The 102115-nt window shown below is 57.9% G+C and carries 88 protein-coding genes, 1 pseudogene and 1 CRISPR repeat array; of the genes and pseudogenes, 56 read left to right on the forward strand and 33 right to left on the reverse strand.

Annotation, left to right across the window (positions count from 1 at the left end; translation table 11 throughout):
- Positions 1–1155: 1155 nt before the first annotated feature.
- Positions 1156–1800: a transposase gene (locus tag VEH04_02640; GenBank protein HYG21653.1), complete on the forward strand. Its 645-nt coding sequence runs from the start codon at positions 1156–1158 to the stop codon at positions 1798–1800.
- 131 nt (positions 1801–1931) lie between these two features.
- Here the strand turns inward: VEH04_02640 and VEH04_02645 are convergent, their stop codons facing one another.
- Entirely contained in the window at positions 1932–2246 is a 315-nt protein-coding gene (locus VEH04_02645; protein HYG21654.1) for a hypothetical protein, read from the reverse strand.
- 67 nt (positions 2247–2313) lie between these two features.
- On the opposite strand from VEH04_02645, the gene VEH04_02650 reads away from it, so the two are divergent.
- Positions 2314–2817 carry a winged helix-turn-helix domain-containing protein gene (locus tag VEH04_02650; GenBank protein ID HYG21655.1) on the forward strand — a complete coding sequence of 168 codons (504 nt, stop codon included), beginning with the start codon at positions 2314–2316 and terminating at the stop codon, positions 2815–2817.
- The gene (locus VEH04_02655) at positions 2817–3323 is read left to right on the forward strand and encodes an IS630 family transposase (protein ID HYG21656.1); all 507 of its coding nucleotides are present in this window, start codon (positions 2817–2819) and stop codon (positions 3321–3323) included. The genes VEH04_02650 and VEH04_02655 overlap by 1 nt, the downstream gene beginning before the upstream one ends.
- A gap of 669 nt (positions 3324–3992) precedes the next feature.
- Here VEH04_02655 and VEH04_02660 read toward each other — a convergent pair.
- The 3 genes from VEH04_02660 to VEH04_02670 form a co-directional block, all read right to left on the reverse strand.
- Positions 3993–4319, reverse strand: coding sequence for a hypothetical protein (locus VEH04_02660; GenBank protein ID HYG21657.1), 327 nt, complete (start codon positions 4317–4319; stop codon positions 3993–3995).
- A 95-nt stretch (positions 4320–4414) separates the two neighbouring features.
- Complete coding sequence (locus VEH04_02665; protein HYG21658.1) at positions 4415–5185, reverse strand: dienelactone hydrolase family protein; 771 nt, start codon at positions 5183–5185, stop codon at positions 4415–4417.
- Between the two features lie 177 nt (positions 5186–5362).
- Complete coding sequence (locus VEH04_02670; protein ID HYG21659.1) at positions 5363–6670, reverse strand: glucose-1-phosphate adenylyltransferase; 1308 nt, start codon at positions 6668–6670, stop codon at positions 5363–5365.
- A gap of 370 nt (positions 6671–7040) precedes the next feature.
- Between VEH04_02670 and VEH04_02675 the strand changes: the two genes are divergently transcribed.
- The 10 genes from VEH04_02675 to miaB all read left to right on the forward strand — a co-directional run bounded on the left by VEH04_02675 (position 7041) and on the right by miaB (position 18777).
- Complete coding sequence (locus VEH04_02675) at positions 7041–9581, forward strand: heavy metal translocating P-type ATPase metal-binding domain-containing protein (GenBank protein HYG21660.1); 2541 nt, start codon at positions 7041–7043, stop codon at positions 9579–9581.
- Positions 9578–9766 carry a cbb3-type cytochrome oxidase assembly protein CcoS gene (gene ccoS, locus VEH04_02680; protein ID HYG21661.1) on the forward strand — a complete coding sequence of 63 codons (189 nt, stop codon included), beginning with the start codon at positions 9578–9580 and terminating at the stop codon, positions 9764–9766. Before VEH04_02675 ends, ccoS begins: the two co-directional genes overlap by 4 nt.
- Positions 9767–9780: 14 nt before the next feature.
- Positions 9781–11985 carry a cytochrome-c oxidase, cbb3-type subunit I gene (gene ccoN, locus VEH04_02685; protein ID HYG21662.1) on the forward strand — a complete coding sequence of 735 codons (2205 nt, stop codon included), beginning with the start codon at positions 9781–9783 and terminating at the stop codon, positions 11983–11985.
- Between the two features lie 4 nt (positions 11986–11989).
- On the forward strand, positions 11990–12223 hold the full coding sequence (locus VEH04_02690; GenBank protein HYG21663.1) for a cbb3-type cytochrome c oxidase subunit 3: 234 nt from the start codon (positions 11990–11992) through the stop codon (positions 12221–12223).
- A gap of 3 nt (positions 12224–12226) precedes the next feature.
- Positions 12227–12826, forward strand: coding sequence for a cbb3-type cytochrome c oxidase N-terminal domain-containing protein (locus VEH04_02695; protein HYG21664.1), 600 nt, complete (start codon positions 12227–12229; stop codon positions 12824–12826).
- A gap of 6 nt (positions 12827–12832) precedes the next feature.
- Positions 12833–14269 (forward strand): cytochrome c oxidase accessory protein CcoG, encoded by a 1437-nt coding sequence (gene ccoG / locus VEH04_02700; protein ID HYG21665.1) that lies wholly within the window; start codon positions 12833–12835, stop codon positions 14267–14269.
- A gap of 2 nt (positions 14270–14271) precedes the next feature.
- A complete protein-coding gene (locus VEH04_02705; protein HYG21666.1) occupies positions 14272–14742 on the forward strand; it encodes a FixH family protein in 471 nt (156 codons plus the stop codon).
- A complete protein-coding gene (locus VEH04_02710) occupies positions 14742–15422 on the forward strand; it encodes a sulfite exporter TauE/SafE family protein (protein HYG21667.1) in 681 nt (226 codons plus the stop codon). The genes VEH04_02705 and VEH04_02710 overlap by 1 nt, the downstream gene beginning before the upstream one ends.
- A gap of 236 nt (positions 15423–15658) precedes the next feature.
- Positions 15659–16912, forward strand: coding sequence for a hypothetical protein (locus VEH04_02715; protein ID HYG21668.1), 1254 nt, complete (start codon positions 15659–15661; stop codon positions 16910–16912).
- Positions 16913–17427: 515 nt separating this feature from the next.
- The gene (gene miaB / locus VEH04_02720; protein HYG21669.1) at positions 17428–18777 is read left to right on the forward strand and encodes a tRNA (N6-isopentenyl adenosine(37)-C2)-methylthiotransferase MiaB; all 1350 of its coding nucleotides are present in this window, start codon (positions 17428–17430) and stop codon (positions 18775–18777) included.
- 15 nt (positions 18778–18792) lie between these two features.
- Here the strand turns inward: miaB and VEH04_02725 are convergent, their stop codons facing one another.
- Positions 18793–19749: an aldo/keto reductase gene (locus VEH04_02725; GenBank protein HYG21670.1), complete on the reverse strand. Its 957-nt coding sequence runs from the start codon at positions 19747–19749 to the stop codon at positions 18793–18795.
- Positions 19750–20042: 293 nt separating this feature from the next.
- Here VEH04_02725 and VEH04_02730 point away from each other — a divergent pair, with 293 nt between their 5' ends.
- The 14 genes from VEH04_02730 (at position 20043) to ligD (VEH04_02795) (ending at position 32851) form a co-directional block, all read left to right on the forward strand.
- On the forward strand, positions 20043–20594 hold the full coding sequence (locus VEH04_02730; protein ID HYG21671.1) for a hypothetical protein: 552 nt from the start codon (positions 20043–20045) through the stop codon (positions 20592–20594).
- 19 nt (positions 20595–20613) lie between these two features.
- Positions 20614–21534 carry a glycosyltransferase family 9 protein gene (locus VEH04_02735; protein HYG21672.1) on the forward strand — a complete coding sequence of 307 codons (921 nt, stop codon included), beginning with the start codon at positions 20614–20616 and terminating at the stop codon, positions 21532–21534.
- An 81-nt stretch (positions 21535–21615) separates the two neighbouring features.
- A complete protein-coding gene (locus tag VEH04_02740) occupies positions 21616–22605 on the forward strand; it encodes a MoxR family ATPase (protein HYG21673.1) in 990 nt (329 codons plus the stop codon).
- A gap of 24 nt (positions 22606–22629) precedes the next feature.
- The gene (locus VEH04_02745; GenBank protein HYG21674.1) at positions 22630–23580 is read left to right on the forward strand and encodes a DUF58 domain-containing protein; all 951 of its coding nucleotides are present in this window, start codon (positions 22630–22632) and stop codon (positions 23578–23580) included.
- On the forward strand, positions 23577–24152 hold the full coding sequence (locus VEH04_02750) for a hypothetical protein (protein ID HYG21675.1): 576 nt from the start codon (positions 23577–23579) through the stop codon (positions 24150–24152). The genes VEH04_02745 and VEH04_02750 overlap by 4 nt, the downstream gene beginning before the upstream one ends.
- Positions 24149–25153, forward strand: a complete 1005-nt coding sequence (locus VEH04_02755) for a VWA domain-containing protein (GenBank protein HYG21676.1) — start codon at positions 24149–24151, stop codon at positions 25151–25153. Before VEH04_02750 ends, VEH04_02755 begins: the two co-directional genes overlap by 4 nt.
- 67 nt (positions 25154–25220) lie before the next feature.
- Complete coding sequence (locus VEH04_02760) at positions 25221–26915, forward strand: VWA domain-containing protein (protein HYG21677.1); 1695 nt, start codon at positions 25221–25223, stop codon at positions 26913–26915.
- Positions 26890–27513: a hypothetical protein gene (locus VEH04_02765; GenBank protein HYG21678.1), complete on the forward strand. Its 624-nt coding sequence runs from the start codon at positions 26890–26892 to the stop codon at positions 27511–27513. Before VEH04_02760 ends, VEH04_02765 begins: the two co-directional genes overlap by 26 nt.
- 59 nt (positions 27514–27572) lie before the next feature.
- A complete protein-coding gene (locus tag VEH04_02770) occupies positions 27573–28301 on the forward strand; it encodes a DUF554 family protein (GenBank protein ID HYG21679.1) in 729 nt (242 codons plus the stop codon).
- Positions 28302–28388: 87 nt separating this feature from the next.
- The gene (locus tag VEH04_02775) at positions 28389–28952 is read left to right on the forward strand and encodes a hypothetical protein (GenBank protein HYG21680.1); all 564 of its coding nucleotides are present in this window, start codon (positions 28389–28391) and stop codon (positions 28950–28952) included.
- A 5-nt stretch (positions 28953–28957) separates the two neighbouring features.
- Positions 28958–29143, forward strand: coding sequence for a hypothetical protein (locus VEH04_02780; protein HYG21681.1), 186 nt, complete (start codon positions 28958–28960; stop codon positions 29141–29143).
- 48 nt (positions 29144–29191) lie between these two features.
- Complete coding sequence (ligD, locus tag VEH04_02785) at positions 29192–30151, forward strand: non-homologous end-joining DNA ligase (GenBank protein HYG21682.1); 960 nt, start codon at positions 29192–29194, stop codon at positions 30149–30151.
- Positions 30152–30247: 96 nt separating this feature from the next.
- Complete coding sequence (locus VEH04_02790; GenBank protein HYG21683.1) at positions 30248–31087, forward strand: Ku protein; 840 nt, start codon at positions 30248–30250, stop codon at positions 31085–31087.
- A 57-nt stretch (positions 31088–31144) separates the two neighbouring features.
- On the forward strand, positions 31145–32851 hold the full coding sequence (gene ligD / locus VEH04_02795) for a non-homologous end-joining DNA ligase (protein ID HYG21684.1): 1707 nt from the start codon (positions 31145–31147) through the stop codon (positions 32849–32851).
- A gap of 67 nt (positions 32852–32918) precedes the next feature.
- On the opposite strand, the gene VEH04_02800 is transcribed toward ligD (VEH04_02795), so the two are convergent.
- The 7 genes from VEH04_02800 to coaD form a co-directional block, all read right to left on the reverse strand.
- A complete protein-coding gene (locus VEH04_02800) occupies positions 32919–33986 on the reverse strand; it encodes a PilT/PilU family type 4a pilus ATPase (protein HYG21685.1) in 1068 nt (355 codons plus the stop codon).
- 196 nt (positions 33987–34182) lie between these two features.
- Positions 34183–34509: a hypothetical protein gene (locus tag VEH04_02805; protein HYG21686.1), complete on the reverse strand. Its 327-nt coding sequence runs from the start codon at positions 34507–34509 to the stop codon at positions 34183–34185.
- A gap of 46 nt (positions 34510–34555) precedes the next feature.
- Positions 34556–35593: a beta-ketoacyl-ACP synthase III gene (locus VEH04_02810; protein ID HYG21687.1), complete on the reverse strand. Its 1038-nt coding sequence runs from the start codon at positions 35591–35593 to the stop codon at positions 34556–34558.
- 21 nt (positions 35594–35614) lie between these two features.
- Positions 35615–36625 carry a phosphate acyltransferase PlsX gene (gene plsX, locus VEH04_02815; GenBank protein ID HYG21688.1) on the reverse strand — a complete coding sequence of 337 codons (1011 nt, stop codon included), beginning with the start codon at positions 36623–36625 and terminating at the stop codon, positions 35615–35617.
- 46 nt (positions 36626–36671) lie between these two features.
- Positions 36672–36860 carry a 50S ribosomal protein L32 gene (rpmF, locus tag VEH04_02820; protein ID HYG21689.1) on the reverse strand — a complete coding sequence of 63 codons (189 nt, stop codon included), beginning with the start codon at positions 36858–36860 and terminating at the stop codon, positions 36672–36674.
- A gap of 15 nt (positions 36861–36875) precedes the next feature.
- Positions 36876–37358: a YceD family protein gene (locus tag VEH04_02825; GenBank protein HYG21690.1), complete on the reverse strand. Its 483-nt coding sequence runs from the start codon at positions 37356–37358 to the stop codon at positions 36876–36878.
- Positions 37359–37368: 10 nt separating this feature from the next.
- The gene (gene coaD / locus VEH04_02830) at positions 37369–37857 is read right to left on the reverse strand and encodes a pantetheine-phosphate adenylyltransferase (GenBank protein ID HYG21691.1); all 489 of its coding nucleotides are present in this window, start codon (positions 37855–37857) and stop codon (positions 37369–37371) included.
- A 40-nt stretch (positions 37858–37897) separates the two neighbouring features.
- Here coaD and VEH04_02835 point away from each other — a divergent pair, with 40 nt between their 5' ends.
- Positions 37898–38143 (forward strand): hypothetical protein, encoded by a 246-nt coding sequence (locus VEH04_02835; GenBank protein ID HYG21692.1) that lies wholly within the window; start codon positions 37898–37900, stop codon positions 38141–38143.
- On the opposite strand, the gene VEH04_02840 is transcribed toward VEH04_02835, so the two are convergent.
- Complete coding sequence (locus VEH04_02840; protein ID HYG21693.1) at positions 38126–38770, reverse strand: HAD hydrolase-like protein; 645 nt, start codon at positions 38768–38770, stop codon at positions 38126–38128. The two genes, VEH04_02835 and VEH04_02840, sit on opposite strands and share 18 nt — an antisense overlap.
- Positions 38771–38914: 144 nt before the next feature.
- Complete coding sequence (locus VEH04_02845; GenBank protein HYG21694.1) at positions 38915–40621, reverse strand: SMP-30/gluconolactonase/LRE family protein; 1707 nt, start codon at positions 40619–40621, stop codon at positions 38915–38917.
- Positions 40622–40903: 282 nt separating this feature from the next.
- Here VEH04_02845 and VEH04_02850 point away from each other — a divergent pair, with 282 nt between their 5' ends.
- Complete coding sequence (locus VEH04_02850; GenBank protein HYG21695.1) at positions 40904–42091, forward strand: serine hydrolase domain-containing protein; 1188 nt, start codon at positions 40904–40906, stop codon at positions 42089–42091.
- A gap of 13 nt (positions 42092–42104) precedes the next feature.
- Here VEH04_02850 and VEH04_02855 read toward each other — a convergent pair whose 3' ends face one another.
- The 3 genes from VEH04_02855 to VEH04_02865 all read right to left on the reverse strand — a co-directional run bounded on the left by VEH04_02855 (position 42105) and on the right by VEH04_02865 (position 45664).
- Positions 42105–42797 (reverse strand): hypothetical protein, encoded by a 693-nt coding sequence (locus VEH04_02855; GenBank protein ID HYG21696.1) that lies wholly within the window; start codon positions 42795–42797, stop codon positions 42105–42107.
- Between the two features lie 4 nt (positions 42798–42801).
- Positions 42802–44196 carry an RNA polymerase sigma factor gene (locus tag VEH04_02860; GenBank protein HYG21697.1) on the reverse strand — a complete coding sequence of 465 codons (1395 nt, stop codon included), beginning with the start codon at positions 44194–44196 and terminating at the stop codon, positions 42802–42804.
- A gap of 637 nt (positions 44197–44833) precedes the next feature.
- Positions 44834–45664 (reverse strand): MBOAT family protein, encoded by an 831-nt coding sequence (locus VEH04_02865; GenBank protein HYG21698.1) that lies wholly within the window; start codon positions 45662–45664, stop codon positions 44834–44836.
- On the opposite strand from VEH04_02865, the gene VEH04_02870 reads away from it, so the two are divergent.
- Complete coding sequence (locus tag VEH04_02870; GenBank protein HYG21699.1) at positions 45663–45935, forward strand: hypothetical protein; 273 nt, start codon at positions 45663–45665, stop codon at positions 45933–45935. The genes VEH04_02865 and VEH04_02870 overlap by 2 nt on opposite strands.
- Before the next feature lie 54 nt (positions 45936–45989).
- On the opposite strand, the gene VEH04_02875 is transcribed toward VEH04_02870, so the two are convergent.
- From VEH04_02875 to VEH04_02905, 7 genes are all read right to left on the reverse strand, one after another.
- Positions 45990–46703, reverse strand: a complete 714-nt coding sequence (locus tag VEH04_02875; protein HYG21700.1) for a type II secretion system protein — start codon at positions 46701–46703, stop codon at positions 45990–45992.
- Between the two features lie 35 nt (positions 46704–46738).
- A complete protein-coding gene (locus VEH04_02880; GenBank protein HYG21701.1) occupies positions 46739–48130 on the reverse strand; it encodes a PQQ-dependent sugar dehydrogenase in 1392 nt (463 codons plus the stop codon).
- 157 nt (positions 48131–48287) lie between these two features.
- On the reverse strand, positions 48288–50573 hold the full coding sequence (locus tag VEH04_02885) for an ATP-binding protein (protein HYG21702.1): 2286 nt from the start codon (positions 50571–50573) through the stop codon (positions 48288–48290).
- Positions 50570–51187 (reverse strand): hypothetical protein, encoded by a 618-nt coding sequence (locus VEH04_02890; GenBank protein HYG21703.1) that lies wholly within the window; start codon positions 51185–51187, stop codon positions 50570–50572. Before VEH04_02890 ends, VEH04_02885 begins: the two co-directional genes overlap by 4 nt.
- A gap of 608 nt (positions 51188–51795) precedes the next feature.
- Positions 51796–52797, reverse strand: a complete 1002-nt coding sequence (locus VEH04_02895; GenBank protein ID HYG21704.1) for a hypothetical protein — start codon at positions 52795–52797, stop codon at positions 51796–51798.
- A 154-nt stretch (positions 52798–52951) separates the two neighbouring features.
- The gene (locus VEH04_02900) at positions 52952–53998 is read right to left on the reverse strand and encodes a hypothetical protein (protein HYG21705.1); all 1047 of its coding nucleotides are present in this window, start codon (positions 53996–53998) and stop codon (positions 52952–52954) included.
- Between the two features lie 9 nt (positions 53999–54007).
- Positions 54008–55393: a DUF11 domain-containing protein gene (locus VEH04_02905; GenBank protein ID HYG21706.1), complete on the reverse strand. Its 1386-nt coding sequence runs from the start codon at positions 55391–55393 to the stop codon at positions 54008–54010.
- A 327-nt stretch (positions 55394–55720) separates the two neighbouring features.
- On the opposite strand from VEH04_02905, the gene VEH04_02910 reads away from it, so the two are divergent.
- The 8 genes from VEH04_02910 (at position 55721) to VEH04_02945 (ending at position 67836) form a co-directional block, all read left to right on the forward strand.
- Complete coding sequence (locus VEH04_02910; GenBank protein ID HYG21707.1) at positions 55721–57439, forward strand: ATPase, T2SS/T4P/T4SS family; 1719 nt, start codon at positions 55721–55723, stop codon at positions 57437–57439.
- 96 nt (positions 57440–57535) lie between these two features.
- Positions 57536–58903, forward strand: coding sequence for a hypothetical protein (locus VEH04_02915; protein HYG21708.1), 1368 nt, complete (start codon positions 57536–57538; stop codon positions 58901–58903).
- Positions 58904–59590 (forward strand): hypothetical protein, encoded by a 687-nt coding sequence (locus tag VEH04_02920; protein HYG21709.1) that lies wholly within the window; start codon positions 58904–58906, stop codon positions 59588–59590.
- A complete protein-coding gene (locus VEH04_02925) occupies positions 59587–61821 on the forward strand; it encodes a secretin N-terminal domain-containing protein (protein HYG21710.1) in 2235 nt (744 codons plus the stop codon). Before VEH04_02920 ends, VEH04_02925 begins: the two co-directional genes overlap by 4 nt.
- A gap of 91 nt (positions 61822–61912) precedes the next feature.
- On the forward strand, positions 61913–62368 hold the full coding sequence (locus VEH04_02930; GenBank protein HYG21711.1) for a MaoC/PaaZ C-terminal domain-containing protein: 456 nt from the start codon (positions 61913–61915) through the stop codon (positions 62366–62368).
- Between the two features lie 573 nt (positions 62369–62941).
- Positions 62942–63763 (forward strand): prepilin-type N-terminal cleavage/methylation domain-containing protein, encoded by an 822-nt coding sequence (locus VEH04_02935; protein ID HYG21712.1) that lies wholly within the window; start codon positions 62942–62944, stop codon positions 63761–63763.
- 37 nt (positions 63764–63800) lie between these two features.
- Entirely contained in the window at positions 63801–66911 is a 3111-nt protein-coding gene (locus VEH04_02940; protein HYG21713.1) for a LamG-like jellyroll fold domain-containing protein, read from the forward strand.
- Between the two features lie 100 nt (positions 66912–67011).
- Positions 67012–67836: an endonuclease/exonuclease/phosphatase family protein gene (locus VEH04_02945; GenBank protein ID HYG21714.1), complete on the forward strand. Its 825-nt coding sequence runs from the start codon at positions 67012–67014 to the stop codon at positions 67834–67836.
- A 134-nt stretch (positions 67837–67970) separates the two neighbouring features.
- Here the strand turns inward: VEH04_02945 and VEH04_02950 are convergent, their stop codons facing one another.
- Positions 67971–70376, reverse strand: a complete 2406-nt coding sequence (locus VEH04_02950; protein ID HYG21715.1) for a choice-of-anchor Q domain-containing protein — start codon at positions 70374–70376, stop codon at positions 67971–67973.
- Positions 70377–70847: 471 nt separating this feature from the next.
- Here VEH04_02950 and VEH04_02955 point away from each other — a divergent pair, with 471 nt between their 5' ends.
- From VEH04_02955 to VEH04_02970, 4 genes are all read left to right on the forward strand, one after another.
- The gene (locus VEH04_02955) at positions 70848–72488 is read left to right on the forward strand and encodes an alpha-N-arabinofuranosidase (protein HYG21716.1); all 1641 of its coding nucleotides are present in this window, start codon (positions 70848–70850) and stop codon (positions 72486–72488) included.
- A gap of 46 nt (positions 72489–72534) precedes the next feature.
- Positions 72535–72945: a GFA family protein gene (locus VEH04_02960; protein HYG21717.1), complete on the forward strand. Its 411-nt coding sequence runs from the start codon at positions 72535–72537 to the stop codon at positions 72943–72945.
- A gap of 291 nt (positions 72946–73236) precedes the next feature.
- On the forward strand, positions 73237–77088 hold the full coding sequence (locus tag VEH04_02965) for a hypothetical protein (GenBank protein HYG21718.1): 3852 nt from the start codon (positions 73237–73239) through the stop codon (positions 77086–77088).
- A gap of 44 nt (positions 77089–77132) precedes the next feature.
- Positions 77133–77402 carry a hypothetical protein gene (locus VEH04_02970; GenBank protein ID HYG21719.1) on the forward strand — a complete coding sequence of 90 codons (270 nt, stop codon included), beginning with the start codon at positions 77133–77135 and terminating at the stop codon, positions 77400–77402.
- Positions 77403–77434: 32 nt separating this feature from the next.
- Here VEH04_02970 and VEH04_02975 read toward each other — a convergent pair whose 3' ends face one another.
- The 7 genes from VEH04_02975 to VEH04_03005 all read right to left on the reverse strand — a co-directional run bounded on the left by VEH04_02975 (position 77435) and on the right by VEH04_03005 (position 88180).
- Complete coding sequence (locus tag VEH04_02975; protein HYG21720.1) at positions 77435–80425, reverse strand: AsmA-like C-terminal region-containing protein; 2991 nt, start codon at positions 80423–80425, stop codon at positions 77435–77437.
- A 2-nt stretch (positions 80426–80427) separates the two neighbouring features.
- Positions 80428–82236 carry a DUF4340 domain-containing protein gene (locus VEH04_02980; GenBank protein HYG21721.1) on the reverse strand — a complete coding sequence of 603 codons (1809 nt, stop codon included), beginning with the start codon at positions 82234–82236 and terminating at the stop codon, positions 80428–80430.
- On the reverse strand, positions 82233–83675 hold the full coding sequence (locus VEH04_02985; protein HYG21722.1) for a DUF4350 domain-containing protein: 1443 nt from the start codon (positions 83673–83675) through the stop codon (positions 82233–82235). The genes VEH04_02980 and VEH04_02985 overlap by 4 nt, the downstream gene beginning before the upstream one ends.
- A gap of 1 nt (position 83676) precedes the next feature.
- On the reverse strand, positions 83677–84426 hold the full coding sequence (locus tag VEH04_02990) for an ABC transporter permease subunit (GenBank protein ID HYG21723.1): 750 nt from the start codon (positions 84424–84426) through the stop codon (positions 83677–83679).
- A 58-nt stretch (positions 84427–84484) separates the two neighbouring features.
- A complete protein-coding gene (locus VEH04_02995; protein ID HYG21724.1) occupies positions 84485–85447 on the reverse strand; it encodes an ABC transporter ATP-binding protein in 963 nt (320 codons plus the stop codon).
- A 54-nt stretch (positions 85448–85501) separates the two neighbouring features.
- A complete protein-coding gene (locus tag VEH04_03000; protein ID HYG21725.1) occupies positions 85502–86830 on the reverse strand; it encodes a trypsin-like peptidase domain-containing protein in 1329 nt (442 codons plus the stop codon).
- Positions 86831–86896: 66 nt separating this feature from the next.
- Entirely contained in the window at positions 86897–88180 is a 1284-nt protein-coding gene (locus tag VEH04_03005; GenBank protein ID HYG21726.1) for a phosphoribosylglycinamide synthetase C domain-containing protein, read from the reverse strand.
- A gap of 845 nt (positions 88181–89025) precedes the next feature.
- On the opposite strand from VEH04_03005, the gene VEH04_03010 reads away from it, so the two are divergent.
- Positions 89026–89790 (forward strand): Fic family protein, encoded by a 765-nt coding sequence (locus VEH04_03010; protein HYG21727.1) that lies wholly within the window; start codon positions 89026–89028, stop codon positions 89788–89790.
- A gap of 25 nt (positions 89791–89815) precedes the next feature.
- Positions 89816–89950: pseudogene (cas5, locus tag VEH04_03015) on the forward strand (CRISPR-associated protein Cas5).
- Positions 89951–89963: 13 nt separating this feature from the next.
- Here the strand turns inward: cas5 (VEH04_03015) and VEH04_03020 are convergent.
- Positions 89964–90281, reverse strand: a complete 318-nt coding sequence (locus tag VEH04_03020) for a hypothetical protein (protein ID HYG21728.1) — start codon at positions 90279–90281, stop codon at positions 89964–89966.
- A 300-nt stretch (positions 90282–90581) separates the two neighbouring features.
- On the opposite strand from VEH04_03020, the gene VEH04_03025 reads away from it, so the two are divergent.
- The 12 genes from VEH04_03025 (at position 90582) to cas2 (ending at position 99828) form a co-directional block, all read left to right on the forward strand.
- On the forward strand, positions 90582–92369 hold the full coding sequence (locus VEH04_03025; GenBank protein ID HYG21729.1) for a DEAD/DEAH box helicase: 1788 nt from the start codon (positions 90582–90584) through the stop codon (positions 92367–92369).
- Entirely contained in the window at positions 92366–93205 is an 840-nt protein-coding gene (cas5, locus tag VEH04_03030) for a CRISPR-associated protein Cas5 (protein ID HYG21730.1), read from the forward strand. The genes VEH04_03025 and cas5 (VEH04_03030) overlap by 4 nt, the downstream gene beginning before the upstream one ends.
- Positions 93202–95106: a type I-C CRISPR-associated protein Cas8c/Csd1 gene (locus VEH04_03035; GenBank protein ID HYG21731.1), complete on the forward strand. Its 1905-nt coding sequence runs from the start codon at positions 93202–93204 to the stop codon at positions 95104–95106. Before cas5 (VEH04_03030) ends, VEH04_03035 begins: the two co-directional genes overlap by 4 nt.
- Positions 95107–95109: 3 nt before the next feature.
- Positions 95110–96330, forward strand: a complete 1221-nt coding sequence (gene cas7c / locus VEH04_03040; protein HYG21732.1) for a type I-C CRISPR-associated protein Cas7/Csd2 — start codon at positions 95110–95112, stop codon at positions 96328–96330.
- A 283-nt stretch (positions 96331–96613) separates the two neighbouring features.
- Positions 96614–96820 carry a hypothetical protein gene (locus VEH04_03045; protein HYG21733.1) on the forward strand — a complete coding sequence of 69 codons (207 nt, stop codon included), beginning with the start codon at positions 96614–96616 and terminating at the stop codon, positions 96818–96820.
- An 85-nt stretch (positions 96821–96905) separates the two neighbouring features.
- A complete protein-coding gene (locus tag VEH04_03050) occupies positions 96906–97145 on the forward strand; it encodes a DUF433 domain-containing protein (protein HYG21734.1) in 240 nt (79 codons plus the stop codon).
- A gap of 15 nt (positions 97146–97160) precedes the next feature.
- Positions 97161–97295 (forward strand): hypothetical protein, encoded by a 135-nt coding sequence (locus VEH04_03055; GenBank protein HYG21735.1) that lies wholly within the window; start codon positions 97161–97163, stop codon positions 97293–97295.
- 15 nt (positions 97296–97310) lie between these two features.
- Positions 97311–97517 (forward strand): hypothetical protein, encoded by a 207-nt coding sequence (locus VEH04_03060; protein ID HYG21736.1) that lies wholly within the window; start codon positions 97311–97313, stop codon positions 97515–97517.
- The gene (locus VEH04_03065; GenBank protein HYG21737.1) at positions 97481–97687 is read left to right on the forward strand and encodes a type II toxin-antitoxin system RelE/ParE family toxin; all 207 of its coding nucleotides are present in this window, start codon (positions 97481–97483) and stop codon (positions 97685–97687) included. Before VEH04_03060 ends, VEH04_03065 begins: the two co-directional genes overlap by 37 nt.
- A 104-nt stretch (positions 97688–97791) precedes the next feature.
- Positions 97792–98400: a CRISPR-associated protein Cas4 gene (gene cas4 / locus VEH04_03070; protein ID HYG21738.1), complete on the forward strand. Its 609-nt coding sequence runs from the start codon at positions 97792–97794 to the stop codon at positions 98398–98400.
- Positions 98400–99509, forward strand: coding sequence for a type I-C CRISPR-associated endonuclease Cas1c (cas1c, locus tag VEH04_03075; protein HYG21739.1), 1110 nt, complete (start codon positions 98400–98402; stop codon positions 99507–99509). The genes cas4 and cas1c overlap by 1 nt, the downstream gene beginning before the upstream one ends.
- A 28-nt stretch (positions 99510–99537) precedes the next feature.
- Positions 99538–99828, forward strand: a complete 291-nt coding sequence (cas2, locus tag VEH04_03080; protein HYG21740.1) for a CRISPR-associated endonuclease Cas2 — start codon at positions 99538–99540, stop codon at positions 99826–99828.
- A gap of 198 nt (positions 99829–100026) precedes the next feature.
- Positions 100027–101994: a CRISPR direct-repeat array (repeat unit 37 nt; unit sequence GTCGCTCCGGGATCAAACCCGGAGCGCGGATTGAAAC).
- Positions 101995–102115 lie beyond the last annotated feature (121 nt).

The following is a 102115-nucleotide window of genomic DNA, read 5'->3' on the forward strand; positions in this document are numbered from 1 at the left end:
CGGGAATGGCTCCTCCAACTCCGCCAGCAACATCCCCAAGCCAAGGTCGGTCTCTGTCTGGAACAACCCGCCGGCCACCTCATCAGCTTCCTGGAATCCTATGACTGGATCACCCTCTACCCCATCAATCCCATCACCCTGAGCCCGTTCGACTGTCGCCTAAACAAGTAGCTCGCCGCCAGGAGTTTATGAAGTTTAGGAGCTCGTTTTCGAGGCTTACACGCGATTTTGAGGTGGATTTTTAGGCTGTAAGCGAACTGGCGGTTGGGTAGGTTTCCACACATGGCAAACCGGGTTTGGGGCGGCGGGCGCGATGGCGGCGTTCTTCACATTACCCATCGGTGTCACAATCGAAGTTTCTGCTGAAGTTTGCCCGGGATCGAAACGCCTCTCGAGAAAACTGCGGGAGCACATGGAAAAGTATGAGGTGTGCCTGCGGGATTATTGCGTCACGTGCAATTACCCGCATTTGTTGATGGGCCGGGAACGGCTCGAGGCAAGCCGATACATGCAAGAAGTGGCAAGTGAGTTTGCGCGGGAATACAACCCGCGCAGCGACCAGCTACACCAATCAGCTCAAGGAGGTGACCCGTTACGTTTACGCCTGAAACGAACGCCAATCTGGAAGTGACGCGGTTTGGCTATAACGGCACCGGGGACCTGCTCACATTCCGCACGGAATCCGTGGAAGACAGACACTTCTTCCACGGACGATCGAGGGATATGTGCTAAACGCTAGTCACGCGCTTCGCGCTGGATGTTTTCGCCTGCGTTCTCGGCGGCTCGTCCTACGTCGCGAGCGGCATCTTTTGTGGCATCTTCGACCTTCTCAGCCGCGCGTTCGGCCTCGTTGTCCGTGCGTTCGAGTTGGCGTTCGGCGTCGCGGCCGGTGCGCTCCAGGCGGTCTCCCGCACGCTTTCGGCAGCGTCCTCTGCAGCCCCGCGCGGTGTGTCATGGTCGGGGTCCCAAAGGGGTCCCAAAGGGGTCGCGTCTAAAGAGTTGACAATTGCAGCGCAGCGGAACGGATCGGCCCCTCCCAGTGGGAGTGTGTCGGGCGATTGGATACATGTGAGAGGGGGCGACTTGGAGAATTGGCAATGCACGACTTTAAATGTCAAAGCTTTAGACGCGACCCCATCGCTTTGTCTCAACGGTTTGGGCGCCCAGCGCATTCCCGATCCAACCACGTCCGGAGATTTCACCCGGCGCTTCAGCGTGGAGGACATCACGACCCTGCAGGAGTGCATCAACCGGACGCGGCAGCGCGTCTGGCAACAACAGCCCAAAGGGTTTCTGGAGGAAGCTTTCATCGACGTGGACGGGACGATTGCCCAGACCTATGGCGAGTGCAAAGGCGGGATGTCGCTCTCGTATAAAGGAATCTGGGGTTACGCACCGCTGACAGTGAGTTTAGCCAACACGCGGGAAGTTCTTTATCTTGTGAATCGTCCGGGCAACGCAGCCAGCCATCAGGACAGCGTGCCGTGGATTGACCGTGCCATCGATCAGGTCAGGCCCGTTGCCGGACGGATCACCTTGCGCGGGGATACTGATTTCACGCACACCGCGCAACTGGATCGGTGGGATCAGAGCGGAATTTTCTTCATCATGGGAATGGATGCGCATCCCAAAGTGGTTGGATCAGCCGAGGCCCTGTCGGAGCGGTCCTGGACGCCTTTGGAGCGGTTGGCCAAGTATGAAATTTTGACCGAACCGCCCGCGAACTGCCAAAAAGCGACGAAAACTCCGCTGTGTGATGCATGGAACGACATTTGGACAAAAACTCCGCCGATTCAGTGACGGAAAAAGCCACTCGGAACCGAATCGAAGTAATTTAAGCCGCCAAATTCATGTTCGGCTGAGATCCGCATCCCATCTCGCTTGTTTTAGGTCTAGGCGCGACCCCAAGCCCCCGGGGACACGTTTTGATGTCACTGTTCCAAATGCGGAAGCCGGATTAAGAGATCTAAATGCTCTTCGAGAGCCTGGCGAACAGTCTCATCTCGAAACCTCCGGACTATGATCGCATTTTGAAGAAAGATTCCGTTTTTGTCGATGAGAACGCGCTTCTCAAGAAATCCCGGCGTACAAACAAAAACAGATACAGTAAAATCAAAGGATGCCAAACGAGCACCCTCACCTCCGAGTTCGACGCGCACCTCACTTCCCGCATTAACGTCGTCGACAGGACAACTGTCTGGGTAATTTAGATAATAAAAAGCCGATATGTCGAACTGCTTAGGCATGTCTCAAAACTTACTGGTATTCGCAGAATATAGTGACGCGAGTTGGCCCCCATGCTAGTATTCGCGCATGGGAAATCCCAAAGGCGTAGAACGCGATTTTGATCAACTCGAACGGCGACGATTTAAAGCAGCCCGGCTCTTCGATCGCGGAATCCATCAGGGAGAAGTTGCCCGGAGATTGGGCGTTCATCGTCAGTCGGTCAGCCGCTGGCATCAAGCGTGGAAGAAGCAAGGCAGCAAAGCACTTTGCAAGGCGGCGCGAGCCGGTCGCAAGGCGCGTTTGCAGCCGGAGCACTTGGAGAAGTTGCGAGCCGGTTTGAAAGAAGGTCCCGAGGCCCTGGGCTATGGCACGTCGCTGTGGACGACGTGGCGCGTCGCCGATCTGATCGAGCAACAGACGGGGCAGAAGTTTCATCCAGGGCACGTTTGGCGGATTTTGCGGTCGCTGGGTTGGAGCTGCCAGCGCCCCGTGGGCCGCGCCATCCAGCGGGATGAACCGGCCATCAAGCGGTGGAAGCGGGTCCGCTGGCCGGAAATAAAAAAAAAGCGCTCCAGCAGCATCGAACCGTAGTGTTCGTGGACGAAAGCGGTTTGAGCGAGCGGCCGCACCGGGTGCGTACCTGGTCGCCGCGTGGCCAAACTCCGGTGCTGCAGTATTCGTTCAACTGGCACAGCCTCTCGGCCATGGCGGGCATCACGATCTGGAACTTCTACTTCCGACTGTTCGCAGGCAGTATCAAAGCGCCGCAGATCATCGAGTTCCTGGAACATTTGCAGCGACACATTGGCGGCCGATTGACGATCATATGGGACGGACTTCCCGCCCATCGCAGCAAGCTGGTGCGCGAATTTGTCGCCGCACAGGGCGGGACGATTCAACTGGAGTTTCTGCCGGCGTATGCGCCAGAACTCAATCCGGTGGAATACATCTGGGGCTATTGCAAGCAACATGAACTTCCCAATCTTTGCCCGAAGGATTTCGCGCAGCTGAGTTGGGCTGCTCGCAAAGCCCTCGGTCGGATGCGTCGGCGCCCGACATTGGTGGAATCCTTCTGGAAGCAAGCCGAATTGTTTTGAATTAGTGTCACTATATTCTGCGAACTTCAATAATAATCACATGAATGTTTACACTTTGAACAAAATCTTCAAAATTCCAGTGCAAATCCGGTGTCCCATTATCTCGGTGAGGAAATCTTACTTGCCGCGATCCATCGGTCGCTCTCACGCCGATAATTCGTCCCGTTTTCCTGTCTGGCATTACACTCGTACTTCGCCCCTCCATAAAAAACGCGCAATGGGGTCGCCCATTAGGGCGCTGGGTCAACAAGTAAAAAGTTATCCGCCCCGCTTCTTTCGCGCGGGTTCTCCTGTGCCTCTGCACAAGCTTCGAAGTGACTGACCCGATCCTGTCTTTTCGTCTGCTGATTTCGAATCGCTCCGCAGAGGATTCGTTCAGTCACCCATCTGGTTCTAGCGACTTAGCCCGTTCGACTGTCGCCTAAACAAGTAACTCGCTGCCAGTAGTTTATGAAGTTTAGGAGCTCGTTTTCGAGGCTTACACGCGATTTTGAGGTGGATTTTTAGGCTGTAAGCGAACTGGCGGTTGGGTAGGTTTCCACACATGGCGCCAATCTGGAAGTGACGCGGTTTGGCTATAACGGCACCGGGGACCTGCTGACATTCCGCACGGACTCCGTGGAAGACAGACACTTCTTCCACGGACGGTTGAGGGATATGTGCTAAACGCTAGTCACGCGCTTCGCGCTGGATGTTTTCGCCTGCGTTCTCGGCGGCTCGTCCGACGTCGCGAGCGGCATCTTTTGTGGCATCTTCGACCTTCTCAGCCGCGCGTTCGGCCTCGTTGTCCGTGCGTTCGAGTTGGCGTTCGGCGTCGCGGCCGGTGCGCTCCAGGCGGTCTGCGGCGCTGTCACCGGCGTCCCGCACGCTTTCGGCAGCGTCCTCTGCAGCCCCGCGCGGTGTATCATGGTCGGTGTCGCATGCCGTCACAAAGAGGGCAAGTCCGGCACACACTCCGGCGATCATCGGCATTTTTCCGTTGAGGATATTCTTCATGCTTTTCATACCCTAAACGTCGTCCACAGCATCCCGCCCTCAAGGGCGGCGAATACCCCGGAAAACGGAATTTAACGACGCAACGGCAATGCGGGTTAAATCCGGCCGAGCAGTTCCTTCCAGCGTTTCCAGGCATCCTCCCGCGCCTTCTTGTTTGCTGCATTCGCATCCGCGGCTTCACCGCTTCTCATGAATCCGTGCCCTGCACCTTCATAAGTGACGGGCTCGAAGGTTTTTCCCGCCGCTTTCATGTCTTCAGCAGCCTTCGGAACGGCCGATGTGATGCGCGCGTCGTTCTCGCCATAGAAGCCGTAAACCGGCGCTTTGATGTTCGGCATTGCCGCAGTGGAAACAGCATCGCCGTAAAACACGAACGCTCCCTTGATCTGGCTGTTGGTGGCGAAGTTGAATGCCTGCCGGCCGCCCCAGCAGAAGCCAGCCACCACGACCTTTCCATTGCAGGCGGGCAAACTCGCGGCGTGCTTGATCGCGGCCTCGAGATCCGCGGCAATCTGCTCGGCAGGCAGGGCGCGGATTGCAGTGCGCGCGGCATCGCCGCCGCCCGCGCCTGGCGTGCCCGTCAGGAAATCGGGCGCGATCGCAATGTATCCCGCTTCCGCCAGTTGATCGGTCACCCCCCGGACCCAATCGGTCAGGCCGAATATTTCGTGGATCACGATCACGGCCGTTGCTTTTTCCTTCACCTCCGGAAATGCGATGAACGAACTGACTTCACGATCACCGTTCTTCACTTTGATCCACTCCAGGTGGCGCGGAGATTTGTCGAGGCGCTCCTTGGGAGTCACCTGGGCCCACAACGGCAGGACGGTCATCGCGATGGCGGTAAGCGTAAGAAGTGATTTCATAAGGATTGCGGACGCATGTGTTGGACCGGGTTTGAGTGGAACGGGGATGCAGACGCCGGACTGGGCGTGAGTGTTACAGGCAACGCTGAATCTATTGCGCCGTCCCAGCCCCGTGTGGACACCGCCGTCAGGCTGGCAAACCTGCGGCGCGTTATGCTGCGAAATGAGCGCTGCGGCTCAGATCACGGTTCCGTGCGGGACGATTCCGTTCTTGGGCACAATCACGACGCCATCGCGAATGTAATAAAGCGGGTGATCGGCATTCTCCGGCTTTCCCGACGGGGTGATCACGACGTTGTTCCCGATGCGCGCGTTCTTGTCGATGATCGCGTTCTCAACTCGCGTGTTCGTGCCGATGCCGATCCGCGGACGGCCCGCGGCTTCATTGGCATGGATCGATTCATGTGATTCATAATAATCACAACCGAGCAACACGACACGGTTCACCTCGGTTCCCGCGCCGACAATGCTGCGAACGCCCACGATGCTGTTGCTGATATGGGCGTGATTGAGAATGCAGCCGTCGGAAATCACCGCGTGATCAATGTGTGCGCCGTTGATTTTGGAGCCCGGCAGGAACCGCGGCCGCGTGAAGATCGGTGACGCCATGTCGAAGAAGTTGAACCGAGGCAATTCAGACGTAAGGTCGAGGTTCGCATCGAAGAACGAACGGATCGTCCCAATGTCCTCCCAATATCCCTGGAACACGTAGGAATAGACGCGCTGGGATTCAATCGCGCTCGGAATAATGTGCTTGCCGAAGTCGGCGAGCGTATTGTCCAGCAACTGCCTCACGACATCGCGTGTGAAAACATAAATGCCCATCGAGGCGAGGAATAATTCACGAGCGTCCTGGATTCCCAGCCGTTCATACCATTCCTGCGGCAGCCGCAAAGAATCCTGCAGCGCGGGATCCTTAGGCTTCTCGACGAACCGCGTGATGCGCAGGTCCTCGGCCATCTGCATGATGCCAAACGCCTGGGAATCGCGGCGCGAAACGGGAATCGTTGCGATTGTGATGTCCGCGCGGGTGTCGATGTGCTGCTGAATGATCGTGCGGTAATCCATTCGATACAACTGATCGCCGCTAAGAATCAGGAGGTATTCGAAGTCGTGGTTCAGGAAGTGGATCAGGTTTTTGCGCACGGCGTCGGCCGTTCCCTGGTACCACGAGGCGTCGGTATAGGTCTGTTCGGCTGCAAGGATTTCAACGAATCCGCCGGAGAAATGATCGAACTTGTAGGACTGGGCGATGTGCCGGTGCAGCGACGCTGAATTGAACTGCGTCAGCAGGTAAACGCGGCGCAGCCCGGAGTTGATGCAGTTGGAGATCGGCACATCCACGATTCGGTATTTGCCTGCGAGCGGCACCGCGGGCTTCGCGCGCTCCTTCGTCAAAGGGAAGAGTCGCGTCCCTTGTCCGCCGCCCATGACCACCGAAAGGACATTGCTCGTGTTCAGAGACTGCCGCCCGGTTTGTGACATAAGATGTGTTTCCTATTGGTGAACTTCCATTGGAGTTATACGCGCCGTTGAGAGGGCGGGCAAGCGGCAGTTTGCCGCGGACGTCGGGGAGTTCACCCGCTTGCCGAAGCCGCCGCATTGGCAGGGTCCGCGGCCGTCTCTTCCTAAAACCCGTTCGCCAGGCACGCCACGGCGGTTTGCCGATGTCCAGGCGCGATATCATTTCCGCTGCCTTCGCGTTCTGGGGTGCCTGACCAATATGTGGCAACACTTGAGCAACAGACGCGAAGCTTTAGTCCGCCCACATCCAGTATGAATTGCTACGATCAACAACTTGAAAAAGGCCGTGAGGCCGACGGTTTTATTGACGGGTCCTTAGGTGAGCAAAACGATGACAACATCCGCGCGTGCGGATTTCGGAGCGATGGTGCTGGACGCTGGCGCGGAGCCGGAGGTCGCAGCGTCGTGCTTCCATTGCGGCGAACCCTGCCAGGAATCCCGGTTCTCCACCGCGCAAAAAGCATTCTGCTGCCAGGGCTGCCGAGTCGTCCATGATCTCCTGTCCGAAAGCGGGCTGGATCAGTTCTATGCCCTCTCCCCAAAGCCCGGAATCCCCGTGCGCAGGCAGAAGGAGGTCCATCACTGGCGATTTTTGGATGAACCCGTCCTGCAGCAACAGTTGATGGATTTCGCGGATGGAAGCCGCAGCCGGGTCACGTTTCATGTCCCTTCGATCCACTGTGTGGCCTGCGTGTGGTTGCTCGAAAACCTGTTTCGCCTGAACGCTGGGATCGGTGAATCGCGGGTGAATTTCGCGCGCCGCGAGGTTGCCCTCACCTTTACGCCTGACCGAGTCAAATTGAGTGAGGTGGTCGCGTTGCTGGCTTCGATCGGCTATGAACCGTCGCTGACCTTTGGCGAACTCGAGAAGGCAGTGGTCAATCCGAGCCGAAGACAGCGGCATTGGCTGCAGATTGGGTTCGCGGGCTTCGCCTTCGGCAACATCATGCTGTTGAGCATTCCCCAGTATTTCGGGCTGGACAGCTTCAGCGGCCCAGCGTTCACCCGGCTGTTCGGCTGGCTGAGCCTTGTTCTCGCGTTTCCGGTCGTCACGTACAGCGCCCTCGATTTCTGGAAATCCGCGTGGCTGTCGCTGCGGCAGCGGGTCGCCACGCTCGATGTTCCCATCGCGCTGGGGTTGGTTGCGATATATGGGCAAAGCATTTTTGAAATCGCCAGCGGCACGGGCGAGGGCTACTGCGATTCGTTGTGCGGGCTGATCTTTTTCCTGCTTTGCGGCCGTGCGTTCCAGCAACGCACCCAGGAACGGATGGCGTTCGATCGAGATTACAAATCGTTCTTCCCGCTTTCGATCGTCCGCAAATCGCCGGGGCACGGTGACGATCAACGGGTCTCGCTGTCGCAGTTGCAAGTCGGCGATCGGATTGTGGTGCGGCATGGGGAAATCATTCCGGCTGATTCAACATTGGCTGCTGGCTCCGCGCTGATCGACTACAGCTTTGTCACAGGCGAATCTGAGCCCGTGGAAAAGGCGGCGGGCGACTATCTCTACGCCGGCGGACAGCAGGTGGGAGGCGCGATCGAAGTGCAAACTGTCAAAGCGGTGTCCCAGAGCTATCTGACATCGCTTTGGAATCACGAAGCGTTTCGCAAGACGAACAATGATCTCAACACGCTCGCGAACATCTTCAGCCGCCGTTTTATCTGGCTCGTGATCGGCGTCGCAATGGCGTCCCTCGCGTTCTGGGCAATACAGGGTGAAGCAGGGCGGGGGATCAAGGCTTTCACATCAGTTTTAATTGTCGCGTGTCCGTGCGCCCTGGCGCTCTCCGCGCCTTTTGCGCTCGGAACCGCGCAACGCTGGCTCGCGGGCGCCAATACGTTCGTCCGCAATGTCCACGTGCTGGAGAGAATGGCGCGCGTGGATGCCATCGTCTTCGATAAGACCGGAACCCTCACGTCCGCAGGCGCCCATGCGGTTCGCTTCGAAGGCGCTCCCCTGAGTTCCAGCGAGCAACAATGGATATGTGCGCTCGCCGCCCAATCGTCCCATCCGCATTCGTCCCGTATTCACGAATCGTTCGGCGCCGCAATGCGCATCGAACCTGTTTCAGATTTCAGGGAAACGCCTGGTCGGGGCATCGAGGGAATCGTCGCCGGGCATCGACTCGTCGCAGGTTCGGCATCGTGGTTTAGGTCTCAAGGCATTCCACTGGATGCCAGAGCGGTCCGGCATCCGTCCTCCAATTCAGGCGGGATTGTACATATTGGCATCGACGGCCGCCATCGCGGTTGTTTTCAGTTGGGCAGCGAATTGCGGGCTGATGCGGGTGCGTTAATCCGCACGTTGGGGGAGGGATATGAAATCGCTTTGTTGAGCGGCGACAACGAACGTGAGCGTGAACGCTTCGCAAGCCTTTTTGGGAGCGGCGCACGGCTGCATTTCAATCAGACCCCGCTGGACAAACTCGGCTTCATCCGGCGGCTCCAACAGGCCGGCAAAACTGTGATGATGGTTGGGGACGGGCTGAATGATGCAGGCGCGCTGAAGCAAAGCGACGTGGGCGTTGCCGTTGTGGAGAAGGTTGGAGCGTTCTCCCCGGCAAGCGATGTCATTCTGGATGCACGGCAGGTTCCACAGTTGCATCGGCTCATTCAATTCTCACGCCGGGCCACGCGCGTTGTGCGATTTGGGTTCGCCATTTCCAGCGCCTACAACGTGATTGGAATTGGCATCGCTGCGGCGGGATTGCTTGCACCGATCGTATGTGCGGTGTTGATGCCAATCAGTTCGTTCACGGTTGTATTGTTCGCGTGTGGCATGACGAGCTGGGCTGCACGGCGATCTCTGCTCTCGTCAGCCAACAGTCCCAGCCCTTCGCACTTGTTATCCTCTAAAACCCAAAGATGAGTGTCATTTTGATTCTAATTTTCGCGAGCCTCGGCATGGCGCTGCTGTTTGTTGCGGCGTTCATCTGGGCGGTCAAGTCCGGGCAGTTCGACGACACCTTGACGCCATCGATGCGCGTGTTGGGGGAAGATCCTGAAACCCCGCGCCCCGCCGCTCCACCCATCCAAGACCGTCAGCCACGTTGATTTAAAGCACAAGCATGAGCACCGCATCCCTGCCAATCGGCGAACGAACAACGCATCGTCCGGCCACGATTCCTGTTGAAACATTCCGCTACGACAACAGCATTGTCCGGGCGTTTGCCATTGCCACTGCCATCTGGGGCCTTGTTGGTTTCAGCGCCGGCCTGCTGGTGGCTTGCCAATTGTTCTGGCCGGAACTGAACCTCAATTTGCAGTTCACCACTTTTGGGCGCCTGCGGCCGCTGCACACCAACGCCGTCATCTTTGCGTTCGTCGGCAACGGCATGTTCACGGGCATCTACTATTCGCTGCAACGGCTCTGCAAGGCCCGAATGTTCAACGATTCCCTGAGCTGGACGCACTTCTGGGGATGGCAGTTGATCATCGTCGCCGCCGCAATCACACTGCCGCTGGGGCTGACCAGCAGCAAGGAATACGCAGAACTGGAATGGCCGATTGACCTCGCCATCACGGCGGTCTGGGTCGTTTTCGCGATCAACTTCTTCGGCACAATTGTGCGCCGCCGCGAGAAGCACATGTACGTCGCGATCTGGTTCTACATCGCAACGGTCATCACCGTGGCCGTGCTGCACATCTTCAACTCACTGGCAATTCCCGCCAGCTTGTTCAAGAGCTACTCGGTTTACGCGGGCGTCCAGGACGCGCTGGTTCAATGGTGGTACGGGCACAATGCCGTCGCGTTCTTCCTGACGACACCCTACCTCGGCCTGATGTATTACTTCCTGCCGAAGGCCGCGAACCGTCCCGTTTTCAGTTACAGGCTTTCGATCATCCATTTCTGGGCGTTGATCTTTCTCTACATCTGGGCCGGGCCGCATCACCTGCTCTACACCGCGCTTCCCGATTGGGCGCAATCGTTGGGCATGGTTTTCTCCGTCATGCTCGTCGCGCCCAGTTGGGGCGGCATGTTGAACGGCTTGCTCACACTGCGCGGCGCCTGGGACAAGGTGCGGCAGGATCCCATGCTCAAGTTCATGGTCGTTGCCATCACCGCCTACGGCATGGCGACCCTCGAAGGTCCGACGCTTGCGATCAAGAGCATCAACTCGCTGTCGCATTACACCGACTGGACGATTGCCCATGTGCACACAGGCGCGCTGGGATGGAACGGGTTTCTGACCTTCTCGCTGTTGTATTGGATCTTTCCGCGGCTCTACAACACGAAGCTTTGGTCAACGAAGCTGGCGAACTATCACTTCTGGATCGCGCTGCTTGGCATGATGTTTTACGTGGTTCCCGTTTATGTCAGCGGCGTGACGCAAGGGTTGATGTGGAAACAGTTCAACGCCGATGGCTTCCTGCTCTACCCGAACTTCCTGGAAATCGTCATCCGCATCATTCCGATGCATCAACTGCGGGCTGTTGGCGGGCTTCTGTATATCGCGGGCGCGGTGCTGATGCTCGTCAACCTTTACAAGACCGCAAAGGCAGGCGTGTTCGAGCGGGACACCGAAGCACAGTCTCCTGCATTGACGAAGGTCGCAAATGCGGAGGCCGCGCACGGATACTTCCATCGTTTCCTCGAGGCCAAGCCGATGCTCTTCACCGTGCTGACAACGGTTGCGATCCTTATCGGTGGGTTGATCGAAATCGTGCCGCTATATCTGATCAAGCAGAACGTTCCAACCATCGCTTCGGTGAAACCCTATTCCCCGCTCGAATTATTGGGCCGCGACATCTATATCCGCGAAGGTTGCGTCGGCTGTCATTCGCAAATGGTGCGGCCGTTTCGTTCCGAGACCGAACGTTACGGTGAATATTCCAAGGCGGGGGAATACGTCTATGATCACCCGTTCCTTTGGGGTTCAAAGCGAACCGGGCCGGATTTGCATCGCGTTGGCGGCAAGTATCCCGATGCCTGGCACTACACCCATATGGATAATCCCAAGGACACGTCACCCGGATCAATCATGCCCCGGTATCCGTGGCTCCTGACGCAGAAACTCGACACCAACGCGATGCCGTCACGCATTGCAGCCCTGCGCAAAGTGGGCGTGCCTTACCCTGCGGGCTACGAGCGCGGCGAGGCGCACAAGGACCTTGTCACGCAATCGGCAAAGGTTGTCGAGAACCTCAAGACCGGCATGGTCGAGAGCGAGGCCGATCGCGAGATCATTGCGCTCATCGCGTACCTGCAGCGGCTCGGAATTGACATCAAAGCCGCGCCTGCAGCTGCGCCCGCAACAGCTCAATTGAATTGATTCCATGATCAAGAATGTTCTTACCCACATCGGCGGAGTCGGCGCCTACGGTGTCATTTCCATCCTGATCTTCATCAGCGTCTTCATTGGCGTCGCCATTTGGATGCTTTCGATGAAAAAGTCCTATTACCACACGATGCAATCCCTGCCGCTGGCGGATGGGGAGGTCGCTCGGGAGATCCCCCCGCGGATTTCTGAACTGTCGCAAAACACATCCCGAGCTTCATCCACGCTTTAGTCTATGAACGAAAACGATCCACTCCTGCTGGACCACGAGGTCGACGGAATTCGTGAACTCGATAACAACCTGCCGCGCTGGTGGGTGTACCTGTTTTACCTGAGCATCATCTTTTCCGTCGTCTACGTTTGTTACTATCACGTGTTTGCCAGCGCGGATGTGGCGGCAAAAGGCCAGATGGTGGCCGAGTATGAGAATGATGTTAAAGCGGGCGCGGCGTTGAAGGCCGCCGCGATCGGGAAATTCGAAGCCGGCATTCCCTCGCTGCAACCCGCGTCCGACCCCGCGATCCTTCAGTCGGGCAGGGAGACCTACACCACGCTCTGCGCGCCGTGTCATCGTCCCGACGGCGGCGGTCTGGTTGGACCGAATCTCACGGACGATTACTGGATTCACGGCCCGGCTTTTGGCGACAACGTCACAATCATTTGGAACGGCGTTCCCGCAAAGGGCATGGTGACGTGGAAGAACTCCTTGCGGCCCGACCAGATCTACGCCGTGGCGAGTTACATCTACACATTGCGCGGCGCCAAGCTCGCCACCCCAGGCAAGGTTCCCGAAAACCAGGCGCCCGTGCAAACGGGTCCAAGCGACTTCGAATAAACCAGCGTGAGCGCGAAGCAGGAAATATTGAAACCGACGCCAGTCGAGGATTTTCGCGATCGTCTTGCGAGCGCGGATCAGCAGGGCCGGCGTCGATGGATATTCCCGCGCAAGGTCTCGGGCCGGTTCTTCCGCATGCGGACCTGGGTGAGTTGGCTGTTGCTGGCAGTCATGTTCTCCGGCCCGTTCATCAGCATCGCAGGCGAGCCGCTGCTGATGATGAACATCATCGATCGCAAGTTCGTGATACTAGGCCAGGTGTTCTGGCCGCAGGACGGAATCATCCTCGCTGTCGGCCTGCTCGTGTTCTTCATGGGCATCGCCGTGTTCACGGCTGTTTACGGACGATTGTGGTGCGGGTGGCTGTGTCCGCAAACTGTGCTGATGGAAATGGTGTTTCGGAAAATTGAGTATGCAATTGAAGGGGATGCCCACCAGCAGCGAGCGCTCGCGGCCGCTCCGTGGTCATTGGAGAAAGTGCTCAAGAAGGGTGGAAAACAGGCGGTCTTCTTTGCGTTGTCATTCCTGATCGGCAATACCCTTCTGGCATACATTATTGGCAGGGAGCAGTTATTCCGCGTCGTCGCTGACAACCCTGCGCATCATGTCACTGGCCTCGCGTTCATGCTGCTGTTCACGGCTGTGTTCTACCTGATTTTCGCCCGATTCCGCGAACAGGCGTGCACGTTCATTTGTCCCTACGGACGCTTTCAATCAGCGCTGCTCGACGAGAACAGCATCGTGGTGGCCTATGACTATCGACGTGGCGAACCGCGCGGGCCAATGCGCGGGGGGTTGGAAGCAGCGGAGAGCGCGGCCCGTGGCGATTGCGTGGCCTGCAACCAATGCGTTGCGGTGTGTCCGACAGGAATCGACATCCGCAACGGCACACAGATGGAATGCGTGCATTGCACGGCGTGCATCGATGCCTGCAATGCGGTGATGGAGAAGGTTCAACGTCCGGCAGGGCTGATTCGCTATGCGTCATTGAACGGCATCGAACGCGGCGAACGCCTCAGGATGACACCGCGACTCGTGATTTACTCGATCGTGATCCTGCTGCTCATCGGGCTGGAAACCTTCCTGATTTTTACACGATCCGATCTGCAGACCACCTTGCTGAGGGCGCCCGGGGCGTTGTTCCAGCAGACGTCCGATGGGCACTATAGCAATCTCTATACGGTCAAGGTGGTGAACAAGACCGGGCGGGAAATTCCCGTGACGTTCAAGCTGGAGAATGTTGAGGGCGGCATGCGCATCATGGGCGCTCCGAACTTCAGCGTGCCGGCTCGAAGACTCGCGGAGACATCCGTTTTGATCGAACTGGATCCCTCAGTCCTGCGGCCCGGCAGCACGCCGCTCGTTGTCGGCGTTTATGCGGATGGCGAAAGAGTGGAGACGCTGAAGACGAGCTTCATCGGCCCGCGAACCAAGGCAAAATGACGATGAACCCCAACCGAAATCTCTGGCCGTATGGCATTCTGCTGGCCTTCGGCCTGTTTGTGTCGGGAACGGTGGCGTTGATTGTGATCGCGTGTCGCAACGATTCGGATCTCGTCAGCGCAGAATACTACGAGGAGGAGATTCGCTTCCAGGCCCACATCGATGGAGCCAGGCGCGCGCATGACCTGACCACCGCAACGCCTGTGGTTTACGAGGCGTCACAAAAGCAGATTCGCATCACCTTGCCGCGCCCGCAGGGAAGTCCGCTCGCGAAAGGCACAATCCAACTCTACCGCCCATCGGCAGCTGCCATGGACCGAAGCATTGAACTGGAGCCGGATGCGAACGGGGTGCAAGTGATCGATGCCGCATTGCTGGAGCCGGGACTCTGGAAGGTGAAGGTGATCTGGACTGCTGCGGGATTGGACTTTCGCGTGGACGAAAAGGTGATCATCGAAGCGCGACGATCGTGATGTACTACTGGACGCCATTTCTGTTGGGATTGTTTGGGAGCGTGCATTGCGCTGGCATGTGCGGGCCTCTGGGGATGGCGCTTCCGGCCACGGGCGGCGGAACGCTGAACTTCACAGCCAGCCGGGCAGCATACAATCTCGGACGGATACTGACCTACTGCGGCCTGGGTGCGATGTTTGGCGCCCTGGGGCAGAGCCTCGCGTTTGCGGGAGTGCAACGCTGGGTTTCGATCGTGCTCGGTCTTGTTCTCCTTGGCGGCCTGATGAGTTCTCGCACGCTGTCTAATTGGCCGCCCTTGATCGCGCTGGTGAATCGCCTCAAGACGCAGATGGCCGGCGTGCTGCGGCGGCGGACGTTTGCCTCCATGGCTGTGCTTGGAATGTTGAATGGCTTGCTGCCCTGCGGTTTGGTTTACGTTGCTGCAGCGGGCGCGACCACAACCGGAACCATTCAAAATGGGGCTGCACACATGGCGGCGTTTGGATTGGGAACGCTTCCCATGATGCTCGCGATCAGCTTGTCGGGACGGCTGTTCCCTCTCTCATTTCGACTCAAACTGGCCAGGGCAATTCCGGCATCCGTATTTATTGTGGCGGTGTTGCTCATCCTGCGAGGTCTGGAATTAGGCATTCCATATGTAAGTCCACAGCTCGGCGTGGATTCCTGTTGTCATCCGTAAACGCCGGACGCCACACAGGAGCAGCGCCGCCGTCCGTGCAGGGCAGGGTCCCCTTTTCTCCATCGGGTCTTATTCGTCACAAAAACCGTTGATGGGATTCAACGCGGGTGATAGGAACGGATTCCATGAACCCTCTTCGGCGTGCCTGCTGCGGCATTTGTTTCCATGCGCCTTCCCTACATTCGAACCACGCCAATGCAACCTGCAGAGGAGGGCCGCCGCTGCGGCAGCGGGCGATGCTTGCGGCTGTGATGATCGTTGCCGCTTCGAGTCTGCCCGCGGATGCGCAGTTGCCTTCCAGCGGGTTTCCCGTCAAGAACCGGAAATTTGAAATGCTGGTCACAGATTACGGTTACGCGGACCTGGCGCTGGATCGAAGGAAAGGATTCAAGGGGCGCGAGTATCTTTCCGGCGAATGGGCTGCGGCAGTTCATTACACGGGAGGCATGAACCCAACAGGCCCAAAGTGGTTTCAGCCGCAATGGTTTTTTCCAGATTGGGTTTCCAATTCGGATTTCAAGATCCAGAAGGGATTCAATATTGCCGACCCGTTCATCCCGACGAACATGTCAGGCTTCAATGTTTATTCGTCAATCATCACCAACCGCGATCTGCGTGTGACGTTCCTTTACGACACGATTGATTTCGGCACAAACGCAACGCAGCAGCTGGCGCTTGGCCTTTCGGCGAAGAGCGCGGGCGGCATTGGATCGAGCCTCCCCGCGCAACGTTATGCCTTTCGACAGCGCTACGAGATTCAGAACCTCACCAGCGGAACGCTTTCCGATGTCCGCTTTTATCAATTGCTGCATGCGCTCGAGGCGGGCAACGCGGTGTATGACGATCGCGACTACGGAGGCGGCATGTCGCAATACCGCTACCGTGTCGTGCAGCAAGGCAAGTCGTACGGGTTTGATTCTCGAACGATGGAAACCGTCGAGCACACGGATACGATCGGCGTGAGTTTCAACATGATGCCGAGCGGTTATGAGGTGGGATATTATGGTTTGAAAGGCGTGGACAGTCATTCGATTGGTAAGCCGAGCGCGGGCGTTCATCTATCGGTGGAGAACGACACGTTCAGCAGTGCGGACAGCTGCAATCCCACCAACGCCTGGGTCAGTGGCGCCATGCGATTCAGCCTCGGTTCGCTCGCTCCGAACGCAAAGGCCAGCATCACCGCGCTGTTTGGAATTCACACGACGTATGAGGTGAAGTATCCGCCGCTGAACCTGGAGGTTCGGACGCCAAAAATGTCCAACGGCCAATTGCAGATAGATTTTCGGGACACGACCCAAAATCCGCTGGTAGGTTATCTCTTGCGGAAGTCCACGGAACTCGGGGCCTTGCCGCACAAGCAATGGGAGCCATTGCCGCTGCCCTATTTCATCAATGTACCCAGCCCCGGTTGGCGTCGATTCCAGGTGCCGGTTTCGGCGATGGAATCAAAGGCGTTTTATTGGATCGAACCGCAGGTGATCAACGATTGAGCCTGCGACCTCGGCTGCGGCGGGGAAATCGCGCTGCGATGTCTCTTCGCGCACGGGACGCTGAATAGCGTGAAGTGCGCGGGACGGCGCAGCGAAGACCACCGCACATTCCGGGCGGGCAGGGAGTGATTAAAAGTGGGTGATCGAACTGGTTTGCGCATTCGCGTAAACGCCGGTTCAAACCATTTCTTCACCTCAGTGTCTGAAAGGCGCGCTGGCAAGATCCACGACACCCACATCAACAGCACGAGTCTTTTCTTCATCTCTGCCATCTCTGCGGCCTCCTGTTAACGCTTTTGCTCATGTAGCCAGAAGAGTGAACGAAGCTGCCCACGCGAACGCCACAAATAGCGCAAAGAGGAGACGTTTAACAGGAGCACGCAGAGGCAGCAGAGAAAAGCAGAGGATCCTCTTCCCAATCCGTGTTCATCCCATACGGGCGTGGCCATTGTTTGGCGGTTTGCGCTTTTCAATTGGTTCATCGTAACCTAGTTTTTCGGCCAGAATCACGGACCATGCCCAGTGTTTTCATCAAGACGTACGGTTGCCAGATGAACGAGCGCGATAGCGAAGCAGTCGCGGCCCAGCTCGTTGCCAAGGGCTATTCCCTGGCAAAGTCGGAAGCTACCGCCGATGTTGTCCTGCTGAACACGTGCAGCGTGCGCGACAATGCCGAGCAAAAGGCGATCAACAAGATGACCGCCATTGCTGTGGACATTCGCCGAAACCGGCCTGACGTGGTCCTCGGCTTCATGGGCTGCATGGCGCAAAGCCGCGGCAAGTCGCTCATTGATAAGCTGCCTGACGTCGATCTTGTTCTTGGAACGCAGAAATTCCATCGCGCGGCGGATTATGTGGATGACCTGCTGGCCGGCCGCCGCGACAAAATCGTCGATACTGAGGCGGAGCTGGGAAGCGAAGCGGCCATCCGGGAGCATCTGTTGAATGGCAGTGCCAAGACATCGGTCAGCGCCTTTGTCAGCATCATGCAGGGCTGCAATCAGTACTGCACGTTTTGCATTGTGCCTTACACGCGCGGCGAGGAACGCAGCCGGACGATTCCCGACATCGTTGCAGAGTGCCGTGAGTTGGTGAGCCGCGGCGTGAAAGAGATCACGCTGCTCGGACAGATTGTCACGAGCTACGCCAGGCGGGAGTTGCCGCTCAAGGATGGCAAATCGCCGTTCGTTCAGCTGATTGAAGCGGTGCATGAGATCGACGGACTCGAACGCATTCGGTTCACCTCGCCGCACCCGAAAGGTTATGGGGACGACCTTGTGGAGGCGTATGGCCGGCTTCCCAAGCTTTGCGAAAGCGCGCATATTCCCGTTCAGAGCGGGAGCAACCGGTTGTTGAAGCTGATGCATCGCGGCTACACGCGCGAACGTTTCCTGGAGATCATCCACAAGCTCCGGCGTGTTCGCCCCGAGATCGGAATCACGAGCGATATCATCGTGGGATTTCCCGGCGAGACAGAGGCCGATTTCGAGGAAACGCTTTCGCTCTGTCGCGAAGTGGAATTCGACAACGCTTTTCTGTTCAAATATTCACCGAGAAAAGATACCCCCGCCGCCGCGCTGCCAGAGCAGATTCCGCAGGAACTGATTGAGGAACGCCATGCGCGCCTTCTCGGCCTCGTGAACGAGATTGGGTCCCGCAACTATGCCGCGCTCGAAGGCCGCCGCGTTCAGATCCTGGTGGAGGGTCCCAGCCGAAGAAATTCCGCTCGCATGATGGGCCGGACGCGCTGCAATCGCATTGTGCTGTTCGAAGGTTCCGACCGCCATCGCGGGCAGATCATGGATGTGCAGGTGGAGCGCGCCGGGTTGTTCACGCTCTACGGTGACCCGGCCGTCCTGATGTGATTTGAATCGAAGCGCTCAGCCCAGCCACTGGGGATGTTGCGTTGTTGAATCAAATTCCGCGCTCGTCTTGAACAATTCGAATTTTCCGTCCAACGCAAACGGCCGCGTTCGTTCGCGCAATTTTTTCATCGAGTGCGCTGACAAAGGCTTGAACGTGCGCGCCGCTTCCAACGCCTGATCCAGCACCTCCTCGCTGTCGATTCCCGTGATAACGGTTGAGACCGGCAGGCTTAGTGCGTAATGCAGGCATTCCGTCGCCGTTACGGCTTTCGATTTCAGAAGGTCCCCACTGCCGAGCGATTTCATTCCCAGCACGCCAATTCCTTTCTTCACGAGGGAAGGGAGCACGTTGTGTTCGAAACTGCGGAAGTGCGCATCCATGACATTCAGCGGCATCTGGACTGTGTCGAATTGCACCCCGTGTCGCGCTGCGCTCTCGAGCATGCGGAGATGGACGTAGGGATCCTTGTGACCCGTGAAACCGATGAATCGCGTTTTGCCCGCCTCCCACGCTTCCCTGAGTGCCTGGTAGCCGCCTTCGGCTGCAAAGAATCGATCCGCATCCTCAAGGCGGATGACCTCGTGGAACTGCAGAAGATCCACGTGATCGACTTGCAACCGTTTCAATGACTCGTCGATCTGCTGAGCCGCAGCTTTCCTCGTTCTTCCATCGAACTTGGTCATGAGAAAGACGCGATCGCGGTAGCCATCGCGCAAAGCCTTGCCCATGCGTTTCTCGCTGACGCCGTCATTGTAGTCCCAACTGTTATCCATGAAGGTCAGTCCCGAATCGATGGCGCGGCGCATGATGCGGATGCTTTCTTCCTCGCTGTCAATTTTGCCAATGTGGGATCCGCCAAGCCCGAGGATCGACACGCGTTCGCCGGTTCGCCCGAGAAGACGGGTGGGAAAAGCCGTTTGCTGGTGGGACGCGTCCTCCAGTTCCTTTTCAATCCAGGGTGTATTTGCCATGGCCAAAGGTTCACTGGAGAAGGCGATTTGGGAATTAGGGTAGGAACCGGGGGGGGCTCGTGACACTGCCCCCGTGGCTGCCGGCTTCCTTGGAGATGGGCTTCGAGCCCAAATGGAAAAAACCTCAACCCGTGTGGGGAATTTCAACGTCGCTGGTGCTGCGCGTTTTGTCCGGGCGGCACGGATGCGTGCCCGCTACGTCAGGCACGAATGCCCGACGGCGCGCCGTGAATTGGTGTTTCGGAAAAAGAGGCTGGCATTTCGAGGTGCTTGCGCCATCTTCGCTGCCGTTAATGACTTTGAATCTGTCCACGCTTGCCATCGGTCTGGGCCTCGCGGTCGCGCTGCCGCAAATCCCGGGAGTCCTGCGACCCGCGAAGTTCGCCGCGGCCGTCCGCACGTTTCCTCGCAATGTGCCGGTCGGGATCATGCTGATGCTGCTCGGCACCGCCTGGTTCCTTTACAACCTGCACCTGGAGTCGATCAGCGAATTCGAGCGCATGAAGCCGTATCTTTTCACGGGCTTCGCTGCTGTCGGCATTGGAACGTGCATATACGTTCAGGACCTGATTGCCGCACGGGGCGCGGCGGTGGTGATGCTGTTGCTCGGAAAGTTGATGGTCGATACAGGGCGCCCGATGCTGGACGTCACGGCATGGACGCTGGTGATCCAGGTTTGGGCATACGTGCTGGTGATTGCGGGAATGTGGTTCACGATCGCGCCGTGGCGTTTGCGCGACCTGTTGAACTGGGCGGTGGCGGATGAACGCCGCGTCCGGGTGGGTTCGATCGCGAGGCTCGCGTTTGGCCTGTTCGTGTTCGTGCTGGGCTTGACCGTTTTTTAAACCGAGGAGACGTTGCTGCGTGGAAAAACGCGGAAAAATCCTCGTCATTCGCGGCGGCGCCATCGGCGATTTCATCCTCACCCTTCCCGCCATTGCCGCAGTGCGCGAGCAATTCCCTGACGCGCACCTTGAGGTTCTCGGGTATCCGCACATCGTTCAGTTGGCCGTGGCGAGCGAACTGGTGGACCGGGCGCAATCGATTGATGCCGGTCCGCTGGCTGGATTTTTTGCGCGCAACGGAACCCTCCATCCAGGCTTGGTGGAGTATTTCGCCGGGTTCAGCCTGATTATTTCGTACCTGTTTGATCCCGACGAAATTTTTCGGACCAACGTTGGGCGTTGCACGAAGGCGCAATTCATCGTGTGCCCGCACCGGCCCAACGAGCGCGAGTCCACCCATGCCGCGCAAGTTTATCTGAAACCTCTCGAGCGCCTTGCGATTTTTGGCGCCAGCGCGCAACCGCGATTGGCCATCGGCGCGCTGCCGGGCGCAACCAATCAAATCGCGCTGCATCCTGGCAGTGGCAGTGAAAAGAAGAACTGGCCTGAGGCAAAATGGTCCCAGTTGATCGCGCGCCTGCTGCAGGCCACGAACTACCATTTGCTGATTGTTGGGGGCGAAGCTGAAGGCGAACGTCTTCAGCGGCTCGCAGCGGCGCTTCCGCCTTCGAGAGTGCGAGTGGCGCAGAGCCTGCCACTGGTTGACCTCGCGCGAGTCCTTCGCGGATCCGCGGCGTTCGTTGGGCATGATTCGGGGATCTCGCATCTCGCCGCTGCGTTGGGCGTCCCCGGGTTGGTGTTGTGGGGCGACACCAACGATCAAATCTGGCGTCCGCCACAGTCCCAGGTGGTCGTGTTGAAGAACCAATTCGGGTTGAATGGCATCGGAGTGGAGCAGGTTTTGGAATCGCTGACCGGTTTGTTCAGCGCCAGGGTTTAGGGCGCGACCTTCGCCTGGGATCTACTTTTCGCTTGAACACACCCGCGGTTTGCTGTGTCCATTCTCGGCGACGTTTCCACTATGAACACAGGAATCAATGCGATTAACGAAGCAGTGCAGGAAGCCGGAGCGTTTGTCCGGCCGCTGTTCAATGAACTTGGCAAGGTCGTCGTGGGCCAGGCTTACCTCGTCGAACGGCTGACGATTGGCTTGCTGGCAAATGGGCATGTGCTGCTCGAGGGCGTTCCCGGGCTTGCGAAAACGCTGTCGGTCAAGTCCCTTGCCAGCTGCTTGAACGTCAAGTTTTCCCGCCTCCAGTTCACCCCCGACATGCTGCCGGCGGATGTTGTCGGAACGCAGATTTACAATCCGCAGTCGGGCGGTTTCACCACGCGCAAGGGTCCCATCTTTGCAAACCTGGTTCTTGCGGACGAAATCAATCGCGCGCCCGCCAAAGTGCAAAGCGCGCTGCTGGAGGCGATGCAGGAAAAACAGGTCACGATTGGTGACCAGACATTCCGCCTTGAAGAACCTTTTCTCGTTCTAGCGACGCAAAATCCCATTGAACAGGAAGGCACCTATCCGCTGCCCGAAGCGCAGGTTGATCGTTTCATGCTCAAGCTGAAGATTGGTTATCCAACGCGGGCGGAAGAGCGGCAGATTCTGGAAACGATGGCGAAAACTTCAGGCACTCCAGTCACGACCGCTGTTGTCGATCCACAGCAGATCTTGAAGGCGCGGCAGGTGATCAATGACATCTACGTGGATGACAAGGTAAAGGATTACATTGTCGATCTCGTATGCGCGACGCGTGACCCGGACCATTACAAGATCGCGGTGAAGGATTTCATCCAGCTGGGCGCTTCACCGCGCGCAACCATCGCGCTGACCCTCGCCTCCAAGGCTTACGCGTTCCTGAAAGGCCGCGGCTACGTGACGCCACAGGACGTGAAGAGCATCGGCATGGATGTGTTGCGCCATCGTGTTGCCATCACCTACGAAGCCGAGGCGGAGGAAAAGACGAGCGAGACGGTGATTCAAAAAATCTTCGATGAACTGCCCGTGCCTTGAGGAGCATATTCGATCACGTTGCTCATGATCCCGCGCGAGATTCTCAAGAAGATCCGGCAAATCGAGCTGCGCACCAATCGGCTCGTGAGTGAAAGCCTGGCAGGCGCCTATCACAGCGTCTTCAAGGGACAGGGGATGAACTTCGATGAGGTTCGCGAGTATCAGCCCGGCGACGAAGTGCGCACGATCGATTGGAACGTCACGGCGCGGATGAATCATCCGTTCGTGAAAAAGTTTGTGGAGGAACGGGAGCTGACGCTGATGCTCGTCGTCGACGTGAGTGGTTCAGGACTGTTTGGTTCGCGCGGACAATCGAAACGCGAGCTGGCCGCCGAGATTGCCTCGGTGCTCGCGTTTTCAGCCATTCGAAACAACGACAAGGTTGGCGTCATCCTGTTCAGCGACACCGTCGAGAAATTCATCCCGCCCCGTAAGGGAAGGAAGCACGTGCTCCGGGTCATTCGTGAGGTGTTGTTTTTCGAGCCAAAACGCCGCGGGACGGATCTGAATGCGGCGTTGGAGTTTCTGATGCATGTCACGCGGCACAAGGCGATCGCTGTGGTCATCTCGGACTTCATCGGGTCGCCTGCGTTGCAGAACCGCGGCGGGAGGATGCGGCCTCAATTGATGCTATTGGAGTCCCTGGCGCAGGCCTCATTCACGATGCTGCGGCAGGCGAATCGACGCCACGATCTCGTTGCGGTGCAGATCACCGATCCCTACGAGATGGAATTGCCGTCTCTTGGGAGGTTGGTCCTCGAAGATGCCGAGACCGGCGAGATCGTGGAAGTGAGCACGGGCGACCAGCGCAAGCGAAAGGCTTTTGCCGAACGCCAGGCCAGGGCGCAGGCGGACGTGGCGCGGCTGTTCCGGACGGCCGCGATCGATGCCATCCAGTTGCGCACCGATGAATCGTACACAATGGCGCTCGCGCGGTTTTTTGAAACGCGGGAGAAGCGGAGGTTGCGGGCATGACCAATGCAGCCGCGTCCAATGCGATTCGCGACATCAAACCGCCCGTCGAGATTCCGAGCGGATGGGAATGGCTGTGGTGGACGCTGGGCGCCATCGCCGTGGCGGGCATCATCGCGTGGGTGATCTGGTGGTGGAGAAGGCGCCAGATGAAGCCTGACGCCGTGCCGCTGGTGCCTGCGCATGTTCGCGCGCGGCAAAAACTTGAAGCGGCTTTGGGTTTGATTTCGCAGCCGAAGCCGTTCTGCATCGCGGTCTCGGACACCGTGCGGTTTTACCTGGAGGAGCGCTTCAACTTCCATGCTCCCGAACGCACCACTGAGGAGTTTCTGCACGAATTGAGCGGCACCAACCTGCTGCTGCCGGATCAGAAAGAAACGCTGGGCGATTTCCTGACGCGTTGCGACCTGGTGAAGTTTGCGCGTTATGAACCACGCGAGGCGGAATTGCGGGAGTTGCACCAGTCTGCAATTCGACTGATCGACGAAACACAGCCGATGGAAGAAGTGCAAGGGGACAGAAACGAGCAGGCGCTGAAAGCGTCAGCCGAAACTGAAAAAGTGCCGCGCGGATGAATCTGACGTTTGGATATCCCTGGCTTTTGTTGCTGCTGCTCGCGCTTCCTTTCCTCGCGTGGCTCAAAAGTCGCAGCGGGCAGCCACCTGCCTTCGTCTATTCTTCGGTCCAATTGGTTCGCGCGGTCCTCAATGTCCGCCGCTCGCGTTCCGGGCGGTTTCTATCGGCGCTCCGCTGGATATCGCTGGCTTTGCTGATCTTCGCACTCGCGCAGCCGCGGTTCAGCCATAGCGAGACGCGTGTCAGTGCCAGCGGCATTGACATTGCAGTCGCGATGGACCTTTCGGGGAGCATGGCTGCCGAGGATTTCCAGTTGAACGGGCAGCGCGTTAATCGTCTGCACATGGCCAAACACGTGCTCGAACGCTTCATCCAAAAACGTGAAAATGACCGCATCGGCATTATCGCGTTTGGCACGCAGGCCTACATTGCTTCACCACTCACCCTGGACCACGATTTCCTTCTCAGGAACCTGGAGCGGCTGGAACTCGGCGCTGTTGAAGGGAACCAGACGGCAATTGGATCGGGACTTGGCACGGCTGTGAATCGATTGCGGGAACTGAAGTCGAAGAGCAAGATCGTGATCCTCATGACTGACGGCGTGAACAACGCAGGCAAGATCGCTCCGCTGACCGCGGCCGAGGCGGCACAGGCCCTCGGGATCAAGGTCTATACAATCGGCGTCGGAATGCGGGGCCACGCGCCGATGCCAACGCAGGACATGTTCGGCCGCCGCGTCTATCAGATGGTGCCTGTCGACATCGATGAAGACACGCTTCAGAAGATTGCCGGGATGACTGACGGCAAGTACTACCGCGCTGACAATACTGAACGATTTGAGGCGATTTATGAGGAGATCGACAAGCTGGAGAAGACCGAGGCGGAGGTGAAAAAGTACGCGCATCACCGTGAGCTGTTTGCGATGATCATCAGCGCTGCGCTGGGACTGCTCCTGATTGAGACGGTCCTCAAACATACGCTGCTGCGGAGGCTGCCATGAAATGGTTTCACCTCCTTGCACGTGAACACAGGCCGGCTGCAAGGGCATCGTCACGGACTTTGAGCACATGAGTTTCGCAAGTCCCCAATTCCTTTGGCTGCTCGCGGTGATTCCTGCGCTGTTGATCCTGTTTTTCTGGTGGTCGGCGCGGGCGAGGCGCGAGCTCATGGTGCAGTTCATCCATGCACGATTGCTGCCAAATCTGCTGTCGGGATTGTCGCCCGGGCGGGAGAAGCTGCGGTCCGGATTATTCATCGCCGGAATCGGCTTCCTGTTGCTCGCGCTCGCTGGGCCGCGCTTCGGATATGATCTCGAGGAAGTCCGGCAACGCGGGCTGGACATCGTGGTTGCCATCGACACATCCAAAAGCATGCTGGCCGAAGACGTGGCCCCGAACCGTCTTGCCCGCGCAAAATACGCCGCGCTCGATTTGATGCAGCACGCGCAATCCGATCGGCTGGGGTTGGTGGCATTTGCAGGCAGCGCCTTTTTGCAGTGTCCGCTGACCATTGACGATTCCGCATTTCGACAGAGCGTGGATCTGCTGGATGTGAATACGCTGCCGCAGGGAGGAACAGCACTGGCGGAAGCCATCGAGACCGCGCTCAGCGCATTCAAAGAAGGCGAAAACCACAAGGTGCTCGTGCTGTTTTCGGACGGTGAGGATCACGATTCGGACGCGGTGAAGGCGGCAGAGCAGGCGGCGAGGGAGGGATTGCGCATTTTTACGGTGGGATTTGGATCGGCAGAAGGGGAACTGCTGCGCGTCAAGCTGCCCACGGGTCAGACCGACTATGTTCGGGATGCTGCGGGGAATGTCGTCAAGTCGCGGTTGAATGAGGGCTTGCTCCAGGAGGTGGCAAAAGCCGGCAGCGGGTTTTACCTTCCAATGCGGGGCGCGAAAGTGATCGAAACGTTGTATCAGAACGGCCTGGCTCCGCTTCCCAAATCGGAATCGCAGGAAAGGTGGGTGCGGCAGCCGCGCCAGAGATATCACTGGCCGCTCGCGATCGGATTGTTCCTGCTTGTCATGGAAATGTGCATTCCTGAGAGGCGGCCTGCCGCGCGCCGTTCCGGCAAGCAGGTGCTGCCTGCTGCGGCCGCAATGCTGGCGGCGGCAGCGCTTGCGTGCGTCCCCGTTCATGCCTCGCCTTCCGCGGGGTTTCGGGATTACGAAGCGGGAAAATTTGGGGAAGCACTAAAGCAGTTCGAGGAGGCGCTGGGGCGGAAGCCGGACGATATGCGGTTGCGGTTCAATGCAGGCGCCGCAGCCTATCGCCAGCAATTATTTCAGCAGGCGAGCAACCACTTCAATAACGTGCTCGCCGCCCCGGATTTGGGATTGCAACAGCGGGCTTATTATAACCTGGGCAACACGCTGTACCAGATGGGTTCGGAGGAAGCGGATCCGCAGAGGAAAATGGCTCGATGGCAGGAAGCGCTGGAACGTTACGAAAGCGCGCTGCGATTGAACCAGGACGACGCGGACGCAAAGTTCAACCTGGAGTTTGTTCGCGCCGAGCTGGAGAAGCTCAAGCAGGAGCAGCAACAGCAACAGCAGGATTCCCCGCCACCAGCCCCGAGCGAGGCTGCGAAAAAAGCGAAGGCCGAGGCGGATCAGGCGGTGCGCCGCCGTGAATACGCGCGAGCGCTCCAGATCATGGAATCGCAATTGAAAAACGATCCGACCACCGCTGCGTATTCAGATTACATTCAACGATTGAAAGAGGTGACTGGTGTCCAGACTGTTCCTCGCCCTTAGCGTCGTGCTCGCGTGCGGGCCCGCTTTTGCGCAATCCGCGCAGGATTATTTCCATCGCGGGGCGCAGTTCTATGTGTTTGGCGATAAGCCCAAGGCCGCCATAGAGGTGCAAACCGGTTTGCAGCGTTTTCCCATGGATCGGCCTCTGAACGAATTGGCAGGGCTGTTGCGAAAAGAGGAACAGGAACAGCAACAACAACAGCAGCAGCAAAAACAGGAACAGCAACAGGAACAGAACGAGCCGCAGGAGCAGCAGCAGAATTCCCAGCCGAACCAGGACCAGCAGCAGGGCAACGAGCAACAACAGCGCGAGCCACAGCAGGCACAAAACGAGCAGCAGAAACCAGAGTCGAAGCAAGGCGAACGCGACAACGACGAGAAACAATCGAAGGAAGATCAGCAGCAACAATCGGCCAAGGCGAACGAAGACCCCGCTGAAGGTGAAGCGACAGGGCAGGAGAACGCCGCCAAGGACGGGCGGATGACCCCCGAACAGGCAATGCGGCTGCTGGACAATCACAAGGAGAGTGAACAGATGCTGCCCATTCGCCCTGATCAGCCGCCTGAGGAACGATCGAAGCCGGTTCGGGATTGGTAAGAAGTGTTAACGGGAACTTTCCGCTTTGCATCGGTGCAGCAGGGTGTTTCAGTTCTGCCGTGGTTGGAACCTGGATCAACGTTGCTGGCATACTGATTGGCGCCCTGATGGGCGTGGTGTGGAAGCAGAATCTTGCTCCTGGGACCCAGATGTTCATCAAAACGCTGCTCGGCGCCCTGCTTCTCTTTAGCGGTTTGCGGCTGGGCTGGGTTGGACTCACTTCGGGCGGCACGTTCGTTTCTCTCCTCAAGCAGTTGGCGCTGGTTTTCGTCGCCCTCGCCCTCGGAAAATGGGTCGGACGGCTCATGCGATTGCAGAAGACGTCAAATCGTCTCGGACAGTTTGCCCGCAGGAAAATGGAGTCGGCCTCGCCCTCTAATCCAAACCGGTTCAGCGACGGATTCTTCGTCTGCGCGCTGCTCTTCTGCGCTGCGCCCCTGGGAAGCGTCGGGGCGCTGACCGACGGGCTTGATGGCTTTTGGCTCCCGCTGGCGATCAAAGGCGTGATGGATGGACTCGGCGCCGTCAGTTTCGCTGCAATGTTTGGGGTGGGGGTCCTGTTTTCTTCTGTTCCTGTTCTCGTATTCCAGGGCTCGATCACGCTTGTCGCTGCCCGCTGGCTGTTGCCGTGGCTGGAAAGCCGCGGCGTGGCTGACCCGCTTCACACGACTGCCGGATTCCTGGTGATTTGCATTTCCCTGCTGGTGTTCGAAATGCGTCGAATTGAAGTCACAGATTACCTCCCTGCGCTCGTTCTTGCGCCGTTGTTCGCGTGGTGGCTTGGGTGATTAACCTGCTGTTGCTCTGGCAGTTCAGTCCCGGCGTAGGGTTTTCACCCTATGGCAAAATTTCATCGAAATTTTCATTGTCGAACCATGCAGAACATCCTGTCCATACCTCCGCTTCGAGCTCCTGAAAATGAGGAGAATCCCACCTTGAACGTGGTGATTGCCTACGAGGATTTCGAGATGGGGAAACAGGGCAAAAACACCTACGACCGGCTGGTCGACCAGCTCAGCCACGAATTCAAGTTTTCCAGTCACATGTGGAAGTTCGATGTCCTGACCGTCCCGAAATTAAAGGAAATGGCAGCGAGGGACGCTGCCATGGCGGACATCATCATCATCGCCGCACATGGGGATGCGGAGCTGCCGGTGGCCGTGAAATCCTGGATTGAAATGGCATTGGCCGAAGGGATTCAGGCGATCGGTTTGGTCGGTTTGTTCGATCGCAACGCTGCCGCTGACAATCCATGCCGTGTTTATCTGGGGAGCATTGCCCAGATGGCCAACCTTGAGTTCTTTTCACAGCCGAGCGACATGTCTCCTACGGGTCCTGAAGAAACCAACAAGGCCGAGAGCGCCGCCAGGTCCATTTCGATCCTGAGTGACAGTTTGGAATCGAACCGGCACATCTCTCGGTGGGGAATCAACGAATAGATGTCATGGCAAGAAAACTCAAATCGGAGGAGGCGGAAGTCTTCACTGGCGCGCTCGATAATTCTGAGATCCCGACGGACGCAGATGCGTTCCTGAGAAGCCTTCTCGACAAACAGGATGAGCCGCTGGAGATGACTCTGGTGCCCGGAATGTGGATCAGCAACGCGCCTTTTCGTTCTTTCAAGGAATGATTCGACTCGCATGATGCCTCCTGCCTGTCGGTCCGATTGAGGCTGCGTATGGGAGCCATCCGCGCGCCGAAACAACCAGCTGTCAAGGGATCTGCTAAGCCGGCTGAGCTGAAACAGGTGCTCGAGGTTCAGGGACGGAAGGTGCCCGTCTCGAGGCTCGAGAAAGTTTTCTATCCTGCCACTGGATTCACCAAGGGCGATGTCATCGATTTCTACATCCGCATCTCATCGGTTCTCCTGCCGCATTTGAAGAATCGGCCGTTGACGCTGAAACGGTATCCTGACGGAGTTGAAGGCGGTTTTTTCTACGAGAAGCGGTGCCCGCCGTACCGGCCTGATTGGGTGCAAACCGCGCCCGTCTGGAGCGACAAGAACGACTCCGAAATCCATTTCTGTCTTGCCAACGATCTTCCGTCGATCATCTGGGCCGCGAACCTTGGAGACCTCGAATTGCACACGTTTCTCGCCAAGGCCAAGCAGATTGATCGGCCTACCATGCTCGTGTTTGATCTTGATCCTGGTCCGCCCGCAAACATCGTCCAGTGTTGCGAGGTCGGTCTCCTCGTGAAGGAACGGTTCGATCGCATGGGCCTGGAATCGTTCGCTAAAACATCCGGATCCAAGGGTCTGCAGGTCTATGTCCCCCTCAACACTGCGGTTTCATACGACACGACCAAAACCTTTGCGCACAACCTGGCGCAGGAGTTGGAATCGCAACGGCCTGAGCTGATTGTGTCGCGCATGGAAAAGCGGCTGAGGACGGGCAAGATCCTCGTGGATTGGAGCCAGAACGACCGCCATAAGACCACGGTGTGCGTTTATTCCCTGCGCGCAAAGGAACATCCGACCGTGTCGACCCCCGTCACATGGGAGGAAGTCAGGAGCGCGTTGAAGAAGAAAGATCCTGACAAATTGCGATTCACGTCCGATGAAGTCCTTCGCCGGGTCGAAAAGCACGGTGACCTGTTCGAGCCGGTTTTGAAGCTGAAGCAAAAGTTAAAGGGATAATGTGAGGTTGAATTAAGCGCGCTTCGGATCGCTGCCACTGCCCACTTTACCCCAATGGATTCCGGGGAGTCGGCACGTAAGTTAAGCCCGAAATCTATGCGTGCCATCTGGAAAGGCTCAATCAGCTTCAGCCTCATCAATATTCCCATCGCCCTTTACCCCGCGACGCGGAAGGAGGAACTGAAGTTTCGTTTGCTGCGTGCGAGCGATCTCAGCCCCGTAAATTACAAACGAGTGGCCGAAGCGGATGGTGTTGAAGTGCCGTGGGACCAGATCGTCAAGGGCTACGAATATGAGAAGGGCAAATTCGTGGTGCTGAAGGACGAGGATTTCAAGCGCGCTGACGTGGAGGCCACACAAAGCGTCGACATCATAGACTTCGTGGATCTCGACGACATCAACCCCATTTTTTTCGACAAACCGTATTATCTCGAACCCGAAAAGCGGGGCGAAAAAGCATATGCATTGCTGCGCGAAGCTTTGAAGCAGAGCGGCAAGGTGGGCATTGCGAAAGTGGTCATCAAGACACGACAACACCTCGCTGCAGTCAAACCGCAGAAACAAGTGCTTGCGCTCGAGCTCATGCATTTTGCGGAGGAAATCGTGGACGCGTCCGAGCTCAAGATCCCTGAGGCTCCGGATGTAGGTACGCGCGAACTCGCAATGGCTAAAGATCTGGTCGATAAAATGAGCGTCAAATGGGATCCATCGAAGTACACCGATGATTATCGGCATCGCATCCTCGATGTGATTCACGAGAAGGTGGAAAGCGGCGGGAAGGAAGCCGCACCCCGAGGAACGCCGAAGAAAGCCACCAACGTCGTGGATCTTGTATCGGTCTTGCAGGAAAGCCTTGAGCAGGCATCCCGTTCATCGGGCGGCCATTCAAAGCGCAAGACGACATCGCACAAGCGAAAGATAAGCCGGGCGGCTTAGCCCCGGGTTGGATATCTGGGCCGGTTTCGAACGGCTGCGTGTGTCGTCAGCATCGTCATGGGCCTCAAAGAATACAAAGCGAAGCGGAACTTCCGGCAGACTTCCGAACCTGAAGGCGCCGGCCATCCCAGCGCGGCGCGGGACGATTTCTTCGTCATCCAAAAGCATGACGCCACGCGTTTGCACTACGATTTTCGCCTGGCCATGGCAGGTGTTTTGAAATCGTGGGCTGTGCCAAAGGGATTTCCGGCTGCAAAAGGAGAGCGTCACCTGGCAGTGGAAGTGGAGGATCATCCGCTGGACTACGCCCGGTTTGAAGGAACGATTCCCAAAGGCAATTACGGTGCCGGGACGGTGATGGTTTGGGATATTGGCACTTATGAAGTTCTTGGTGGGGATCCCCGGGGCGCCGTCAAGAACGGGAAACTGCACTTCATTCTAAAAGGCAAAAAGTTGAAGGGCGAATGGGCGCTGGTTCGAATGAAACCGCGGCCCGGCGAAGACAAGCCTCAATGGCTGCTGTTCAAGGCGGACAAGGATGCGCGGCCGATCTCGGCGCGGGCTGAAGACCAATCTGTTCTCACCAGGAGGTCTCTGCAGCAAATCGCGATCGACAACGACGCCCAATGGCAAAGCAATCGCATCGCGGAACGCGCGCAGAAGAGTGCCGCGCAGTTACCAACCAATGGGAACGGCGCCGCTGTCCGCACGGCTGCTCGTGCCCCCCGAAAAGCCAGCTCCCCGGCAGCACGCGCCGATTTGAAAACTCCGCGTTTGCCGGCGCGCCCGGTGGAATTTGCGGAACCAATGAAGGCATTGATGTCGGAGCGCCTGCCGAAGGGGGAACAATGGATTTACGAACTGAAGTTCGACGGCGTTCGGGGCCTCGCCCTCAAACGAAATGACAGCGTGCGCCTCATTTCCCGCAACGAAAAGGATCTCACATCGAAGTATCCGGAAATCAGCGCGGCGTTGCGCACGCTCCCCGCGCGCGAGGCCATCCTTGATGGAGAAGTCGTGGCTTTGGACGAGACCGGAAAGTCGTCGTTCCAGTTGCTGCAGGCCGCGAACATGCCGGGAGAGCCCCGGCCTCCAATCTTCTACTACGTCTTTGATGTCCTGCAGCTGGACGGCAAGGATCTCACCGCGCTTCCGTTGCTGAAACGCAAGGCGATGGTGGAGACATTGTTGGCGGACGCGCCGGACACACTGCGGTTTTCGGCAGGCATCCCCGCGCAATCGGAGCGCGTGCTGAACGAGATGAAAGCAAGGGGACTGGAGGGGCTGATCGCGAAGCAGCGCGATTCGAAATATGAGATCGGCCGGCGCAGCGGCGCCTGGGTGAAGTTCAAATGGACGAACGAGCAGGAGTTTGTGATCGGCGGCTATACGGAGCCACAAGGAAGCCGCAGTCATTTTGGCGCGTTGCTGATCGGATACTACGCGGGGAACAAGCTGCAGTTCTGCTCCAAAGTGGGAACGGGATTCAACGAGAAACTGTTGAAATCAATGTTTGAGCGATTCCAGGAATTGAAGCACTCAGATTGCCCGTTTGCGAATCTGCCCGAAAAGAAGGTTTCAAGCCGATGGGGGCGGCCCTTCACGGCGGCTGAGATGCGGCGCTGCACGTGGGTGGAGCCGAAACTGGTTTGCCAGGTGCGATTCGCAGAATGGACGCGTGATGGGCATCTGCGTCAGCCTGCATTTGTTGGGTTGCGCGAAGACAAGAACCCTCGCGATGTTGTGCGGGAAAAGGGGGGCTGAGGACCGCGAGGCCGGGTCTTACGCACTCGCAATGGCTTTAGTTGAAGCGGCACGAATGCCGCGCGCTTCAACCCAATATGCGCCGGCCTTCGTCGAGGAAGATTCCCTTGAAATTCATCTCCAGCGCCTGCGGGTTTGTGGCCTTGGCGAGAGCTTCCTTCTGCGCAACTTTGCCTTCCTTTACCAGTTGAAACAGCGCCTGATTGAAATTCAGCATGCCGTCTTCAGTGCCGGTTTCGATCGCCGCCGGGAGCTTGTCCAGCCGATTTTCCTCGATGAGTTTCTTCACCGTGGGCGTATTGATCAGGATTTCCAGTGCGGGGGTCATCGTGCCGCTCACTGTGCCCACCATGCGCTGGCAGACCACCGCCTGAAGACAGCCGCACAGTTGGCGGCGAACCTGTTCCCGTTCCTCGGCCTTGAAGAAATCGAGAATGCGGCTCACGGATTGGGCAGCGTTTGTGGTATGCAGCGTGGAAAAGACGAGATGGCCTGTGTCTGCGGCGCTCATGGCGGCCGTGAAACTCACGGCATCGCGCATTTCGCCAATCATGATGATGTCAGGATCCTGGCGCAGCACGTGTTTCAATGCGTGATGAAAGGAAAGGGTATCCAGGCCGACTTCGCGCTGTTCAACCACCGATTGGTTGTCCTCGAATACAAATTCAATGGGATCCTCAAGCGTGATGATGTGCTTTTTGGAATTCGCATTGACGTGCTCAATCATCGCCGCGAGCGTCGTTGATTTTCCGGAACCTGTGGAGCCTGCCACGAGGACGATGCCGCGCGGCGATTCGGCAATGTTTTTGACGATGGGCAGCAGCCCGAGTTCTTCGAAGCTTGGAACGCTGGTTTTTACGAAGCGCATTGCGAAGCACCACTGGCCGCGCTGCTGGAAAAGGTTGGTTCGAAAACGTCCAACTCCGGGAATGTAATACGAAAAATCGACTTCGCGCTCCGCTTCGAGTTTCCGCGTCAGGTGCGACGGCGTGATTTGCTTCACGATATTATTCATCCAATCCTCGGAGGGATGGGGGCACTCGATCGCGACGAGCTGGCGATTGATGCGGAAGATAACGGGAGTGCCGACCTTGATGTGAATATCAGAGGCGCCGCCACTTACGGCGGTCTTCAAAATCTTATGAAATAGTTCCATAACGGGGGCGCAGGCTAGCAAAGGGGCGTCAGCGGCTAAATACGAAAATCGTCACACCGTTAGTGAAGGACGGGCCGCGAAAATTGAGGGAAGGAGCACCGCAAAAAGGCAGGGAAAACAATCCAGACACGGCGCACGTCAGGCACGAGGAGTGGTTTGGCGGGATGCCAGGACGTCAGGCGGGTGAGCTGTAGGCCATGGTATTGAGCCGCGCCTGAGCCTGTTTGGAGATGCTCGTGAACACCATTGAAACGTGATATCCGGCATGCTTGCTGCCGGTGCAGGAGATAACCACGCCCGCACAGTGAACCCGATTGCTATCGTGCGGCGACTGCAGCGCCAGGGTCATTTCAGTCCATGGCGCGAACGGACTTGCGCTCCGGAATTCAATGCCATTCTTGTGGATGATAACGGACGCTGGTGAAAGGGAGAGTCGGGTCTGCCGAGCCTCGACCGTAACGTTCGGAACCGAACCCGGGATGAAAATTTTTCGCGCGCTCATAGAAGCCGACTCAAACTAGCACAGCCGACTTAACCGTCAAACGGCTTTACCACTCAATTACCGCTGCGCCCCATGTCAGCCCCGCACCGAACACGACAAGCAAAATCAAATCCCCTCGTTGAATTCGGCCCGATTCCACTGCTTCATCCAACGCAATCGCCACCGACGCGGCCGAAGTGTTTCCGTACTTATCCAGATTCACAAAAAGTTGCTCAGGGGTGGCGCCGAGGCGTTCGCCCACCGCATCGATAATTCTCCGATTCGCCTGATGCGGAATGATGCACTTGATCCGGGTGATATCGAGTTCGCATCGCCGCAATGCTTCCGTGGCGGCTGTTTGCATCGCCTGCACCGCATTCTTAAACGTTTCCTTCCCTTCCATCCGCAGGTAGTGCTGCCGCTTGGTGATGGTTTCCATCGAGGCCGGGCAGCAGCTGCCGCCAGCCGGCATGAACAGGAGGTCTGACTTCTCGCCATCAGCGCCCATCACCGCGGTCAGCAGGCCATGGGAGCTCGGGCGGCTCTGGAGAATCGCGGCGCCTGCGCCGTCGCCAAAGAGCACGCACGTGTTGCGATCCGTCCAATCCGTGATGGCGGAGAGTTTCTCGGCGCCAATCACCAGAACAGTGTCGTACGTCCGCGACATGATGAACTGCTGGCCGATTTCCAGCGCGTAGATGAAGCCGGAACATGCAGCTTCCAGATCGAACGCTGCGGCGCGTTTGGCCCCCAATTTGTGCTGGACCAGACACGCTGTGGAAGGAAATGGCATGTCAGGAGTAATCGTCGCCACGATGATCAGGTCGATCTGATCCGCGGTGATATTCGCCTTTGCCATGGCGCGTCGCGCTGCCTCTGCACCGAGATCCGATGTGAATTCGTTCTCGGCGGCGATGTGACGCTCCTTGATTCCAGTGCGGCTGGTGATCCATTCGTCCGAGGTCTCGACCATTTTTTCCAGATCTGCATTGGTGAGGACCCGGGCAGGAACGTATGAGCCGACGCTCGCGATGGAGCAGGTGCGGCCCTGGAAGTTATGCTTCGCGCGTGGATTCTTGAATATCTGAGTAGTCGAGGAACTCATGCTGGAACAAACGGGAATGTTTCAAGTCCCGAGCCGTTCATTGGCGCGGGTAATTTCCTGGGAAATGGTCTGGTTGACTCCGTGGGAGATTTCTTCGGTGGCGACGCGAATGGCGTTCGTGATGGCCCGCTCGCGGGAGGAGCCGTGCGCCTTGATGACGATGCCGTTCAATCCGAGCAACACCGCGCCGCCGTAGACTTCAGGATCAACTCGTTTTTTCAACTGCATGAACGCGCCCTGCGAAAGCTTCGCGCCCAGCAGGCGCACAGGATTTGCCTTCAGTTCAGTTTTCAATAAATGCATCATGGCGCGGCTGAGGCTTTCCGCCGTTTTCAAAACAACGTTGCCCGTAAAGCCGTCTGTCACCACAACGTCGACCGCATCGTCGAAAAGATCGAATCCCTCGACATAGCCGATGAAGTTCAGGTCGAGTTGCGAGCAGAGGCGCGCGGCGCCGCGCGTGAGGTCGTTCCCCTTCGTTTCCTCCGAGCCGTTGCTCAGGACGCCGACACGCGGCTTGGACAAGCCGAGGATTTTTTGCGCGTAGATATTGCCCATGACGGCGAACTGGGCGAGATGCAGCGGTTCACAGACGTCGTTCGCGCCGGCATCGAGCAGGACGAAATCCCTTGTTTTTGACGGCATCCGCACGGCGATGGCGGGACGCTTGACGCCTTCCAGGCGCCGCAATTTCATGGATCCCGCCACAAGTGCGCCCGTGTTTCCGGGGGAGATCACCGCGTCGGCTTTTCCCTCGTACACAAGTTCGATCGCGCGGACCATGGAGGAATCCTTCTTGCGTCTGATGCCTTCCAGGGGCTTGTCATCCATCGTCAGGACTTCGCTGGCGTGGACAACCTCGGCGCGGGCATCGGAGAGTTGGAACTGCTGGCGCCCCCGTTGGATTTCCGTTTCGTTACCGACGAGGAAGATCTTCTGGATGGCCCGATCTGATTCCAATGCTTGTTTGACGCCAGAGATGACGACAGCGCTGCCGTGGTCGCCGCCCATGACATCCACTGCGATGCGCATAATAGAAAAGAGCGCGGAGCGAAGGGCCCTCGCGCTCTTAACTGAATTACACTCCTGCAGTGACTGTGAGAACCTGGCGACCCTTATAAAAACCACAGGCGGGGCAAACCCGGTGGGGGATGTAGGGGGCAGCGCACTGCGGACAGGTGCTCAGCTGGGGCAGGGTCATGACACTGTTGTAAGCACGGCGCATGCGCTGACGGCTTTTCGACGGTTTACGTTTTGGGACGCCCATAAAATTCTTCGATCTTTAAAGCTTCAGTTTATCCAACTCCGCCCACGCAGACGGCTCAGCCGTGCTTGTGGAATCGCTGGTGTTAGACTTGCCAGAGTCGGTTTTTGGCAAGCCGCGACAATCCGCCTCACACAACGGATGTTGCGGAAACTCGAGGAGAATATCTTCACGCATATGGGGCGTCAAGTCCACGAAATCGCCTGAGATTGCCACCTTTTCGTCTCCCTCCAGGGGCAGGTGGGCGGTCCAGTTCTCGAGGTCCAGATCATAATCAAACGGCTTGAGGCAGCGCACGCACTGGCATGACAAGGGCAAGTGGAGATAACCCTGCAGAAGGAGGCTGTCATCCAGCTTCTGGGCTTCAATGTCATATTCCAGCGGCTTTTCCGCCCGCACCATCTCGTCGCGGACGTCCAATTCAAGCTCCTCTGCAGGCAGTTCACCCTGGAGTTGCACGTTCTTGTCCTCCACGTGGCGGAGGTTTAACAGCAGCGGCATAATCGTTTGCTCAAGCCGGAATCTGTTTCAACTTCTGCATCAGGGCGACCCGCACGTTTTCCGGCACAAACGTGCTGATGTCTCCGCCCAGACGAGCGATTTCCTTGATGATGCGCGAGCTCAGGAACGTGTAGGTGTCCTTGGGCATCATGAAAATCGTTTCGACTCGTTCGTTCAGTTTACGATTCATCAGCGCCAGCTGGAATTCAAATTCAAAGTCCGATACAGCGCGCAGGCCGCGAATGATGGCGTGGGCCTTTTGGCGTTCCGCGTAATTCACGAGCAGGTTCTCGAACGTGTCCACCTCCACCCCCGGCACCCCGGTTACCGCGCTTCTCACGAGGGCTACCCGCTCGGGAATTGAAAACAAGGCCTGTTTGCTGTCGTTGGTGGCGACAGCGACGACGATGCGGTCAAACAGCTTGGCTGCCCGTTCGATCACGTCCAAATGCCCATTGGTGAGCGGATCGAAACTCCCGGGGTAAATCGCCGTTCGCATGCGGCGGACTGTAACAACTCTTAACGGCAACAACAACTCCGTGATGACGTTCATTGTGACATCGGAAACCGCCGGGCCGACGGCGTTCCTTGGATTCGGCAGTTCGGAAAATGCAGGTCGCGAACCTGAGCTGAGCGTGACGGTTCCTGAGTCGGCGACCTCGGCGCTGTTCGCGTTGGGCGGGTTTGCGATCGTCTCGTCCGCCGTCCCTAGAGCAAGCGCATCACGGTTTCAACTTCGCCGCGCGCCCGATGTGGCGCGGGCTTTTTTATCGGGCCCCGCTTGATCCCGAGCAGATCCATTCGACCATTTGTTCGGGAGAATGAAACAGCACGACGGGCGAATGCTGTCGGAGCGCGGCCTCGCTGTGCTGGCCCCAGGTGACCGCCCCGAAATGAATGCCCACCTTACCGCACGCGATCGCATCGCGGACTTCATCCCCCACATAGAGAACCTCCTGGCTCCGTATCCCGCTGGTCTTAATGACAGCGCGGATTTTTGCCGCCTTTCCGAAGACTGATGCCCCGCATGCCCAATGATGAACGCGGGCCGCGTGGTGCCCGAGGATCCGTTCGACATTCAACCGCGAATTGGAACTCACGATCCCGATCCGCATGCCCGCTGCCGCTAGCCGGTCCAACGCGTCTCCAATCCCGGCGAACAACTCGAACGGTTCCGGGCGTTCCGCCATGCGACGCCGCATATCGCTGACCACGCGCGGCAATTTCCATAAGGGCAGCCCGAGGGCGCGCATCAAACCACCACCGTGCAGGTCCCTGAACTGTTCGTATTCATGAGGCTCAACGCGGCGAAATCCGTGAACCTCTGCCAGGTCATTGAACACACTCCGCATCCACGGCAGGGTGTCGGCAAGGGTTCCGTCAGAATCAAAGATGAGCAGGCGGTAACGCATTGAAGCAGGAGTTGAAGCGTGCAAACGCCGTATTCGCGGCCGAAGAAAATCCGGCGTGGCAACCGATTCGACCCGATGGCGGCTGCACCGCTGTTGCTGAAACGGTTTTTAGAGTCGCGGGTTTGAGGGTTTGTGCGGAGCCGCTCATGCGTGAACGCCCTGGGTTTTCACCTTGCGACGATAAACCTTGTCAAAGCAGGTTGCGTAAAGGACATCGAACTTCTCGCCGCCAAAACACAGGTTGGTGATGCGGCCATTGGGGGTGGGGATGATGCAGTTCACCCGGCCGGCTTGATCGCAAACCTGAATTCCAAGATTGGTAGCGACATACAACCGTCCATCGCGATCCACCCGCAAACCGTCGGCAGCCGAATCGTCGGCGCCATCTGCCGAGTGCAGCCAGTAAAAGCGCTGCTTCATCCCGAGGGTTCCATCGGGTTGAATCTTGTAGCTGTAAACCCAGTGCGACCAGTAGTCGGCGACATACAGCAGCGATTGGTCGGGTGAGAGCATGATGCCATTGGCGTAACGAATGCCGGAATCCACTTCCGTTTTCGAGCCATCAGGTCGAATGAGCCAAACCTTGCTCGGCGTGCGGTTGTTCGATCCGGGGTTCGTGACGTAGACGTTTCCATTTCGCGCCACGACGATGTCATTGCCCGCAATTCCATCGGCAATCACGGTCGGGCTGCCGCCCTCGCCATCGTACGCGAGGATTTTTTGCTCGCCCGTGGCAACTGAATAGAGCCGCCCATCTGGGCCAAATGCCTGGCCGTTCGCGCGCTTTGTATCGGAAATGAACTCTGCCACTTTTCCATCGAGGCCAATGCGGTATGCCTTGCTGCTGGGAATGTCAGTAAAGAACACTTCGCCCTTGGCGTTCGAAACCGGGCCTTCAGTGAGTCGATACCCTTCAGCCACAAGTTCCCATTCTTCGCCTGGAATCAGAATGGCCTGTAATTGTTGCGAGCCGTTGCCTTTGCCAACCTGTTCGGGCCAGTCTTTCCACAACCAGCGCATCGCGTCCGGAAACACTTCAGTGCCATGGGCGCCGCTGTGTCCCCCTTCCCCCCAAACATGCTGGACCTCGTATCCGGAAAACGTGAGCGCGCGCTGCATCGCCTGGTTCGCCATCCACCAATCCCCGCCATAAATATTCAGATCGCTCGAGCCGTCCTGCAGGAAGACCCTGATTCGTTTTGGTTCCGTCTTTCGAACCAGGGTTGAATAGCGATCGCCGCCCCTCAAGCCAACGTAGGTGCCTATCGCGCTGAACACGCGGCTGAAGGCGTCGGGCCGTTCCCAGGCAGCGGTAAAGGCGCAAATCGCGCCGCTGCTCGACCCGCCAATGGCGCGGTCGTTTGCATTCGTTGATAAACGAATGGCACGGCCGTCGCCGGTTTTCTTCGATTCCACATCGGGAAACAATTCCTCGATCAGGAATCGCGCATAGTTGTCACCCAGTCCGTCGTATTCGTAACTGCGGTTGAAACGATCGAGAGCAGTGTTGGTATCTGACGCCTTCACCCGCCCGGGCGTGACAAAAATGCCAATCGTGACAGGCATCTCCTTTGCATGAATCAGACGATCGAAAACTGCGGGTGCCTGCCATTGAATCCCGTCCTGGTTGACGTAAACGCACGCGACTGTTCCTGGATTGTATTGGCCCGGGACGTAAATCCAGTAATCACGCTCAGTGCCGGGAAAGATTCTGGACCGATCGAAACTGAATTTCAGAATTTCGCCCTTTGGGATTCCTGTTTCACCAACTGAAGCAGTCTGTCCGGGGAGAGAAACAGCGGACGCCAGTATGAGTGCAGCGACAAAACTCCGGAGCGAGCGGGGGTTCATAGGATGCCAGAGCTTAGGTGAGTTGCACCTGCCGTCAAGCGGACACGCGCTTCGCGGAACCACAGTGATCTCGATCCCGTAAATGGGCTCTCGTCCGTTCGTGTTGCGCAGATGATAGGAGAAACGAGTGTGCTGGGTTATTCCAGGATAGCAGCGGTTTGCTCTCCCTCGCTTCCACTCGGAGTGGAGGAGAGGGCCGGGGAGAGGAGGAGCTTATTTCCGGAACTCTTCTTGCCTGATCTCGCTGGCCCAGCCAGCATCCAGACGTTCCACCCAGCTGCCATGACACGATATCTCCTGCTCGCCCTGACCTGCGGATGCGTCCTGCTGTCGCCTTCGTGCCGGGCCGAAAAACCTCATCCGCGCACATCTCCTGGCATTGAGGCGTTTCCCCACGTTCAGGATTTGTATGAATTCGCTGAGACCTTCCGCGCCAAATACGATCTGCCTGCGCTCGGCGTTGGAATTGTAAAGAACGGAAGGATCGTCGCACTCGGAATGGCAGGCGAGCGAAAGGTGGGCTCAGGGAATTGGGCGACGCTGCAGGATCGTTTCGATATAGCCTCCTGCGCGAAGCCGATGACCGCGACGGTCGCAGCGATTCTCGTTGAACAGGGAAAGCTGCGCTGGGACATGAGCATCCGCGAAATATTTCCGGACCTGTTGCCTTCGATACGTTCCAACTATGCTGACGTGACGCTCGAGATGTTTCTCCGCCATCAATCGGGGTTGGAACAATGGATGCGCATCAACCAACGCTGGGCTCAGTGGCATCGCGATCACACGCATCTCAGCGCAACGGAGAAACGTCGCTTGTTCGCTGCAAAGGTTCTGAAGGATCCTCCTCGCCATCGTCCGGGAACCGAAGCGTATTATTGCAACGATGGATTCCTGGTCGCGGGCAGCATGATGGAACAGGTGACAGGCCGGGCATGGGAAGAGCTCGTGCGGCAGGAACTCTGGGAACCCCTCGGCCTCGGCAGCCTTCAGTTTGGAATCGTTCCCCAGGAGGAACCGGCTGCGATTGTTTGGGGTCACGAAAAAGGCTTTCTTGGCCGAACGCGGGGCATTCAGCCAAATCCCGGCGAATTTGGAACACCACCCTTTGGATCGCCGGGAGGATTTCTGTATGCATCGATTGTGGACCTCTTGCGATTTGTGGACTTCAACATCCAGGGCGCGAACGGCAATGGCAAATTATTAAACCGCGATTCTTTTGAATTGTTGCACAGACCGCGTGGCAACGATCCGTTTGCGCTCGCGTGGGAGGTCGAATGCAAGCGGGACGCGCAGGGGCGAACGGTCGAGCGGAGCATCTATCACGGCGGCTACAGTGGGCGATCTCGATCCAACATGTGGTTCTGCCCGGAGTCGCAGACCGGCACGGTCATCGTTTACAATCACGGCGCAAGCGACAAGGCCGATGCGTACGTGGAAATCTTTTATGCGCTGCTGAAGCAAATCCGCTGAGGAGCGCAGCGGTTCAATTGGCGGTGATCGAAACCAAATCCGCCAGCTGCCACGAACCGTCTACTTGCTTCATCAGGAACCGTCGCGTTTTCCCTTCACCTTCATAATACAAATCCAGGAGCACTTCACCCGCAGCTGTCTCCTTCTTTTGAACCAGGGTGATCCCTGTCGCTTCAGCCGGGTTCAGCAGTTCGCCTATTCTGCGACGATATTCCGCCGAATGGAGGGCGTTGGTTTCGTTGACAGCGGAAAAGGTTCCGGGATCTGCGTCCTGTCCGAGCGCCCAAAGGGTCGTGATCATTGCTGATTCGGGATCATGGTATCCTGCGGGTTGCAGTTGATCTCGATCCCAGCGTGTCGCGGTTGACGCTCGTTGGGATTCGGGGAGCGCAGCCTCCAGCAGGCGATTGGTTGCCTGCAGTTGTTGAATCTCCAGCTTTCCCGCGAGCAGTTGTCCCACTTCATGGCGAAGGCGCAGGAGTTCCCTCAGCTGCGTCTCCGAAAGGCCGTGAGAACTGGACTCTTGCGCAAGCTGGCTGGACAGCGCTGCAGAACGCCTTTGAATCTCAGCCGCTTGTGCCTCCCCTTCCATTCTGGCCGCATCCGTGGCTTCAATTGCAGCGACGGAGTTTCGATGAATGCGCCACGAGACGATGGCCGCCGAACAAACAATCAAACCCGCCAGGCAAAGCGTTGTTTTCTTCATGCGCTCACGGTTGGCCTGCATTAGTGCCGATGTGCTGCCGCTCCCATTCGGTAAAGTCTTTGCCTGCCTGCACATGCATTTCGGCGTGGCCATCAGCATACCCATAAACCTTTGCCCAACGATTCCCGTACGGAATGGGTTCCTTCTGCCGCATCACAATGACCTTCTGCGGTGTTCGAACCGCGCTGATCGCACCTTGATAAACGATTTCAAATTGGTTCGCGGTTGAACTGCCTGGCGCGGTTGGCTGCTTTGGGTCCAGTGCTGTCATCGAACTTGGAAACTGCCCGTTGTTTTTTCGCGAATACATGTAAGAAGCCATCAGCCACTTCTTATTCTCAGCCATCGCTGCCTGAACTTGCTGCTGCTCGGCTTCCGTTGGTTCAACATCCGGAAGATTCGCGGCTGCCTGGTTGCGCGCTTTTTCAGCACGCAATGGCGCTAGCGAATTGGATTGCGAACGGAGTTTGGCAGCCGTGGTACGGAGGCGTTCCAGTTCGTCAGCGCGCCCGTTGCCATTGTGACTTCCGGCTGCAGCGGCCGCAAGGCGATCCTCCTCGGCCTGCATTCGGAGCAGCCGGTCCGACTCTGCCTGCAAGGCTTCCGCAGCGGCGCGCTCCCTCGCTGCCGAACGCTGGTGAATGATAAGGGGCGTCGCGATGCCGGCGACGACGAGGAGTGTGACAACGGTTTTTTGAATTGTGGTCATGGCGAGGATTTTTGTTGCGGCAATGAAGGTGGATGCGGATGCGGTGGTCCCGGCGATTGCGACACCCGAGATCACGGCTGCGAGACCAAGGGGCGCGGCGTGAACTGATTGAGCGGACAGTGCGACTGCGAGGCTGCTGCTTGCGATGGAGACGCCGCGCCGGGCGAAGATATCGCGAAGACGTTCCAAGGCGCGGCTCACGCGCTTCTGTGCTGCATCGTCGCTGATTCCGAGGGCCACTCCGACCGTTCGCAGATCTTGATTCTGAAAGTAGCGAAGCAGCACCGCGTTGCGATCGGGTTCCGGGAGTTCTCCGAGCGCAGCATCAAGGTGCGGGGCGATTCGTTCCCAAGACAACTCAGGCGATGGTGCGGGCAAGTCATTCATGGTGGCTGCCTCCTGTTCCCGTGCTCTGCGGCGGACCTCTGTCCGGATTACCTTTGCGGCCAGATTGCGCGCGGTGCAATGCAGCCAGCCGGCCAGGGGCCGTCCCATGGCGTTTTGGACATTTGCAGCGAGCGCGACGAAGACTCCCTGCGCGACGTCCTTTGCCGCGTGGGCGTCGCCCACCATGCGGAGCGCGGCCGAGTAAACCAAATCGACGTGCCTGCGGACAATCTCAGCGAAGGCACTTTCCGATCGCGACTCGGCGTAATCCGTCAACAGTTGCTCGTCCGTTTGGTTGTTCACTCAATAGACAGTACCCGCGTTGTTAGGAATCCGACAGGAATCACTCAGCGATTCGAAAGGAGCGATGGCAGGATGCGTCGTCGTTCAGGAAACGGCTGCGTGAGGGCGGAGAACCAGCTGTCACTCCCCGAACCGACAGGTCTTAAACTTCAGACCCGCCGGCCCCGTGCGTGCGGACGCTTCTTGCCAGTCCAAAGGCACTTGCCCGGCGTACTGCGCCCCCATAGATTGGCATCATGATTGGAGATGTTCGCCAGCACTTGGAAGCGGTCCCATTTGAGCCATTCACAATTGTCACCACCAGTGGTCGCCGTTACCCAGTCACGACAGCAGATCATGGTGGGTCGAACCCGCAGGGTAGTCGGGTGGTCGTTTGGTTTGATGACGACAGCAGCGTCACGATTTCGGGGCTTCATATTGCTGCTATCGAGAAGGGGCAGACCAGTCGAAACGGAAACGGCTAACGAGTTTGCTGGAGCGGCCGTATTTAGGTTCATCTGTCTGGTTCTTTCGCGAAGAAAAACGTGTCAGTCCAGGACTGACCCCTTCGTGGTTCCTTGAACTGACGACAACTCTTTCTGGAAGGAGACCTTCCTCCGCCACAGCGCCCTTAATGTTTATCACGTCTATTCATTTTTCATTTGCTGCGGTGCGACGCGAGTGATGCAAGAGAGAGCACGCTGCTGAGGAGGATGAGAAAACCGGTAACAACGAGGGTGGGCGTGACTACCTGCCAGGTTGATCCCCAACTCGGCGCAATAATCTGAAGCGCGGGTTCAACGAAGAGTGGTGACGAGACGGCCAGCGCCGACAACGTCCAGACGCGGCGGGCAGGAGTGTGCCATCGGCGTAGCTGCATTCCGCGTTCTGCCAGGATGAACAGCGGTTGGACGACAAAGAACGCGAGCCAGAGGAGGGAAATGCACCAGCGTTCCAGCGCCATCCAGGCAAGGAGGAAGTGAATGACGCCGCTGAGGGCAAAGGCGGCGAACATGGCTGAGCACGGGCCCGCGCGATGCTTCAGCGGATCGAACACATAAGCGCGAAAGATTTTTTCCGAGGTGAAGATGTTCCAGCGGCGCGTCCAAAACTCCGTGATCGAAGTTGAGAGATAGGGTGAGCGCATCAATGTCGGTATCGTTGTCCCGAAGACTGCGCCGACAAGCGGCAGAGCAGCCGTGAGCATTTCGGCAAATGCCAGAATCAAAATTCCCCCGCCAATCCAACGCAGGATGAGCAAGCCAGGTTTCGCCGAAGCTGCTTTCGTGAGTCCGATTGTCAGCGCGAATACGGCCGTCGCGATCAGAAAGTGAATCAGTGCCTTTCGATCCAGACGGCGTTCAAAGCGCACGAAGCACTGCTGGCCTGCCCAGGTGAAAAGATAGGCAATTCGAGCGCGGGGATTTCTAATCGGCGGAACCATCGCGAGCGCAGCAGCTGAAATGAACGCCACGGAAGTCATCAGCATGAACAGTCCTCGAATGAGCGGCGGTTCGCGAAGCAGGCATGGCACGGACAGCAACAATCCGCAGGCCAAGACAGCGAATAGGGCGCCTGCTGGATGCGTTGCCAACAGGAACAGCATGAGCATTGACGCCGCCCACACGATCAATGCAGTTGCCGCGCAAATCTGGATTGTTGAATGGAGGACGACGGAGATTCCAATCGCGCCTGCGATGCCCGTCACGGACCAGGCGGGAAAACTTCGTGACAGCGCGGGTTTGTTCATGCCGGTTTGAAATGAGACCGGTGCGGGGCGGTGCCGTCACGCGTGAAGGCGAATTCTCCGCCGATCAGTTGCGCGGCGTTCGCGCATCTTTCAGCCATTGAACATGACCGTCCAGCATGAGGCGATTGCGCCCGCCTGCATGGGCGCTGCGCCCTTTCATCGAGGCGGGAACTGCAGGAATGGGCGCAGGAAAATAGACGTCAACTGTGAGTTCCACTTCGGAGGGGCCATTCGGAATTCCAACCGTGGGATTGCCAGCGTCCTTCACCCGCATAAATGCATCATGCTCGCTGCGACCCCAGAAGTTATCGTCGGGAATCGGGTCATCGATGCGATCGAATCGCCACATCCAATAGCGAACTGTGGGCGCGTTTGAAGCAGAGTGAACGTGCTGCACCGCCTGTTCTGCATCCGCGAACGACGCCAGTTGCGCTCCGGGACAATTCCAGACTGAGACGGAAGGCAGTTGATTGCTCAACACCAATGCGGCCCACCCCGCGCGAGGGTCACTCTTGTCAGGCCATCCTGTCGTCCACGGTTTGAAACCGCCCGGCAGCGAGGATTTGAGATCGCGGCGGTCAGGGAAACGTCGTTCGTCGTCGAGGTAGATTCGCCAGGCAATGCCTTGTTGTTTCAGCTGGGAAATGCAGCTTGTGCGGCGCGCCAGTTGTTTTGCCCGCGAAAGCGCGGGGAGAAGCATCGCCGCGAGAACCGAGATGATGGCAATGACGACGAGCAATTCGATAAGAGTGAAGCCCTTCGCGTGCGCCGTTTTCATGTGTGCATCGGAGGGTCAAGGCAGCGGCGCAGCGGTTACTCTGCGGGTTCCAATCGAATGATGCGATCGGGTCCATTCATGGCAAGATACAGCGCGCCGTCGGGACCCGTGACCACATCACGAATGCGGCCGATGTCCTTGAAAAGAATTTCCTGCGATGTGACTTTCCGGCCATCAATAACAACGCGCCGAAGTTCTTGCGCGGCGAGTGAAGTCACGAAGAGGTTGTTTTTCCAACGCGGAAATTTGTCTCCCGTGTAGAACCCAATGCCGCAAACTGCGATTGATGGAGTCCAGTGGATGATCGGCTGTTCGAGTCCTTCTTTCGCGGTAAGGGCGGTGATTGGGGTGCCGTTGTAATCCATGCCGTATGTGATCAGCGGCCACCCGTAATTGACTCCGGGGCGGATCACGTTCAGTTCATCGCCTCCGCGCGGGCCATGTTCGGTTTCCCAGAGATCTCCAGTGACGGGATGCGCAGCGAGGCCCTGAGGATTGCGGTTGCCGTAACTCCAGATTGTTGGGTAGGCGCCCGGCTGGTTGACGAATGGATTGTCCTGTGGGACGCGGCCGTCATCGAACACGCGGTGGACCTTGCCGTTGGGGCGGGACAGGTCTTGCGCATTTTCTTTGTCGCCCCTTTCTCCGATGCTGAAGAACAGATGCCCAGTGTCAGTGAAGACGAATCGGCTGCCGAAGTGGACGCCGCCGCGTTTGTAGAATTTCTCGTCGGCGCGAAAGATTGTTTCCTGATCCGTCCAACGGTTCTCTTTGATGCGGCCGCGGACGACCACGGTGAGGGCGCTGCCGTTGCTCAAGCCGTCGGCGTAAGACAAATAAATCCAGCCGTTGCTTGAGTATTGCGGATGAACTCCCACGGCGAGCAAACCGCCCTGGCCGCTGGCCCGGACTCGCGGGGTGCCTTCGACTGCAGGCTGCACTTCGCCGTTGTCGATGATTCGCAATCCGCCGGGAAGTTCAGTCACGAGCATGCGCTTGTCGGGCAAGAAGGCGATGGACCAGGGCGTTCGTAATCGTTCCGCCACGGTCTTGACTTGGAACGCGTGTTCCTTGCTGGCAACGCGTTGATCGGTTGAGGGGCGCGCAAAGTTCGCTTGCTCCCGCTGCGCATAGGCGCGCTTCTCGCGGATGAGCACCACCATTGCACGAATCTCGGCCTCGCTGAGGGCGGCCTTGAACGACGGCATTCCGTTGGTCACATACCCTTCGCGGATTGAATGCGCGATGCTTGCGTCATCGTTGCCGTGCTTCCAGTTCTCGGTGAGCAGGCTGGGCGCCTGTCCGCCTTCCAGGTTGCGGCCGTGGCAATTGGCGCAGTTTTGGTTGAAGAATTGAGTGACGTCCGCGCTGAAGGCAGGCGAACAGCCGATAAGCAGCAAGGCCGCTGCAGAAAGCTTACGGATCATGGATTGGGCTGAATATGCCGACCCGTGCAGCGCTGTCAAACACGGCGATTCATGACATGACGTGAGTAGAAATGGTTTGATCCACGGGGGCCCCGCGTGCGCGGGTTTGACCCCTGCGGCCTTGGAAGCCGGCGGAGAACAGGTTTGAAAACTTGCGCTACGCGGCGGGAGCGACTGCGGTGTCGAGGACATCGCGCACCTTCTGCGCGAGCTTTGCGGGCGTGAACGGCTTTGAAAGGAACGAAAGGTCGCCATCCAGTACGCCCAAATCGCTCAATGCGTCGTCTGTATAGCCTGAGATGAACAAAACGCGCGTTTTGATTTCCTGTTCGCGAAGCTGGTTATAAAGCTCCTTGCCGCTCATCTGCGGCATGATGACATCCGTCACGACAAGATCGGGAGTGCGATTCGCGGAGATCAGGGGCAGCGCTTCCACCGCGGTGCCTGCTTCCTGCACCGCATAGCCGCATTCGCGCAGCACGGACGCTGTGAATTCCCGGACAGTCGGATCGTCCTCGACGACAACCACTGTTTCCGCGCCTTTGGGAAGGAATGGTGAATGCCCATTCTTCGAGTTGGACTCCATCGCTTCCAACGTGCGGGGGAGATAGACCTTGAACGTTGTGCCGACGTTGGGTTCGCTGGTGACATGGATGTCGCCGCCGCTCTGCGATACGATTCCGAAGCAGGTTGCGAGGCCCAGGCCGGTTCCTTTGCCCACGCCCTTCGTGGTGTAGAAGGGTTCAAAGAGATGTGACTTCACCTCGTCGGTCATGCCGACACCGGAATCGCGTATGCAGAACAGGACATAATCGCCAGCCTCCAGCGCCCGGTTTCGGAAATGCATCGCCTTTTCGAAAGTCACATTTTCAGTAGTGATCACGAGTTCTCCGCCGCGCGGCATTGCGTCGCGTCCATTGACCACCATGTTCATGATGACCTGCTCCAGCTGGCCGGGGTCTGCTTTGACCGCCCAGAGATCGCCTTGATACCGGGTTTGCAATTCGACGTCCTCGCCAATCAATCGTCGGAGCATTTTTTCCATGCCCTTGACGATCTCGTTGAGGTCAAGGACTCGCGTTTGAAGGACCTGCTTGCGGCTGAAGGCGAGCAATTGGTGCGTCAGGGCGCTGGCACGCTCGGCAGCGCGGCTGATCTCCTCGGCATTCTTCCGCAGCGGATGACTCGGATGAAGCTTGTGCAGCATCATGCCGCAATAGCCTGTGATGACTGTCAGGAGGTTGTTGAAGTCGTGGGCAACTCCTCCAGCAAGGCGTCCGACGGCCTCCATCTTTTGCGATTGCCTCAGGCGTTCCTCGCTCTGACGCAATGCTTCCTCGGCTCGCCGGGTTTCGGTGATGTCCTGGACCGTGCCAAACATTTTAATCGGCTGGCCTGTTTCGTTGCGCAGAACTTCGCCGCGTCCCTGGATCACGTGTTCGGTGCCATCCGGCAGTAACGCGCGATGATCGCAGACGAACGGCTGGCCGGTTCGCAATGCTTCGCCCATGATTGCACGGCAGCGGCCGAGGTCGTCGGGATGCACGCGTTGCATGCACTTTTCCATGGTGACGCCGAGGTCCTGGGGCGACTGGCCGTACAGTTTGCTCGCTTCTTCAGACCAGGTGACAGAATCGCGAATGAGATCCCATTCCCAACCGCCGAGCCGGGCGACTTGCTGGGTGTGACGGAGTTGGCGTTCCTGCTCGCGCAAGCGGGAGTCTGCCTGAGTCCGTTCCTCGATTTCGCGGGTCAGTTGGGCGGTGCGATGCGCGACCTGTGCTTCGATGGCATTGTTTAATTCTTCGAGGCGCGCCTGGCGTTCCGCGACGATGCGCATCTCGCTAACGCTTTTTCGAATGGAGATGACGAGGAATGCCACTTCGAAGGCAACCCATGCGCCATGCTCGGCGGATCGCCACAAGGATGCCGATGCGACGCCGAAGACCGATTCAGGCCATACCAACCCGCGCGCAATGTGATCAATGATGACAACCGCGGACGCCGACAAGAGCACCCGCCAGTCGCGGTAGAAAGCCAGGATGGCGAGGGACCCGAAGAAATGGAAATGCGTTTCAATCCGTCCACCCGTGAGGTGAACCAGCAGGGCGGCCATGAGCATCTGGCCGATTGCAACGGCATGCCGGGTGAGCGCCTGCCCGGGAAATTTCCACGCGAAAAAAACCGGAACGCTGGTGATCAATCCGCCGAGCACAATGGACGCGATCACATGGACATGAATGCTGCTGGTGCGTCCTTCCCAGGCCTGCGGAGAGAGCAGGAGCGTGATGAACACGCTTGCAATCCATTGGCATATCAACAGCCAGAAGAACAGCCGGTCGGTGTGCCGAATCACAGACTGCTTCTGTTCCTCGAACAATTCGTCCGAGCGTACAGAGAACGAACTCGTCGCCGGAACCATCAGAGTGGGGTGGTTCGTCATTGAGTGGTTTCAGGCAGCTGATTTGTGCTGGAGCATTGGAGTGAACAGCCGAATACAGGTGTTCCCACGGGATCGTTTTCGCGGCGGGCGACCCGCTCGAGCAGGGCGGACTTGCTGGTGTTGTCGCCAATCTGACCCCGGCCCGCTGTAATCCCGCCGCTGAACAAAAGTTTTCCTTCGGGACTGTAAAGAACCACAAACCCGGACGTTTCGGCTCCGAACTGGCGGGCGATTTTGCCGTCAGGATCATTGGCGACTGAAACAGGCGCAATGCTCTCGGCTGTGGCACGCAAGGACGTTTGTGTCCAATCGTTTGAGACGCCTGAAGGGTTCATGAACAAAATGTGGGCTGCGATCTGTCCTGAACGCCCCGCGAGAATTCGGTTGAGTTCCTCAAGGCTCGCCCGGCTGCAGGGGCATCGGGGATGCGCGAAAAGGATCAGGGTATCACGGGTGGCATCGAGCTTTGGCACGGCGGGTTGGGGCCAAACCTCCGGGGTAATGTTGCGAGCTCCCACCGATTTTTCATAACGCATCAACGACAATCCGCCAACGGTGGCTGCGATCAACCAAACCGCGCATAGCGTCGTTCTGTTGAATAACCGGGGTGTCACTCCGGCGTGCTGAGCAGCGGATGTGCCAAAGGGGCTCGGTTCCACTGGGCGGCCCTCTCCCCCGGCCCTTCTCCCGCTCCTGCTTCGCAGGCGAGGGGAGAAAGACTGTCGGGCGGTCTGGTTGCGGGACAGTTTGCACCTGGACTCCCTCTCTTCCATTCGGAATGGAGGAGAGGGTTGGTGAGAGGAGGTGCTTTTGACCTTACGAACGAGGGCGCGCGCAGGGTGATATCTGAGCACCCTCTCCCCCGGCCCTTCTCCCGCTCCTGCGTCGCAGGCGAGGGGAGAAAGACTCTCGGGCGGTCTGGTTGCCGGACAGTTTGCATCTGGACTCCCTCTCTTCCATTCGGAATGGAGGAGAGGGTTGGGGAGAGGAGGAGCTTATGACCTCACGAACGAGGGCGCGCGCAGGACGATATCAGAGCACCCTCGCCCCCGGCCCTTCTCCCGCTCCTGCGTCGCAGGCGAGGGGAGAAAGACTGTCGGGCGGTCTGGTTGCCGGACAGTTTGCATCTGGACTCCCTCTCTTCCATTCGGAATGCAGGAGAGGGTAGGGGAGAGGAGGAGCTTTAAACTGAGCGAGATCCGCTCGGTCGTGTTCTTGAAAACTAGCCAGAGGGCTTCTTTGAGGGGGCGGGCAGGTTTTGATCGGCTTCGGGTTCGCGGGACGCGCTTGCTCCTTCACTGCGCTCCTTCAAGTTCCGAAGCAGCCGCTCCTTGGTCGCCTGATGGCGCTCATGCCGAACGCCTTCCAGATGCTGCCGGGCTTCGGAAAGCATTCCAGCCTTCATTTTGACTCGTGCGAGATGCACATGGACTCCTTCCTTTTCGACTTCATCGGAAGCGATCTTCAGCGCATTGGTCCAGGCTTGAAGGGCGTCGTTCGTTCGCAAGGGCAGGATGATGTAATACGATTGCGCGATGTCCGCCGCCATCAGAAAATTCGTGGGATCCAGGCGCATCGAGTTGCTGTAGAGCGACATCGCTTTGTCGAACACCTGCTGCTCGTCGATGTTGTAGAATTCGCGCGCGTCCTTGCGAAACAGGAAAACAGTGGTGCCGAAGTTGTGATAGTAAATGGGCTCTGTTGAGTTCAACTCGATCGCCTTTTCATAATACGCGAAGGCGTTTGTCACCGAGCCACGGTGGCCGTGGTAGTTGGCGAGATTATTCCACACGGCGGGGTTCAGGGGATCGATATCCCGCGCCTTTTCCAGGTGGATAACCGACGCTTCCTCTTCACCGATGTCTCCGAGGAAGCTCGCGTAGGCAAGGCGGGCATCCGCGTATTCGGGATGTTTTTCTATGAACCGTTCGTACGCCTGGCGAACAGCATCGAGTCTTTTGTGAATGCGTGCGTTTAATTCAGCGTCCGGAACCCCGGCGCCTTCCTCCTTGAATTTCCTGTTCTCAACGATCCATTGATCGATCTCCTCGAGCGCGGCGTCGTCATCTGCTTCGAGCTTCTTCAATTCCACGCCGCGCGGATCCTCGGCTGGTTGTGCTGCACGAACACGAATGCCCGTGGTTTGTTCCACGAGGTTGCTGGCAGCGGCGGGCGGATTCGTTGAAGCCAGGACGCCCAATAAACCAAACAGCAATGTGCTCACGCGGAGAAGCTAGCACGCGCCGCGGGATGTCCAAATGGAAAAGCCGGAATGCGATTGATCGAAAGAATTCCAACACTGGTCGCGAGAACGTTGGGTTCACCTGGCTGGAAGCTCGGTTCCACGGCGGGCAAGGATGCCTGCCGCCACGTCCACTTCAGAATGGCCAGTTGATTCCAGCCGAAATGTAAATGCCGCCGCTCAAATCGAGTTTCGCAGTCCGGCCGCTTTCGCTGAACTCTGCCGATCCCAGCGGCATGTACTGCGCCCCGAGGTAGAAATCACCGTTGCGAGCCGCGTGATAGGTGAGCATCGCGTTGATGTAGCCGCCGAACAGAAATTCTGAGGCATCGAAATCTCCGCGATTCCGGGTCTCGCCAGCGATCAATTCGTTGTAGCGGTAATTTCCAGTTACCAAGCCGACCGCAGGTCCGGCTCCCACGGTTAGGCCGACCGCCGGGTGGAGATCAAAATACAACGTCGGGCCAAGGCGGAACGCGTAGAGAATCACTTCCAGTTCACGGCTGCCTGTGACGTTCACCTGCATTGGGTCACCTGCGTCAACCAGTGTCCCCACGTCTCCGAGGAGCGGCTGCTGCTCACCGCTGGCTGAACCGTTATAGGGTGCACTTGGCGGAATGACACCGCCGGGAAGATCGAACGCGTACGTGTTCTGCTGGACGGTCGCACTGAACCGGCTGTCATCTGAGATCGTGATCGGCAGCAGGCCAAAGCCGAATTCCCATCCAATGCGCATGCGTTCTCCGCGCCAGATAATACCGCCGTAAGCCAATTCAAAACCGAGGTAGGGCGCTTCGTCGTCGCCGCTCGCTTTCGAGGCGGCCTCGAAGGAGCTGGTGCTCTGGAACAGCAATTGACCGCTTTGAACCTGGTCGGGCCGTTCGTATCCCCAAAACGTCGTGTAACCGCCACTGTTGCCCGTGCGATCGACGCGCACATAGCCGTCATCGAATAGATGATTCTGTCCGCCTACTCCAAGCTGGCCAACGCGGTTTCCGGAAATATCAAAGGCGCCATTCATTTTGAAATCGCCCTTGATGTTAAATCCGGTGAGCAGACCGACCCGGAAGTTGCGCGTCCAATCGGGATCGTACTGCCCGTGCGTGCTGAAGCTGGAAGCCGAAATCAGGGCGGCGGCGCCGAGCCAGCCGTAACAGGTTTTGTGGGAAGCGAAGTTCAGCATGGCCTGGGCTTAGGGATTCAAGAGCACGCGGTAAAATCGGTTGGTGGTCGAGTTGACGGCGCTGATGGTTTTCGGGGGACCGTCATCAATCCATTGCACCTTGGACGTCTGCGCGACAATCGGAGGAATCGCGGCTCTTGCGTCTGGGAAGTCCATGGCGCTGCTGTAATAAATCGTATAGGTCCGGCCCGGCGTGGCGGGAAACTCAATCATCACGTCCTGCGAGGGAAGCTGAACAATGTTGGTGATCGTGACAGCGGATGGCACGGGCACATTGACGTTGTAGGTGGAAGTCGCAACAGCAACATAGCTGTCGTTCGGAACATCGAACGCCACGCGAGCGGGCACAAAGTATTGGAGTACGAGATTCACACCTTCGCCTGGCGCAAGCGGCGCCGCGTAGGCAACGAACGGCGTGCCGCTGTTCGTTCCGGCGGCGTTTCGAAGCGGATGCTGCAGGTTGTTGATGATGAGCCTGGCAGACGCCGCGTTCGACGAGCTGATGTTTACCAGCCGGACAGTCTGCTCCATGAGCGCATTCTGAAAGTTAAGCACCATGTCGGAGGCATTCGTCGCAATCAATTGACCAGTCACGAGAGCATCGACGGTAAAGGTCGCGCTGGCAGCGTTGTTTGCGGCGTTGGTGTCGGATCCGCCTGACATTCCTGCCGCAGCTGAAACGGTTTTGGAGCCTGCGCTGGTGGCGCGAACAAACAACTGGAACCGCCGTCCTGCATTAGCCGCGAGGTCGCCCACGTTGATAATGGGCTGGTTGGCAGCGGAGGTGTTTCGGAAGGTGATGCCAGCGGGCAGCGTGTTGGTAAGTTGAACACCTGTAGCGGCAGTGCCGCTTCGATTGGTAACCGTGACGAAATAGCTGAATTGGTCGTTCACGAGAACGGGAGCGGAGGGCGCGGTGACTGTGACGGCGAGATCGCTGATAACAATGGGTGCGTTCGTGAAGGTGGTGACCAGCTGCACGCCCGGAAAATTCGTGGCGGGGAGGCTGAAGGTGACGAAGTTCGTCAGAACCGTGGCATTCGTGGAGGTGACCTGGAGATCGACAAACCCGCCTTGCCCCAAGGGAACTTGTGCGACGGCCACGATCTGATTCGATTCCACGGAGATGACAGTGTTGAAAAGATTGGTCCCGAAGTCAGTGAGAACGATGGGCGCGGAAAAGCGGTTGGTGATCACCACGTTCTGCACCAGGCCGGAATTATTCGTAAAATCGAGGCTGTAGAGAATTGGCGTGTTGATCAGTGTGTTCGTGTGCGAGACGCGCGCGTCAAATATGAGGAGTTGCGCCCGCGCTGGGAATGTGGTTGCGATGAAAAATATCGCCAGCGGACCGAGGAATCGGAGAACTGTAAACGCCTTGATGTAAGACTGCATGTGCACCTTCAATGGCGGCGACTTTATTGAGCAGCGTGGTTGGTGTCGAGGAATTGTTTTCGCGCGAGTCGATGCAGCGCAGATTTCGCGAGACGAGCGTCGGGACGTTGTCGGCTGGTTTCCGTGGATCGGCGGAATGGACGCGAGGGAGGGAAGGCTGCGATACAGCAAGTCTGGCAATTGCGCTCGTTGGGCAGTGATGAATCAAAGGGGAATACTTTTGACCCATACCGCAACTTTCCATAGCTTGCCGTGTAATCATTTGGGAAATGCTCGAGCGTTTTTGACTGAATGGCCTTTTTATCACTTAGAGAATTCTTTGCCCGCATGGGCCTGGTGACTCCCGAGCAATTCGAGGAGCACGGCAAGTCATGGCGGGTGGCGGTCGAGAATGGCTCACAGGAATCGCTTCTCACGTTCATTTGCAGGGAACGCGGGATCGCTGAAGACGTATTCCTGCAGAAACTTGCGCAAGCGCTCGGCTGGCCGTACCTCGAAGTCGCCAAGCTGGAAGTCCCCCAACAGGCGCGCACCCGCATCTCGACCAAGGTCGCGTTTCAATATTCCGTCCTGCCCACCAACGTCACGGACAACGCAGTCCAGGTGGCTGTCAGCAATCCCTTCGACACTGCAATGCTCAACTCGGTGCGCTTTGATGCCCGCGCGCCGGTCGAGTTTGCACTCGCTCCCAAGGCTGAAATTGAAAAGGCGCTGAAGAAGTATTACGGCGTCGGCGCTGAGACTCTCGACGAAATGGGCGCAACGGAAGACGAACCGCTCGAGCTGCTCATCGACAAGGAAATCACCGAGGGCGACCAGGAAGCCAGCGTCATCAAGTTCGTGAACCAGGTGATCTGGGAAGCTTACAAGGATCGCGCGACTGATATTCACCTCGAGCCGCAGGAAGACGAGTTGCGCATTCGTTACCGCATCGACGGCATCCTGCATCAGACCCCGATGCCTCCGCAGCTCAAGCGTTTCCAGGCATCGATCCTATCGCGCATCAAGGTGATGAGCGGGATGAACATCGCCGAGAAGCGCCTGCCGCAGGACGGACGCATCAATGTGCGCATCAAGGGCGAGGAAATTGACATTCGTGTTTCGACCGTGCCGACGGTTTATGGCGAGAGCACGTCGCTGCGGCTGCTGTCGCGCGGAAAGATTTTCCTGAGCCTGGACAAGCTGGGCTTCGCTCCGAATGACGAGTCGGCCATTCGCGAATTGATCGTCAAGCCGCACGGTATTTTGCTCGTGACGGGGCCGACGGGTTCAGGCAAGTCGACGTCGCTGTATGCGATGCTTTCCACGATCAACTCGGTTCACAAGCGTATCATCACGATTGAAGAGCCCGTGGAATATGAGTTGAAAGGGATCAATCAAATTGCGGTGCGGCCGGAAATTGGGCTGACGTTCGCGATGGGATTGCGCCATATCCTGCGGCAGGACCCGAATGTGATCATGGTGGGCGAAATCCGCGACCTTGAAACAGCGGAGATTGCGATTCGCGCAGCGCTGACGGGTCACTTGGTCTTTTCGACGCTGCACACGAACGACGCGCCCAGCGCGTTCACCCGCTTGATCGACATGGGCATTGAGCCATTCCTGGTTGCATCATCGGTGGAGGCCATCATGGCCCAGCGTCTCGTCCGCACCATTTGCCCGCACTGCAAGACGGAGCAGAAGGTTGAGCCGAATTATCTGAAGCGCATTGGCTTTCCTGAGGACGAAATTCCCACGGCAAAGTTTTGGTATGGCGCGGGTTGCGAGCAATGCAGGCAGCTCGGCTACCAGGGCCGCCTGGCAATCTATGAACTGCTGTTGCTCAACGAGCAGCTGCGCCCGCTGATCCTCAGCCGCGCGGCGGCGTCCACGATCGCGGCGCGAGCGCTGGAGCAGGGGATGCGCTCGTTGCGCATCGACGGCTGGAACAAGGTTCGCAACGGGATCACCACGATCGAGGAAGTGTTGCGCGTGACGCAGATCGAGGAACATCTGGACGCGCTGATGGAAGACAAAACGGAAATCCTCGCAAATCTTTCCAAATGAGCTGCCGTTCCTTGAACTTCCGAGATTCGCGGCGGCTGTGCGCCGTGTTGCTGAACCCGGCAAATCGCGGATTCACTCGCGCCAATCCTTCCTGATATGCCCCGCTGGACCTCGTGCAACGTGCTGCAGTTCGGGCTGGACTCGCGTCGTATATGGCAATTCGACGGCAGTTCATTCAAGCTCCGCGGGGATCATGTCGCCCGAGCGGGCGAGCCGCTGCCGCAGGGTCTTGCCACCAAGAGCTGGAGTTCGCTTTACCAGCCGAAATTGAACATCGCGTGGCTGCCAGCCGAGCATGTTTTCATTCGCGTCGCGCAGTTCCCCCAGGCCACGGCCGAAGAAACGCAGGCGATGGTTGAATTGCAGATGGAACGGCTTTCGCCGATTCCCGTGACCCAGGCGGTTTGGGCCATGCATCCCGTCGGCACAGTGATCGGAAACATGCAGACGATCATTCTCTTGATCGTTTCGCGAAATGTAGTTGAGGAATTCCTGGGCCGGCTGGAAGGCGAGGGTTACCTGGCGGACCGATTGGAACTCCCGCTGCTCGACCAGCTTCAGGCCACGGAACCCAAGGATGACGGCGCGTGGATTTATCCGGAAACGCGCGGGTTGCAGAAGATGGCTGTGGTGGCCTGGTGGTACGGCGGTGTCCTGCGCAACGTTGACCTGATCACCTTCAGGCCAGGTGCGCAGGGAGCGATCGGCATCAAGGACCAGCTCATGCAAATGGCCTGGGCCGGCGAACTCGACGGCTGGCTGACGGGCGCTCCCAAATGGCATCTGGTTGCAGATGACCAGACGGGAGCGGAGTGGTTGGAGCCACTGGAGCAAGAACTCGGTGGACCGCTGGAACGTGTCGCACCTCTTCCCGCCGCGGAACTCGCAGCGCGCGCCGCGCGCCGGGCTGCGGCCTCGGAAGCAAAGACCACGCTGCTGCCTGCAGAATTTGGCACGCGGTACCGCCAGCAATTCGTTGATCGGCTTTGGATGCGCGGGCTGGGCGCCGTGCTCGCCATCTATGTTCTTGGCCTCATTGTTTATTTCAGCGCAGTCGGATTTGTGCGTTACCAGACGACGAAGGCAGAGACCTTGTATACGGGGCAGGCGCAATCGTACACGAATGTGATGCGGTTGGATGCGCAGTACAAGGTGTTGAAGCAGCGCCAGGAATTGAAGTATGCCGCGCTCGATTGCTGGCAGGCCGTTGCCGAGACAATGCCTGCGGGGTTGACCCTGGATGCGCTGAATTTCAGTGGCGGACGGCGCGTGTCGTTAAGTGGAACGGCCCCGGCCGACCAGGTCGGCGCGGTGATCGACTTCAGCGACAGCCTGCGAAAGTTTGTCGTTCGCGGGCAGCAGTTGTTCGATCAGCAGAAAAATGAGCCGCCGCACACGCAGGTGATGCCCGGCGGGATTGTTCGCTGGACGTATGATCTCGATCTCAAAAGGACGGGCGAATAAATGAACGGCTACCTCTCACGCCTCAATCCCGCGGAACGCCGGTTCGTCATCGTCGTCGGCCTCGTATTCTTTGTTGTGATCAACGTGTTCTGGATCTGGCCACACTTCGGTGACTTGACGATGTATCGAAGCCGGCTGCAGCAGGCGCGCACGAACTACAACACACGCCAGGGCGTGCTCGCCCAGGAACCGAAGCTGAAGGCGGACATTGCCAAGCTGGCGAGCGAAGGCGGTTATGTTCCGCCTGAAGACCAGGCGACGCACTTCCTGCGCACGATCCAGGTGCAGGCAGCGCAGAGCGGCGTCGGATTTCAGGGAAGCTCCCGCACATCGACGAGCACGAACCAATTCTTTTTGGAGCAACTGCAGACGGTGACCCTTATCTCGCGGGAGGAACAGCTCGTGGATTTTCTCTACAATCTGGGTTCCGGCAACTCGCTGATTCGAGTCCGTGAAATTTCGGTTCGACCGGATCAGCAGCGGCAGAGCCTCAATTCCGTCGTCACCCTCGTGGCGAGCTATCAAAAGACAACCCGCGCCCCGGCCGCCGCACGGCCTGCATCCACAGCGGTCAGGCCGCCCGCGACATCCGGAGCGCCACCGGCCAGGACCCCTGGACCGCCCACGACACCGGGCCCGCGGCCAGCGGCTCCGCGACCTTCTTCCACGACCCCCAGCAACAAATGAAAACCATTGTTCCGATTTTTCTCCTGGTATTTGTCGTCTCCTGCATTCAAAGCACGCGCAAGGCGGAACCCGCCGCAACAGTTGCCGTGGAAGAGCCCACGTTCCAGGAGTCCGCCGCCGTTGAGCCTGTGGCCGCGCCCGCGTTGATTGACACGCCGCCCATTACGGCACCGCCTGCAATCGAGGTTCCCGCAGAAACTCCAGTAACTGAGGAGCCGCAGGCGGAAGTCGTACCGCCAGGCAGCACGGCCGCGCAGGTGGCTCCACCGGCGGGGAGGGTTCCCGGCGCGGCACCCGCTGCCACCGCCGCGGAAGGCGCTCCCCCCGCAGCCGGTGAGACGCTTTCCGACCCCGAACAAATCATTCCCGCGGGCATGATTGATTTCAGGAATACTCCGCTGGAACAGGTTTTGACTGTGTATTCAGAACTGGTCAATCGCACGCTGCTCCGTCCTTCCACGCTCCCGGCATCACAAATCACACTGACAACGCGAACAGCTTTGACGAAACGCGAAGCCGTGCAGGCGCTGGACAGCGTGCTCGGCCTCAACGGAATTGCGATGATCAACGTGGATGAAAAATTCGTGAAGGCGGTCGCGCAACCACAGGCCGTGCAGGAAGCCGCGCCGCCCGACACGCGCCGCGCAGCGGAGTTGCCTGAGTTCGGGCCGGTCCTCACGCACGTGGTCCAATTGAAGTACACGAAACCGGCGGAGGTCGTTCCCGCGTTGCAGCCCTTCGCGAAATTGAACTCCATCCTTCCCGTTGAAAGCACACAGATCCTCGTCCTGCGCGATTACACCGAAAATATCAAGCGCATGCTCGAAATGATCGAGCGGATCGATATCGTCGTGCCGGGAGAATTCGTGTCCGAAGTGATTCCCATCAAGTACGCCAAGGCAGCGGAAATTGCTGATGCATTGAACAGCCTGAGCGGCAGCGGCGGCGGCAGCACAAGCATTGGCCGCAGTACCGGAAGCACGCGGCCCGCAGTTGGCAACACCTCTGGCGGACTCAACCGCCCTGGCGGACTCGGTGGCGTCGGCGGCTACAACCAGGCAAATCCTATGCAGTCGGGTGGGATCGGCGGGATTGGCGGAGCCGCGGGATCAGCGCCCGGAAGCAGCTTCACCGATCGCCTGCGCAACATCGTGCAGCGCGCGGCGGCGTCGGGCGACCTCGAGATCCTTGGGAAGACGAAGATGATTGCCGATGAACGCAGCAACTCACTCCTGATCTTCGCGTCACGCGCTGACATGGACATGATCAAGACGGTCGTGGCAAAGCTCGACGTCGTGCTTTCGCAGGTGTTGATCGAAACGGTGATCATGGATGTGAACATGGGCAATACGCTGAATTACGGCGTGACAGCAGGGCAGCATCCGAAGACGAATGCGCTGGGAACCATCGGTGGCGTTTACAACAACGGCGGCTCGCTGGGAACGCTTGCGAATTTCTTTGGCGGGGTTTCGACCAACGGCGGAGGGAGTGCCTTTCCTCAATCTTCGGGCCTCACCTACATGGGCCGTTACAAAGGCGACCTGGACGTGGTGGTGACCGCTGCGGCGACGGATTCGCGCATCAACGTCGTCCAAAAACCGCGCATCCTGACATCGCATGCCACACCCGGCTCGATCTTTGTCGGAAGCACCGTTCCTTACGTGACCAGTACTTACTACGGCGGCGGTTTCGGCGGCGGCCCGAGCTCGTCCTACCAGCAATTGCAGGTCGGCATCGGGCTCACCGTTACGCCTTACATCAATCCTGAGGGATTGGTGGTGATGCAGATCGATGAAACCATCGACGAAGTGAGTGGCTCGATTCCGATTACCGGCGTCGGCGAAGTTCCCACCACCACGAGCCGCAAGCTTTCGGCCGAAGTGGCTGTGAACGATGGCGACACCATTCTTCTCGGCGGCTTCATTCGCAATTCATCCAACAAAAGCGATTCGGGCGTGCCTTTGTTGAAGGACATTCCGTTGTTAGGCGCGTTGTTCAGCAGCAAAAACAACTCGAAGGCGCGCAACGAGTTGCTCGTCTTGATGCGGCCTACCGTGCTGAAGACTCCTGAAATTGCGGCAATGGCAACCGTCCAGGAAAAGAAGAGCATGCCTGGCATCAGCAATGCCGAGGCCGAAGTGCAGGAGATCGAGCGCCTAGAGTTGGAGAAGGAAGAAAAGCGCGCTGCCGCCCGGCGCCGGGCCGCAGAGCAGCGGCAGAACCAGCGCTGATTGCGCGATTGCAGTCGGCAGGTTCCAAAACCTGCCCGGCGCAGCCTGGCAACCGTTACGAATCAGCACCGCAGTCCAACGCGGCACAACGATGAACGCACGATATTTTGAAGACTATCAGCTCGATTCGACCCGCGACACCACGGGCCGCACGATCACTGAGGCCGACATCGTTTTGCACGCTGGGCAGACGGGGGATTTTTACCCGCACCACATGGACGCCGAATGGTGCCGCACGCAGCCTTTCGGCCAGAGGATCGCGCACGGCACATTGATCTTCAGCGTTGCCGTCGGAATGACTGCCGGTGAGATCAATCCGGTGGCGTTCAGTTACGGATACGATCGGCTGCGCTTTATCAAACCAGTTTTCATTGGCGACACGATTCATTCGCGGGTGACGATTCGTGAGAAGCGCGAACACAAGAAGCCGGAGTTTGGGATCGTGGTTGAAGCTCTAGAGGTGCTGAACCAGCGGGGGGAGACAGTTCTTGCCTGTGAGCATCTCCTGATGGTGGAGCGAGCCAGCCGCGCTGAAAAACCGGCCTGACCGCTCGTGCCCTTTGCGGCGCGGAACCGTTCGAACAGAAGGATTGAGACGGGCGGGTCATAACCACGAACCAGAAAGCGCGGCAGAGCCACAACCCAAACCGAAGGGGGAAAACGGGTTTACGCGAATTGCGCTAATTCTCACGAATTGAAGAGGGGGTTTAACCACGGATGGACGTGGATGAACACGGATTCGGAAACAGCCTCGTCTGCCTTTTCTCTGCTACCTCTGCGAGCTCCTGTTCGATGTTTTCCCGTGAGGCGGACGTGTCGAATGGTTCTGCGCTCGGGATGAATCGTAGGAGCTGCGCAGTCCTTGTCGGTTGAGCGCAAACGGCCAAGTCAACAGGCACCGGCATTGTGCAGTGACGCTCTGGGCCTTTCCCCCTGGGGCGGGAGGCAGGAGAACCAAAACGGAGAATTTGAAGCCAATGGCTTTTACTTGTTGACCTGGCGCCATGATTGGCGGCAAAAGTTGTTACCGCATTGTAACGGTCCATTCACACGGCCGTCACGAAAACTGGCCAGCTTCGGTTCGATGCAAGAAGTGAACGATCAACGCCCGGAGCAACCCATGAGTTTCGAAGAACGGAAATCCGCCCTACGCGTTCGTGCCTCGGTCGGCAACCCCCACGGAGCTTTCACGCTGATTGAATTGCTGGTGGTGATTGCCATCATCGCGATCCTCGCTGCCATGCTGCTGCCGGCGTTGGGGAAGGCGAAGGCCAAGGCGCAGGGCATTTCGTGCATGAATAACCATCGCCAGTTGATGCTGGCCTGGCGCATGTACGCCGAGGACAACAAGGACCAGCTGACCTTTTCGTTCGGCGGCAATACAACGAATGAGCTCACTCAGTATACCTGGGTGCAGGGGCACATGGTGGATGATCCTGGGAATACCACGTATTTCGACGTCACCCCGCTGGCGCCGTATCTCGGCCGAAGTCATCGCGTCTGGAAATGTCCCGGTGACATGACGGCCAAGGTGCGCAGCATGTCAATGAATTATCTCGTGGGCGGAAATGGTGTGACCGCGCCCAACTATTACGGCATGTGGAGCGGGTTCCATCAGGATTTCCAGGTGTTCAGAAAACTCAGCAGCATGCGCAATCCTGCGATGACGTGGGTCATCATGGATGAACGTCCTGCCAGGATTAATGATGCCTACTTTGTCGTCGATCTGGCGAATTTCGATAATCCGCGCGGCATGGAAATCATCGATCATCCCGGCATTCAGCATATGAATTCCTCTGGCCTTTCGTTTGCTGATGGCCACGCGGAAATCAAGCGTTGGAGGGATGCCCCATTCCTTACAGCGAATCCGACAGGACGTGTGCCTGCCAATAACAGCGCCGACCTGCGCTGGCTCATGGAACGCACCTCGCAGAAAAAATAATTCCCGCGTACTTAATCCCCAAACCCAAAACCTGCCTATGAAGACGCACAAAAAAAGACCCATCCTGCTGGCCATTCTCAGCGCCCTGGCGGTTCTCGCCAGTCACACTGCGCCAGGTGAAGAACTGTTCCATTTCAAGTTCGATGAAGGTTCGGGGGGCAAGGTCGCAAACACCGCGGGAACGCTTGCTGGATTTCTTGGAACGCAACAGGTCGATCCCGACAGAGATACCGTCGCGGTGGAAACTGACTCGCCTTCAGGCGTCCCCGGCGACGGTTCGTTCTCGAATCTTGGGAACGGCTTTCTGATTGGCGATGATCCCACCCGCGTGCTCGACATCACGAATGGCCCGATAACGCTGGAAGCGTGGGTGAAAATCAACGGCGCCTTTGCGAAGCCAAACGAAGGCATCATCGCTTACGGCAACTCCTACAAGATGGGACTGAAATCCGGCCGTTTGGTTTTCACTCTCTTTGGCCAGCGTGACGTCACAAATACCGTCGCCGGCGGAATCCCCGCCGATCAATGGGTTCACCTGGCAGCGGCTTGGACGCCGGGTGTGGGCGTGGATTTCTACGTGAACGGAGCCCACAATTTTGTGGAGGTCACCAATCTTCGGGCACGTCCGATCAGTCACACCCTTTTGAGCCTCGGCTCGGAAGGCGTGAACAACGCCTTGGTGGGATCCTTCGATCGAATGCGGATTCATAACGCGGTGCTCGCCGCTGGTGAACTGGATTCCACAGCCGCCACGGTGGCTCCCACTCTTGGCAGCACGATCGTCAGCTATAATTTCAATGAGGGATCATTTCCGGCCACGAATTCCCTCGTGCCCGCGCTGCCCGCGGAAAGCGCCGCCGAGCTTCTCGCCACCATGACAGGCCGTCCGTTTTGGACCGAGGGCGTGACCGGTCTGCCGGGCGACACTGCCTTGGAGTTCTTCGGCACGAACCGGGTTACCATTGCGGATCCGACGCCACTGATTGTCACGAATGCTTCAAACGGCGACTACACGCTGGAAGCGTGGGCCAAGCTGCCGGTGGACTATGCGCCATCCGCTCGCGGCATCATGTTTCAATACACGGGCATCCCCGGTTTTGCTTTCGCGATCAACAACAACCGCACGCTGCACACGACGGCTTTTGGCAAAATCGATCGCACTTCCACGGCCGCAGTGCCGAATGACGGGGAATGGCATCATCTCGCCGTGGTTCATCGGGACGGAGCCGCCTTCGAGTTCTACATCGACGGCGCTTTGATCGAAACCATCGCCTACACCGCGGGCGTGGGAGTCAACCAGACGGCCAAGACCATCACCGTGGGAATGGCGGCGTCGGGTGCAAATCCGTTCACGGGAACGCTCGATCGCATCCGCTTCAGCAATGCGGCCCTCGCGCAAAGCGAATTCGATTTTCCACAGACTGCAGGCGCACCCTTCTTCGGAACTCAGCCGGAGGATCAGACGGTTGTGATCACGAGCAACGCGACCTTCACCGCGACCGCCTTCGGAATTGAGCCGTTGAGTTTTCAATGGCAGTTCAGCCAAACTGGGAATCCCGGCACTTCGGTAAATCTGGCCGGTGAGACGGGCGCCACGCTGGAATTGGCCAATGTGGGAAGCGGTGATGCGGGTTTCTATTCGCTAATTGCGGAAAATACGTCTGGCGTTGTGACTTCCCGGCTCGCGCGATTGATTGTGAGCACGGGACCGGTGATTCAGACCCAGCCAACGAACCTGGTCCGCGTGGTGAGCGATTCCGCAGTGTTCAATGTTGCGGCAGTCCCCGCGCCCGGCTTCGAAAATGTCACCTATCGCTGGCAGTATGGCGGCACGGGAAATTCGGAACCGAAGTCGGAAATTCCCGAGGCGAATCAACCGACGCTGGTTTTGAACAACCTGCAACTAACGAACCAGGGCTTCTATTCGGTGATCGTCAGCAATTCCGGTGGCTTGATCGAATCGGAGACTGTGAGGTTGACGGTCACTGCGCCCGGAACGCTTCAACAAATGTGGCAGATACTTCCCGGTGAGCGGCCGTACGTTACAGAATACAATGCCACCGCCAATCTTCGGGATCTCGAGCGTGGCATGGCTTACAACCCGGTGACGGATCATTTGCTGATTGCCGCCCGCTGGACGAGCCCGAACGTGAAAGGCATCTTAATCGTCGATGCTGACACGGGCGCGCACATCGGGGAATTGAATGGCGTTTCAAACATTGTCACGGGCGGCACCATCGTGCTGACCCGGATTGATACTTCTGACGACGGGGCCATCTACGCGTGTAACTTCGGCACCTTGAGCGATGCGAATCCTTTGAAGATTTATCGCTGGGCGAATGAAACGGCGGAGCCGACGATCGCGTATCAGGGGAATCCGGTGGCGGGTACCGGTTTGCCCAATCAACAGTGGGGCAAGAACATGTCCGTTCGCGGCTCAGGCGCGAACACGCGAATTCTCATGGACAACCGGAATTTCCTGGCGGTCTTCACAACCGAGGACGGCGAGACATTCACCCCCACATTCCTCTTGCCGGAAGGTGAGGCGGATGACTGGAACCGCTCGCTGGTTTGGGGCGAAGACGGCACAAACTTTTGGGGAAAATCCAATGGGCGCCCGCTTAACCAGTGGGCATATCAGGCCGGATCGACAAACGCTCCGTTAATCCGCACCTACTCTGGCAATCCTGGCGGAGCGATTGAGCAAATCGGCTTCGATGAAACCTATGATCATTTCGCGGGTTTCACAGTTCAGTCGGGTCCGGATCAAGTTGAGTTGTATGACATATCAGACCTAATTCGCGGGCCGATGCTCGTTGATGTCTCTCCGTTTGCTTCCGACAATCCTCAAACCGTCGGATACGGAAACGTGCTCATCAGCCGCAATCGCGTGTTTGTTCTGAATCCAAACAACGGTGTGCTGGCCTTGACCTACGCCCCGCGGCTCAGCATTCGTTCTGAGGGTGCAAACGTGATCGTTTCCTGGCCCAGGACGCTGCCTGATTATGCCAATTACACGTTGAAAGTCGCGGATACCGTGTTGCTCGCCGACGCTGAAACCGTTGCGCATTCGGCCGGTGCCGAGAGTTACCATGCCACCGTGCAGGCTGGTGAATCTCAACGTTTCTTTTTCCTGACCAAGGAATAGGAGTTTCGATCGCGGAATAAGCCGGGAAGCAGAGTCGCCTCTGCTTCCCGGATACTTTTGAGGTCCTTTGTGCCTGCCCGTCGTCATTAAAATGCCGCCTATGTTTAACCGCTTAGCGTTGATTGCAGCGACGCTGCTTTTCGCCATCGGCTCATCAAGCTGTTCACATCGTCCAAAAACGACGGCGCCGTTCACCTTCCGGGTGATGACGTATAACATCCATCACGGCGAAGGGATGGACGGCCGGATCGATTTGCGGCGCATCGCGAATGTGATTCTTGAAGCGCGAGCGGATATCGTTGCTCTGCAGGAAGTCGACAAGGGTGTGGAACGAACGGGGAAAAGGGATCTTCCATCAGAACTGGCGGCACTCACTGGGATGACGTGCGTGTTCTCGAATAATCATCCATTTCAAGGTGGCGAATATGGCAATGCTGTGCTGACGCGATTTCCGGTCAAGCGGGCAGGCAATCATCATTTCAAGATGCTGCAGGCGAAGGAGCAGCGCGGGCTGCAGGAATTGGTCCTGGATGTCGACGGGCGCAGGCTGGCCTTTCTCAACACCCATTTACACGCGGGCCAGCCGGAAACGGAACGATGGTCGAGCGTTCAGGAAATCGAGCAGAAATTGAAGGATTACGGGCAGCTTGCCCTTCTGCTGTGCGGCGACATGAATGCTGTGCCGGACAGCAGGGTGATCGCCCGCCTGGCTGGAATTCTGGATGACACGTGGCTGCTGGCTGGTGAAGGCGATGGATTCACGGTGCCATCAACGGGAGCGCGCCGGCGCATCGATTACATCTTGAAATCGAGATATCCCAAACTGAGACCGCTAAAGGCCTGGGTCACGCAGACCGAGGCATCGGATCACCTGCCGCTGACAGTAGAATTTGAATGGCGACGGGATTCCAGCGAGGTCAAATAAGTTTAATTTCAAAGAGAGGACCAACAGCGCCGTTTACCCGGCAGTTCGACCTCGGCTGGACGCTGATTGACGCGGTTCAAAGTTGGCTGCCTCCCGCTGAGCGGTCTTCCTCTACACGAAATCCGGCGGAGGGCCTACTCCACTCCAACACGATAAATGAATCCAACGCCACCCAGTTGTTCAGCCGAGGAAACCAGGTAACCCGTTGTTCCCGCGTTCCCAACAATGTTCGTTTGAATGGTGGTAAAAACAGGTGGATTGTCCGCGAGAGACGCATGCTCCACGAAATAGACGCGGCCTGCAACGCTGCTCCACGATATCCGCATCCCCGTCGGGGACTGCGATGGCGCAAAGAGTTGCAGCACCGAAACCGGGTTTGTGGGGTTCGTCCCAGCGATCCATTCCTGCCAGTTCGAGTGTTGATCAGAATCACTGTCTATATGATCCGCAGCGCCGCCAGTTTGAAGCTGGTGTTCCTGCAGCCAATGCGTGAACTCCGAAACTCCGGGGGCTTGGAATTCGTAGGCTCCGATATCGATGCGCGGCCCAACAATGCGGGCGCGGTCATCCAGATCTGCGACCCCTGGAGTTCCAGCGCCGGCATTGATGCATGGCGAGTTCGTCTGCAGCCTGAAGTTGCCTGCCCCTGGATTGACCAGGATGGGAGCGCTGGAGAGATTGCTGATTCCGGCGGAAAGCGGAGTCAGGCAACTGTAAGTGTTAGCCGTTCCGAAATAGTTAGGATTGATCGGCGCGATGTTGGAATAAACGATACCGCTGGAAACGGTGGCGCCGCTGGTGGAAAAGACACCACCGGCCTGGTTCGTTGCGAAGTTTTCCACAATGGTGCAATTGCGGATCATGTAGTTATTACTGTTGTGGGCCGCGCCCCCGGTCTGTGCGCGATTGTGAACAACCAGACATTGTGTCAGGCTGCCAAAATAAGCTCCGCCACCTTGGAGAGCGCTGTTGTTAGAAAGGACGCAGTTTTGCAGGCTTGCATTATAGGCGCCGCCGCCGTTCAGGCCCGCACTGTTGCTTCTGAGGAGGCAGCGAAGCCAGATTCCGCCGACCACTCCGCCCCCATTGGTGCCCGCGGTGTTTGCGACAACCAGTGTGTTGGACGACGGGGGGAAGATCACGCCAGGTGCGAAGAAACCGCCGCCGCTGTTGATGGCGTGGTTGTTCATGATGACGCAGCCGTCGAAGCTTCCCTGGTACGCGCCTCCTCCTGATGCTGCGCGGTTCTCGGTCATGGACGAATTCTGGATTCGTGCCGTGTTCACGCAATATATTCCGCCGCCGTTGGTTGCGGCAGAGTTGGCATGGAAGACGGAATTGCTGAGTGTTCCGATCGCCATGAAATGTCCACCGCCGTGGCCCGTGGCGACGTTTCCAACGTAAACGCATCCCGCAACATTGCCCTGGTAGGACCCGCCGCCGTTAAGGGCGAGGTTTCCCCCGAGCACGCAATCCTGCAACCCGGCGTTGTAGCTGCCTCCACCGTGCAGTTGGGCCACGTTGTTCGAGAAATGAGTGCCGACGAACGTGACGCTGCCGTTCGAACCCCACGCGCCCCCGCCATTCTTTCCGGCGGTGTTTTCTTCAACCCTGCCTTGATATAAAGTGCGAACTCCAAACTCGGCGGCGAAACCGCCCCCATTTCCCTCGGCCGAGTTTCTGACCAGGTTCCAGTTCGTCAAGGAATGAAAGGCGTTACCCGAAGCGAACCCGCCACCGTCGCCGTTGCACACATTATCGATCACCAGATTATCGTGCCCTGCAGGCGTTAGGGCACCAAATCGCGCGCCAGCCCAGAATACACCGCCTCCCCGGCTGGTCGCCTGATTATTTGAGATTGTGCACGAGATGAGAATGGAATCGTAAACGCCTCCTCCGAAACCTGCAGAGTTCTCGGAAACGTGGCATCCGATCAGCAGTGCGTTGGCGACCCCACCGCCTCGCGGGGCTGAGTTGCCGGTTATCTGGCATTGCTTCAAAGTTCCCGAGAAAGCTCCGCCGGCGGTGTTGGTAGGTGAGATGGCGGTTATTGAGTTCGAGATCATGATGCAATTCAACACGAGTGCATTTGTGGATTCACACCAGACCCCTGCGCCATTGCCCGTCGCGATCAAGCGGCCGAATTCGATAGTAAATCCCTCAAGTGTAGCGCCGTCGCTGAGATAGGCTCCTCGGACGGAAATATCATTTGTGGATTCCCCAGGCGAAACTCCGAGGATCCTGGTTACTTCAGGTCCGTTGACACTGCGCAAGTGAATGGGCTTCTCCAACGCAACTCGGTTGGTCGCGCCATCGAAAACAACTTTTCCTCCTGTCGAATATAATCCGTTCGTGACCAGCACAAGGTCGCCGTCGCTCGCAATGTCGATAGCATCCTGGATGATGGTTGCTGCTGTTTGCCAGGTTGCATAAGGAGGAACCGGATTGCTGCTGTTGGAATCGACGTGCAGCGTCGCGCCGAACGACACGCCGCTCCACAAAAGGTAGAGGAGCGCCAAAAGGGAACGCTTCGCTTTCATAGGAATCGCGAGACTTGCAAAGACTTCATTAGAAGTCGATCGGGTATTTGCCTTACTGTTTCAAACGTGTCCAGAACTTAGCCCGAACTGGAAGGTGCATTTTGCGATTTGAAGTGAGGAAGATTAACCACTGATCGACGCTGACGAACCCAGATTACGGAAACAGCCTCCTCTGCCGTTTCGCTGCTGCCTCTGCGTTCTCCTGTTCAATGTTTTCCCGTGAGGCGTTTTCGGATTTTGAATGATACGAACCCCGCGCATGCGAGGCTCAACGCGACAAAAGGTTTAACAGCAATCTGCGAAACCACGAACATGAATCAGACGAAACCCGCCGGGAGGTGCGGCGCTTCGCAATTGCGTCGCGGGCATCTCCAGAATGCGAAAAACTGACGGGGTGACACGGCGTTTTGCCTCGAAATGAGCAAGAGCCATTGCGTTGCGGATCGGCTTTTGGCAAAGAGTGTATCCACCATGAGCACGATCTCCCGCCGCAGATTCATTCGCCGGATTGCAAGCACAGGCACCGTTCTCACGCTCAGCCCGTGGATCAGTCGAATGGCCTTCGCACAAGGCCGTTCGCCAGCCCGTGTCGCCGTCCACAAGGCTCGCTTCCATGCACAGATCGATCGGCGCCTCTTTGGATCTTTTCTGGAACATTTGGGACGCGCAGTTTACACGGGCGTGTATGAACCGGGTTCGCCCCTTGCTGATGCGCATGGCTTTCGCAAGGACGTTACTTCCGAAATCAAGGGAATGAATGTGCCGATCATGCGCTATCCCGGCGGAAATTTTGTTTCAGGTTATAACTGGCTCGATGGAGTGGGTCCCAGGGACAAACGTCCAACGGTTCTCGAACGCGCGTGGAACTCGCTCGAGACAAATCAATTCGGCACCAACGAATTCATGCAATGGTGCAAGCTCGTGGAAACCGAGCCGCTGTTGGGTTTTAATCTCGGCACGGGAACACCGGAGATGGCGGTCGCATTGGTGGAATACTGCAACGTGGAGAAGGGAACCCGCTGGAGCAACTTGCGGCGCGAGCATGGATTCGAGCAGCCGCACGATGTCCGATACTGGTGCCTTGGCAATGAAATGGACGGCCCATGGCAGATGGGTCACATGCCCGCGCGTGAATACGGCCGCAAGGCGCGCGACATGGCGCGGCAGATTCGCGTCATTGATCCCTCATTGCAGCTGATCGCGTGCGGATCCAGCAACACCATCCTTTCCACTTACCTTGTGTGGGACCGTGAAGTCCTCGAAGAATGTTACGACCAGGTCGACGGCATTTCGCTTCACAATTATTACGGGAACACTCCCGAACTGACGCGCAACAATAGCGCGCGGTTCCTCGCAATGAACCTCGACATGGAACGCCAGATTCAGGAGATCGCCGCGGTCTGCGACTATGTGCAGGGCGCCCTGAAATCGCCGAAGCGGCTCTGGCTGTCATTTGATGAATGGAACATCTGGTATCGTGCGCGTGCGGCACGGTTTCGCGACGGCAAGCGCGCTTTCGCTCCGCCTTTGCTGGAGGAAATCTACAACCTCGAAGACGCCCTGCTCGTCGGCGGCTTCCTCAACACGCTCATCCGCCAGTCGGAACGCGTGCGAGTCGGCTGCATCGCGCAGATCGTCAACGTCATTGCGCCTTTGATGACGAATGCCACGTCGACGATGCGGCAGACCATTTTTTATCCCTACCTGTGGGCGCTTCATCATGCCCGCGGCAAGGCGCTTGACCTGATGGTCGAATCAGAAACCTATCCGGTTTCGTCGGAAGGATTGCGGGCGGACTTCGCGAGAAACCTTCAGGTGCCGTTTATTGACATTGCGGCGACCTGCGATGAATCGCGTGGCGAAGTGTGCCTGCTGATTTTGAATCGTGATCTTGATGGCGACCGTGAAGTGTCAGTGGAATGGCAGGACCCGGTGCCGGCGCGCGTGGTAAAATGCGAGTCGATTACTGGGCCCGATTTAAAAGCGGCGAACTCGTTCGAGCGGCCGAACAACGTGGTTCCGCAGAAGCTGGAACCGCCGCAACCCGGCCGTCGAATGACATTCAAGCTCCCGGCTCGATCCTACACCGTCGTAGTTTTGGCCGCTTCGTGACCGCGGGTTGCCTTGAGTCGAGCCCGGGTGGCAAAGCAAAATAGCGATGAAAACCAAAGCGATTACTGGAGGGTGTTTGTGTGGGGCGGCGCGATATGAAGCGACCGGCATGTCCTACGACATCACTCACTGCCACTGCACGGATTGTCGGAGGAGCAGTGGCGCGCCCTTCGTTACATGGGCATCATTCAAAAGGATCGAGTTTCGGTTTGTCACGGGAAAACCCCGGGAGCTGGAATGGGCTGGGCGCATTCGTTCCTTTTGTCCGCAATGCGGCACACCTTTGACGTTCATTGCCAATCGCGACGCCGAAGAAGTCGCCGTCACGGTATGCAGCCTGGATTCGCCTGAGACTATAACGCCCGCTGACCACACGTGGGTGCAGGATCGGCTGCCTTGGATTCATCTCGCCGACGGCCTGCCCGCGTATGCCCAAGCAAAACAATCAAACGTCTAGCAAGCGGGATCTAACCTAAGCCCAACGCTCTAAGCCGCCCGCTGCGAAGAAGCCCAATGCAGGGGGCGTCAGGCATCTTGCGTGACGTAGAGGGCGCGCATCCGTGCCGCCCGGAAAACCGTTAAGCACGAACGACACTCAACTCTCTCAATGCGCCCGGCCTCGTTTGAGGTTCCTTCCACCGGGAGCCCGGTTCCACGGCGGGAAAGGATGCCTCTGCCGCGCTTGGCGCGCGCAGCCCGTTTTGCTGGACTTGCGTGTTGGAGCACAAATCGCATACCGGGCGCCGCGATGAAAGGAGCATTGACGCCACTGCAGGTTCATCTTCACGTTGCAGCCATTCTGCTGGGATTCTTGGTTTGCTGCGATGGAGGTCCAGCGAACGATTTGTTCGTTAATGCCTCAGTATTGCTGGGATTGCCTTGTGAAGCCGAAGCGGACGATCGCCTGGCAACTGTCGAGCCGGAGGAGGGCGGCGAGGACTGGTTCGAGCGGACGCTTTGGTGGCGATGGACGGCACCTTCCAATGTCGCAGTCCGGGCGTCATTGACGGGGAGCGATTCGGGGCACTACGGCGAACTCTTTACGGGCACGTCCATCACGAATCTATTGCCGGTCGCAACGATCGCATTTGGTGATGCTACTTTCGAGGCAGAAGCCGGCGTGACCTACTTCCTGCGAAGCGTGGCAGGCTTCAATCAACAACCGCGTGTTCGCATCGCCTTGCATCCAGAACCTGTTCGTAACGACGCCTTTGCGGAGCGTCTGCAGATCCCAACTGGCGTAACAAACCTTCCGGGGTCGACGATCGGAGCCAGCACAACCGACGCAGAGTCGTTGCGTTTTCCTGAAACATTCGGGGGAACGGTATGGTATGCAGGAACGTCGCCCATCTCGGGCACGATGGCCGTCTTCGTGACCAATCATGTAAATGGCACCTATCCGGAATTGCGGGTGGCGCTTTACAGTGGTTCGCGCTGGCGGGACTTGAAGCTGTTGGGCACAGGTTTGTTCAGTGCAATGGGAAGACTCAAGGCTGGCATGCCTTACGTAATTGCGATAGGCGGGGAGTCCGCGGACTTCGGGCTTTCGTTGCATTATCCGTCAAGACCGTCCAACGACGACTTCATTGATCGCATGAGCCTGGAGGGCAGCGTGCAGGTTGTCTCGGGTGAGAATTATAGCGCGACAGCCCAGCGCAACGAACCCGAACTGCGCAAGGGATCCGCTGGCGCTTCGGTGTGGTATGAGTGGACGGCTCCGGCAGACGGCAGTGTCACGTTGACTGTCGAGGGACGGGAGTTCCGTCCGCTCGTGGGAGTGTATCGCGGAAATGCGCTGCGCGAACTGCGGAAGGCGACGGATTCCATCGAACCTGCGAATTCAAGTGTTTGGCAGACGTGTTACTTCAAGGCGAAAGCGAACACGAAGTACGTTTTCTCCGTGGATGGTTTCTCGCGTGGGATGGCCGGTGCGTTTCAATTGTCGCTTCGTTTAACGACATTGAAGATTGTTTCACCTGCGCCCAACTCTGTCATTTCCGCAGCAACACCTCCGATGTTCGCTGTTAATGTGCCCGATCCGGAATGGGACGGCGTTCCTAGTGTGGTCGAATACTATCTTCAATCTGCCAGCGGCAATTGGGTTTCGCTCGGCAGGTCGTGGTCTCAGCCGTTTAGTCTAACCCCAACGAATCTTCCTCCGGGAAGATATCTCTTGTTTGCCCGAGGATCATCGAGCTTCGGCTCCTTTGTCAGTCCTCCCGTGCCAGTGGTGATTAGGCCGTTTAGCGACGATTTCAAGCACTCGATTCCGTTGAGCGGTTATTTCTGGACGTTCTGGGGATCCACGGCATCCGCCACGCGGGAGAGGAATGAACCCGAGCATGGCAACGACTCGGTCTGGTGGCATTGGACGGCGCCCTCGGACGGCACCGTGAAGCTTGGGATGACACCCGAATTGCGGGCGGCGGGACGGTTCAAAGCGTATTCAGGGAATCGCCTGCACAATCTGAAACCCGTGCAGATCGTTAACGACCGAAACATGCAGCCCACACTTCGCGTCAGCGCGGGAAAACAGTATCGATTTGTTGTCACCGCGGATCGTCGCAGTCGTGATGAGGGAGCTGATGAATTCGGGATCTGGGGTGAAATGTTGACCGTTCAGATCAACACCCCGGGCAGGGTGTTCCGCCAGCCTGTGGATATTCCCATCACGCTGACAACGACCGAAGACCTGGGAACGATCCAGCGCGTCGATTACTTTGCGGAGGATTCAACCAACGTTTTCATCGGCTCAGTAACCCAGCCTCCGTTCGCAATTGTTTGGAGCAATGCGTTTTCGGGGTATCCGTCGATTCACGCCCGTGTCGTTAAACACGACGGGTCGGAGGCGCCTGGCGGATCGAGGAGCATTGTGGTGCGGCCGTTGAATGATGATTTCACCAACGCGGTGGCGCTCGGTTCTGGAACCAACCTGCTGATCTCAGCGCGAGTTGCGGGAGCGACGAAGGAGCAGGGAGAGCCGGCGCACGGTTCGGAACAAGGTGTTGGCTCGGTTTGGTGGCTTTGGACGGCACCCGCGAATGGGCGTCTTCGGGTTACGCGTGAGACAATGGATTTCAGGGAAAGCATCGGGTTATTCACAGGCACGAGCGTTTCACATCTGACCAACGCCGCCCCGGACTACCCATTCACGTATATCGAAGCGGACGTCGAGGCTGGACGCACGTATGTCCTTGTGGCATGGAACGTTCAGGACAGCGCCGCAGAGATACAGCTTCGGTTCCATACGCCACCGCTCAACGATCATTTCGAGAACCGCCTGAATGTCAGTGGCGAAGCGGGTGTGTTTGAGGGGCACACCGTCGGCGCCACAGTTCAGGATGGCGAGCCTGGATGGTCTGGTTACAGCCATACGGTCTGGTGGAAGTGGTCTGCGCCGCGAACGGGACTTTTGTTTTTTCAAGACCTCCAACCCCTCCAGACGCTGACTTTGTATCGAGGCCAGAACCTCACCAACCTGTCCTACATTGGTGAAGGTTCTTCGCCGCTTGAAGTCGCAGCGGGGACTGAATATGCGATTGCGTTGTCCACGTCTTCGGAACTGGATTTTGTGGGAGGCAGGCTTCAGTTCGTGCCTGGAGAAACAAACGACGCCTATGCAGGGCGGATCACCCTGGCAGGAACCAATGTTGTTTTCTCGGGAAGCAATTCTGGCGCGACCATGGAGCCTGGCGAGCCTGCTTCCCGATACGATGTGGGACGCACATTGTGGTGGCGATGGACGGCTCCGGGAAACGGATCACTCTATTTGCGCCTCAGCCCTTGGTGGCAAAGGTCGGTCGGGGAATTCGATGTCTACGAAGAGGGACAACTGAGCAATCTGGTTGCTGTTGTGCCTGCCAGAACCGACTTGCCGCTTCGCGTGCACGGAGGCTCATCCTACTCCATCCGATGGGACGGCCAGCGGATTTTCGATCAAGCGGCCACGCTGGAACTTCAGTGGGTGCCATCGCCTCCGAATGATGATTTTGCGAACGCAATCGAGGTGAACGGCATCGTCACGGTGACGAACGGTTCGTTCCGGGGTGCAGGTCTGGAACCACTGGATTTCCATAGGTTTTACTCAGCCGCCAATTCGGTTTGGTACACGTGGCGCGCCCCACAATCCGGGGAGTTCAAGGCGATCTTAAAGGATGCCGATCAGGGAGCCCGGATTCGGATTCTGCGGGGAGCAACGTTATCCAGCTTGCAGGAAATTGGCACCGCAGTGGACCCTAATGAGAGCCGCTTCGATGCAGTCTCGGGACTCACATATCATGTCGCGATTGCTGGCGTGCCCGTATGGGAGCCGGACATGCCGGAATACGGAACGTTCGTTTTGGAAATCAGGCATGCGGATGAAGGTCAGGCCAGTGGCGTTCAGCCAGCCTGGCTGCGTCCACGCGGTTTCGATTTAGACGGCTGTTTCCAAATCGAAGCGCATTGGCCCCCCGGCGCCAGTTACGAAGTGGAAAAGTCGGATGATCTGATCGAGTGGCAGCCTCTTGAGACCGTAGTCTCGCCTGGATTGCCAGAGTTGATCACCGATTGTTCGGCCGGCGAAAATGAAACGCGATATTACCGATTTCGGCAAAGATGAACGCTGTTCCGAAAAGTCCGACAATGTCCCTCCAGAAAGGAATCATGAAACGAGAAGTGCTGTTTGAACGCCGGGAGCAGGCAAGCCGCACGGAGGCGGTGATGTGGTTGATCGTGGCCGTATCGGTCATCGCCGCGATTTTTGCGTTTCTGAACTTGGGTTGGCTGGCGGCCCTCGGATTCCTTCTCGTAGGCGGTTTGGCATACGGTGTTTCGCGGGTGCTTGAGTTGATTGGCGAGGTGTTCGCGTCGATTCACGCTCTCGAGGCTTCGACGCAGGAACGGACAGCCGTTGCGGCTGGAAAAGTAGCCTAGGGCGGAGATCTGGAATTCAGCGCGACCCGCCGTTACGGCTTGGGCTCAGGGATTTCAGGGCCAAGTTCCTTGAGCGAACGGATGGGATGAAACGGGAGCAGCAATACCTTAGGCACAAAGAACACGGGCTCGCTCCGTGGTTCCTGCAATGTTCCTGTGAATCGATACTCAAATATCTTGCTCACGGGCCAGAGCGTCAGGCTCAGGAGGCGTCCGACCACCCACGTATCACGGAAGAGTTCAGCCTGCGCCCGCGCATCAATTCGATGATCGTCCAGGCGGAGAGCGCCCGCATATTGCAGGCGCATCATGGACGCGCGGATTTCGAGGTCCTCTGTGCGCGCTACTCCATTGGTGATCACAAAGGTCATCGCGCCCTCGCGCGCGCGGCTGCTGCCCAGCGCGAGACCAGGGGCGACGCCGTCGAGCACAGGCGAGAGCACGCCGAAAATCGGCATTTCCCAGATAAGTCCGTCAGTCAGGGTTGCGCGGCCTGATCCGTTGATCGTGTCGAGATTTGTGGAGATGCCGCTGGTGATCGTGAGCCGGCCGTTCAGCCGGCCCTCCAGTCTGTTGGTGCGGCCGGTTAAACCCGCCATCAACAATCGCAAGTCCGCATCGTTGGCCAGGACATCAAAGCTGTATCGGGCCTGATCGTTTTCTGAGAAGTCAAACGCCGCCTCGCCTGTGGCGGTTCCGCGATAAAAGCTGGCTTGGATCCCGCGGAGTTCCAATTGTTCGCCGCGCCAGTGAACCCGCCCGGCTACCGCAGGCAGCTTGAATTTCCACCACTCAAACGAGGTTCCCTCCAGTTCGAAATGCAGGTCAGCGTCGCGCTCGTGGCGCATGGGAATGACTCCATTCACCCTCGCCTTGACGGGTTCGTGAAAACGGTAGGGAGCCATGAGCTTCCCAATCTTCGGCCCTACCGCACGAGAAACTGCCTGCGGATCCGCAAGCCCGACCGCGTTGGTGAGATAGATTTTTCGCGCGGCGATATCGATGTCCAGGCTGCTGGCGGAACCGTGTTCCATCCCGCGCTGTGCCTTCGGCTCGATGACGCGGACGAAGAGGTTGGTGTATTCCACGATTCCCACCGCGTTGTCGAACGACTCGCCGTGAACGGTGAAGTTGGTGGCCGCGATATGCAGGCGGGCGCCGATGCTTTGGTGATCGTACCAGCGTCCCTGGATTTCCCCGTCGATCACGGGCGGCTGGGGAAACTTCAGGATTTCGTAAACTCGGTGCTGCTTTTCGCCCAACAGCGGCTTCAAGGCAAGCGGATCAATGGCAGTGTGGATTCGAAAGTAATAATCACGGGTGGCTTCATTTGAAATGTGCTCGAGGCGGACGATTCCTTCAGGCCGATGCGCAACGAGGCCGGGCAGGCGCCAATAAAGATTCGAGTAACTGAAATGCGAAGTTGCGGCGTCGAATGTGATCCCGCGAAAGCTTCCCGTGTTCACGGCGAAGTGGCCGTCGAGCCGGATGCTGGGGCGAACTTCACCACGCCAGTCCGCGTTTGCAAAATTGGTCCAGGCAGGCAGGTGAAGGCTGCCGGATGCCTGCAGTCGAGGAGCGCGGTTCCAGCCAAACTGCATGAGCCATTGCCGGCTTTTCTCCGTGAGAAGCGCTGAAATTCGATGTGGATTAAAGTCGGAAGAACCGGAAAACGTAAACAGCCGCGTGACGACATCGATGGCTGCCCGCGCGTCGAGTCCGCCATCGTACAGGCGGCTTGTAATTTGGTTGAGCACGAGGTTGGTTCCCGACCAGCCGCCCACGCACGAAGCTTCGTGGAGATTCAGCTTGGGCGATTCCACCGAGCGCAGCTGGCATTTCCAATTCACGACATACGGAACGAGGTTCGTCCACCAGGTTCCCTCGAGCTCGGTTGGCAAGGGAAGACTTGAAGGCCGGAAGGCGGCGCTGAGCTGGACCTGTTCGGCGCGGCCCGCGTTGGAGTGCAGCTGCAACGCCTGGATTTCGCCGCTTCCAGAAGCGGGCAGGGGATTGGTCAGGCTTTGGCTCCACTGTGCGTTGCATTGTGCGTTCCTCGCGGATACCCATGGCGTCACAACGGAATCTGCGGAAACCGAGGCGCGGGCGTGGGCGAGGTTTGTATTTTCAAGCAGGGAAACCAGGTGCAGGTTCAGGTGCAGCTGTGTGACTTCAGCCCAGGGCGTTCGGGCCGCGGCAGCATCGAGCGTGATTTCTGCGTGCGATAATTCGTTGCTTGTGGCCGGCAGCAGAACGGCGGTGAGGAAGCCGTTTTGAATCGAACCCCACGGGGTTTCGGCGTCTGGCGTGTTGATGTTCAGGCGCACCGTGAAACTTTGCAGGTCCAGCGCATCGCCCGTGAAATCCAGGTGCAATTCCGGGGTCGTGGCGAAGTGAATTCGTTCTAGAAGTTTTGCGAGCCGCTGCAGTTTCTCCTCCACGGCGCCAGGCTCCTGGCTTCGCCGCTTCGGACGCAGCATGCGGAGTGCGGACGCGTTCGTCACGACGCCGCCGAGATGGAGGTTGGCTCCGGCGAATTGCGCCTGGAAGTTTTCCAGCGCCCAGAGATCGCCCGGCATCAGTCGCAACTCCGTGTTGATGTTTTCGAGTGCCAGCTTTCCGCCTTCGGGTGCCGCCGCGAGTTCCCACGCGAGTTCGCCCTGGCGCAGAACGAGGCCGCGGACCTGAAGATGAAATTTCAGGAGCGCGCGGTAATCCAGTTGAAGCTCCGCCTCGTTGGCTGAAAAGCGCGGGCCATTCGCACTGGCGGCACGGGTGAAGCGCACCTGTTCGGCCACGATCCCGCGATGCCATCGCCACCGAATCCGGCTGAACTCAAGGTCCAGTCCCTGCGCGTGCAATCGATCCAGCAATGGTTTCTTGACGAACTCCGGGATGCCGGCCTGATTCAGGTATAAGAGGCAGCAGAGCAGGATCAGGATGCAGCTCCAAACCGCGATGCGAAACCGGCGGAAGCAGATGCGGCAGGTTCTCCAGAAACGTCTTGGTTCCTTTGCAGCCATTTTCAGGGAACATCCGGGATCGTGAGATACAGCTGAACGAACTGGTAGGTGGTCCACGGAAACTCAAAAATCCACGGCTGCCCGTCCAATGCCGTCATCGCATAAGGAAACTGCGAAGGAGCGGTGCCGCCAAACGTGACAGAATGCGTCCCGCCGGAGTTTAATTCGATGCTGACTTTGTGCGCGTCAGCGGTGATGCCGAAACTTTCAAGATGTTCCGTGCCGCGACCTGCCCAGTAGGCCGCCGAAAGGTCGCTCAGCCGAAACACGGTCTCTTCAATTTGCGCGGAGACGAGGTCATCGAGAATTCCCTGCGACCCCTTTCCATGCAGCCACTTTCCGCTATTCGTGCGCACCAGCTCGCGCTGCCGAGCGCCCTGCTGAATCGTGATGCGGAGCACGTTTGACATTGCGAAATCCCAGATGTGCCTGTCGCGCATCTGCCAGCTCGCCTGGGGCAGCAAGCGAAGCATTCCTGGATCGACGGAATACACAAAGCTTTCGCCAGATACCCGGGCGAACACCTTGTCCTGATTGGTTCCAAATTCAAGCTGGGCCAGGACGATGTTCGTCTGGATCCCTTCGACGACGGAGGTTTTGCGCAGCGTGTATTGGCGAAACGGCTGCGCGAGGCCGTATTTGGGAAGGTCCGCCGTGGGCACAATGTCTTTCTCGATCTGTGCGGCGGTGACCTGAAGGTTGGTCAGGTTCGCGAACAACTGCACGACGAGGTTTGAGTCTGCGAGCCAGCCAGGCGGAACCACGTTCCAGACGTTGGTGCGGCGTTGCAGTGTGAATTGATCTTCCGCCTGAATCTCCACCGCGTCAGGAATTTCTGACAGCGCAACCAGATGTGGATCGAAGAAATCGCGAAAGGCGTGGGAATGCGCGGAGGTCCAGGGCTCGATGAACGTGCGTGGAACCGCCACCACAGTGTCCTGGTCCGCGCGGCGCGCAAAGATGAGAGCCGCATTGTTGGTCGGGCTTTTGCCGAAATCGAGGCGCAGGACCGAATTGGTTCCCCGCAGGAGCGCGAGGCTCAGCTCGGGATTCTGAAGCCCGAATGCGTCGAGATCCATCCCTGCGTTATCCGTCACGAATTGCTCAACCCGCGCGCCTTGCAGGAGCGTGAGGGTCTCGCTGACCTTCGTGCTGTTCGCGCGAACATTATTCGGCGAGAGCATGCGCCAGAGCTGGTTGGACGGGTTCAATTGCAGCTCCAGCAACTTGCCTGCATTGGTCACCACCAAACGGTCGAAATTCAATGAGCTCCAGTCCGCGAGCGCGGTTTCACGCCATAGGCCTGCAGTTTGCGGTATGAGGCGGAGGAGATCGGCATCGACGATGAAGACGCCCTCCACTCCAACGACCTGGAGGTAAACGCGGTCGCCTGGTGGAGTCTTGTTGCCGATCAGGATGAGATGGCGTTTCTGATTGAGAAGCAGTGTGCAGAACGGGGCGTCGAAGCCGAAGCGCTGGTCTGCATCGGGGATTTCCTTGAGCTCGGCCGCGGACAGGTAGGGACTGGCCGTGAGCTTTTGCAGGGCTGATAGAAAGGCCTCAATTTGCGCGGAGTTCGCCGGGTAAGCCACCGGATCGGTCATGTGCCAGACGTCGTTGGTGCGAAAGACCCGAATGCCGCGATGGTTCTTCGGCTGGACGTGGATGGTCTGGATTTCGGCTGGCTTCAGGCTGGGGAGCACCAGCGGCGGGCCGGCGGGTTCGTTGCTGAGGTGCCGTTCAAAGAAGAAGATGAACGCAAAGATGCTCCCTGCCAGCAGCAGCCATAGCCAGGTGTTTCGCGAATTCATTTTCTACGCGCGAGCCAGATGAAGCAGCCGAACAACAGGATTCCGCCTGGCACGCCGGCCAGCAGGATCCATTGCAGCGTTTGCATCCTGCTCTCGGTGATCACGAGGCGAAATTCCGAAACCGGCTTGGGCCCTGTGCCTTCGAGAACGTAGGTTCGGTCCGCGAGCCAGCTCACAGCACTGTTGAGAAAATCGCGGTTGCCAGCCTTTTCAATGTGTCCATTGCTCCACAAAAAAGAGTCGCCGATCACCACCATGCGGGTCACGCCGCGCGCCTTCACGATTCCCTGGCCGATGTCATCGACGGCCACGGCAACAGAACGCCGCGCCGGCGCCTTGGATTTGTCGCTGTAAAGATAGGCCGCGTCCGTGGTGTACGCGATGCCGCGGGCCGGCAGATCGGATTCGCCGTCGCTCACAGGCCTCGGCACAACCATGTAGAGTCCTGTCCCAATGGCTCCGTTCACGGCGGGATGCAGCGTGAAGGTGTTGATGACCAAATCTTTTCCAGTCACCAGCGCGTTCGGGTCGACCACGAGGTCCTGGCCGACGAAAACGCCCCAGCGCGAAAGGATCGATTCCACCCCGGTGGCTTTTGCAGCGGAACGCGCATCGAACAGCGCGAGCAAGCGGCCGCCATCGGACAGATATTTGTCAACGCGAGTCAGCTCGACCTGCGGCAGCTCGTTGACGGGCCCTGCGATGATCAGCAGGTTGCAATCGTCGGGCACCTCGTTTGTTCCCAGCAACGAGAGCGGACGCACATCGATATAGTTCTGGCGCAGCACGCTTGCGAATGTCTGGTATCCCATTTCGCCTGCATCTGTCAGCGCCGGTTCGCCGTGTCCCTGCAGGTAGCAGGCCTGCATCGGCTTGGGATTAAGCACTGAAAGCAGCGCCCCTGTGAACATCATCTCGCCGCTGAACGAGACGGGTTTCCGGCGGAAGGGCGCCTCGGGATTCGTGGTCTGTTCGATCGTGACCTGCGTCAGTGTCTTCGCATCGACAATCTTGGAGCGGCCCTCGTATTCGAAGATGACAAAGTTGTTGTTGGTTGAGCCGCCGAGGTTGAACTTCTCCTTCACCTGCAAGGCTGTTCCGGGCTCGCGCAGGTAATCGATCGTGTGCACCTGGATTTGCTTGTTCACGGCCCGATACTCCTTGAGCAGGGCAGTGACATCGCGGAAATCCGGTTCATCGCGATCGAAGTAAACCGTCACGTTGACCGTGTTCGTGATCAGCCGGAGCAGGCTTTCGGTGCGGGGCGACAGTTCCACGCGGTTCTGCGTGCTGAGGACAAAACGCTTGAAGTGCCGGCCGCTCAGATAATTGAACATCACCGCCACACCGAGGCAGAGGGTCACAAGGATCGCGACCCGAAAGCCGATGCTGAAGCGTTGTCGCGGCGTGAAGCTGGGTTGTGAGGGGTCGTTCGCCATTTTATTTCCAGCGGCGGCTTTCAATCACGCGCAGGGTGAGGAACAAAAAGAAGAAGCTTACGGTCAGGCAGAGCACAATGGGCCGCGTATCGATCACGCCGCGCACGAAATCGTGCATATGCTCGGGAAGTCCGAAGAATGCGATGACGTGTGATTTCCATCCCCCCGCGGGAAAGCTGCGGGCGAGGAAGCTCAACATGAACAGGCCCACGCTCAGCACAAGGCTGATCATGGCCGCCGTGACCTGGCTGCGCGTCAGAGCTGACGCAAGACAACCCAGGGACAGGAACATGCAGCCCAGGAGAAAGATCCCGATAAAGGTGGTGCCAATCGCGCCCGCATCCAGCGGCCCGGCCCCTGTGGCAAACCGATGCACCAGGAGGATGCACACCAGCAACGGCAGCCACATGACCATATAAAAGAACAACGCGGCAGTGAACTTGGCTCCAACAACCTGCAAATCAGTCACGGGTGTCGTCATCAGGGTTTCGAACGTGCCGGAAAACTTTTCCAGCGCGAACAAGCGCATGGTGATTACAGGCACGGCGAGTATCAGGATCAGCCAGAAGAACTGAGTCATGTAGAACAGTTCGGTGACCGGGATGATAGTCGGGTCGCTGCCAAGATTGATCAGGAGGACGATAAAGCTGAGTCCAATGAGAAAGGCGGCGGCGGCGATGATCACATAACCCGTGAGCGAGAAGAAGAATCCGCCGAGTTCACGTCGAACCAATGTCAGATAGGCCTGCATCAGCTGAGTGCTCCTTCCTTCCAGGCCGGGGAAAGGTTTGCTGGGATTTTCTCGGGATTCACAGTTCCTCCTCCTCGTCGGTGCGCGTGACCTGAACGTAAATGTCTTCCAACGAATGACGGCTGCGGGTGAGTTCCCGCACCGGCCACCCGCGCTCGCGCGCAATTTCAAACACCTGCGGGCGGATGTCCACGCCGTCGCGCGGGGTCAGGGCACAGCGGAAGTAATCTCCTTCCGAAGCCGAGACATCGTATTGAGCGACCTCCGGCACCTGCGCCCAGCATTGGCGCAATTCGCCTGGCGGCGCCGCAATTTCCGCGATCACCTGGCTGTTGCTGCTCATGCGGCGCTGGAGATTTTCCGGCGTATCGGACGCCAGCAGTTTGCCCTGGTAGAGAATCATGATGCGATTACACGTCATCTCGGCTTCGGGCAGGATGTGCGTTGAGATAAGGACCGTGTGTGACTTTGCGAGTCCCTTGATCAACTGGCGGACAGAGCGGATTTGCTGCGGGTCGAGGCCAATCGTCGGCTCGTCGAGGATGATGAGTTCAGGTTCGTGCACGAGCGCATCAGCGAGGCCGACACGTTGTTTGTAGCCTTTTGAAAGCTGGCCGATGATCTTCCCCGTAACGCCGGTCAGACCGCACTGGTCCATGACGACGTCCACGCGTTCGCGGGAGCGGCGCCAGCCGAGACCTTTAAGCCGTGCGCGAAATTTCAGGTATTCGCGAACGCGCATGTCGAGGTGCAGCGGGTTGTTTTCCGGCATGAAGCCGATGCGGCGCCGCACTTCAGTCGAGTTGCGGAACACATCGTAGCCCCCCACCCGGACAGTCCCCGATGTTGCTGGCATGAACGCCGCGAGGATGCGCATCGTGGTGCTTTTGCCGGCGCCGTTGGGTCCGAGCAGCCCGACAATTTCCCCGCGCCCGACCAGAAACGAAATATCTGAAACCGCGGTATGACCCGCGTATCGTTTGGTCAGGTTGGCAACCTCAATCATCGGACCGTTGCTCATGAATAGACGTGAAGCTTAGTTGAAGGCCGCTTTGCACAGCGAACAAAATTTTGGTCACTCCAGCTCCAATTCCGCCGTTGCGCGGCGCCAGAATCCGGACCGGAGCGGCACCAGCACGCTGAGCTGAACCCGCTGGCCCGCGCGCCGGTCCTTCAGCATTTTTGCAAACGATTTGATGTCGCTGGGCGGTTGCTCGTCGACTGCCGCAATGATCATGTTGGGCTGAAGGCCCGCGCGCGCTCCGGCACTCCGGCGGGTGACATCTTTAACGACAAACAACGTCGTGTTGCCGCGGCGGATGGGATCGAGCTGCAACCCGAGACGCTCCCGGATGAGATCGGCATTGAACACCGAATTCTCGTGAACAAGGCGCACTTTGACGTCCTCTGTCTGTCCCGCGCGGCGCAGGGTGATGTTCACATCGGCGGAAGGCTTCGCCGTCAGCAAATCGCCAAACTCAAAAATCGTCCGCGGCACGGTGCCGTTCACCTGCATGATCGTGTCATTGACCTGCAGGCCGGCGCGGTCCGCGGGGCTGCCGGGTTGAACAGACGTGATGACGAGCGGATAGGAGCCGACCTTGACACGCGCGCCGAACCAATAGGACTTCACCACGTCACTCGGCAGGATGTCCCCGAGCGCTTCCTGAACGAGGCGGATGGGAATTGCAAAACCGATCCCCTGAATCGGGCGGCCGTCGGGCGACAGGTTCGCAACTGCGACATTCAAGCCAATCAGTTCGCCCCGAAGATTGATCAAGGGTCCGCCGCTGTTGCCGGCGTTGATCGGGGCGTCAGTCTGCAGCCAGTTTGGGATGTCGAGCGGCGCGCCTTCCGTGGGCAGGGTGCGGCTTTTTGAACTGAGAATTCCCCGCGACACTGAACCGCCAAGGCCGAATGGATTGCCGAGCGCAATGACGGTTTCGCCCAGCAAGAGGTCGTCTTCTCTCGCCATGCGGATCGGCCGGAATTTTTCGCCCGGACGCGAATTCAGCTTGAGCAGCGCGACGTCGCGCCGCGCATCGCTGGCAATGAGCGTGGCTTCATACAGGTTGGTGCCCGTGTTGAACTTGACTCCAATGCGTCGCGCACGGCGGACAACGTGATCGTTCGTGAGCAGAAATCCATTTTCATCAATGATCACGCCGGAACCCAGGCTCGTGACCGTGTCGGTCGGTTGCTGGCCGTAGTATCCGCGGAACATTGCTTCGAACGGGTCTTGCACGGGAACGACGGTTTCCGTGTGAATGTTCACGACGCTCGGCATCACCTGCTCGATCACGCGAACCGTCGCATCGCGCCGAATGTCATCCTGCAGGATGGTCGCGCCGTGGGCGCTCGTGACCGCGGCGGCGGCCAATAGCATCAAAAAAACTCGTATCATTTGCATAGCGAATGCGCAGGAATCACGCTCAGGTTCGGCGCCCAGGGACTGTGCTCGATCGACCGGTCAGAACGTTCCCGGCGGCCAAAGGCTTTTTCCGACATCAGTCCGGTAGTAACTGCCGACGACCCGCAGGCGGCGGATATTCGAGTAGGCGCGCGAAATTGCAGAATCGAGCGTGTGCCCGAGGGCGATCACGTCGGCAATTCGCTGTCCCGTGCTGAACAATCGGTTGTCGGTTCCGCGCGTCACTTCGTTCCACCATACATCACAATCGAACGGGCCGATGATTTCGAGCGGCAGTTGCGGCCCGCGCACCTGTGTGAAGGGATAGCCGTAGCCAGCAAGGGTCAGGGAACACCCGAACTTCAATTCCTTTCGAAACACCGGATCCAGCTTTTCGTTGCGCGAGGTGCGAAGAACAGTTTCCACGGGGTTCGCCAGCATCCGAAGAATCATTGGACCGGAGGTCACCCCGATGCGGATGTTGTATTCGATCACGTGCCATTTACCGCGGCGCTTGATTGCTGTGACCTGCAGGGGGCCGTTGAATTTGACTTCGCGCAACCAGGGCAGCAACGGATGGATCAATTCACGGGCGAGGCCGAATTTGTCATCAGGATCCCGTTCCACCAAACCACCGAGCGGCGCCCCGGCGACAATTCCGAGATTCCCATTGAACGCGTATTTGTATTCCTGGTTTGTGACGAGCGAGTAGATTTCGCCGCCGCTGACCAGCGCGATATGGCCGGCCTCCGCGCGGCCGAGATATTCCTGGAGAAACACTCCTTCGGCGTAATTCACATTCCGCAGCCACGCCCGCGTGTCCTCGACGGTTTCACACAAGATCGTGTGAACCGGGCTGGTGGGGGAACAGAGCGGATTCTTGATGACGAAGGGCTGCGGATGTTCGCGAAGAATTCGTTCCGCTTCAATTCGGTTTGATGCGACGTACGCCTGGGGAAAGCGGATCCCGAAATCTGCGCACAGCTTTCGAGCAAAGTCGCGTTCCCGTTCGATCCGCATCGCTTCTCCGGTCGGGCTGAAAATCCCCGCGCCGCAACGAATCAGGTTCTCCGCCCAGGGCGCCTGCGCCCAATCGATCGATTGTGGAATAACTACCGAAAAGCCGTGTTCCTTGACGAGCGTCGCGGGATCAGGGATTGCATCGCGAGAGTAAACGGATCCAATCAAGCTCGGCGGAAAATGGCCATAATTGCGCGTCAAGTACGTGGCCACGGAGGCGCCGCCGTCCTTGAGCGCGGCGCCGATGCTATGCGCGAACGAGCCCACGCCGAGGATCAAGACGGACGCGGTTTCCTTCGCGGTTGCTCGGAGCATTTTTGCCATGGCTTGAAGTGTTGCGGGAGATTAAGAGCCCACCGCCGGGAAAACAAGATGGGAGAGGGGCAGGGAAAGCGCGTGCAAATTGAAGATCCGGAACAGTTTGATCAAAAGTGGGTGATCGAACTCGATTGATTTTAAACTCCCCCTCTTCTGAGCGAAGCCGGAGGAGGGGCTGGGGTGAGGAGGCGCCCACATAAACAGCAGGGTCGTTCCTCATTTCTGCTATCTGTGCGGCCTCCTCTTAAACGTGATTGCGGAGGGCGAACTGCACCCAATTATTTTAACCGGAGCTCGCAGAGGAAGCAGAGGTCCAGATTCAGAGACGATTTCATTCCCCCACTCTCCAACTCTCTCTCCGCTCGTGCCTCACGGGGCGAGAGGGTCGAGCGTTTACGGATCGCAGTGATCTCACCACTCTTGATCACACCCTGTCCTGAGCGAAAACAGACGTTCCGCTTGTCAGTGCCATGGAGATTTGATAACTCAAGTCTCGTTGGAGTTGGGGAAAGAGAATCTGGATGGCAAATCCCCGCACGCGCTTTGGTTACACCGAAATAACCCGGCTCATTCAAAGGAGTCGCCCGGGAATTCTCATGTTTTTTTGCCGCGCGCTTTTAGCAAAGGAAAAAGGCCCCGCAGTTTTTCGGATTGGACCGTTTTTGTCCGTGGCTCAGTTGCAGACTCACGCGACGTCGAGAATGGCGTTCTTCTGTGTTGCGACGAAAACAAACACGGAGCCCGGCACAGGAACGGAGAGGCTTTGCGTGACCCCTCGAATTATGTGCTTTGAACCATGAACCATTGCCCGCCATCTGACCGGTTGAAAACTCCCACCGCGGAGGTAATCTATGCCCGATGAACTGGATCCAAAGCATCCACGAGTGGCGCCGGCTTCCGGCGGCGGAGAAACTCCGCCACCGCTGGCAGGCCATTCCCAAGGATGTGGCCCAGAGCATGGCCTTCGAGCGGGAGCCGGTGGAGATTCGCCGACTGCAAGAGATACTCGACCAGATCACGCCACCCGCTTCATCGAAACCACTCGCGGCATCCTCGCCTATTCCGAGTTAGCGCCGTTGGTGGCCGAACGCGTCCTGCGCGTTGAAGCCGCGCTCTACCAATTGGAGTTTTCCGCCTGGCCGCCGGATGAACGACTCACCACTGAATTCCACCGCCGCATCTGCGGTGATTTACTGCCGGATTGGGCGGGCCGCTGGCGGGCCATTGAAGTTCGCGTTGGCAATCTCACTCCACCGCCGCCCCATCAGGTTGCGCTGCTCATGCGGGAATATGGCGCAGACTTGACCGCCCGCTGGCCCGCTGCTGCTGCGTCCGTCAGCGGCCTCACGTTGGAATTGCTTGCCTTTGCGGAAGGCCGCTTCTTGAGTCTCCATCCCTTCCCGGATTTCAATGGCCGCACCATCCGGCTGTTTCTGCTGGAACTCCTGCGCCGCCTCGATCTCCCGCGCGTCACCCTGGCACCGGAATCGGAGACGGAACGCGAACAGTATTTTCTCGCCCTCGAAGCCGCCGACCAACTCGACTGGCAACCGCTCCTCCGCATCTGGCGGCACCGTTTTGTTGCTGCGGCCCCGAACCCGCCAAATCATTCATGAGAAATTACCCGTCATTTTGCCTGCCATGAAGCCCTATCCTATCCAACTTGAAATCTCCGGTGCCACCGCCATGTGGACGCGGCCTGACACCGGCTCGTCGCCTGTTTCCTACGTCGCGCCGACGTTCAGCGCGGTGAAAGGAATCTTTGAATCCGTGCTGCGCTGGAAATCGGTCAACCCGAAATCGTTATAAATATATGACATCCACTCCACTCCTCGCGCACCCGGAGCAATCGCTTGTCAGTCACCTCGTTGGGGTTGCGCAACTCGCGGAAGATTTTGCTAGTTCGTTTGGTGCACCCAGCCACGGAAAGCTTGCCGGACTCCTTCATGACGTAGGCAAAGCTGAAAGTGTTTTCCAAAGACGCATGGCGGCAATCAAAGCTGGCAATAATGACCCGGGCGGTAAAGAACCACACGCCCATCACGGCGCAGCACTCGCGCTCGCGCGGGATCATTGGCCCGTTGCGTTCGTCGTAAATGGACATCATGCGGGATTACACAATCGGTGGGATTTGGCGCAACGCGCCGATTATGCAGAACGTGCGACGGACTGCTTGGAGCAATTGGTACGCGAAGGATTCGGTCAGCTTCCCGACGAATTCCGCCCACTACCGAAATGTCTGGAAACCTTGGGCCACGACCCGCAGCGCCAAATGATGGCCGTGGAAATCTTTACCCGCTTTTTGTTTAGCGCGTTGGTGGATGCTGACCGCTTGGACACAGAACGATCTGACCCCGCATCCCTGAACGCCGTGCATGACCGACGGATATGGCGGACGTTTGACGCCGTGAAACTTTCGGAACAGGTGAACGAGTTCATCACGGGCAAGCATCGCGATCCAGCGTCGTTGGCCGGACGCGAACAGGATGTTCAGCGGGTGCGCGATGAAGTCGCTGATCTTTGCCGTGCGGTTGCGAATGAACCACGCGGCTTATTCTCCCTAACTGTGCCCACGGGTGGTGGCAAGACGCTCGCCTCAATGCTCTTTGCCCTCAACCACGCGAAGGCCCACGCTCAGGAAGCTACAGGCCAGAATGGAATCGCTTGGAAACCGATTCGCCGTGTCATTGTGGTGATTCCCTACCTCAGCATTATCCACCAGACCGCTGCCGTGCTTAAGGATGTTTTCAAGCACACGGAGGAGAGTCCCGTCGTCTTGGAACACCACAGCAGCGCCACCGACCCGGTGCTGGATGAGAAGAAGCTCGCCCAAGGCAAAGCCAGCGACTATTCGCGCACCCGCACACTCCGCCAACTCGCTGCCGAGAATTGGGATGCACCCATCATCGTCACTACCAGTGTTCAGTTCTTCAATTCGCTGTTCTCTCGAAGTCCGGCAGACGCGCGCAAACTCCACAACATTGCACAGTCGGTGATTATCTTTGACGAAGTGCAAACCCTTCCGCCACATCTGCTCCAGCCGATTCTCGACGTGCTCGGCGAACTCACCAACCGGGAGCGCCCCTACGGCTGTTCCGCCGTCTTCTGCACCGCCACGCAACCGGCGCTGGGTCACGACGAAAACGAGTTTCCCGGTGGTCTGAAGAACATCCGCCCCATCGTTACGCCAGCAATAGCAACGAAGCACTTCAATAGCCTCAAGCGCGTAGAGTATTCCGGAATCGAGAAGGATGCCGCATCCGAACCTCTCACCCCGGAGCAAGTAGCCAAGCAAGCAACCGCCAACGAACAGAAGCAATGTCTCGTCGTCGTCAACACGCGCAAGTCTGCCCGACAGGTGTTCGCCGAAGTTCAAGCCCGGGCCAAGGCGATGGGAACGCCGGATGCCGCGTTTCACCTGTCCACTTGGATGATTCCAGCGCACCGGCTGGAAGTGCTCGAAGCAGTCCGGCGGCGGTTGAAGGAAAAGAAACAGTGCTTCCTCGTCAGCACGCAATGCATTGAAGCAGGCGTGGACGTGGACTTTCCCGAAGTCTGGCGCGCTTACGGTCCTTACGATTCCATCGTGCAAGCGGCGGGCCGCTGTAATCGCGAAGGCAAACTCGACGGCCTGGGCAATGTTCATGTCTTCCGATTGGAAGGTGACGATCCCGAGGGTCGCGCCGGCATCTACGGCACGGCCACAACTCAAACGACCCTTCTTCGCAGAATGGGCCGGGCACTTCCTGAAGACCCAACCTCATTCATCGACTACTTCCGCCTGCTCTACCAAATCAGCGTGCCGGACGAGTGCCTGATCCAACAACACCGGTCCGAACTCCGCTTTGAGGAAGTCAGCAAGCTGTTTCAGTTCATCGAAGATAAAACTTTCCCGGTGTTGGTTCGCGAGTTCGTGGAAAATGGGGAACAGAGAAAGACCAAGTCGTTTGAAATCTACGAAAAGGCACGAGCGCGAGGTTTTTTCACGCGGGACGATTGGCGCATATTCCAGCGCGACCTCGTCACATTGCCGCTCTACAAGCAAAACGAACTCTTGGGACAGAAGCTGATTGTGGATTGTTTCGATGGCGAGCGACACCTGTTTCTTCTGGTCGGTGACGGTGCGTATCAAGGCGGCGTCAACGGCTTCGGCATTGACTTCAAACCCGACTATTCCGAAAGGACGATTCTATGATTTCCGATCCCATCTGCCTTCGCGTCAAAGGCCCGTTCGCCTGCTTCACCATGCCTGAGTTTCACGTCGAGCGCGTGAGCTACCCCGTCATCACACCGTCCGCCGCGCGCGGCATTCTGGAAGCCATCCTCATGAAGCCCGTGGAAAAACCCGATGCAGCGAAGCGGCAAAACAAAGCGGGATTCCGCTGGCACATTCTGCGGCTGGGTGTCATTCGCAAAGGCGTCCTCATGCCGATTCTCCGCAATGAACTCGGCTACGAAAGCCATCCCGCTTACGGCAATGCTCGCGGCTTCGACATCGCCGACAAGCGCGCTCAACGCCACAGCCTGATTCTTTCAGGCGGTGCGGATGGCAGCGGGAATCGCCGGATGCTCGATTACCTGATTGAAGCGTGCCTTGAAATCGAAGACGACCTTGGTCTTGGCGGCGTCCGCAATCGCCAACCCCGTTGGAAGACCGTTCAAGTCATGGCGAAATATCACCAGATGTTTCTGCGTCGCGCTCGCACCGGCCAATGTTTCTACCAACCGTTCTTCGGCTGCCGGGAATTCTCGCTAGCCAAATGGGAACTGGTGGACGATTTCGACAAGGAAACCCGCGACTGGCGGCTGCCCGCTGACGTTCAAGCGCAGATGCAGAACATGAACGACCACTTTGGTTTCACGTTCCGGGATTTCGATTTTGGGCGTTTCTGGAGCGACTTCGACGGATGCGCCTTCAACCCTGAAACCGGAATGCCGAGACTGGCCGCCGCTCGTTCGCTCAACGCGAAAGCCAACGCCGGTTGGATCGTCGTCAGTCGCGTCGAGAGCGGAAAGGTGGTGGCGGTATGATTTCCGAACTGATTCGTGTTGCCGAGTTGAACCGCATCACGGGATGGGAAGCAGTTCGTCGTCGCCCAATCCAATGGATCATTGATTTGGACAGCGAGGGTCGTGTGCTGAATGTCAGCCAGACCACAAGGTCTGTGGCGCAAACAAATACGGATGAGCGAAAGGATGTGCGTGGCAAGGAATTTCTTGTCTCAGCAAACTACTACATGCAGTGGAAGGATCTTCAGATTCAGTCAGTCGGAACGAACCAACACAATTGGCTGCCAGATTTCCTCACTGCACCGGCGGATGAAATGTTTGATGATGGTGTTGATGGCACGAATAAATTTCGCCACAAGCGGAAGTTGTTTTGGCGGCTTATCTTCAAAGCGCATTCCGAAAATCCTCAGAACAAGACAATTCGTTCTGTTTGGCGATTTCTGAAATCCCGCCCAAAACTCCTGAGCCTCCCGCTGCCATCTCAAGCGCGTCAGAATCTCGATTGGTTCAGAAAAAAACAGAGCAGAGAGGGGGAAACCATTTCTTTTCGAGTCAACGGTCGGATTGCGATTTTAGACTTTGATTTGCGCCGTTGGTGGGCTGAACAGGTGCGAAAGCAGAGGGCTGAGGTCAGGGAACAACTTCCCTGTGGCAAGGATGCGTATGAGCCCGGTGAGGGACGCATAACAAAATACTTCCCGAACGTGTTTACGAGTGTTCCGTTTGCATCTTTTGGCAGCGCGACTTTCACGAGCTACGGCCTCGGCAATCAAACGGCAACGATGCGACTTGAAACGGCAGAAAAACTCGCCGCAGGACTCAACTGGCTGTTATCTCGCGAAGACAGCAGTCTAAGACTGGCAGACGAGACTGCTGTATTTTGGTCCGTCCGTGCGAGCAAAACAACAGACGGCGTGGGGGTGTCGCCTGTTCCATTCGTCCGTTTGCTCGAGAAAGCTGATTCTCTGGCCGTTCGAGATTTCTTACGCGGGATTTGGGGTGGGCGACCGATCGAAATAAACGTAGGGAAATTTTTCGCAGCCACATTTGCTCCAGCCGGAAAGGGTCGTTTTTCCGTTCGCTCCTGGCACACGGACACGCTTCCACGCGCACAGGACAACCTTAAGAAATGGTTCACTGCTCTGAGCTTGGATTCGCAGGAAGAAGGGACTCCCACACTGAACCAACTCGCAGAAGCAACGATCTCGAAGGCAAAACGCCAAAAGTCGAAACCCGCTCCAGCTACCTATTCTGCCCTGTTCGAATCTGCTCTCTTTGGTCAACCGCTGCCGCATCAAATCTTCGCCGCAGCCATTTCCCGGCAGGAGGTTGAGATGGCTGGCCAGGATCACAACGCGAAACCTTTCAGTGAGCGCCTGCGCGCCCGCACGAGCCTGATACAACTCTATTTCACCCTCAACAAAGGCATCATCATGAACGAATCCTATGACAAAACCGCCGGCCGGCCTGAGCATCGCACGGCTTTTCTTTGCGGGCGCTTGCTCGCCGTGCTCGATCATATCCACAACGAAGCCCACGAGGGAAAGTCGGCGTCTTCGCCAGCCACCCGGCTTTACGGCGCGGCATCCAAAACTCCTGCGCTGGCCTTTCCTCAACTCTGCCAGCTTGTGCGCCACCACCTCGATAAGCTGCCAAAATACAAGCGTGACCGCTTCCAAGATGGTGTGCCCGCAGCCAAGCGCGAAGACGGCGTGAATGAAGATTTCGAGGGATTGTCTGATGTCGTCTCCCAACTCAACGAAGCGGCTGGTGGAGCTTTTCCCCGGATGCTCTCGTTGGAAGAACAGGGCGTCTTTGCCATCGGCTTCTATCACCAGCGCAAACGCTGTGAGAACTGGCCACACTTCAAGAAGAGCGAGAAAGCAAACCAACAACCTGAAACCTCAACCCCGACCATCTGATTTATGAACAACGAAATCCAATTGCATCACAAACTTATCACGCTGCCCGCCGGCAAGCGGGCTTCTGACTTCGTGGCCGAGCGTCACGACATCGTGTTTCTATTCGACTGCGCCAAGTCGAATCCGAACGGCGACCCCGATACCGGCAACATGCCGCGCGTTCAGCCGGATTCGCTCAAAGGTCTGGTCACGGACGTTTGCCAGAAGCGCAAGGCTCGCAACTTCTTTAGTCTCTATAATCCCGACGGGACACCGCGCCCCGACGCGACAACCGCATCTGGCTACCAGATTTTCATCCGCGAGAACGCTGTGCTCCAAGAATCAATGGAGTCACCCGAAATCGAATCGTTTGCCCGAAAAATTTTCGCCGAAGAACTGGGGCAGAAACCGGAAGCGTGGGATGCGAAGGGTAAGAAGAAGGGTGGCAAGGGTAAAAATACTCAGAAACAAGAACCAGAGCAGTCGGATGAAGCCGAGAAAGAGGAAGTGAGCCCGGCGGACGAGTTCAAGAAACAGGCGTACCGCGCTGCTTTACTCCGCACGTTTTTTGATCTCCGGGCCTTTGGAGGTGTTATTTCAACGGAAGGTCCGCTCAAGGGAAGTTTCTATGGGCAAGTCCGTGGGCCGATTCAGTTCACTTTTGCAGAGAGCCTGGACAAGGTGCTACAACTAGACTCGACGATCACCCGTTGTGCAATTGCGAGTGTAAAAGAGAAGGACAAGCAACAAAAGGAGGAGGACGGCGATGGCAGTGGAAATCGAACGATGGGCCGCAAGCACGGTATTGATTACGGCCTTTACCGCTGTCACATCCACTTCTCGCCCGCGTTCGCGGCCAAGACCGGTTTCACCTATTACGACCTGGACAACTTCCTCTTCGCGCTCGGCAATATGTTCCGTGACGACCCGGCTTCTGGCCGCTTCCTGCGCGTGGTTGGCCTTGTGGACTTTCAACACCAATCCGCACTCGGCAACGCGCCCGCCCACAAGTTGTTTGAGTTGGTGGAGGTAAAGGGCAAGAAGAAGATGCAGGACGGCAAGGAAGTCTTTGAATCCTCCGCCAGCGAATTCCCGCGCGCTGGCGAGGCGGGCAAGATTATTGATTACCACGGCTCTGCTCCGGGTGCATTGGACAAGCACGCGCCTGTTCCGGGTTTCGAGTCCAAAGGCATAACCGCCCGACAGATCATTTGGGAGATTCCGGAGGTGCAGGGATCCAAGTGATCGGGCTCCTGATAGGCCCGTGCGGAAGTGGGCATGATTGTTCATTCTACACTGCGTTCCAGGAAAGCTGGGGATTGCGAACTGATGAATACTCAATCGACTTTGTACCGTGATTTTCATGAGTGGAATTTTGCTATCGCGACGGAACAGCCGACCTGAATGTCTGACGACCCAATCCCTTTTTCCCTCCGGAACGACCTCCTCGACTGCCCGTGCAGGGGCGGCCCCGAAGCCGGTTTGGAAGGTGGCGTTGCCTGGAGAATTGAGCTATACACACTGACGTATGAGCACCAAGGAAATCCGGATTGAAGTGGCGGAAAAGCTTCCGCTTGACGCGACTTTGGCTGATGCCATTTATCAGCTGGAATTCCGTCAGGCGGTCGAACAGGGCCTCGCGGAACTCGATCGCGGAGAACGCATCCCAATTGAGCAGGTCAAAGCCAGGATTGCCGAATGGGCGCAAAAAGGTTCTGCATGGAACAGCCAATGAAATTGTTCTTCTCTCGTTGGTGGACGCCGCTGAATGATCCCGCAAAGCAACGGTCTGTCGAACCCACATCTGCTACGTTTATGCCATGAAAACCGAGAACTTGAAAGGCATCGTGCACTCGGATCCTGAAATCCTGGGAGGCACGCCGGTATTCACAGGCACCCGCGTGCCGCTCCAGAACCTCATCGATTACCTCCAAGGAGGGGAATCCATCGAGGATTTCCTTGACGGCTTCCCGGCCGTTAGACGTGAGCAAGTGATCGCGGTTATCGAGGCTGCCCGCCTCAAGATGCTGGAGACCGTCGAAGATGCGCAGCCTCGTTGACGAATGTTTGAACACATGAATCAAACGCGAGCGTTTATCGGAGCCGATCGCGAACAAGGCTGGCTGGCAGCCTCAATCGTCGAGCAAACCCATGAATCATTCGTCGTAAATCATTTGTATTCCTCAGTCTGGCCGCCGACGCCGGATTGAGCTATAGACAACAATATGAGCACCAAGGAAATCTTGATTCAGGTAGCGGAGAAGCTTCCGCCTGACGCGACTTTGGCCGATGCCATCTATGAATTGGAATTCCGTCAAGCGGTCGAGGAAGGAATCGCATCGCTGGACCGTGGCGAACGCATTCCGATCGAACAAGTCCGCGAACAACTGCCCGGATGGATTTCAAAGTATTCCTCTCAACCGAAGCGCTGAGCGACTTGGAGTTGATTGTCGCCTATATCGCGCCTCAAAACCCGGCGGCGGCGGAACGCGTGGGCGGCCGACTACTGGATGCCGCGTTTTCTCTCCGCAGGATGCCGGACCGCGGTCGCGTCGTCCCAGAATTTGCCAGACCTGACCTGCGAGAACTGATCGTTCGCTAATATCGAATCCTGTACCGCGTAAATTCGGGTGAAAGACAAGTCGAAGTCATCCGTTTTTGGCACGGCGCACGAGGTTTCCCGCATATCCCCAGGCGGGAGGAACCATGACCGACTCCCTTCCCCTCTCGCTCCTCAACGACTTCCTCTATTGCCCGCGCCGGGCCGCGTTGAAGGTCGTCGAAGGCTGGCGATCCGGCAACGAGCACACCGCCCGCGGCGATATCGTCCACGAACACGCTGATCTCCCCGGCCATGAAGTTGCCAAAGGCGTGACACTGTTGCGCGCTGTTCCTGTCTGGTCCGAACGCCGCGCTCTCCTGGGCAAATGCGACATCGTCGAGCGACGTCCGGACGGCAGCCTTTTCCCCGTCGAGTTCAAGCTCGGCAAACGCCGCCAATGGGAGAACGATGACGCCCAGGTGTGCGCGCAGGCGCTTTGTCTGGAGGAGATGTTCGATGTCGCCATCCCGGCGGGCGCGATCTTCCATGCCGACAGCAAACGCAGGCGCGAAGTTCCGTTCACGCCAGAGTTGCGGCAAAAAACGGAGAACGCCATCGCAGCCTTGCATGCCATGGCCGCGCAACTTTCAGTGCCGGCCCCTGAATTCTGCGACGCGTGCGAAGAATGCTCGCTATTCCAGATTTGCCTCCCGAAAGCCAGCAGTCGTGACAGCCGCGCCTCGCAATTGAGCCGCCAACTCTTCAAAACCTGATGCCCGAAGTCATCCAGAACACGCTCTATCTCACCACGAACAGCACATTCGTCAGCCGAGATCACCTGACGCTGCTGGTCGAAGTGCCTGTTTACCCTCCGGAGCTCGAACCTGAACAACGCGTCCGCGAGAAGGCCATTGATTGGCGCAAGCTCAGCATTCCCATTCATCACCTGGAATCGCTGTGTGCGTTCGGCCAGGTCACTGTCACGCCGCCCGCTCTCGATCTTTGCTGGGAACATGGCGTGGCGGTTCATTTCCTGAATGAATGGGGATACCTGCACGCCCGCATGACCGGAATTGCCGACACGAGCGTGACTCTGCGGCGGGCGCATTTTCGGATTGCGGATCAACCCGCTCGATGCGCCGCCCTCGCACGCCAGATCATCGCTGGAAAACTCCAGAATTGCCGAAATTCGCTGCTGCGCGGCGGACGCGAGAATGAATCCCCCGACGAACAGGCTCGGCTGAGCGCCGCTGCCGATGCACTGGCGAGGCAGATCGAGGATCTCGGCGCCTGGACGCCGGAACAACTCAGCGCACAGGGATCATTGGATCAATTGCGCGGCGCGGAGGGGATGGCCGCAGCGACATACTTTTCTGTGTTCAGCCTCCTGCTCAAGCAGCAGCGCGATTCGTTTGCTTTTGCAAATCGTTCTCGCCGTCCGCCGCGTGATCGAATCAATTGCTTGTTGAGTTTCCTTTACGCGATGGTCCGTCATGATCGCGTTGCGGCGCTCACATCGGCCGGACTCGATCCTTTTGTCGGATTCCTTCACGCGGAACGTCCGAATCGTCCAGCCCTGGCGCTCGATTTGATGGAGGAATTTCGTCCGTGGCTTGCGGATCGCCTTGCGATCACTCTGGTGAACCGCAAACAACTCGGTCCGGAGCACTTTCGGGAATGCGAAGGCGGCGCAGTGGAATTCACGGATGTTGGCAGGAAACATGTCATCCAGGCTTATCAAGTGCGAAAACAGGAAACGCTGCAGCACCCGCTGTTGGACCAGCAACTCAGGATCGGGCAACTTCCGTTTGTTCAGGCCAGGGTTCTGGCCAGGCATTTGCGCGGTGACATTCCGGATTACATTCCGCTTGTGCCTAAATGATCTTCTGTCTGCCGCGAACCTCACGCCCATGCTGATTCTCATCACTTATGATGTCTCAACGGCCGAGAAGGCCGGGATGAAGCGGCTTCGTCGCGTGGCGCGAGCCTGTGAGGACTACGGCGTGCGGGTGCAAAAAAGCGTCTTTGAATGCCAGGTTGGGCAAACGGAATGGGTGCAGTTGCGGGATCGGTTATTGAGGGAGATCAAGGCTGATGAAGATTCGTTGCGGTTTTATTATTTGGATGAAACAGCGAAGCAAAAGATCGAGCATCATGGAGTGGACAAGCCGATTGACCTCACTGAACCGCTTATTCTTTGAGAGCCTGTGTGAAGGCCAGCGCGAACCCCGAGTGCCGGGCGGAAGCCGGGAAGTTCGCGGAACGGTAAAATTGCGATTGATTTCGGGTTTTCTGATCTGTTCTTTGACAAACACATCAGCGGGCACTGATGTCATTTGTGAGGGTTCGCGGGATTGGGGATGTAAGTATTTGCGATTCAATCGGAAGAGCGGATCGCAGTCGCTCCGGGATCAAACCCGGAGCGCGGATTGAAACGACTAGATTGCTGAGCTTGTCACGCAAAGTGAAGGTCGCTCCGGGATCAAACCCGGAGCGCGGATTGAAACAAAATCGCGAGAGAACAGGTTCAGCATCGCGAGCGTCGCTCCGGGATCAAACCCGGAGCGCGGATTGAAACCTGAAGGAAGCTCGCTATTACAAAATTCCACACAGGTCGCTCCGGGATCAAACCCGGAGCGCGGATTGAAACACCAGAAGACCTCCGCTGGTCTGAAAAGGTAAGCGTCGCTCCGGGATCAAACCCGGAGCGCGGATTGAAACCCCGGCGATATGTCCTGTCAGGAGACCACTGCGCGTCGCTCCGGGATCAAACCCGGAGCGCGGATTGAAACGCTTTGTGTTCCTGTTCGGTGGTTGGGGAACCACTGGTCGCTCCGGGATCAAACCCGGAGCGCGGATTGAAACCTCTACGATACTGGTTCCAGGTTGATACAAACCAGTCGCTCCGGGATCAAACCCGGAGCGCGGATTGAAACATGGGATAAGAAATGAACATCAACACCCACTCCAGTCGCTCCGGGATCAAACCCGGAGCGCGGATTGAAACTAGGACTTGGAAAATGATCACCGTAGAAGTTGACGTCGCTCCGGGATCAAACCCGGAGCGCGGATTGAAACGCATACAAGCGACTGCACCGCAAGCTAACCGGGAGTCGCTCCGGGATCAAACCCGGAGCGCGGATTGAAACGTTCTCACTGCGGCACCTGCTCATGCTGTCGGCTAGTCGCTCCGGGATCAAACCCGGAGCGCGGATTGAAACCTTTTGGCGGCTCACAGTGTCACCCGTGACACTGAGTCGCTCCGGGATCAAACCCGGAGCGCGGATTGAAACTGGGAGAGTTCTCCCTTGCTGCGGTAACCGCCTTGTCGCTCCGGGATCAAACCCGGAGCGCGGATTGAAACGACAAGCCGCTTCGAGGTCTTGCGGAAGACATCGGGTCGCTCCGGGATCAAACCCGGAGCGCGGATTGAAACTGGAGCGGGCGGTTCGGCTTCGACAGGTGCGGGGGTCGCTCCGGGATCAAACCCGGAGCGCGGATTGAAACAGGACATGACCATCGCGCACCAGTCCGGCGTGGAGGTCGCTCCGGGATCAAACCCGGAGCGCGGATTGAAACTCAAGTGCGTCCGCGATGACCTCGGCCTCTCTTCGTCGCTCCGGGATCAAACCCGGAGCGCGGATTGAAACGGCATGTGGATGTCCACCCCACGCTCTTGGCCTGGCGTCGCTCCGGGATCAAACCCGGAGCGCGGATTGAAACTGGCAGGAGGACGCCGGCCCAGCGAACTGCCAGCGCGTCGCTCCGGGATCAAACCCGGAGCGCGGATTGAAACAGTTTGGCGATGTAAATCAAGCAACCCAGCCCAAGTCGCTCCGGGATCAAACCCGGAGCGCGGATTGAAACGGGACGAGGCGCAGGCGTGTGTCCCCGGTCCCAAAGTCGCTCCGGGATCAAACCCGGAGCGCGGATTGAAACGGTCATCTCCCGCGTGGTCACAATCCTGGAATCGTCGCTCCGGGATCAAACCCGGAGCGCGGATTGAAACCGGCAGGATTAGTCAGGCATCCCGACACGTTGAAGTCGCTCCGGGATCAAACCCGGAGCGCGGATTGAAACGCCCATTCCGCATCGCACAACGCCGAACTGGTCGCGTCGCTCCGGGATCAAACCCGGAGCGCGGATTGAAACACGCCCGATACTGGAACAAAGTTTGACCCGCTGTGTCGCTCCGGGATCAAACCCGGAGCGCGGATTGAAACGACGACAGAAGCGCGCGAACTTCGTTTTCACGCCGGTCGCTCCGGGATCAAACCCGGAGCGCGGATTGAAACCGGGGGGCCCTGCGGATGTGCAAAGCGAAAGCGATGTCGCTCCGGGATCAAACAACGGCTGATTCATCTGGTTTTGGGAATGGGCTGGCGTAGCCTGCTGATGGGCGGGCTTTGAATTAACCCATGAGAGTCGGCGTGCCGTTGGATTGGATAACCTGTTCGGCGCCCGGCACTCTCGAGGGTCGTATGTGGT

The organism is Verrucomicrobiia bacterium (assembly GCA_035629175.1).
GTDB lineage: Bacteria > Verrucomicrobiota > Verrucomicrobiia > Limisphaerales > DASXHY01 > DASXHY01.

What these genes read in the sequence shown, in the direction of transcription:
- VEH04_02645 (HYG21654.1), bottom strand. Translation starts at nt 2,246, where the DNA reads ATGCCTAAGCAGTTCGACATATCGGCTTTTTATTATCTAAATTACCCA.
- VEH04_02650 (HYG21655.1), top strand. Translation starts at nt 2,314, where the DNA reads ATGGGAAATCCCAAAGGCGTAGAACGCGATTTTGATCAACTCGAACGG.
- VEH04_02660 (HYG21657.1), bottom strand. Translation starts at nt 4,319, where the DNA reads ATGAAGAATATCCTCAACGGAAAAATGCCGATGATCGCCGGAGTGTGT.
- VEH04_02665 (HYG21658.1), bottom strand. Translation starts at nt 5,185, where the DNA reads ATGAAATCACTTCTTACGCTTACCGCCATCGCGATGACCGTCCTGCCG.
- VEH04_02670 (HYG21659.1), bottom strand. Translation starts at nt 6,670, where the DNA reads ATGTCACAAACCGGGCGGCAGTCTCTGAACACGAGCAATGTCCTTTCG.
- VEH04_02675 (HYG21660.1), top strand. Translation starts at nt 7,041, where the DNA reads ATGACAACATCCGCGCGTGCGGATTTCGGAGCGATGGTGCTGGACGCT.
- ccoS (HYG21661.1), top strand. Translation starts at nt 9,578, where the DNA reads ATGAGTGTCATTTTGATTCTAATTTTCGCGAGCCTCGGCATGGCGCTG.
- ccoN (HYG21662.1), top strand. Translation starts at nt 9,781, where the DNA reads ATGAGCACCGCATCCCTGCCAATCGGCGAACGAACAACGCATCGTCCG.
- VEH04_02690 (HYG21663.1), top strand. Translation starts at nt 11,990, where the DNA reads ATGATCAAGAATGTTCTTACCCACATCGGCGGAGTCGGCGCCTACGGT.
- VEH04_02695 (HYG21664.1), top strand. Translation starts at nt 12,227, where the DNA reads ATGAACGAAAACGATCCACTCCTGCTGGACCACGAGGTCGACGGAATT.
- VEH04_02705 (HYG21666.1), top strand. Translation starts at nt 14,272, where the DNA reads ATGAACCCCAACCGAAATCTCTGGCCGTATGGCATTCTGCTGGCCTTC.
- VEH04_02710 (HYG21667.1), top strand. Translation starts at nt 14,742, where the DNA reads ATGTACTACTGGACGCCATTTCTGTTGGGATTGTTTGGGAGCGTGCAT.
- VEH04_02715 (HYG21668.1), top strand. Translation starts at nt 15,659, where the DNA reads ATGCTTGCGGCTGTGATGATCGTTGCCGCTTCGAGTCTGCCCGCGGAT.
- miaB (HYG21669.1), top strand. Translation starts at nt 17,428, where the DNA reads ATGCCCAGTGTTTTCATCAAGACGTACGGTTGCCAGATGAACGAGCGC.
- VEH04_02725 (HYG21670.1), bottom strand. Translation starts at nt 19,749, where the DNA reads ATGGCAAATACACCCTGGATTGAAAAGGAACTGGAGGACGCGTCCCAC.
- VEH04_02730 (HYG21671.1), top strand. Translation starts at nt 20,043, where the DNA reads ATGACTTTGAATCTGTCCACGCTTGCCATCGGTCTGGGCCTCGCGGTC.
- VEH04_02740 (HYG21673.1), top strand. Translation starts at nt 21,616, where the DNA reads ATGAACACAGGAATCAATGCGATTAACGAAGCAGTGCAGGAAGCCGGA.
- VEH04_02745 (HYG21674.1), top strand. Translation starts at nt 22,630, where the DNA reads ATGATCCCGCGCGAGATTCTCAAGAAGATCCGGCAAATCGAGCTGCGC.
- VEH04_02750 (HYG21675.1), top strand. Translation starts at nt 23,577, where the DNA reads ATGACCAATGCAGCCGCGTCCAATGCGATTCGCGACATCAAACCGCCC.
- VEH04_02755 (HYG21676.1), top strand. Translation starts at nt 24,149, where the DNA reads ATGAATCTGACGTTTGGATATCCCTGGCTTTTGTTGCTGCTGCTCGCG.
- VEH04_02760 (HYG21677.1), top strand. Translation starts at nt 25,221, where the DNA reads ATGAGTTTCGCAAGTCCCCAATTCCTTTGGCTGCTCGCGGTGATTCCT.
- VEH04_02775 (HYG21680.1), top strand. Translation starts at nt 28,389, where the DNA reads ATGCAGAACATCCTGTCCATACCTCCGCTTCGAGCTCCTGAAAATGAG.
- VEH04_02780 (HYG21681.1), top strand. Translation starts at nt 28,958, where the DNA reads ATGGCAAGAAAACTCAAATCGGAGGAGGCGGAAGTCTTCACTGGCGCG.
- ligD (HYG21682.1), top strand. Translation starts at nt 29,192, where the DNA reads ATGGGAGCCATCCGCGCGCCGAAACAACCAGCTGTCAAGGGATCTGCT.
- VEH04_02790 (HYG21683.1), top strand. Translation starts at nt 30,248, where the DNA reads ATGCGTGCCATCTGGAAAGGCTCAATCAGCTTCAGCCTCATCAATATT.
- ligD (HYG21684.1), top strand. Translation starts at nt 31,145, where the DNA reads ATGGGCCTCAAAGAATACAAAGCGAAGCGGAACTTCCGGCAGACTTCC.
- VEH04_02805 (HYG21686.1), bottom strand. Translation starts at nt 34,509, where the DNA reads ATGAGCGCGCGAAAAATTTTCATCCCGGGTTCGGTTCCGAACGTTACG.
- VEH04_02810 (HYG21687.1), bottom strand. Translation starts at nt 35,593, where the DNA reads ATGAGTTCCTCGACTACTCAGATATTCAAGAATCCACGCGCGAAGCAT.
- plsX (HYG21688.1), bottom strand. Translation starts at nt 36,625, where the DNA reads ATGCGCATCGCAGTGGATGTCATGGGCGGCGACCACGGCAGCGCTGTC.
- rpmF (HYG21689.1), bottom strand. Translation starts at nt 36,860, where the DNA reads ATGGGCGTCCCAAAACGTAAACCGTCGAAAAGCCGTCAGCGCATGCGC.
- VEH04_02825 (HYG21690.1), bottom strand. Translation starts at nt 37,358, where the DNA reads ATGCCGCTGCTGTTAAACCTCCGCCACGTGGAGGACAAGAACGTGCAA.
- coaD (HYG21691.1), bottom strand. Translation starts at nt 37,857, where the DNA reads ATGCGAACGGCGATTTACCCCGGGAGTTTCGATCCGCTCACCAATGGG.
- VEH04_02840 (HYG21693.1), bottom strand. Translation starts at nt 38,770, where the DNA reads ATGCGTTACCGCCTGCTCATCTTTGATTCTGACGGAACCCTTGCCGAC.
- VEH04_02845 (HYG21694.1), bottom strand. Translation starts at nt 40,621, where the DNA reads ATGAACCCCCGCTCGCTCCGGAGTTTTGTCGCTGCACTCATACTGGCG.
- VEH04_02850 (HYG21695.1), top strand. Translation starts at nt 40,904, where the DNA reads ATGACACGATATCTCCTGCTCGCCCTGACCTGCGGATGCGTCCTGCTG.
- VEH04_02855 (HYG21696.1), bottom strand. Translation starts at nt 42,797, where the DNA reads ATGAAGAAAACAACGCTTTGCCTGGCGGGTTTGATTGTTTGTTCGGCG.
- VEH04_02870 (HYG21699.1), top strand. Translation starts at nt 45,663, where the DNA reads ATGAACAGTCCTCGAATGAGCGGCGGTTCGCGAAGCAGGCATGGCACG.
- VEH04_02865 (HYG21698.1), bottom strand. Translation starts at nt 45,664, where the DNA reads ATGCTGATGACTTCCGTGGCGTTCATTTCAGCTGCTGCGCTCGCGATG.
- VEH04_02875 (HYG21700.1), bottom strand. Translation starts at nt 46,703, where the DNA reads ATGAAAACGGCGCACGCGAAGGGCTTCACTCTTATCGAATTGCTCGTC.
- VEH04_02880 (HYG21701.1), bottom strand. Translation starts at nt 48,130, where the DNA reads ATGATCCGTAAGCTTTCTGCAGCGGCCTTGCTGCTTATCGGCTGTTCG.
- VEH04_02885 (HYG21702.1), bottom strand. Translation starts at nt 50,573, where the DNA reads ATGACGAACCACCCCACTCTGATGGTTCCGGCGACGAGTTCGTTCTCT.
- VEH04_02900 (HYG21705.1), bottom strand. Translation starts at nt 53,998, where the DNA reads ATGCTGAACTTCGCTTCCCACAAAACCTGTTACGGCTGGCTCGGCGCC.
- VEH04_02905 (HYG21706.1), bottom strand. Translation starts at nt 55,393, where the DNA reads ATGCAGTCTTACATCAAGGCGTTTACAGTTCTCCGATTCCTCGGTCCG.
- VEH04_02910 (HYG21707.1), top strand. Translation starts at nt 55,721, where the DNA reads ATGGGCCTGGTGACTCCCGAGCAATTCGAGGAGCACGGCAAGTCATGG.
- VEH04_02915 (HYG21708.1), top strand. Translation starts at nt 57,536, where the DNA reads ATGCCCCGCTGGACCTCGTGCAACGTGCTGCAGTTCGGGCTGGACTCG.
- VEH04_02920 (HYG21709.1), top strand. Translation starts at nt 58,904, where the DNA reads ATGAACGGCTACCTCTCACGCCTCAATCCCGCGGAACGCCGGTTCGTC.
- VEH04_02925 (HYG21710.1), top strand. Translation starts at nt 59,587, where the DNA reads ATGAAAACCATTGTTCCGATTTTTCTCCTGGTATTTGTCGTCTCCTGC.
- VEH04_02930 (HYG21711.1), top strand. Translation starts at nt 61,913, where the DNA reads ATGAACGCACGATATTTTGAAGACTATCAGCTCGATTCGACCCGCGAC.
- VEH04_02935 (HYG21712.1), top strand. Translation starts at nt 62,942, where the DNA reads ATGAGTTTCGAAGAACGGAAATCCGCCCTACGCGTTCGTGCCTCGGTC.
- VEH04_02940 (HYG21713.1), top strand. Translation starts at nt 63,801, where the DNA reads ATGAAGACGCACAAAAAAAGACCCATCCTGCTGGCCATTCTCAGCGCC.
- VEH04_02945 (HYG21714.1), top strand. Translation starts at nt 67,012, where the DNA reads ATGTTTAACCGCTTAGCGTTGATTGCAGCGACGCTGCTTTTCGCCATC.
- VEH04_02950 (HYG21715.1), bottom strand. Translation starts at nt 70,376, where the DNA reads ATGAAAGCGAAGCGTTCCCTTTTGGCGCTCCTCTACCTTTTGTGGAGC.
- VEH04_02955 (HYG21716.1), top strand. Translation starts at nt 70,848, where the DNA reads ATGAGCACGATCTCCCGCCGCAGATTCATTCGCCGGATTGCAAGCACA.
- VEH04_02960 (HYG21717.1), top strand. Translation starts at nt 72,535, where the DNA reads ATGAAAACCAAAGCGATTACTGGAGGGTGTTTGTGTGGGGCGGCGCGA.
- VEH04_02965 (HYG21718.1), top strand. Translation starts at nt 73,237, where the DNA reads ATGAAAGGAGCATTGACGCCACTGCAGGTTCATCTTCACGTTGCAGCC.
- VEH04_02970 (HYG21719.1), top strand. Translation starts at nt 77,133, where the DNA reads ATGAAACGAGAAGTGCTGTTTGAACGCCGGGAGCAGGCAAGCCGCACG.
- VEH04_02975 (HYG21720.1), bottom strand. Translation starts at nt 80,425, where the DNA reads ATGGCTGCAAAGGAACCAAGACGTTTCTGGAGAACCTGCCGCATCTGC.
- VEH04_02980 (HYG21721.1), bottom strand. Translation starts at nt 82,236, where the DNA reads ATGAATTCGCGAAACACCTGGCTATGGCTGCTGCTGGCAGGGAGCATC.
- VEH04_02985 (HYG21722.1), bottom strand. Translation starts at nt 83,675, where the DNA reads ATGGCGAACGACCCCTCACAACCCAGCTTCACGCCGCGACAACGCTTC.
- VEH04_02990 (HYG21723.1), bottom strand. Translation starts at nt 84,426, where the DNA reads ATGCAGGCCTATCTGACATTGGTTCGACGTGAACTCGGCGGATTCTTC.
- VEH04_02995 (HYG21724.1), bottom strand. Translation starts at nt 85,447, where the DNA reads ATGAGCAACGGTCCGATGATTGAGGTTGCCAACCTGACCAAACGATAC.
- VEH04_03000 (HYG21725.1), bottom strand. Translation starts at nt 86,830, where the DNA reads ATGATACGAGTTTTTTTGATGCTATTGGCCGCCGCCGCGGTCACGAGC.
- VEH04_03005 (HYG21726.1), bottom strand. Translation starts at nt 88,180, where the DNA reads ATGGCAAAAATGCTCCGAGCAACCGCGAAGGAAACCGCGTCCGTCTTG.
- VEH04_03010 (HYG21727.1), top strand. Translation starts at nt 89,026, where the DNA reads ATGCCCGATGAACTGGATCCAAAGCATCCACGAGTGGCGCCGGCTTCC.
- VEH04_03020 (HYG21728.1), bottom strand. Translation starts at nt 90,281, where the DNA reads ATGATGTCCATTTACGACGAACGCAACGGGCCAATGATCCCGCGCGAG.
- cas5 (HYG21730.1), top strand. Translation starts at nt 92,366, where the DNA reads ATGATTTCCGATCCCATCTGCCTTCGCGTCAAAGGCCCGTTCGCCTGC.
- VEH04_03035 (HYG21731.1), top strand. Translation starts at nt 93,202, where the DNA reads ATGATTTCCGAACTGATTCGTGTTGCCGAGTTGAACCGCATCACGGGA.
- cas7c (HYG21732.1), top strand. Translation starts at nt 95,110, where the DNA reads ATGAACAACGAAATCCAATTGCATCACAAACTTATCACGCTGCCCGCC.
- VEH04_03045 (HYG21733.1), top strand. Translation starts at nt 96,614, where the DNA reads ATGAGCACCAAGGAAATCCGGATTGAAGTGGCGGAAAAGCTTCCGCTT.
- VEH04_03050 (HYG21734.1), top strand. Translation starts at nt 96,906, where the DNA reads ATGAAAACCGAGAACTTGAAAGGCATCGTGCACTCGGATCCTGAAATC.
- VEH04_03055 (HYG21735.1), top strand. Translation starts at nt 97,161, where the DNA reads ATGAATCAAACGCGAGCGTTTATCGGAGCCGATCGCGAACAAGGCTGG.
- VEH04_03060 (HYG21736.1), top strand. Translation starts at nt 97,311, where the DNA reads ATGAGCACCAAGGAAATCTTGATTCAGGTAGCGGAGAAGCTTCCGCCT.
- VEH04_03065 (HYG21737.1), top strand. Translation starts at nt 97,481, where the DNA reads ATGGATTTCAAAGTATTCCTCTCAACCGAAGCGCTGAGCGACTTGGAG.
- cas4 (HYG21738.1), top strand. Translation starts at nt 97,792, where the DNA reads ATGACCGACTCCCTTCCCCTCTCGCTCCTCAACGACTTCCTCTATTGC.
- cas1c (HYG21739.1), top strand. Translation starts at nt 98,400, where the DNA reads ATGCCCGAAGTCATCCAGAACACGCTCTATCTCACCACGAACAGCACA.
- cas2 (HYG21740.1), top strand. Translation starts at nt 99,538, where the DNA reads ATGCTGATTCTCATCACTTATGATGTCTCAACGGCCGAGAAGGCCGGG.